Source organism: Fructobacillus durionis (assembly GCF_900112405.1).
Lineage (GTDB): Bacteria > Bacillota > Bacilli > Lactobacillales > Lactobacillaceae > Fructobacillus > Fructobacillus durionis.
Window position 1 is genome coordinate 1 of sequence record NZ_FOLI01000006.1, and the last position, 98,540, is coordinate 98,540.

The 98,540-nt window shown below is 45.4% G+C and carries 88 protein-coding genes, 1 tRNA gene, 1 riboswitch and 1 other annotated feature; of the genes, 63 read left to right on the plus strand and 26 right to left on the minus strand.

Going from position 1 to position 98,540, the window contains the following annotated elements:
• Positions 1-114: 114 nt before the first annotated feature.
• Positions 115-1,326 carry a DUF2075 domain-containing protein gene (locus tag BMZ93_RS05165; RefSeq protein ID WP_091502867.1) on the plus strand — a complete coding sequence of 404 codons (1,212 nt, stop codon included), beginning with the start codon at positions 115-117 and terminating at the stop codon, positions 1,324-1,326.
• Positions 1,327-1,357: 31 nt separating this feature from the next.
• On the opposite strand, the gene BMZ93_RS05170 is transcribed toward BMZ93_RS05165, so the two are convergent.
• Positions 1,358-2,137, minus strand: a complete 780-nt coding sequence (locus BMZ93_RS05170; protein WP_091502869.1) for a TIGR01457 family HAD-type hydrolase — start codon at positions 2,135-2,137, stop codon at positions 1,358-1,360.
• A gap of 133 nt (positions 2,138-2,270) precedes the next feature.
• Between BMZ93_RS05170 and BMZ93_RS05175 the strand changes: the two genes are divergently transcribed.
• The gene (locus BMZ93_RS05175) at positions 2,271-4,388 is read left to right on the plus strand and encodes an LTA synthase family protein (protein ID WP_091502871.1); all 2,118 of its coding nucleotides are present in this window, start codon (positions 2,271-2,273) and stop codon (positions 4,386-4,388) included.
• Positions 4,389-4,434: 46 nt separating this feature from the next.
• On the plus strand, positions 4,435-5,343 hold the full coding sequence (locus BMZ93_RS05180) for an RluA family pseudouridine synthase (protein ID WP_091502873.1): 909 nt from the start codon (positions 4,435-4,437) through the stop codon (positions 5,341-5,343).
• 46 nt (positions 5,344-5,389) lie between these two features.
• On the opposite strand, the gene BMZ93_RS05185 is transcribed toward BMZ93_RS05180, so the two are convergent.
• The 3 genes from BMZ93_RS05185 to BMZ93_RS05195 all read right to left on the minus strand — a co-directional run bounded on the left by BMZ93_RS05185 (position 5,390) and on the right by BMZ93_RS05195 (position 10,418).
• On the minus strand, positions 5,390-7,135 hold the full coding sequence (locus BMZ93_RS05185; RefSeq protein WP_091502875.1) for a mucin-binding protein: 1,746 nt from the start codon (positions 7,133-7,135) through the stop codon (positions 5,390-5,392).
• A 428-nt stretch (positions 7,136-7,563) separates the two neighbouring features.
• The gene (locus tag BMZ93_RS05190) at positions 7,564-8,280 is read right to left on the minus strand and encodes an MIP/aquaporin family protein (RefSeq protein WP_091502877.1); all 717 of its coding nucleotides are present in this window, start codon (positions 8,278-8,280) and stop codon (positions 7,564-7,566) included.
• A 98-nt stretch (positions 8,281-8,378) separates the two neighbouring features.
• Entirely contained in the window at positions 8,379-10,418 is a 2,040-nt protein-coding gene (locus tag BMZ93_RS05195; RefSeq protein ID WP_382419609.1) for a copper-translocating P-type ATPase, read from the minus strand.
• A gap of 543 nt (positions 10,419-10,961) precedes the next feature.
• Between BMZ93_RS05195 and BMZ93_RS05200 the strand changes: the two genes are divergently transcribed.
• The 11 genes from BMZ93_RS05200 (at position 10,962) to BMZ93_RS05250 (ending at position 24,024) form a co-directional block, all read left to right on the plus strand.
• Positions 10,962-12,263 carry a chloride channel protein gene (locus BMZ93_RS05200; protein WP_091502881.1) on the plus strand — a complete coding sequence of 434 codons (1,302 nt, stop codon included), beginning with the start codon at positions 10,962-10,964 and terminating at the stop codon, positions 12,261-12,263.
• Positions 12,264-12,361: 98 nt separating this feature from the next.
• Positions 12,362-14,023 (plus strand): formate--tetrahydrofolate ligase, encoded by a 1,662-nt coding sequence (locus BMZ93_RS05205; RefSeq protein ID WP_091502884.1) that lies wholly within the window; start codon positions 12,362-12,364, stop codon positions 14,021-14,023.
• A 391-nt stretch (positions 14,024-14,414) separates the two neighbouring features.
• A complete protein-coding gene (locus BMZ93_RS05210) occupies positions 14,415-15,506 on the plus strand; it encodes a PTS sugar transporter subunit IIC (RefSeq protein ID WP_091503028.1) in 1,092 nt (363 codons plus the stop codon).
• An 88-nt stretch (positions 15,507-15,594) separates the two neighbouring features.
• Positions 15,595-15,823, plus strand: a binding site (T-box leader).
• 62 nt (positions 15,824-15,885) lie between these two features.
• Positions 15,886-17,346, plus strand: coding sequence for an ABC transporter substrate-binding protein/permease (locus BMZ93_RS05215; RefSeq protein WP_091502886.1), 1,461 nt, complete (start codon positions 15,886-15,888; stop codon positions 17,344-17,346).
• Positions 17,339-18,082, plus strand: a complete 744-nt coding sequence (locus tag BMZ93_RS05220; protein WP_091502888.1) for an amino acid ABC transporter ATP-binding protein — start codon at positions 17,339-17,341, stop codon at positions 18,080-18,082. Before BMZ93_RS05215 ends, BMZ93_RS05220 begins: the two co-directional genes overlap by 8 nt.
• A 19-nt stretch (positions 18,083-18,101) precedes the next feature.
• Positions 18,102-19,301, plus strand: a complete 1,200-nt coding sequence (locus BMZ93_RS05225; RefSeq protein WP_091502890.1) for an argininosuccinate synthase — start codon at positions 18,102-18,104, stop codon at positions 19,299-19,301.
• A gap of 23 nt (positions 19,302-19,324) precedes the next feature.
• On the plus strand, positions 19,325-20,707 hold the full coding sequence (gene argH / locus BMZ93_RS05230; RefSeq protein ID WP_091502892.1) for an argininosuccinate lyase: 1,383 nt from the start codon (positions 19,325-19,327) through the stop codon (positions 20,705-20,707).
• Positions 20,708-20,826: 119 nt separating this feature from the next.
• Positions 20,827-21,327 (plus strand): TetR/AcrR family transcriptional regulator, encoded by a 501-nt coding sequence (locus BMZ93_RS05235; RefSeq protein WP_091502894.1) that lies wholly within the window; start codon positions 20,827-20,829, stop codon positions 21,325-21,327.
• Positions 21,328-21,332: 5 nt separating this feature from the next.
• Positions 21,333-22,397: an FtsX-like permease family protein gene (locus tag BMZ93_RS05240; RefSeq protein WP_091502896.1), complete on the plus strand. Its 1,065-nt coding sequence runs from the start codon at positions 21,333-21,335 to the stop codon at positions 22,395-22,397.
• A gap of 1 nt (position 22,398) precedes the next feature.
• A complete protein-coding gene (locus BMZ93_RS05245) occupies positions 22,399-23,082 on the plus strand; it encodes an ABC transporter ATP-binding protein (protein ID WP_091502898.1) in 684 nt (227 codons plus the stop codon).
• A gap of 177 nt (positions 23,083-23,259) precedes the next feature.
• Positions 23,260-24,024 (plus strand): CPBP family intramembrane glutamic endopeptidase, encoded by a 765-nt coding sequence (locus BMZ93_RS05250; protein WP_091502900.1) that lies wholly within the window; start codon positions 23,260-23,262, stop codon positions 24,022-24,024.
• Between the two features lie 62 nt (positions 24,025-24,086).
• Here BMZ93_RS05250 and BMZ93_RS05255 read toward each other — a convergent pair whose 3' ends face one another.
• Positions 24,087-24,977, minus strand: coding sequence for a metal ABC transporter solute-binding protein, Zn/Mn family (locus BMZ93_RS05255; RefSeq protein ID WP_091502902.1), 891 nt, complete (start codon positions 24,975-24,977; stop codon positions 24,087-24,089).
• 84 nt (positions 24,978-25,061) lie between these two features.
• Positions 25,062-25,715: a LysR family transcriptional regulator gene (locus tag BMZ93_RS05260; protein WP_091502904.1), complete on the minus strand. Its 654-nt coding sequence runs from the start codon at positions 25,713-25,715 to the stop codon at positions 25,062-25,064.
• A gap of 205 nt (positions 25,716-25,920) precedes the next feature.
• Here BMZ93_RS05260 and BMZ93_RS05265 point away from each other — a divergent pair, with 205 nt between their 5' ends.
• The gene (locus BMZ93_RS05265; RefSeq protein WP_091502906.1) at positions 25,921-27,585 is read left to right on the plus strand and encodes a malolactic enzyme; all 1,665 of its coding nucleotides are present in this window, start codon (positions 25,921-25,923) and stop codon (positions 27,583-27,585) included.
• Between the two features lie 104 nt (positions 27,586-27,689).
• Here BMZ93_RS05265 and BMZ93_RS05270 read toward each other — a convergent pair whose 3' ends face one another.
• On the minus strand, positions 27,690-28,286 hold the full coding sequence (locus tag BMZ93_RS05270; protein ID WP_091502908.1) for a hypothetical protein: 597 nt from the start codon (positions 28,284-28,286) through the stop codon (positions 27,690-27,692).
• Between the two features lie 135 nt (positions 28,287-28,421).
• Positions 28,422-29,783, minus strand: a complete 1,362-nt coding sequence (locus tag BMZ93_RS05275; protein ID WP_091502910.1) for a threonine/serine exporter family protein — start codon at positions 29,781-29,783, stop codon at positions 28,422-28,424.
• A 311-nt stretch (positions 29,784-30,094) separates the two neighbouring features.
• On the opposite strand from BMZ93_RS05275, the gene BMZ93_RS05280 reads away from it, so the two are divergent.
• A complete protein-coding gene (locus BMZ93_RS05280) occupies positions 30,095-31,684 on the plus strand; it encodes a BspA family leucine-rich repeat surface protein (protein WP_091502912.1) in 1,590 nt (529 codons plus the stop codon).
• 88 nt (positions 31,685-31,772) lie between these two features.
• Here the strand turns inward: BMZ93_RS05280 and BMZ93_RS05285 are convergent, their stop codons facing one another.
• Positions 31,773-32,375 carry an ECF transporter S component gene (locus BMZ93_RS05285; protein ID WP_091502914.1) on the minus strand — a complete coding sequence of 201 codons (603 nt, stop codon included), beginning with the start codon at positions 32,373-32,375 and terminating at the stop codon, positions 31,773-31,775.
• Between the two features lie 98 nt (positions 32,376-32,473).
• Between BMZ93_RS05285 and BMZ93_RS05290 the strand changes: the two genes are divergently transcribed.
• The gene (locus BMZ93_RS05290) at positions 32,474-33,082 is read left to right on the plus strand and encodes a TetR/AcrR family transcriptional regulator (RefSeq protein WP_091502916.1); all 609 of its coding nucleotides are present in this window, start codon (positions 32,474-32,476) and stop codon (positions 33,080-33,082) included.
• A gap of 59 nt (positions 33,083-33,141) precedes the next feature.
• Here the strand turns inward: BMZ93_RS05290 and BMZ93_RS05295 are convergent, their stop codons facing one another.
• Positions 33,142-33,639, minus strand: a complete 498-nt coding sequence (locus tag BMZ93_RS05295) for a folate family ECF transporter S component (RefSeq protein ID WP_091502918.1) — start codon at positions 33,637-33,639, stop codon at positions 33,142-33,144.
• A gap of 241 nt (positions 33,640-33,880) precedes the next feature.
• Entirely contained in the window at positions 33,881-34,558 is a 678-nt protein-coding gene (gene rpiA, locus BMZ93_RS05300; protein ID WP_091502920.1) for a ribose-5-phosphate isomerase RpiA, read from the minus strand.
• A 153-nt stretch (positions 34,559-34,711) separates the two neighbouring features.
• On the opposite strand from rpiA, the gene rbsK reads away from it, so the two are divergent.
• The 6 genes from rbsK to BMZ93_RS05330 all read left to right on the plus strand — a co-directional run bounded on the left by rbsK (position 34,712) and on the right by BMZ93_RS05330 (position 42,515).
• Positions 34,712-35,647, plus strand: a complete 936-nt coding sequence (rbsK, locus tag BMZ93_RS05305; RefSeq protein ID WP_091503029.1) for a ribokinase — start codon at positions 34,712-34,714, stop codon at positions 35,645-35,647.
• 139 nt (positions 35,648-35,786) lie between these two features.
• Positions 35,787-36,410, plus strand: coding sequence for a signal peptidase I (gene lepB / locus BMZ93_RS05310; protein ID WP_091502922.1), 624 nt, complete (start codon positions 35,787-35,789; stop codon positions 36,408-36,410).
• 224 nt (positions 36,411-36,634) lie between these two features.
• Positions 36,635-37,228, plus strand: coding sequence for a WxL domain-containing protein (locus tag BMZ93_RS05315; RefSeq protein ID WP_091502924.1), 594 nt, complete (start codon positions 36,635-36,637; stop codon positions 37,226-37,228).
• A gap of 94 nt (positions 37,229-37,322) precedes the next feature.
• Positions 37,323-38,447, plus strand: a complete 1,125-nt coding sequence (locus BMZ93_RS05320; RefSeq protein ID WP_091502926.1) for a WxL protein host-binding domain-containing protein — start codon at positions 37,323-37,325, stop codon at positions 38,445-38,447.
• A 38-nt stretch (positions 38,448-38,485) separates the two neighbouring features.
• Positions 38,486-40,300, plus strand: coding sequence for a pectate lyase-like adhesive domain-containing protein (locus BMZ93_RS05325; RefSeq protein WP_091502928.1), 1,815 nt, complete (start codon positions 38,486-38,488; stop codon positions 40,298-40,300).
• Between the two features lie 289 nt (positions 40,301-40,589).
• On the plus strand, positions 40,590-42,515 hold the full coding sequence (locus tag BMZ93_RS05330; RefSeq protein WP_091502930.1) for a hypothetical protein: 1,926 nt from the start codon (positions 40,590-40,592) through the stop codon (positions 42,513-42,515).
• A gap of 97 nt (positions 42,516-42,612) precedes the next feature.
• On the opposite strand, the gene BMZ93_RS05335 is transcribed toward BMZ93_RS05330, so the two are convergent.
• On the minus strand, positions 42,613-43,104 hold the full coding sequence (locus BMZ93_RS05335) for a hypothetical protein (protein ID WP_143404278.1): 492 nt from the start codon (positions 43,102-43,104) through the stop codon (positions 42,613-42,615).
• Positions 43,105-43,340: 236 nt separating this feature from the next.
• On the opposite strand from BMZ93_RS05335, the gene BMZ93_RS05340 reads away from it, so the two are divergent.
• Positions 43,341-43,775 carry a DUF1440 domain-containing protein gene (locus BMZ93_RS05340; RefSeq protein ID WP_091502934.1) on the plus strand — a complete coding sequence of 145 codons (435 nt, stop codon included), beginning with the start codon at positions 43,341-43,343 and terminating at the stop codon, positions 43,773-43,775.
• Between the two features lie 201 nt (positions 43,776-43,976).
• Positions 43,977-44,297, plus strand: coding sequence for a helix-turn-helix domain-containing protein (locus BMZ93_RS05345; RefSeq protein ID WP_091502936.1), 321 nt, complete (start codon positions 43,977-43,979; stop codon positions 44,295-44,297).
• A gap of 59 nt (positions 44,298-44,356) precedes the next feature.
• On the opposite strand, the gene BMZ93_RS05350 is transcribed toward BMZ93_RS05345, so the two are convergent.
• Complete coding sequence (locus tag BMZ93_RS05350; RefSeq protein WP_091502938.1) at positions 44,357-46,327, minus strand: ABC transporter ATP-binding protein/permease; 1,971 nt, start codon at positions 46,325-46,327, stop codon at positions 44,357-44,359.
• 105 nt (positions 46,328-46,432) lie between these two features.
• Here BMZ93_RS05350 and BMZ93_RS05355 point away from each other — a divergent pair, with 105 nt between their 5' ends.
• The 4 genes from BMZ93_RS05355 (at position 46,433) to BMZ93_RS05370 (ending at position 49,034) form a co-directional block, all read left to right on the plus strand.
• Entirely contained in the window at positions 46,433-47,023 is a 591-nt protein-coding gene (locus BMZ93_RS05355) for a TetR/AcrR family transcriptional regulator (protein WP_091502941.1), read from the plus strand.
• Positions 47,024-47,139: 116 nt separating this feature from the next.
• Positions 47,140-47,826 carry an HD domain-containing protein gene (locus BMZ93_RS05360; protein WP_091502943.1) on the plus strand — a complete coding sequence of 229 codons (687 nt, stop codon included), beginning with the start codon at positions 47,140-47,142 and terminating at the stop codon, positions 47,824-47,826.
• A complete protein-coding gene (locus tag BMZ93_RS05365) occupies positions 47,826-48,344 on the plus strand; it encodes a GNAT family N-acetyltransferase (RefSeq protein WP_091502945.1) in 519 nt (172 codons plus the stop codon). The genes BMZ93_RS05360 and BMZ93_RS05365 overlap by 1 nt, the downstream gene beginning before the upstream one ends.
• A 114-nt stretch (positions 48,345-48,458) precedes the next feature.
• The gene (locus tag BMZ93_RS05370; protein WP_091502947.1) at positions 48,459-49,034 is read left to right on the plus strand and encodes a cadmium resistance transporter; all 576 of its coding nucleotides are present in this window, start codon (positions 48,459-48,461) and stop codon (positions 49,032-49,034) included.
• 63 nt (positions 49,035-49,097) lie between these two features.
• On the opposite strand, the gene zwf is transcribed toward BMZ93_RS05370, so the two are convergent.
• Positions 49,098-50,564 (minus strand): glucose-6-phosphate dehydrogenase, encoded by a 1,467-nt coding sequence (zwf, locus tag BMZ93_RS05375; protein WP_091502949.1) that lies wholly within the window; start codon positions 50,562-50,564, stop codon positions 49,098-49,100.
• Positions 50,565-50,796: 232 nt separating this feature from the next.
• Here zwf and BMZ93_RS05380 point away from each other — a divergent pair, with 232 nt between their 5' ends.
• The 8 genes from BMZ93_RS05380 (at position 50,797) to dnaB (ending at position 59,007) form a co-directional block, all read left to right on the plus strand.
• Entirely contained in the window at positions 50,797-52,041 is a 1,245-nt protein-coding gene (locus tag BMZ93_RS05380) for an MFS transporter (protein ID WP_091502951.1), read from the plus strand.
• 73 nt (positions 52,042-52,114) lie between these two features.
• Entirely contained in the window at positions 52,115-53,488 is a 1,374-nt protein-coding gene (locus BMZ93_RS05385; RefSeq protein WP_091502953.1) for a Na+/H+ antiporter NhaC family protein, read from the plus strand.
• A gap of 197 nt (positions 53,489-53,685) precedes the next feature.
• Entirely contained in the window at positions 53,686-53,985 is a 300-nt protein-coding gene (gene rpsF, locus BMZ93_RS05390) for a 30S ribosomal protein S6 (RefSeq protein ID WP_091502955.1), read from the plus strand.
• Between the two features lie 30 nt (positions 53,986-54,015).
• A complete protein-coding gene (gene ssb, locus BMZ93_RS05395; protein WP_091502957.1) occupies positions 54,016-54,552 on the plus strand; it encodes a single-stranded DNA-binding protein in 537 nt (178 codons plus the stop codon).
• Positions 54,553-54,579: 27 nt separating this feature from the next.
• On the plus strand, positions 54,580-54,843 hold the full coding sequence (rpsR, locus tag BMZ93_RS05400) for a 30S ribosomal protein S18 (RefSeq protein WP_091502959.1): 264 nt from the start codon (positions 54,580-54,582) through the stop codon (positions 54,841-54,843).
• Positions 54,844-54,986: 143 nt separating this feature from the next.
• Entirely contained in the window at positions 54,987-57,011 is a 2,025-nt protein-coding gene (locus tag BMZ93_RS05405) for a DHH family phosphoesterase (protein WP_091502961.1), read from the plus strand.
• A 50-nt stretch (positions 57,012-57,061) separates the two neighbouring features.
• Positions 57,062-57,514 carry a 50S ribosomal protein L9 gene (rplI, locus tag BMZ93_RS05410; protein WP_091502963.1) on the plus strand — a complete coding sequence of 151 codons (453 nt, stop codon included), beginning with the start codon at positions 57,062-57,064 and terminating at the stop codon, positions 57,512-57,514.
• Between the two features lie 2 nt (positions 57,515-57,516).
• Positions 57,517-59,007, plus strand: a complete 1,491-nt coding sequence (dnaB, locus tag BMZ93_RS05415) for a replicative DNA helicase (RefSeq protein WP_091502965.1) — start codon at positions 57,517-57,519, stop codon at positions 59,005-59,007.
• A gap of 46 nt (positions 59,008-59,053) precedes the next feature.
• Here dnaB and BMZ93_RS05420 read toward each other — a convergent pair whose 3' ends face one another.
• Positions 59,054-59,554: an aminoacyl-tRNA deacylase gene (locus BMZ93_RS05420; protein WP_091502967.1), complete on the minus strand. Its 501-nt coding sequence runs from the start codon at positions 59,552-59,554 to the stop codon at positions 59,054-59,056.
• 84 nt (positions 59,555-59,638) lie between these two features.
• On the opposite strand from BMZ93_RS05420, the gene BMZ93_RS05425 reads away from it, so the two are divergent.
• The 8 genes from BMZ93_RS05425 (at position 59,639) to BMZ93_RS05460 (ending at position 69,888) form a co-directional block, all read left to right on the plus strand.
• On the plus strand, positions 59,639-60,367 hold the full coding sequence (locus BMZ93_RS05425; protein ID WP_091502969.1) for a GntR family transcriptional regulator: 729 nt from the start codon (positions 59,639-59,641) through the stop codon (positions 60,365-60,367).
• A gap of 224 nt (positions 60,368-60,591) precedes the next feature.
• The gene (locus tag BMZ93_RS05430; protein WP_091502971.1) at positions 60,592-63,045 is read left to right on the plus strand and encodes a phosphoketolase family protein; all 2,454 of its coding nucleotides are present in this window, start codon (positions 60,592-60,594) and stop codon (positions 63,043-63,045) included.
• 145 nt (positions 63,046-63,190) lie between these two features.
• Positions 63,191-64,012, plus strand: a complete 822-nt coding sequence (locus BMZ93_RS05435; RefSeq protein WP_091502973.1) for a Cof-type HAD-IIB family hydrolase — start codon at positions 63,191-63,193, stop codon at positions 64,010-64,012.
• A 116-nt stretch (positions 64,013-64,128) separates the two neighbouring features.
• On the plus strand, positions 64,129-65,109 hold the full coding sequence (locus tag BMZ93_RS05440) for a ribose-phosphate diphosphokinase (RefSeq protein ID WP_091502975.1): 981 nt from the start codon (positions 64,129-64,131) through the stop codon (positions 65,107-65,109).
• A gap of 193 nt (positions 65,110-65,302) precedes the next feature.
• Positions 65,303-66,013 (plus strand): response regulator YycF, encoded by a 711-nt coding sequence (gene yycF / locus BMZ93_RS05445; RefSeq protein WP_091502977.1) that lies wholly within the window; start codon positions 65,303-65,305, stop codon positions 66,011-66,013.
• A gap of 39 nt (positions 66,014-66,052) precedes the next feature.
• Positions 66,053-67,897 (plus strand): ATP-binding protein, encoded by a 1,845-nt coding sequence (locus tag BMZ93_RS05450; protein WP_091502979.1) that lies wholly within the window; start codon positions 66,053-66,055, stop codon positions 67,895-67,897.
• A 63-nt stretch (positions 67,898-67,960) separates the two neighbouring features.
• On the plus strand, positions 67,961-69,097 hold the full coding sequence (locus BMZ93_RS05455; RefSeq protein WP_091502981.1) for a S1C family serine protease: 1,137 nt from the start codon (positions 67,961-67,963) through the stop codon (positions 69,095-69,097).
• Positions 69,098-69,246: 149 nt separating this feature from the next.
• Positions 69,247-69,888 (plus strand): deoxynucleoside kinase, encoded by a 642-nt coding sequence (locus BMZ93_RS05460; protein ID WP_091502983.1) that lies wholly within the window; start codon positions 69,247-69,249, stop codon positions 69,886-69,888.
• A 56-nt stretch (positions 69,889-69,944) separates the two neighbouring features.
• On the opposite strand, the gene BMZ93_RS05465 is transcribed toward BMZ93_RS05460, so the two are convergent.
• The gene (locus BMZ93_RS05465; protein WP_091502985.1) at positions 69,945-70,901 is read right to left on the minus strand and encodes a nucleoside hydrolase; all 957 of its coding nucleotides are present in this window, start codon (positions 70,899-70,901) and stop codon (positions 69,945-69,947) included.
• A 104-nt stretch (positions 70,902-71,005) separates the two neighbouring features.
• Between BMZ93_RS05465 and BMZ93_RS05470 the strand changes: the two genes are divergently transcribed.
• Both BMZ93_RS05470 and BMZ93_RS05475 read left to right on the plus strand, forming a co-directional pair.
• On the plus strand, positions 71,006-72,001 hold the full coding sequence (locus BMZ93_RS05470) for an NAD(P)/FAD-dependent oxidoreductase (RefSeq protein ID WP_091502987.1): 996 nt from the start codon (positions 71,006-71,008) through the stop codon (positions 71,999-72,001).
• Positions 72,002-72,227: 226 nt separating this feature from the next.
• Positions 72,228-73,682, plus strand: a complete 1,455-nt coding sequence (locus BMZ93_RS05475; protein WP_159427792.1) for a C40 family peptidase — start codon at positions 72,228-72,230, stop codon at positions 73,680-73,682.
• 100 nt (positions 73,683-73,782) lie between these two features.
• On the opposite strand, the gene BMZ93_RS05480 is transcribed toward BMZ93_RS05475, so the two are convergent.
• Positions 73,783-73,855, minus strand: a tRNA-Lys gene (locus BMZ93_RS05480).
• 83 nt (positions 73,856-73,938) lie between these two features.
• On the minus strand, positions 73,939-74,274 hold the full coding sequence (locus BMZ93_RS05485; protein ID WP_091502991.1) for a VOC family protein: 336 nt from the start codon (positions 74,272-74,274) through the stop codon (positions 73,939-73,941).
• Positions 74,275-74,369: 95 nt separating this feature from the next.
• On the opposite strand from BMZ93_RS05485, the gene abc-f reads away from it, so the two are divergent.
• From abc-f to BMZ93_RS05535, 10 genes are all read left to right on the plus strand, one after another.
• Complete coding sequence (gene abc-f, locus BMZ93_RS05490; protein WP_091502993.1) at positions 74,370-75,929, plus strand: ribosomal protection-like ABC-F family protein; 1,560 nt, start codon at positions 74,370-74,372, stop codon at positions 75,927-75,929.
• A gap of 292 nt (positions 75,930-76,221) precedes the next feature.
• A complete protein-coding gene (locus tag BMZ93_RS05500; protein ID WP_091502998.1) occupies positions 76,222-77,862 on the plus strand; it encodes a peptide ABC transporter substrate-binding protein in 1,641 nt (546 codons plus the stop codon).
• Positions 77,863-77,930: 68 nt separating this feature from the next.
• Complete coding sequence (locus BMZ93_RS05505) at positions 77,931-78,848, plus strand: ABC transporter permease (RefSeq protein WP_091503000.1); 918 nt, start codon at positions 77,931-77,933, stop codon at positions 78,846-78,848.
• Between the two features lie 10 nt (positions 78,849-78,858).
• The gene (locus tag BMZ93_RS05510) at positions 78,859-79,881 is read left to right on the plus strand and encodes an ABC transporter permease (protein WP_091503002.1); all 1,023 of its coding nucleotides are present in this window, start codon (positions 78,859-78,861) and stop codon (positions 79,879-79,881) included.
• A gap of 9 nt (positions 79,882-79,890) precedes the next feature.
• Complete coding sequence (locus BMZ93_RS05515) at positions 79,891-80,940, plus strand: ABC transporter ATP-binding protein (RefSeq protein WP_091503005.1); 1,050 nt, start codon at positions 79,891-79,893, stop codon at positions 80,938-80,940.
• 3 nt (positions 80,941-80,943) lie between these two features.
• A complete protein-coding gene (locus BMZ93_RS05520; RefSeq protein WP_091503007.1) occupies positions 80,944-81,879 on the plus strand; it encodes an ABC transporter ATP-binding protein in 936 nt (311 codons plus the stop codon).
• Between the two features lie 104 nt (positions 81,880-81,983).
• Positions 81,984-83,495 (plus strand): peptide chain release factor 3, encoded by a 1,512-nt coding sequence (locus BMZ93_RS05525; protein ID WP_091503010.1) that lies wholly within the window; start codon positions 81,984-81,986, stop codon positions 83,493-83,495.
• 61 nt (positions 83,496-83,556) lie between these two features.
• Positions 83,557-84,012, plus strand: coding sequence for an ASCH domain-containing protein (locus tag BMZ93_RS05530; RefSeq protein WP_091503012.1), 456 nt, complete (start codon positions 83,557-83,559; stop codon positions 84,010-84,012).
• A gap of 78 nt (positions 84,013-84,090) precedes the next feature.
• Positions 84,091-84,249, plus strand: a complete 159-nt coding sequence (locus BMZ93_RS06595) for a hypothetical protein (protein ID WP_159427793.1) — start codon at positions 84,091-84,093, stop codon at positions 84,247-84,249.
• Between the two features lie 145 nt (positions 84,250-84,394).
• Positions 84,395-84,490, plus strand: a riboswitch (THF riboswitch).
• 34 nt (positions 84,491-84,524) lie between these two features.
• A complete protein-coding gene (locus BMZ93_RS05535; protein WP_091503013.1) occupies positions 84,525-85,103 on the plus strand; it encodes a folate family ECF transporter S component in 579 nt (192 codons plus the stop codon).
• Positions 85,104-85,151: 48 nt separating this feature from the next.
• Here the strand turns inward: BMZ93_RS05535 and BMZ93_RS05540 are convergent, their stop codons facing one another.
• From BMZ93_RS05540 to BMZ93_RS05550, 3 genes are read right to left on the minus strand one after another with little or no spacing between them, the layout of a single operon-like run.
• Entirely contained in the window at positions 85,152-85,856 is a 705-nt protein-coding gene (locus tag BMZ93_RS05540) for a DUF6198 family protein (protein ID WP_091503014.1), read from the minus strand.
• Positions 85,857-85,906: 50 nt separating this feature from the next.
• Positions 85,907-87,364, minus strand: coding sequence for a 23S rRNA (uracil(1939)-C(5))-methyltransferase RlmD (gene rlmD, locus BMZ93_RS05545; protein WP_091503015.1), 1,458 nt, complete (start codon positions 87,362-87,364; stop codon positions 85,907-85,909).
• Between the two features lie 8 nt (positions 87,365-87,372).
• The gene (locus BMZ93_RS05550) at positions 87,373-88,551 is read right to left on the minus strand and encodes a DUF998 domain-containing protein (protein ID WP_091503016.1); all 1,179 of its coding nucleotides are present in this window, start codon (positions 88,549-88,551) and stop codon (positions 87,373-87,375) included.
• Positions 88,552-88,757: 206 nt separating this feature from the next.
• Between BMZ93_RS05550 and BMZ93_RS05555 the strand changes: the two genes are divergently transcribed.
• The gene (locus BMZ93_RS05555) at positions 88,758-89,000 is read left to right on the plus strand and encodes a transcriptional regulator (RefSeq protein WP_091503017.1); all 243 of its coding nucleotides are present in this window, start codon (positions 88,758-88,760) and stop codon (positions 88,998-89,000) included.
• A gap of 70 nt (positions 89,001-89,070) precedes the next feature.
• Positions 89,071-91,191 carry an AAA family ATPase gene (locus BMZ93_RS05560; RefSeq protein ID WP_091503018.1) on the plus strand — a complete coding sequence of 707 codons (2,121 nt, stop codon included), beginning with the start codon at positions 89,071-89,073 and terminating at the stop codon, positions 91,189-91,191.
• Positions 91,192-91,277: 86 nt separating this feature from the next.
• Here BMZ93_RS05560 and BMZ93_RS05565 read toward each other — a convergent pair whose 3' ends face one another.
• The 5 genes from BMZ93_RS05565 to BMZ93_RS05585 all read right to left on the minus strand — a co-directional run bounded on the left by BMZ93_RS05565 (position 91,278) and on the right by BMZ93_RS05585 (position 93,059).
• The gene (locus tag BMZ93_RS05565) at positions 91,278-91,577 is read right to left on the minus strand and encodes a hypothetical protein (protein ID WP_091503019.1); all 300 of its coding nucleotides are present in this window, start codon (positions 91,575-91,577) and stop codon (positions 91,278-91,280) included.
• Positions 91,578-91,589: 12 nt separating this feature from the next.
• Positions 91,590-92,063, minus strand: a complete 474-nt coding sequence (locus BMZ93_RS05570) for a hypothetical protein (RefSeq protein ID WP_091503020.1) — start codon at positions 92,061-92,063, stop codon at positions 91,590-91,592.
• On the minus strand, positions 92,050-92,346 hold the full coding sequence (locus BMZ93_RS05575; RefSeq protein WP_091503021.1) for a hypothetical protein: 297 nt from the start codon (positions 92,344-92,346) through the stop codon (positions 92,050-92,052). The genes BMZ93_RS05570 and BMZ93_RS05575 overlap by 14 nt, the downstream gene beginning before the upstream one ends.
• A 185-nt stretch (positions 92,347-92,531) precedes the next feature.
• The gene (locus BMZ93_RS05580; RefSeq protein WP_091503022.1) at positions 92,532-92,735 is read right to left on the minus strand and encodes a hypothetical protein; all 204 of its coding nucleotides are present in this window, start codon (positions 92,733-92,735) and stop codon (positions 92,532-92,534) included.
• Positions 92,736-92,747: 12 nt separating this feature from the next.
• Complete coding sequence (locus tag BMZ93_RS05585) at positions 92,748-93,059, minus strand: GNAT family N-acetyltransferase (protein WP_091503023.1); 312 nt, start codon at positions 93,057-93,059, stop codon at positions 92,748-92,750.
• Positions 93,060-93,146: 87 nt separating this feature from the next.
• Between BMZ93_RS05585 and BMZ93_RS05590 the strand changes: the two genes are divergently transcribed.
• The 4 genes from BMZ93_RS05590 to cysS all read left to right on the plus strand — a co-directional run bounded on the left by BMZ93_RS05590 (position 93,147) and on the right by cysS (position 98,078).
• Positions 93,147-93,620, plus strand: coding sequence for a dCTP deaminase/dUTPase family protein (locus tag BMZ93_RS05590; RefSeq protein WP_091503024.1), 474 nt, complete (start codon positions 93,147-93,149; stop codon positions 93,618-93,620).
• Positions 93,621-93,623: 3 nt separating this feature from the next.
• Positions 93,624-94,991, plus strand: coding sequence for a DNA repair protein RadA (gene radA, locus BMZ93_RS05595; protein WP_091503025.1), 1,368 nt, complete (start codon positions 93,624-93,626; stop codon positions 94,989-94,991).
• 102 nt (positions 94,992-95,093) lie between these two features.
• A complete protein-coding gene (gene gltX, locus BMZ93_RS05600; RefSeq protein ID WP_091503026.1) occupies positions 95,094-96,590 on the plus strand; it encodes a glutamate--tRNA ligase in 1,497 nt (498 codons plus the stop codon).
• An 81-nt stretch (positions 96,591-96,671) separates the two neighbouring features.
• The gene (gene cysS, locus BMZ93_RS05605) at positions 96,672-98,078 is read left to right on the plus strand and encodes a cysteine--tRNA ligase (protein ID WP_091503027.1); all 1,407 of its coding nucleotides are present in this window, start codon (positions 96,672-96,674) and stop codon (positions 98,076-98,078) included.
• Positions 98,079-98,540 lie beyond the last annotated feature (462 nt).

Sequence of the window (98,540 nt, forward strand, 5' to 3'; positions counted from 1 at the left end):
AGAGCGCTGTGTTGATAACGCAGAGGTCCCTGGTTCGAATCCAGGATGGCCCATCATCAGTCGACTTCGGTCGGCTTTTTTTGTGCTTTCTTTTAACCGTTGTATACTAATGGTATGAGTAAAGAATACGATAAAAACTTAGAAGCTTTTGACCGCTCAGATCTTTCTTCTGAACAGGAAGAAGTCATTCATAACTTAAAGGAATATATCACTTCTTCCTTAAAAAGTAATCAGCACCATGTTGCCATTATCGAGGGGGCTGCCGGAACTGGAAAGTCTGTTATCCTAACAAAACTTTTCAAAGAGGTTCGGGATGGGAAGCTTGACCCAAAGAGCCCTTACTATAGATTAAAAACCGCTTTTACGGTCAACCATCCTGAGTTACTGAAGGTTTACCAGGACATGGGGGCTAAATACTCTAATATTTACAAAAAGGATTACCAGCGTCCGACCTCAATCATTAACTCCCTTGATAAAAAGAAGGAAGAGTTAGATGTCCTATTCGTTGATGAAGGGCATTTGTTGCTGACAAAGCCAGAGCCATACATTAAGTTTAAGCAGAACAACCAGTTAACCGAATTGATTCGCCTGGCCAAAGTCGTTGTTGTCGTCTTTGACTTTGCCCAGGTCATTCAGAGTAAGATGTTCTGGAATCAGAAGTTATTGGACGAAGTTGTGAAGGATGTTCCACATAAAACATTCCACTTGGACTTCCAATATCGAATGAAAGCCTCTCCGCAGGTTAAGGCTTGGATTGATGACTTCGCTAAGGGAATTCTTCGTCCTTTACCTCCGAAGTCTGAGCGTAATGGTTATGACCTTGAGATTTTCCATCGTGCGGCAGACCTTTTTGCAAAGTTGAAGCAGGTTGATAAAAAGATGGGTATGGCCCGTGTTGTATCGACAACAGGCTTCCACCACGATGAAGATGGGAAGCACCACGTGGTCATGGATGACTTTGACCAGCCATGGGATGAGTATGACCCACAGGAACTAGTTTGGGCGAAACGTCCGGAGTCGATTAACGAAGTTGGTTCAATCTACACGGTCCAGGGATTTGACCTGAACTTGGTTGGCTTACTGCTAAGTCCGGCCTTCGAATACGATGCCGAACATGACCGCATCTGGGTTAACCCCGATAAAGTCATTCACCGTGAAATCTATAAGAAGTCCCCTCATTTGACCGACCCTAAGGCTATTGCAAAGGCTAAGCAGGATTTCATGTTGAACGCGCTAAACATTTTGGCAAAGCGTGGTCACTATGGTCTCTACATTGCGGCAGCTGACCCTGCCCTGAATAAACGCCTACTTGAGTTAGCAAAATAAAAAAGAACTGGCTAAGCCAGTTCTTTTTTATTTATTTCACTTCCCATTGATCAAAGTTATCAATTTCGTGGGTTGGTTGAACATCCTTTTCTGCAACTTGCTTCTTAGTTGAAACACCCGTATAAACGAGAAGGGTCGATAGTCCGTTTTGAATACCAGCTAGGATGTCAGTCTGGTAGTTATCACCGACCATAATTGGCTTCTCTGGGTTATCTAGGCGCTTTAAGGCGCCCTGCATAATTGGTGCTTCAGGCTTAGCGATAATTGTTGGTTGGACTCCGGAGGCCGTCTGAAGGGCAGCGACAAGTGAACCTGCTCCTGGCAACATGCCTTTTTCAGAAGGGAGGTTCGTGTCGGCATTAGTTGCGATGAACTTGGCCCCCTTCTGAATGGCAAAAGTCGCAGTCATCAACTTTTGATAGTTGAACTCTCGATCGAGTCCCATGACCACGTAGTCGGCATGAGCATCATCAACGAGTTTAAATTCAGGACGGTTAAAAGCTTCCTTCAATCCTGCCTCACCAATCAGGTAGATGGTTTTGACACCCTTTACAGCGTCGTCATTGGCTACGTAGTCTGCCGTTGCCATCGCGGAAGTATAAACTTGTTCAGGAGTCGTTTCAATGTTGTGTAGCTTTGTTAAATCATCGGCAAAGGCCGCGGCTGTCTTAGTCGAGTTGTTGGTGACAAAGAGGTAGGGGACCTTTGCATCCTTCAGTCGATCAATAAACCGTTTTGCCTCAGGAATGGGATTTTTACCGTGGTAAATGGTGCCATCTAAGTCAATTAAATATGCATCGTACTGTGCCATAAAGTGCTCCTTGTCAATTAAGTGGGATATAGTGACCATTGTCCGCTACTTTTCTTAATCTTTCAAGTTTTTGATTATTTACAAAATCTTTTTCAATGAAAAACGGTACCTGAACGAGTATAATATAGCTATTATGGAATGGTTTAAAAAGCGACTAAAGAACATTAAAAATGGGCTAATCTGGGCCAAAAAGAAGAGTCAAACACGCTTTGGCTTTTATGGCTGGATGGTCTTTTTGGTTTGGGCTAAAACACTGTATGCCTACGGATCAGACTTTCACTGGATGCACGCGTCCACGCCATTCCAATTCTTTTTACTAATTGTGAACCCACTTGGCTTCACCATGTTGGTGATGGCCATTCCGCTCTTCTTTAAGAATAAGCCTCTGTTCTACGGAGCCATGTTAACCTTGAACGGTTTGTTGACGACCTTCTTGTACTTAAACGTCGTTTACTTCCGTGAATTTACCGACTTCATGTCCGTGAATACCATCCTTACCTATTCCTCTGTTAACCAGGGAAGTAAGGCAGCTGGCGCCGTTTCCTTTGATTATGGGGACATTCTTTTCTGGCTTGATATCGTCGTTTTGCTATACTTACTCTTCCGCAAGAAGATTGGTCAAAAGAGTCAAGTGGTCCGCAAAAGTCGAGCCGCTTTGCTGATGATGTTTGGTTTCTTTATCATCATGGTGAATTTGGTCTTGGCCGATATTGATCGACCACAGCTGCTGACCCGTCAATTTGACCGTGAGTATTTGGTCAAGTATTTGGGTATTGGCCCTTTCATGGGATTGGATGCCTATAACACCTTTAACACTTCCCAAGTTCGTAAGGCTGCTAAGCCATCCGAATTGAAGACGGTTCAAGACTACGTGAATAAGCACTACGCTGGAATGAACAGTACTTATGCTGGTCAGGCGAAGGGGAAGAACGTTATTGTGATTCATCTAGAGTCCTTCCAGCAGTTCTCAATTGACCGCAAGGTAAACGGACAGGAAGTCACACCGTTTTTGAATTCCTTGTATCACAGTGCTGATTCCCTTTCATTTGATAACTTCTTCCACGAAGTTGGTCAGGGAAAGACATCGGATGCCGAAAACATGTTGGAAACCTCAACGTTCGGTCTGCCACAGGGTTCCCTCTTTGCTAAGCTAGGAAACGACCAGACTTTCCAAGCCATGCCAGCTATTTTGAACCAGCGGGCCGGCTATTCGTCAGCTGTCTTCCACGGTAACAACGGTTCTTTCTGGAACCGTAGCAATGTTTACAAGAACATGGGCTACCAAAATTGGATTTCAGGTGACTACTTCAATACTGCCGGTAAGCGCTCAACGGCCTGGGGACTGAAGGATAAGTTGCTCTTTAAGGATTCCATTCCCTATCTTGAACAATTGCAGCAGCCTTTCTACGTGAAGTACTTAACGGTAACAAACCATACGCCATTCGAACTGGATAAGGCCGATCAAGACCCTAACTTCCAGACGAGTAATTCTGGTTCTAAGTACATTGATAACTACTTTGTTACTAACCACTACTTGGACCAGTCTATCCAAGAATTCTTTAACTACCTGAAGAAGTCCGGCCTTTATAACAACACAATGGTTGTCATGTATGGGGACCACTATGGTATTAACAATACCGAGGATAAAGAGCTCGCACCACTGCTTGGCAAGGACCCAAGCCAGTGGACGGATTTGGATACTGAAAACTTGCAACGTACGCCATTAATCATTCACATGCCAGGTTTGAAAGAAGGTGGTATTCGTCACACCTACGGTGGTGAAATTGACGTAGCCCCTACGATTGAACACTTGCTTGGTATTTCGACGAAGGACTACATCCAGCTGGGCCAGGACCTGTTGTCAACGAAACGTTCACAATTGGTTGTGATGCGAAATAAGGACTGGATTACACCAGATTACGCATCAATCTCTGGTACAATTTGGGATTGCCATACGAATACGGTTGTAGAAAATCCGACGACCGAACAAAAGAAACTCTTTGCGAAGTTACAGTCGGAAGCAAACGAAAAACTATCTGTTTCGGATTCATTGAATCAGAAGAACTTACTACGTTTCTACCATCCAAAAGACTTTAAGAGTGTGAATGCGGCTGACTATAACTATTCCAAGTCCAAGACTTTGTCACGGTTGAAGAAGGCTTCACAACAGTCGAACTCAACTTCACTAATTTCAAAGAACGGTGGCAACAGTACTACTTCGCTCTACCAGACGAATGCTGCTGAAGAATAAAGGGTATTAAAAAAGGCAGGAGAAATCCTGTCTTTTCTGTTAATCGATGAATCAAATTTATAAGAAGACAATTAAAATTAGTGAAAAAGAAGCGGGTCGAACTGTTAAGGACTTCCTTACAAGGTGTTTGTTACCAAAGCATTTGCGTGGACAGCTGCGACAGGAACGTGGGATTCGGGTCAACAATCAACTGGTTTCGACGGCCTACCAATTAGTTGCGGGGGATTTGTTGGAATTGACGCTGACGATTGATGATTGCGACCTTCAGGGACCCTATCCTGCTAATGACGATTGTCTGCCAGACATACTCTTCGAAAACGAGGATATGTTGGTTGTCAATAAGACGGCTGGGATGAAGATGCACCCCCATTCGCCAACGGAGACCGATACAATCCTGAACTACGTGCAGGCTTACCTGGATAAGAATGAAAGCCAGTCGTTGGGGCAACCAGCCAGGGCCTATATGACCCACCGACTCGATCGGGCAACTTCTGGTTTAGTAATTATTGGAAAAAATCCATTGGCCGTTCCCATTTTAAACCGGAAGATTAAGGATAAGATGGTTAAAAAGGTTTATTTGGCTCGAGTCGAAGGGGATTTTGTAAAACAATTTGGTCAATTTAATCAACCAATCGGCCGTTCCAAGGAAGATGAGCGTAAAAGAGCTGTCCGTTCCCTTGATGATGGTGGTCAAAATGCTCTGACAGGCTACCAGGTCCTCTCTAAGGACTGTAAAAGTCATACCAGTCTAGTTCGATTAGAATTAGAAACAGGCCGTATGCACCAGTTAAGGGTGCACCTGGCGGCGAATGGTCATCCCATTGTTGGTGATGATTTGTATGGCGGGCGTCCTGCGAACCGACTTTACCTAAATTCGAGCGAACTACGTTTTTACCTACCCTGGACGGGGGAAGAAAAAAGGTTGCTGATTGAAAATCCGTTTAATGATAAATAAAAAACCTAACAGCGAAATGCTATTAGGCTTTTTTATTAAATGAATCTTAGTGGCGCTTCTTCGTTAGGAAGAAGACCAGTGAAGACGTTGCAATGGCTACGGCTGATAGACCAAGTACGTTCTTTTTAACGAATTGCTTTGCCGTTTCAGGGAGGGCTTCCTGGACTGCCATAGCCAGTGCAGGAGCAGTTGTACTCTTAGCTGTTGTCTCTTCCTTAGCGGGTGTTGCAGGTGTTGTTGATGAAGGAGATGCAGGTGTAGCAGGAGCTACGGGAGTCTTAGGACTTGGCGTAACAGGCTGATCTGGAGTAGGCGTAGGAGTTGGTTCCTTTTCATCAAAAACAACATCGATTGTTTCGTCTTGAGGGGTCCCGTCTGCATTCAACTTAGGCTTGGCAGCATCAATTCCCGTAACGGACTTACCGTCAACCGTTGGGTTGTTGTATTGGTCGAAACTTTGTGGAATGGTCACGCCGGCGAATTCGCTGTTAGCAGCATCATCGGCTACCCAATCCGTATAAATCACATCGCCAGTCACCAAATCGGTTGTTGCGGTGCGGTGGTAGTGAACTTCCTCTTCGATTGGCTGCTTACCCGGAATGAGGTTACCGTTCTTGTCCTTAAAGTTAATGGTACGCTTGGCGGACTTATGTTCAGTTGTTGATTCCTTCTTGTTTGAGTAGAGGACGTCAATAACGAAGTTTTGGTCAGAGGGGTCATCCGTTAGAACGGGTGTTGCACCATCAATTGTTTGAATTTCCTTGTTGTTGACTTGAGGCTTTTCGTACTTGCTGTCGAGTTCTTGTGGAACATCAATGGTTGGAAGCACGCTATCGGCTACCCAATCTGACTTGCTTACTTCCATTGTTGATAGATTTTGTGAAATCGTTCGGTGGTAAGTAATGGTGTCAGTAATTGGCTCGTGACCAGGAATCAACTTTCCAGATGCATCGCGGTAGTTCACCGTACGACGAACTGTTTTTGTTTCTTCAGACGTTAAATCGGTTGGGATATTATCGACTGAGAATGGGGCCTTGGTGTAGAAAGTCCAAGTGGTATCAGTTCCGTTGTCATCTTTTCCGGCCGTATATTTTGACGCCAGTTGATCTTTCGGAATGGTCAAGATGTTGGTGTCGGGATTGAAGCCGGGTTGTGTATGTTCTTTATACACCTTTAAGAAGGTGTCTGAGAGGACTTTAGAAAGGTCAATTGTCTGAGTTCCGTCTGAGTGGATGGTTGTTAGGCCTTCAAAATCAATGTTGACGTTTCCCGTGTGCTCATCCCGCTGATCACAGCCAGTAAATTTTGTCATACCGGCGCTAATCCAGACAATTTCGTTATGGTTTGAGTGGTAAGCCGTAACCAGGTTGGGACAGTTTCGCAGATCAATCATCTTGAGGTTTGGATTGTCACTATACTCAACCCTTGTCACGGAGGACATACCGTTAAGATCTAGTGTGCTTAGGCCAGAATTAGATACACTAACTCTTTGTACACTAGTTAGTTTTTTAATTCCTTCGGCGTTGTTAACTCCGTTAAGACTAATGTAAGTGATATTTTGAATTTCATCAGGGCTGAGGTAACCATCACCGTTTCGATCCCAGCCTCTTAGAGTTTCTTGAAACTTAGGATCTGGGAAAGTTGTGCTAATTTTAATACTCCCCGCTGGTTCTGCCGTTTGGCTAGCAGTGACAGGCTGGTTTTGGTTTGTAATAGTTGTAACTGTTCCTGCACTAATTGCGCCTAAGACAATAAGTGATGACAATAGTAGTTTTTTTGAAGCTGATTTCATTTTTTTCTCCGTAATGTTATGTAACAATTAAAAATACTAACATATTAAAAATAATAAGTACAATTTTTAATATCTTTAAAACATAGATACAATTTAAAAAACACTGTCGTTATTTTTACATATTTAAATTAAATTACGCTTTTTGCTGCTTGGTTATATCTTATTTTCAAAAGAAGCACCTTTATTTAACTTTGTTTATGACAGGTATGTGCTAGAAAAAAGTTTTAAATAATTCCAAATTAATTTTTTTAAAATAGAAAAAGTCTCCGTTTTTTACACTAAGACGCATAAATGGACTACGAAATTTAAATATGTTAAATGGGTATTTTTTATTTTTGAATTACGGCTAATAAAATCAATAAAATGAAAAAAGAGACATAAAAAAAGCAGCCCTTTCGGACTGCTTTTCTATTTATTTATTTTGAAAATTAGGCAGCTGCTTCGTCTGCGGCGAAGTACTTTACTGCGAATCCAGCTAGTACGGCAGCAACGATTTCAATCAAGAGGAAGAACCAAAGGTGAGCAGATGATCCTAAGCCAGTCATGATTGCTGGTGCAAAGGCACGGGCAGGGTTCATCAAACCACCAGTCAATGGGTAAGCCACAAATGATGTCAAAGTCATTGTCAAACCAGAGATAGCAGGTGCTTGTTTAGGCATCTTCTTGAATGCCAAAACCGTTACGAAGACCAAAAGGAAAGTGAAGACGGCTTCAATTGTCAATGAAACTGGCAATGAGGCAACAGATGCTGCAGGTTCCAAAGTCTCGTAAATCTTCGTTGCAGAAACCGTTGAAGAAGTTGATGTTGAAGATGAAGCCATTTGAGTGTTGATTACAGGAATCAAAGTTGAAACGGCGAGGAAGAGACCGCAGATGGCACCGATAACTTGTGACAAGAGGTAGCCACCGAAAGTCTTCCATGAAATCTGCTTGTTCAAAGCAGCAGCCAATGAAACGGCTGGGTTGAAATGTCCACCATTTGAAAATGGTCCAAAGACAAACATCAACATGGCGATGGCCAATCCAAGGACTGCCATGACATCAAACAATTGACCGATTGAGAAAGTAGAAACGTAAATCAAGGCAACCGTTGCAAAGATTACCAAGAAAGCCGTTCCCAAAAATTCTGAGAGGTACTTACGCATAATAAAAAAGCTCCTTTATTCATTCTGTACAATTGTCTATTGTACCCTTCTTAGAATAAAGGAACTTTAAATTTCTGTTTTTTAAGATAAATTTTACTTTATTTGTGCAGTAACATGGCGTTTCCAGCCACAATCAAAGTCGAAAGCGACATGACAATGGCACCAATCATTGGATTTAGCACAATGCCAGCGAAGGCGAAGACACCCGCAGCGGTTGGGATGGCCAAAATGTTATAGCCAGCTCCCCACCAAAGGTTTTCAACTTCCTTGCGGTTGGCATGGTGGGCTAAGTGGATGAGATCGATAATCTTTGGCAGTGAGGCCGAAATTAAGACGGCGTCAGCCGAGGCTTGAGCAACGTCCGTTCCAGCTCCAATAGCAACGGAAAGGTCGGCCTGTGCTAGAGCAGGGGCGTCGTTAATTCCGTCACCAATCATCATGACTTTACCCTGTTGTTGATACTCTTTTACCAAATTAATCTTATCCTCAGGGGATACCTGGGCACGCAGCTCTTGGATGCCAAGTTCGCTGGCAACATGCTTAGCGCTCTCCTGTCCATCTCCGGTAACCATGACCGGTGTGATACCCATTTGCTTGAGAGCGTTGACGAAATCCTTAGCGGATGGCTTGAGCGAGTCACCCAGTGAAATATCGGCCAAAACCTGACGGTCTTTCACTAGGTATGAAACGGATCCATCGGATTCCATCTTGTTAAAGTCGATGCCCTGCTCGCTTAGGTAACGGGAGTTAACCAAAGCGTAGTTGCTACCATCGATTTCACCCTTGATTCCAGCACCCTTAATGGTCTGGACGTTTTGGGCTTGCTTAGCAGTAATGTGATCATCCTGAGCCTTTTGGACGATAGCCCGGGCTAATGGGTGGGAGGACTGGCTTTCCAAAGCGGCCATGATGGCGAGAGCATCTGACTGTTCAACACCTTTTGTTTCTATTTTTTGGACTTGGAAGTGACCGTTTGTTAACGTTCCGGTCTTATCCATGAGGGCGTAGTCGAGGTGCTTGGCCTGGAGAATGGCGCCGTGTTTCTTGATTAGAATACCTTCCTTAGCAGCAATGGCCTTTGTCCGTTGGATAACCAAAGGGATGGCGAGACCAAGGGCGTGGGGGCAGGCGATAATTAAGGTTGTCACCGCGGTGTTGAAGGCTTCGGCTGGACCTGAAATGCTGGTCCAAATAACCAAGGCGAGTAGTGCGGAAACTAATCCAATCCAAAAGAGCCAGCCGGCAACTTTGTTTGCTAGTGATTCAGCTTTTGATGAAGAAGTTTCTGTTTGGTTTAGTGTTTCTTTGAGGTGACCGAGGAAGGAATCATTGCCGACGGCTTCAACTCGAACAAGCAGCGTGCCGTCATCGTTAATGGTACCGCCGATGACTTTGGCGTTCTTTTCCTTCTTAACGGGCTTGGATTCACCGGTCATTAGCGATTCATCGACCTGTGAAGTTCCTTCTAGGACGATTCCGTCAGCGGGGAAGGACTCCCCGGCTTGCACTTGAACTTCCATGCCGACCTTTAGGGAAGAGGCGGGCATGTCCATAAAGAAATCGCCATGCTTAACATGCGCAGTGGTTGGCGTTAGTTTTTCAAGCTCGGAGGTGGCGTTTCCGGCCTTCATGGTTGCTTCCATTTCAATCACGTGGCCCAGCAGCATGATGACAACTAGGCTAGCGAACTCGAAGAAGTAATCCATGGCCATTCGATTGAAGAAAGTTTCTTGAATAAAGGCGTAGATGGAAACCCAAAAGGTTACCACTAATCCCATGGAAATCAAAGACATCATAGCCGGCTTTTTGTTTTTAATCTCGGATTTAGCACCCTCAAAGAAAGGCTTTGTGCCGACAACGTACATGACGGAAGCAACAATAACCGTTACCCATTTAGAACCTGGAAAAGTCAGGGTGAATGGTAGGTCAACGCCCATGAAGGGAGCGGTGAAGATGATAGGAACCAAGAGAACCAGTGAAATCCAGAAGCGGGTCTTCATGTCATCGTGTCCCATATCCATACCAGGCATGTTCGACATGTGCTGACCGTGTTGCATATGGCCCATATTCTTCATATCGTGTCCTTGGTGCATATCTGCCATGTTCTTCATGTCATGTCCATGATGCATTGAATCCATATTAGAAGCTTTTGAATCATGCTTCATACCATGCTGCATGTCCATGTGCTCTTCGCGTTTTTGACCATGGTCTGAGTGTTCATGGTGATTCATGTTCGAATGGTCCATTTGCATTCCGCCCATCTGTTTGGACTGTTGATGCATCTTTGTACCTTGTGCGTGTTGGTTGTCATGATTGGACCCTTGCTGGTTCATTGAATGCTGGTCCATGTTAGACATGGACTGCTGATTCTTATCTTCTGCCATGGGAGCCTCCCTTTAAAACATATTATCTCTACTGGTCTAGTTTAAATCAACTGATTAATCCCTGCAAGGATTTTACTTATTATACCCACTTTCATAAATATAATTTGCAATTTTATACAGGTTAAAGTCGAATTGGCGGACGTTGAATACTCTTTTTTATAAAAATAGTTAAATATTGGTCTAGTTATATTTTATCTAGAATTCTTGCTTTTTAAAGCAGCTTTTTGTACATTAAATAGCGAATGAATACGCTTAAAAAGCGTTTTTCTACTATATGAAAGAAATCAGGTCATCATCATGGACGAGTCCAAAAACCAAGTGGCAGAACCAGTCGTAGACTGGCGCCATGTCTTTTCACTTCTCTTTACTAGTCTCTTCTTGGCGGTATTGATTGGAATTTCAGCCATGTTACTATCCTACTTCTTGGATATTGTGGCTGATGTCTTTATGCATTTTCACGAGTCTTACCACACGGCTTCGCCCAAAGATGTACCAGCCTTCCGTCGTTTACTTTCGGTAACGGTTGGTGGCATCATCGCGGGGGTCACCTGGTACCTGATTCGCCGGCGGGATCCTAAGGTTGTTGGGATTAAGGGCGCTTTGGAAGGCAAGAAAATGCCTTTCTGGAAGACGGTTATCAACGTTTTGACACAAATCTTTTACGTTGGAACAGGTGGTTCGGTTGGTCGTGAATTGGCCCCACGTCAGTTGGGAGTCATGCTTTCTCAGCAGGTACAAGACTTTGGGCAGAAAAAAGGCTTCTTGAAGTTGACGGAAGAAGACCGTCAGCTGCTCTTAGCTGCAGCCGCCGGGGCCGGTTTTGCGGGTGTCTATATCGCGCCGATTACGGGGATGCTTTTCTCAGTCGAGCTACTATTAAAGAAGAATTCGATTAAGAACATTGCGATTTCATTGTTAATGTCGACGATTGCCTGCTTGATTGGATCGATTGCTAAAGGATTCACGCCATACTACTGGGTGGCTGCCGCGGACTTCTCACATTGGATGCTGATAGCAGCCCTAGTCATTGGTCCTTTGGCTGGAATCTTTGGTGCTTGGGCAAAACAGGGCTTTGCTTGGGCGCAAAAGCAGCAGGCCACTGGCAAGACGGTCTTGTTGACGATGCCCTTAGTGGGCTTGTTAACCGGTTTGATCGCCTGGATTATGCCGGAAGTGATGGGGAACGGTCGTGCCGTTGCCCAATTGGCCTTCCATCAGACCAACGAGCACCTTTTGTTCTTCTTCATAGTCCTTGGCCTTGTTAAGTTTGCTATGACCTTCTTGACTTTGTACGGTGGTGGGACCGGTGGAACATTGACACCATCGATTGCTCTGGGATCCGTTCTGGGCTTGGTAGTCTCCGCCATTTTCGCCGGTGTTTTACCAGGTATCGAACCCTGGCACTTTGCTTTGATTGGAGCCGTTGCCCTTTTGGCTGCTTCACAGCAGGCGCCATTGATGGCCATGTTCATGGTCTTTGAAATTGCCCACCTACATTCTTCAGCATTGATTATCTTTGCAGTCGCGGTCGCACTGTCTTCTGCCACAGCGAAGTTCTATCTACAAGTGCAAGAACGCCGGGCAGCACAAAAAGCTTAATAAAATAAAAAAATGATCGGCCTGGGCCGGTCATTTTTTTTGATGGAAAAACTTAGAATTCGGGTATACTTATTAATAAGAAAAAGGGAGGTCCGCCCATGAAGACAGATATTGAGATTGCACAAGAAGCAACGGTTTTGCCCATTAGCGAAATTGCTGAAAAAGCTGGTTTGAAGCCAAATGAAATCGAACCCTACGGATACGATAAGGCGAAGATTAACTTGGATTCTTCTATTAAACGTGACAAAGAAGGAAAGTTAATCCTTGTAACTTCCATCAACCCCACCCCAGCGGGTGAGGGAAAGTCCACGGTGACCGTTGGCCTATCTGACGCTCTACAAGCTTCCGGTCGCAAGACGATGATTGCTTTACGTGAACCATCCTTGGGACCAGTTATGGGACTCAAAGGGGGCGCCACTGGTGGTGGCTACTCCCAAGTCGTCCCAATGGCGGATATCAACCTGCACTTTACGGGGGACTTCCACGCTTTAACGGCGGCTCACAATATGTTGTCCGCTGCTTTGGATAACAGCATCTACCAGGGCAACCTATTGCACATTGATCAACGCCGTGTGATATGGAAGCGTGTCTTGGATATTAACGACCGTGCCCTCCGCCACACAACCATTGGTTTGGGTGGACCAACCTCTGGTGTGCCTCGTGAAGACGGCTTTGACATTACCGTTGCCTCTGAAATGATGGCGATTTTGACCTTGTCCAACGACCTCATGGACTTGAAGTCTCGTATTGAAAAGATTGTGGTCGCTTATGACTTTGATAAGGAACCCGTGACGGCCAAGGACTTAGGTGTTGCTGGTGCTTTGACTGTTCTATTGAAGGACGCTATTAAGCCCAACCTGGTTCAGACCTTGGCCCACACGCCAGCCATCATTCACGGTGGACCTTTCGCAAACATTGCCCAGGGAACTAATTCGATTCAGGCAACAAAGGCGGCCTTGAAGTTAGCGGACTACGCCGTCACGGAAGCCGGATTCGGTGCCGATCTGGGTGGTGAGAAGTTCATGGACATCAAGGTTCCAAAGCTTGGTAAGGAACCTGATGTTGTCGTGGTTGTTGCCACGGTCCGCGCTTTGAAGCACCACGGGGGCCAATCCCTAGCCGATCTGAATGAAGAAAACCTGGACGCTTTGCGCGCCGGTGTTGTGAACTTACAGCAAAACATCAAGGCCATGAAGCGCTATGGTGTGCCCGTTGTTGTGGCGGTGAACCAGTTTACGGCCGATACAGAGGCGGAAATGGCCCTTGTTCGCGAAGCAGCCGAAGAAGTTGGGGCAACAGCCGTAACGGCCGATGTCTGGGCCAAGGGTGGTGCAGGCGCTACGGAACTGGCTGAGTTAGTTGCCAAAAAGGCCGAAGAAGAGCACGATTTCCAACCATTGTACGATTTGAACGACTCTGCGATCGAGAAGATGAACAAGATTGTTCAACATATCTACGGTGGTGCCGGGGTTGAGCTGTCAGATAAGGCAGAAAAGCAGCTGAAGACTTTTGCAGCCCATGGCTGGGATAAGTTACCAATTGTTATGGCGAAAACCCAGTACTCATTGTCAGATGATGCCAAGAAGCTTGGGGCGCCCAAGGACTTCACGGTTCATGTCCGTGAACTCGTGCCAAAGTTGGGTGCGGGCTTCCTAGTGGCGTTGACTGGAAATGTCTTAACCATGCCTGGATTGCCAAAACATCCAGCTGCAATGGATATTGATATCGATGAAAAAGGGCATATTACCGGGCTTTTCTAAGGCTGGTTAAAAGAAAATGAACTTTTTTTAATATTTTACTTGCATAAGTTTTGTCTCATGTTATAATAAATTTATCATAAAACATCAAGAAAGGAAGATGGCATCATGTTTAACTCTCAATCAAAGAACACTTCATCATTTAAGTCATCTGAATTTGCCTTGTTGTTGAGCTTGCTATGTTAAACCTAGTAAGTTGATTTTTGTATGTCAGTTACTAGGAAAAGATACCTAGTAACTGCTCGCCAAATTATGGTCCCGGTAGTTACCAACTACCGGGACTTTTTTGTTTGAAAGGAAAAGAATTATGGATATGTCAGGAAACAAAGCAGGAATGCCTGCTACTGGAAAGAAAGAAGAAAGCATTAAGGACTTTGAACAGGCTGAACAAGCCATGACAAAGCAGGACGAAAGTAAGTCAACGACAAAGGAATACGTTTATAACGTGTCCGCCGCCGTTTCGAACGCCATCCTGGTTACGCTGGGAATGGGACTGCTGCTCCAAACGATTGCTGGATTTATTCACTGGGGACCAATGGTCCAAATGGGTGCGGTGACAAAGGTCATCCTACCAGCTGCCTTCGGTGCAGCGATTGCTTCACAAATGAAGACGAATACGATGGTTATGTTCTCAGCCATGGCTGCCTCAACGGTTGGTGCTAACGCCGTCTTCTTCACAACGACACCAATGGTATTAAAGACGATGACTGGTTTCTCATCAGCACAAGTTGCTGGCTCAGCCATCATGACCACTGGGCAACCAATTTCAGCCGTATTAGCTGGACTGGTAGCCGTTCTTTTCGGAAAGTGGCTTTCTGGTAAGACACCACTGGACATGATTATTGTCCCTGCTGCAACGACAATTGTCGGAACGGTTGTAGGGTACTACCTTGCCATCGTAACCACACCATTCCTTGTATGGGTAGGACATGGTATTGCTTCAATGGTTTCTGTTAACCCAATCTTTGGAACTGCTATCGTTGCCATGGCCTTTGGTGCAATGACAATGACGCCTGCTTCTGCTGCTGCGCTTTCTGTTGCGATCGGTGCCACTGGTGTTACTTCTGCTGAAGCTGCTGGTGCCATCCTTGTTGGAACAACTGCTGTATTCGTTTCATACCCTGCTATGTCATGGCATGAAAACAAGATTGGTGCAACGATTGCCCAAGGTATCGTGACACCAAAGATCCAATTCCCTAACGTTATCAAGAACCCAATGATCTTAATCCCACCAATGATTGGTGCTGCCATTGCTGCCCCAATTGCAACGATTGTTTTCCACGTGACGGTACCATTTACGATGGCTGGAATCGGATTTAACTCATTCATCGTGCCACTTGCCCTCTTTGGTAAGAGCATGGGAATGTTTGCCGCCTACATGGGAATTGCTGTTGCTATCCCTGTTGTTGTCTCATTCTTCACTTACTGGGCAATGCGTAAGATGAACTGGATCAAGGCCAACCAAACACACCTTGATATGATCTAATCTGAGAGAAATAAAATAAATATTAAAAAAAACTCAGAAAAGTCTTGCATTATGAAAATTCCCTGTTATAGTTAAAGACAAGTTAATAACAAAAACAAATGTTTAGGAAGTAGTAATCTTACATCTTGTAGTTCAGTGAAGTGTTGGTTGGTGTGAAACACGTACAAGGTAAGATGAACGTCGCCTAAGAGTGCATGCGATGCAAACCATGCTGGGTGCTCCCATTATAGAGCTGACGATTAGTAGTTTTGATCGAATAATGAGAGGTGCTCTTTTTGGGCACAATCAAGGTGGTACCGCGTGCAAACGTCCTTTAGTCAAGATGACTAAAGGACGTTTTTTTTGTTATTTACGTCCAATACACAAGAGGAGAAGGAAGATGAAGAAGACGAAGATAGGAAGTTTGCTAGCAACGCTGCTAGTATTCTTCATGATGGCATGGGGAGGCCATGCAACAGCATCTGCAGATGATAATTCATTGCAGAAGATTAAGGATGCCGGCGTATTGAAGGTGGCAACATCACCTGATTATCCACCATTTGAATTCCGGGCAACCATTGATGGTCAGTCCGAAGACGTGGGGATGGACATCGAAGTTGCTAAGCAAATCGCCAAGGACTTGGGCGTTAAGTTAAAGATTATGAACATGGACTTCGGTTCAACCTTGGTTGCCGTTCAGACTGGTAAAGTCGACATGGCCATTACTGGTGTGAATCCAACGGAAGAACGTCGGAAGTCAGTGGACTTCTCAAATATCTACTATAACGGTGGACAGTCATTCTTGATTCAAAAGAAGGACGCTAAGAAGTATAAGAATGCCAAGGACTTGCACGGAGCTAAGATTGGAACACAAACTGGTTCATTGCAACAGACTTTGTCAAAGAAGTACTTTAAGGACAGTACCCTTTCAAGCATGGAAAAAACACCAAACCTGGTCTTCGCTTTGAAGTCAGGTAAGTTGGATGCCGTTGGGGTTGAAAAGCCAGTTGCTGCAGCCTACGTTGAAAACAACAAGGACTTGGTTGCCATCGATGCCGGCTACAAGTTGGATAAAAATGAAACTGGTGCAGCCGTTGCCTTTGCAAAGGGTTCTGATTCATTGGCCGCAGCAGTTAACAAGAGTATTGATAAGATCACAAAGAACGACTGGACTTCTGATTACTTGAAGAAGTCAGCGAAGTACATGAAGGACAACACGAAGGATACTTCCATGACACGTTACTGGAAGTACTTCTACAACGGTTTCTTGAACACAACTTTGATTGCTGTTATTGCTGTTATCTTCGGAATTATTCTTGGAATTCTCCTTGTTTTGATGAAGTTGTCAGCTTGGAAATTGCTTTCATGGCCTGCTACCGCCTACATTGAAATTGTCCGTGGCACACCAATGATGGTTCAAGTCTTGTTGATCTACTTCGGTGTTGGAACGATTGTTAACTTGCCAGCCTTGCTATCAGGTATTATCGCTGTTGCTTTGAACTCAGCCGCTTACGTGGCCGAAATCATCCGTGGTGGTATCAATAGTTTGGATGACGGACAGAAGGAAGCTGCCCAAAGCTTGGGACTTTCAAAGGTCGACACCATGCGCTTTGTTATCTTGCCACAGGCCTTCAAGAACATCTGGCCATCACTTGGTAACGAATTTATCTCCGTTGTGAAGGAAAGTTCCATTGTTTCCATCATCGGTGTGACGGATTTGATTTACGAATTGAACGTTGTCCGGGCGGATACTTACCGTGCCGTTGCCCCAATCGTTGTTGTGATGGTGATTTACTTCATCATGACCTTCACGTTGACTCGGGCTTTGAACTACTTCGAAAGGAAGATGAACCATGACTAAAACAGCCATTGAATTGAAGAATGTAACTAAAAAGTTTAAAGACCACGAAGTGCTGAAGGGAATTAACGGTGTTGTTGAAGAAGGACAAGTGCTTTCAATCATCGGGCCTTCTGGTTCTGGAAAGTCAACTTTGCTTCGTGCCATGAATCAACTTTCTGGACCAACATCTGGTGAAGTTATCTTTGAAGGACAGGACCTAACAAAGGCTTCAAAGTCAGACATGGCCCACCTTGGCGAAAAGATTGGCATGGTTTTCCAAAGCTTTAACCTCTTCCCAAACCACACGGTTTTGGAAAACGTAACGCTTGGTCCACGCCGTGTTAAGAAGCTTTCAACAGAACAGGCTAACCAAGAAGCCATGGAATACCTGAAGCAGGTGGGGATGGCCGACAAGGCCAATGCCTATCCAAACTCATTGTCAGGTGGACAAAAGCAGCGTGTGGCGATTGCCCGTGCGCTAGCTATGAAGCCAAAGGTTCTCTTCTTTGATGAACCAACTTCGGCTTTGGATCCCGAGAACGTCGGCGAAGTGTTAAAAGTCATTCAGAAGCTAGCTGACGAACAGCTGACGATGGTCATTGTGACCCACGAAATGAACTTTGCCAAGAAGGTTTCAGACAAGATTTGGTTCATGGCCGATGGCCAAATTGTTGAAGAAAACGACCCAGAGTCGCTCTTTAACGCACCAAAGGAAGAAAAAACCAAGCACTTTATTGAACAAGTTTTGATGGACTAAGATTAAGAGGAGAGTAAACATGAACAAGATTGTATTAGCATATTCCGGTGGATTAGATACTTCCGTTGCCATTCCATGGTTGAAGGACAAGGGTTACGACGTTGTCGCAGCCGTCTTGGATGTTGGACAAGCTGGTAAGAACTTATCAGAAATTCAACAAAAGGCTTTGAATGTCGGTGCCGTTGAATCATACGTTGTCGATGGTAAGGACGAGTTCGCCAAGGACTTCGTTGGCCCAGTTATCCAAGCAAACGCCCTCTACGAAGGTAAGTACCCATTGGTATCAGCCCTCTCACGTCCTTTGATTATCAAAAAGTTAGTGGAAATCGCTCATGAAACCGGCGCTAAGGCAATCGCTCACGGTTCAACCGGTAAGGGAAACGACCAAGTTCGTTTTGAAACGGCCATCCACGCCTTGGACCCATCTTTGGCCATCGAAGCGCCCATCCGTGACTTCCACTGGTCACGTGAAGAAGAAATCGACTATGCCAAGGACCACAACGTACCTGTTCCAATTGGTAAGAAGTCACCATACTCAATCGATGACAACCTCTGGGGCCGTGCTAACGAAGCCGGTATCTTGGAAAACCCTTGGAACGAAGCGCCAGAAGACGCCTTTGCGTTGACAGCGGCTGTTGAAGAAACGCCAGATGAAGCTGACGTTTTGGAATTGACTTTTAAAAAGGGCTTACCTGTTGCCATCAATGGCCAGGAAAAGTCTTTGGTTACCATCATTGAAGAATTGAACGTCTTGGCCGGCAAGCACGGCATCGGACGTATCGACAAGATTGAAAACCGTTTGGTTGGAATCAAGTCCCGTGAAATCTACGAAGCCCCAGCGGCGGCAGTTATCATGACCGCCCACAAGGACTTGGAAGACTTGACACTCGAACGTGACTTGGCCCACTTCAAGCCAGTTATCGAGGCAAAAATCACGGAATTGTACTACAACGGTTTGTACTTCTCACCACTCTTTGATGCAAGCATGGCCTTTATTGAAAAGAGCCAGGAAGTTGTCAACGGCGTGGTCAAGATGAAGCTCTTCAAGGGTCAGGCCACAGCCATCGCCCGTCAATCAGAGAGCAACTCACTTTACGACGAAAACTTAGCAACTTACACGGATGCCGACTCATTCGATCAAGTGTCAGCGGCCGGCTTTATCAAGCTCTGGTCACTACCAACAACGGTCTTTGAGCAGGTGAACCACATTCACGATTAAAGATAGGAAACGAGGACAGCAGAATGGCAGATAAACTATGGGGTGGCCGCTTTCACGGTCAAGCAGCAGATTGGGTTGATGACTTTGGTGCATCCATTCACTTCGATTACCAACTCGCAAAAGAAGATATAGAAGGTTCCATCGCTCACGCTACCATGCTGGCCAAGCAGGGGATTATCGGAGAGGATGAAGCGGCCACAATCATTGCTGGCCTAAAGGAAATCGAGGCCGAGTTCGAAGCGGGTCAGATTCACTTCTCTGTTAAAAACGAAGACATCCACTTGAACATCGAGTCCATTCTGACCGAAAAAGTCGGACCAGTTGCCGGCAAGCTCCACACCGCTCGTTCACGTAACGATCAGGTAGCCACGGACTTCCACCTCTGGTTGAAGCACCGCCTGCCTGCTGTTAAGGCGGCCATCACGGACTTGCAACAGGAGCTTGTAACACTGGCAGAAAAGAACGTTGATACCTTGATGCCCGGATATACCCACTTGCAACACGCCCAGCCAATCTCCTACGGGCACTACCTCTTGGCCTACTATGAGATGTTGCAACGTGACTTCGAGCGTTTCGAGTTCAACGAGAAGCACACGGATATTTTGCCTCTGGGTGCAGCTGCTTTGGCCGGCACGACTTTCCCGATCGACCGTGAATTTGTCGCTGACAAGCTTGGCTTCGACCAGGTTTACCACAACAGTTTGGACGCCGTTTCTGATCGTGACTTCGCCCTTGAATTCCTGTCCAACTCCGCCATTTTGATGGCCCATCTTTCCCGGATGGCCGAGGAAATGATTCTCTGGACCTCCTTCGAGTTCAACTACTTGGAGTTGTCCGACAGTTTCTCAACCGGATCATCCATCATGCCACAGAAGAAGAACGCGGACTTCGCCGAACTTAGCCGTGGTAAGACCGGTTCCGTTTATGGTCATTTGATGCGTTTGTTGACAGTAATGAAGGGCTTGCCACTGGCCTATAACAAGGATATGCAGGAAGATAAGGCCGGCGTCTTTGAGACTTTTGATACGATTAGTGCTGTTTTGAAAGTCTTCACTGGTATGCTGTCAACGATGACGGTTAAGAAGGATAAGATGCGCGCTTCCTTGAAGGGCGACTACTCCAACGCCACTGAATTGGCCGATTACTTGGCCAAGAAGGGCTTGCCATTCCGTCAGGCCCACGCGGTGGTGGGGATGCTTGTCTACCAAGGCATTGAAGAAGGCACTGCACTAGAGGATATGCCATTATCCGAATTGCAGAAGGCTTCAGACCTCATCGAAGAAGACGTCTACCAAGTACTGGACCCAGTCACAGCCGTTAACACACGTACCTCCCTCGGTGGAACGGCCATGGAAAACGTACAAAAAGAAGTCGAAAGTGCTAAGAAAGTCTTGGCCGCCCGCTAAGATAAAGAACAGAAGTAGGGAATTGGTTCCCTGCTTTTTCTTTTTGGTAAAAGTTGACACCGTGTCAATTCGATGTATACTAGTCAACGAAATGACAGTCTGTCAAAAGGAGAAAAAAGATGGCAAAAGCAATGTTTGACCACCTCAAAGCAGAAAAAAAGGAACAAATCATCCAGGCTTTGTTTACTGTTTTTTCAGAAAAAGATCTCTTAACCGTCTCGGTCAAAGACATTGTTGAAGAGGCTAAGATTCCACGTGGTTCCTTCTACACTTACTTTGACGACTTGCAGGATGCCTATGCCCATGTGCTAAAAATCGTCTTAACTCGTGTTCACAAACAAACGAACGTCGGCAATCCCTACGAGGCTGCGCGGGACTTTATCGAGAATATTAACCAAAATCCGGATAAGGACTTCATCTGTCACTACTATGTGATCAACGAGGCGATTCTGGAAGCACATCAAGGCTACAAAGAGAAGGTCACGACTCAAGAAGAGCTGCCAAAGTGGTTGGGCTCGTTAGCCATCCACCATTTGTTACGACAATTCTTCTTAAATCCTGGGGATAAAGAGGCGATTCTTGCCCAGTTGTCCGCAGTCGAAGACTGGCAGAAGGGATAAAACGAATGTACTTAGCATTACATGAAATGAAAAAGGAAAAGTTACGCTATGGCCTCGTCATCGGCGTGATTTTACTAGTTGCCTACCTGATTTTCATTCTGTCGGCACTGGCCCAGGGATTAGCGAGTCAAAACACCGACGCCGTCAACGCCTGGTCAAGCCGCTCCGTTATCTTGAATAAGGATGCAAATGGTAACCTGGCTCAATCCTTGCTGACAAAGGAGCAGTTGGCAGATGTGAACGGTGGTTCTCTGAAGTATAATCAGGACTTAGTCGGCCTGGCCCAGGGGATTTTGAAAGATGGCAACGCCCGTCAGTCGGCAACTTTCGTTGGTTTACAAGAGCAAGCCAAGCTCAAAAAGAAGGTGACTTTATCATCCGGTCGCTGGAACGATAAGGCTGGTGAAGTGGTGCTGTCCGACCAGTTAAAGAAGCAGGGCTTCCACCTCAATCAGCAGGTGAAGATGGGACTGTCTGACAAGAAATTAACGGTGGTCGGTTTTGCCAAGAAATCGGTCTACAATATGGCCCCCGTTGTCTACGGTTCCCTGGATGACTGGTCCGACATCAAGGGTGTTACTGCTGGTTTTGTTGGCTCTGGCATTGTGAGCGAATCCAAGCAAAGTGCGTCTGGCTCAAACCTACAGGTTTTGACCAAGCAGGAACTTTTCAATAAGATGCCCGGCTACTCAGCTCAGAACCAGACCTTCCTCTTTATGATTGCCTTTTTGATCATTATTTCGGTCGTCATCGTGGCCATCTTCCTGTACATCTTGACGATGCAAAAGCTAGAAAACTTGGCAGTCCTCCGGGCCCAGGGTATTCCAACTTCCTACTTGATTTGGAATACTCTTGGTCAAACCCTGCTCATCATGATAATCGCCGTGGCCCTTGCCGTTGGCCTGGCCGCTGCAACAGCACTTGTGATTCCGAGTGCCGTTCCAATGAGCTTTGACGCGGGACTCATCACGACCACTGCCGTTCTCTTGGTTCTGACCGGTATTATCGGTGCCGTTATTCCAATGCGTATTATTGCAAAAATCGACCCTGTTTCGGTTATTGGAGGTTAGCATGCAGAAACTTGAATTAAAGGCTGTTAGTAAAGTCTTTGGAGCCGGAACGAACCGTGTTCAGGCTCTCAACGATGTGAACTTCGAGGCGAAGGCCGGGGAGCTAACCTTGATTCTGGGCCCTTCCGGTTCAGGAAAGTCAACGCTTTTGACCATTCTTGGTGGCTTACAGCAACCGAGCGAGGGCCAGGTTATCATTAATGGCCAACGTTTCGATAACCAGCATGGCAAGGCCGCTGATGCCTTCCGCTTGAATCACATCGGCTTTGTCCTCCAGTCATACAGCTTAGTGCCATACCTGATGGTCGAAGAGCAGTTCCGCCTGGTCGATAAAGTCAAAAAGACGGGAAACTTGCCAGCCCAGCGCTTTCAAGAGGATATCGACCGCCTGGGCATTGGTAACTTAATGAAGAAGTATCCTGGCGAATTATCGGGTGGGCAAAGTCAGCGAGTGGCCATCGCTCGTGCCCTTTACGCCAACCCAGACTTTGTTTTGGCCGATGAACCAACTGCTGCCCTCGATTCAAAGCGTGTCCAGGAGGTTGGCCAGCTCTTTAAAGATATTGCCGAAAAGGAGAATAAGGCCGTTGTGGTTGTGACCCACGACCTTCGTCTCCGTGAAAAGGCTGACCGCATATATCAGTTAGTGGACGGCAAGATTTCCCTTGAAAAAGGGACCGATTAAAGGCTATGAATCTTCTTGCTTTGCGTTAAGAATGAACAGAATAATGCTTTATTTTGAACTGGTCTAATTTGGCTAGTTCTTTTTTGTTAGGACTTAAGCGAAGTTCCCTCCAAGTGTGGTATACTTCAAAATGAATTTGAAATTAAACAAAAAATTTAAAATAAAAGGGAAGATAAGATGCAGCAGCAAACAAATTTTAAGAAATTGGTCATCCTGACCATTTCCTTCTTGGCCTTGGACCTGTTCGTCCAACACATACTTGTCTTTCAGGCCGTGAACTGGGCCTATTACCAGTTCCACCTGGAACAGTTCACCGCCCAGTTTATCTCGAAGATGACGGAGCTACTGGTGGTGCTGGGTATCAACGCCTTTGTCACGAAACAAAGAATCTTCATCAAGCCAGCCTTTTCATGGTGGGAAGCGGCCTACTGGATCTTTGTCGTGGCCGTGGCTATCCCATTCCTATCGGCTCATAACCTTTGGGAGTCACTTGGAACTGGCTTGATGGGTGGTTTCCCAGAAGAATTCTTCGCCCGTGGTGTTCTGATGGGAATGTTCCTCACTTACCTCTTGCGTGATGGTTATACACGTCAGAAGCTCGTGAAGGGGATTTTATACTCCGATTTAGTCTTTGCACTCATGCACTTTACGAATTTGACGCACATGCCACTGGCCTATGTAATTGTTCAGTCTGCCCTGGCTTTTGTTGGTGGATTAGCCTTTTCAGCCTTGTACGCACAGACTGGATCGATTTGGGCGGCAGTGGCGGCCCACTTCCTGGATGACTTCATCCTGACCACAACGGGAACCGAGGGGATGCTTCAAGGCTACGCCCATTCAGCCTTCTCTTGCTTCAAGATTGTTCTAGTGATTGTCACTTTCTTCTATTGGAAAAAGCATGAACCTCGTTTGTCACGCCGACTACGCGGTCAAGATAATTAAAAGATGAAAACGAAAAACCGGCTCGCCTTTCTGCGAACCGGTTTTTCTGTGTCCCCGTGTACTTAGGAGACAATCTTTTCAATTTGCTTTAGTTCGGACAACTTCCAGTCAACGTAGGAGGTGTTGTCTGGTGATGTTTCCGTGACTTTGACGATTGGAATGTTCTGTTCCTTGGCCAGCTTGACCATCTTATCAACGTCGCCACCCGTTGTCTGCGTGTTTTGGACCACGAAGTCGACCTGGTGGTTCTTCAAGGCCTCGCGAACTTCCTTGGTTGCAGCAGCGGAAGGGTCCGTATCTTCAGCGATGGCTTCTGCGAAGTCATCACCAACGATGGTTGCACCCAAGTTATTTAACATGTATTCGTAAATGGATTCCGTCTCAAAGACTTTCTTACCAGCCATCTTGGCCTTCAACTCGTTCACCTTATCGGTTACTGGTTGCAACTTTTCCTTATAAGCAGCCGCGTTCTTTTGGTAGTAGTCCTTGTTGCCTGGATCCTTCTTGGATAGTTCGTCCGCCAACTTCTGAGCGACCGTAATCATGTTGTTTGGGTCGTTCCAAAGGTGGGGGTTGGCCTTGCTATCCTTGTTGAGCATGTCGGAGGCGAGTAGCAACTTGGTTGTCTTGGACGACTTCGTCAGCTTGTTCAACCAGGCGTCGTAACCAAGACCGTTACCGAGGGCGATGTCAGCCTTCGAGACTTTCTTTGCGACATCGTTGGTTGGCTCGTAGTCCTCGGGTGAAACGGACTGCTTGGTGATGATGGCTGAGACATGGGCCTTATTACCCGCAACCGTCTCGGCTACTTCAGCGTAGACGTTTGTTGAAGCAACAATGTTGAGCTTCCCGTCGCTACTACTCTTTTCAGAGGACTTGGGCCAGAGCACGATGGCCAGGACAATGACGAGTAAGACCGTCATGGCCCCAACTAAAATACCAGTTTTTTTCATGATTTTGTTCCTTTCGCAGAAAGTGTTTCTAAACAACGTTCTAAGCATATCGGAGGGCAAATCTTATAGTCAAACAGCTGGTACTTACTCACTTTTGCTTATAAGGGCAAAGTCTTTGGCCTGCGCCGAGGCGATGGCCCCCTGTAACTCTTCTAGAATCAGCGCTAAGTCACTGTTTTCTAGGCTGTCCTTTTGGTAGACAAAGGAGAGCTGAAAGTCCGGCAAGGGCTTGCCTGCTGAGAGGTGCAAGGGGGGATGGGGGATGTCGATGATGGTTAACTTTTCTTCTATTGGAAGAGAACCGGTAATTAAGAGGGCGTCGAACTGACCCTTTTGTAATTGCTCGAGGGCGGTCTCGGCGTTGACCGTTTCCTTACGGAGGTGGGTAAAGAAGTGATCGGACAGGTGTTCTTCAATGGATGGGAAGTAGGCGAAGTCAACGATTTCGGACAGGCCGAGAACTAGCTTTTGCTCCGCTTCCTTTTGAATCTCATCTTCTGCTTGTTGGTATTGCGCAACAATTTTCTTGGCGTGTTTAAGCAGAATTTGACCCGGGTGGGTTAAGGCGAGTTTCTGATGGCCAGGATCACGCCAAATTAATTCAGTATTGAGTTCTTTTTCTAGTCGTTGCATGGCCAATGAAATGGTTGGCTGCGAAACTTGGAACTTTTTGGAGACTTGTGAAAAGGAACCAAGTTCGGCAAGTGAAAGATAGTATTCTAAATCTTGAATTCTCATTTGGGATTCCCTCTCAAATTATAAAAAAGTTAAAATTATAAAAAAACTTCTTCTGTTTAAAGTATTTAAAGTATATCAAAAATATTGTGAAATAAAGCGACATTATCGAAATATTGTCCGCGAAAAAAGGCCGTTTTGGTTTGACGGAGTGCGATTTTGCTTGTAAACTAGTGGCCAGAACTTAGGTATGGAAGCGCATCACAAGATGCAACCTAAAGTGGATAGAAAAAGGAGTTCATCTCATATGACAACACCAATCGAGATCTTGAACAACCCCTTCTTGAACAAGGGGACAGGTTTCACAATGGAAGAACGTAAGGAACTCGGCGTAGCCGGTCTCTTGCCTCCACGTGTGCAAACTTTGGAAGAACAAGAAGCAGCAACATACGCACAATACCAGTCAAAGCCATCTGACTTAGAAAAGCGTTTGTTCTTGATGGAAATCTTCAACACAAACCACACATTGTTCTACTACATGTTCTCACAACACGTGGTTGAATTCATGCCAATCGTTTACGATCCAGTTATCGCTGACACGATCGAAAACTACTCAGATTTGTTTGTTGACCCACAAAACGCTGTTTACTTGTCAATCGACAACCCAGAAGGCATGGAAGAAGCCTTGAAGAACGCCGCAAACGGACGTGACATCAAGTTGATTGTTGTTACTGATGCTGAAGGTATCTTGGGTATTGGTGACTGGGGTGTTAACGGTGTTGATATCGCCGTTGGTAAGTTGATGGTTTATACTGCAGCCGCAGGTGTTAACCCAGCCGACGTTTTGCCTGTTGTCTTGGACAACGGAACAAACAACAAGGAATTGTTGGAAAACCCTAACTACTTGGGTAACCGTCACGAACGTGTTCGTGGTGAAAAGTACGACAAGTTTGTTGATGACTTCGTACAAGCTGCTGAAAAGACTTTCCCTAACCTTTACTTGCACTGGGAAGACTTTGCCCGTCAAAACGGTGCTAAGATCTTGAACAAGTACAAGAACGACATCACAACATTCAACGATGACATCCAAGGAACTGGAATCATCACGTTGGCCGCTGCATTGGGTGCCATGAACATCACTGGTGAAAAGTTGTCAGACCAGACATACTTGTCATTCGGTGCTGGTTCAGCCGGATGTGGAATCGCCGCACGTATCTTCGACGAAATGTTGCAAGAAGGTTTGTCAGAAGACGAAGCTAAGTCACACATCTACTTGTTTGACAAGCAAGGTGTCCTCTTTGACGACATGGACGACTTGACTCCAGAACAAAAGCCATTTGCTCGCAAGCGTTCAGAATTCGAAAACGCCGACCAATTGACTGATTTGTTGACTGCAGTTCAAACTATCAAGCCATCAATCATGGTTGGTACTTCAACTGTTCCTGGTGCCTTCACTAAGGAAATCGTTCAAGAAATGGCTTCTCACGTAGAACGCCCAATCATCTTCCCATTGTCTAACCCAACTAAGTTGGTTGAAGCAACGGCTAAGGATTTGCTTGAATGGACTGATGGTAAGGCATTGGTTGCCAACGGTATCCCTGTTGACCCAATCGAATACAAGGGTGTAACTTACAACATCGGACAAGCTAACAACGCTTTGGTTTACCCAGGTCTTGGACTTGGAACTATCGCTTCAACTGCTACAGTATTGAACGATGAAATGATCTCAGCCGCTGCTCACTCATTGGGTGGTTTGGTTGATGCATCACAACCAGGTGCCGCTGTTTTGCCTCCTGTTTCACAATTGACAAAGTTCTCTGAAGACGTTGCCATCGCGGTTGCTCAATCAGCCGTTGACCAAGGCATCACTAAGGAAAAGATTTCTGACGTTAAGGAAGCGATCGAAGCCTTGAAGTGGGAACCAAAGTACTAAGAGTAACTCTTAAACTTTAAAGAAAAGAATCGCCGTTTGGCGGTTCTTTTTTTGTACATAAAAAGCCAGAAGAAGTCCCTCCTGGCTTTCTTGTATTGATATGGTTAATTATTTTGGTGGGCAATGGCATCTAAGTTGTCCTTACCGATGTAGTCGTTGTAGTCCTGACCGTTATAGATAAAGCTGAGATCCTTATCCGTTGGCTGGGTCGTGTAAATGGCGAATGAGCCCATTCGCTGGTAGGAAGCGACAACCGGAATCTTCTTGCCATCAACGGTTAGGCTGCTGTGCCAGTAGGCTATACCGTCCGTAAACATTTTGTTTGGCTTAATCGTTCCTTCGGTCATTGGAATGTTGGCTTCTTCATGACCACAATACGCGCGGAACTGTTCGACTTTACTAGTTGTATACTGGGAAAGGTCAATCGGAATTTTTTTATTTTGCGTATCCGAGAGACGCTGGAAGCCGTAATCGCTGCCCAGGTTACTTGATGAAGACGTGCTATTTTCTGACGACTGGCTAGCTGAAGAACTCGATTTATCAGATGTTTTCTTACCTGATATTTTTTCTACGGTCACAGAACTCTTTTCTGATTTATCACTTTGGTTAGGTTGACTGAAGTAGACAAAGGCGGTTGCTCCAGCCACCAAAAGGATGACAATCAGACCGATTGGGAAGCGGTATTTCTTAATAAAATGCATTGGGATTCTTCTCTCTATGATGTGCTCTCTAAACATCAATCATTCTATCATCTATTCTGTTTTATTGTTAAAAAACCTCAAATAAAAAACGTCCCTGGAGAACCATCTTCAAGGACGCTTTTTTAGTTAAATATTTTAGTCGACTTTACGCCAGTCCTTATCAAAGAGGAAGCGGGCGACGTATAGTCCAAATGGTAGAAAGACCATAATCAGTGCGGCACGGACCAGCCAAGTGGCACCGGTACCAATGTTGTTTAGACCCAGGTTATAAACTCCGCGGTAGATGTAGAGACCAGGCACCATGATTACGATGGCGGGAACGGTCAGTGAAATACGGGGAAAGTCCGTCCGGTGATTAATGAGGGATGCGGCAACACCGGCAATTAGAGCACCGATGAAGGCTGCTGCTGCGGGTGGTAACTGTGAGAGATCCACCAGTTCCAGACGGGTTGTGTTGGCCACAGCTCCAATCAAACCGGCAGTGATGGCCATCTTTGGTTTGGAGTTAAACATCATCGAGAAGCCGAAGACCCCAGCAAAGGAGGCCATTAGGCGGCAGGCGATGAGTGGGTAGAGCGACAGCCCCTGGGGCAGGAAGTTTTGGGGATGCAGTTGGAAGAGCAAGGCCAGTAGCCAACCAATCAAGGTAGCCGAGAAAATAATCATCAAGGCAAAGGCCAGACGTTCTAATCCCGAGCGCATGTCGTTCTTCGACAAATCCAAGATTGATGTGATGAAGGGGAAACCTGGAATGACAAAGAGCATGGAACCGATGTAACCGGCTTCGTGCGCGGATGAAAGATGAACGAAGAGTCCTAGGATAAAGAGGGTTGCAACATAGGTTAAACAGGCTGCTGCAACGCCGAGGCAGGTAGTGGCCACCGCGTTCCAGTGGCGACCACCGAGCTTTTTACGGGTGAAGTTCCCGGCAAAGGCGCCTGTAAAGCAACCGAACATTTCAACTGGTCCCCCGCCAAGCAAAAAGATAAAGCCTGCGCAGGCGATGGCAGCGGCTAGACCAGCCATGAAGGCTGAGTAGTTACCAGGCTGCTTTTGAATTTTGCTGAGCGCTTTGTGTGCCACTTGTGGTTGCTGATCCGCATACTCGGTTGCAAAGTTCGCCACGAAGTTTTCGATGAGTGTCATCTTGTGGGTGTTCACACCGGTTGCGGCTAATGACAGTGATTCGGTATAGGACTCCGAACCATCAAAGCAGGAGAAGGTGATAGCGGTAAAGCCGATGTCGGCTGATAGAGTCAGTTGCAAGGCCCGGGCGACCGTGTTCATTGCCGAACGGACACGCCAGGCTCCCGTACCACAGGAGAGTAAGAGAATGCCGACGCGGCCGACAATCGAGGCGCGAACGGGTAAGGAGGCCTGACGGGCGGGGACTTTTTCCTCACCGATTAACTTCTCCCAACGCACAGCCATGTGCTGGCGTAGGTGCTCGGGATGGACAGTGTCGTTTAGGGCGGATTGAGTTGTTGACGAGGTCATGGTTCAAGCTCCATTAAAGAAAGATTCTAGATTAGCTAGATATAGCTTTATGATAGGCTTTTGCCCTTTATTTTTCAAGACGAGAGTAAAAAGAAATTTCCTATTAAAAATGGACAAAAAGTTTTCGATATCCCCTATACAATTCCACATATTGGTGGTAAAACAGATAAGTAATATTACAAATGTAAAAGTATCGTCACATTGTGTAACAATTCACTCAATGGATAACTCAGAATTTAACCTGAGAAGACATTCATCACTCATCAAACATTTCGGAGGGGCTTATCTCAAACGAACTTAAGCAAGGAACCATGAAGTATAACGTGTATGACAATCATCAATTAACAGTGCTGCCTCGAACGAAGAAAAGTTGGTTAATTCTACCAGTCGTTTCGCTCGTCTTGTTGGGCGGTCTCGGGACGGCTGCATCGCAGAACCATTCGACAGCCTTTGCCGCAGACACGACTAGCCAAGCAGCTGTAGTAAGTCCTAGCACCGGTAATTTAGGAAGCGCCTCCTACAGTTGGGATGACACGAGTAAGACGCTAACGATTAATGCGGGTGGCACTATGAGCAAGGTCGAAGACCTCAGCTTTGCCCAGGATATTCAAACGATTCGCTTTACCGGTGCGGTGAAAGCACCGGAGAACTCGGATCACTTACTGGCTGAATTGCACCAGTTGACTAGCATTGATGGTTTATCCTACTTGGATACGTCCGACGTAACGTCAATGTACTACATGTTCCGTGGGGATGCTCAGTTGACTGCTTTGGATGTCAGTCACTTTGATACCTCGAAGGTCACCGATATGTCGGCCATGTTCTCCGGCTTATCTGCCTTACAGAGTCTGGATGTTAGCAACTTTAACACCAGCCAGGTGACGAACATGCGCTACCTCTTCTCCAACGATTCTGCTTTGCATTCATTGGATTTGAGCCACTTTAACACGGCAAACGTAACGTCGATGTACGCTATGTTCTCCATGGCTTCTGGTTTGCATTACTTGGACATTTCGAGTTTTGATACCAGTAAAGTCCTGAAGGACAGCATGGATTACATGTTTAATGGCATTGGGGATGGTAGCCAGCTCTTCATTAACATGCCAAACGCCCACTTCTCCTGGTGGTCACTGTTAGGCGACACCTGGAAGGGTGACCGGTACGACCACCTCTATACGCCAATCGATAATCCAACCGACCGGAATGAAACTGGTGATGATTTGAGTAGTAAGGACTTCCGTACCTTGTACGACACGGGTTCCCACCCTGGTGGTTGGTACGTCTGGGGTCGTCATTTGACGAAAACGGAGACCAAAGTCGTGAAGCGAACGATTAATTACCAGGACCAATCCGGTAAGACCATCGCTTCAGCCACGGTCCAGGAGTTGACCTACCAACGTACCATTACCAAGGACTTGCTAAAGGATACGAGTAAGACGAGCGCTTGGACAGTAAAGACTGGTCAGGCGAGTCAATTTGCTGAAGTAGTCCTGCCAGAAACCATTGATACCAAGTACATTAATCCGAAGGTGGACGGCCAAGCAGTTACCAAGATTGCCAGTGAGACGCCTAACCTAACGGAGGCGGATACGGAAGATGAACTGGATAAGACAGTCAACGTCAATTATTCAGTTAACCCAGCGGCACCAGCATCAAACAATAACCGTCACCACCGGAATGGCTTGAACTTGCCATCGACCGGTGGGGAGGATGACAACGACCAGGATGATCAAGACGATAACGGTCAATCATCCCAGTCAACACAGAACAGTCGCCGCAAGCACCGGGCCCAGTTGCCAAGTACGGGAAAGCAGATTGAGCAGAAGTTCGGTGTCTTCCTACCACTTACGCTCGGCCTTTCTGCAACACTGACCTACTTCTTTACAAAGGGTCGTAAGTAAAAACATTAACTACTGACGATTAATAACTTAATGAAAAAGTCCCGCCATTTGCTTAACAAATGGCGGGACTTTTTATGACTACAACAGATTAGTTAAATTTTGGTAGGCGCTTTAACAAGATGGGGCCAATGGCTGCGACTAGAACACCGTTAATGATGACTTCAAAGATGAAGTTGAAGGCCAAGACGGAGATCAACCAGAAGAATAGGTTCTCCTTGGGAATGCCGTAGGCATGGGTAGGCATGACCGTTAAGGACAACCAGGTCATCAAGATCACCATGGACGTATTGATGAAGGCCGCGAGACTTCCCATTGAGAAAAGGAACCAGACGGGTTTGTCTTGATCAACAAAGCAACGTTTGGCAATGTAACCAATCAAGAAGCCGACAAGCAAGCGGGGGATAAAGGCCACCAGTGGGTTCGAAAATAGCAGCGCACCAAAGGTGCCTGGATGGAGCATGGCTTTTATCCAGGAATAACCGGCCCAGAAAAAGGCAACGATGAAGCCGGGCTTTGCCCCGAGACTAATACCGGCCAAGGCAGCGGTGGCTGGTAGAATAACCGCCGAAGCACCGATGACAACGGCCCCCAATGGAATGTAGCCTAGGAAGGGTACAACGGATTGTAAGATGATAATAGCGACAAACATGGTGGTTGCCACAAAGAGTTGGTTTGTTTGCTTTGATTTCATGTGATTCTCCTATTCAAAAAAATGACGCCTTTGTCATTTCAATAAAATTGATTATACTATAAATTGACGAGGATGTCATTTTATATTTGAGGTTATTCATGACTACAGCAGAACTAAGTAAAACAAGACAGGCAAAAAAGGAAGCCATTCTGAAGACGGCCACGCAGGTTTTTTCAGAAGAGGGCTTCTTAAACGTCAACATGCAGCGAATCATTAATGCATGTGGCATTAGTCGTGGCGGAATCTATTTATACTTTCAATCGGTCGACGAACTCTTTATCGAGGTAATTCGTAGTCGTTCCGTTCGTCAGTTTGACCTCATCCGCCAGGAGCTAAAGGACAAACCAGACTTTGATAAAGTCCTGACAGACTACCTGACCGATCACAAAAAACGCTTACTTGGTTTGTCACAGGGTAAGCCTTCCTTGCTACGGGCAATGTACGAGTATTCGTTCACCCATAATACGGAGGCTGATCGCCGTCTAAAACAGAAACAAGTGAACGCCACGCGAGCAACTGTGCAGTCTCTTCTAAACCTAGGGGCTGAGCAGGGAAAGCTCGCTAGTGACCAAGTGCGCCTGCTGGCCGAGGAACTGATGCTCTTGATTGAAGGGATGAACGTCCTCGCCTTGACCGGTGAGCTGCAGGAAATTCAGATTGACCGGCAGTTCCAGCAGTTTGAACGACAGTTTGATTTAATTAATTAATAGAAAAAGGTGATGAAACATTGTTTCGTCACCTTTTTTCTATGAATATACTTCATCGTTTAGTTCATTTTTCTTTTCATCTGCTGAATGGCGGAGTTCTTTAGTAGGGGGATGCTGATGGCGATTTGGATAACAAGGGTGATAGCCGTTCGAATCGCACGGCTCACAAGTAAGCCTTTCAGCGGTACGTGGTAGGAGAAGGAGATAATGGCAGTGTTGATGAAGAAGGAAATGCCGACGACCACCACGAAGTTAACAAGGATAATCCGGGTGATTGTTGGTTTCTTCAAAAAGCCGTAAGAAAATCCAGCTAGTGCTGCCGAGAACAGGAAAAAGGGGGAGAAAGTACCGGTTGAAAAAATAGTGAACACGATAATATTGGCTAGAATGCACATGAGCATGTTGGCAATACTACCGTAGAAGTAGCCCGCAATAACGAGTGGAATAAAGGCCAAACTGATTTTGGCAAAGTCGGGCCCAATCGCAATTCGACTGAGCAAGATGTGAATGGCTAGCAATACGGCTAGCCCAGCAATTTTTTTACTTTCTTTGATCATAAATAACCTCTCTTTTTAAAAAATGACACTAGTGTCATTACGATAAAGAGAATTATACTATAAAATGACGAATGTGTCATTTATTATTTGGAGTAATTTATGAATAAGCGGTAGTGAAGTGAACCGAGACAGACAAAAGTGGCGGCTATCTAAAGGTATGAAACGGTTTACTTTAGATAGTTAATCAACAGAAAAAAGGCAACGAAACCATGTTTCGTCACCTTTTTGATTGCATCATGAATTATAAATCTTTGCGGTAGATACTTTCACCAGTGTTTCCGTCCAAAAGAACATCACAGACATCAATGAAGAGCCCGTGTTCGACAACGCCCGTAAGGGACTTCAGTTCGTCCGCCAACTTTGGCAAATCATCCACACGTGAAATATCGATATCGATGATGTAGTTACCAGAGTCGGTCGTCAGGTAGTTGCCGTCTTCTTGCTGACGGTAAACGGGCTTCAAGTCCCGCTGTTTCAAGTAGTTGTAAACGTGGTGGACACCGAACTTCACAACTTCAACCGGCAGCTTGAAGGAACCGAGGCGGGGATGCTTCTTGGAAGAGTCGACCACCCAGATGTTCTTCTGTGAGTTAACGGCCACAATCTTTTCGAAGAGAAGGGCGGCACCGCCACCCTTAATCCCGTTCAGGTAAGGGTCCACTTCGTCGGCACCGTCAACGGTAACATCGATGCGATCAACGGCGTCGATGTCGACAACTTTAAGACCGAAGCCAAGGGCTAACTGCTGTGTTTGACCGGAAGTGGCGACACAGGTGATGTCCATGGACTCTTCATGGGCCTTTTTAGCTAGCAAGTCGATAAAGATGGAAGCGGTTGAGCCAGAACCGAGGCCAACGATGGCTTGGTTAGGAATCAACTCAACGGCCATTTGAGCAGCTTTTACTTTATGGTCATTCACGGTAAATCCTCCATTAAAACGACGTAATCTATTCTCTATTATAGCAGACAAGGGCCTTTTGGCCGGGATGACTTTCCTATTTTTACTGCTAAAGTCGGGCATTTTTAGTAAAATAAGGAGTGAATAAATTTTGTCAGACAGAAAAGGATGACCATGAAAAAGCAAGTAACCGTAGTTGGCTCAACTAATTTGGACCGCGTAACCCGAGTGCCCCGTTTGGCGGCTTCTGGTGAGACACTATCAATTGCTCAGCACCAGGAAGAAGTGATGGGCGGGAAGGGCTTGAACCAGGCCGTGGCTATCGCCCGTTCCGGTGCTTTGTCGAACTTCATTACCAAAGTCGGTGCCGAATTCAACCTTGCCGAGCAAGTCGGCGAGGATAACTTGAACTTGGACTATGTCATGCAGTCTGAGAAGTTCCAGACTGGCCAGGCCTACATCACGGTTTCCAAGGCGACCGGCGATAACATCATCTATGTCTACGAAGGCGCCAACGGTGACTTGTCAGCCAAGGATATCTGGGACCAACGGGAGTCGCTGAAGGATTCCGACTTCTGCTTGACGCAGTTGGAGATTCCTTTGGAAACGGCCCAGGCAGCTTTTAAAGAAGCTAAGGACATGGATGTCACGACAGTTTTGAATCCAGCACCGGTGCCTGACCAGGAAGACCTGCCAAAGTCATTGCTGTCTTTGACGGATATGATTATTCCAAACGAACACGAGGCTGCTTTGATTTCGAACATTCCAGTAACGGACCGCGAATCATTGATTGCCAATGCCAATTTCTTCTTTGACATGGGATTGGAACACGTGTTGATCACCCTGGGTGACAAAGGTGCTTTTTACAAGGCAAAGTCTGGTAAGGAAGTGATGGTACCAGCCATCAAGACAACCGCCATTGATACAACCGCTGCCGGTGACACCTTCATCGGTGCCTTGCTATCACGCTTGTCACCTTCCTTTGATAACATTGAAGGGGCGATTCGCTATGCCGTAGCGGCTTCTTCCATCACGGTTGCTTCTGCTGGCGCCCTGCCATCGATTCCCTATGAAGAAGCGGTGTTGTCTGAATTACCAAAGATTAACTAAGCCCTCTGTTGAGACCTTTTGATAAAGACAGTCATTCGACCTATTTATATAGAAGAAAAGATAAAAAACTTACTCTGACTCACTGGACAAACTTGCCAGCCCGTAGGGAAACGAGTAAGCTTAATTCGAGGATATTACTATGAAGAAATTACTATCATTTATTTGGAATTGGATTGTGCCAATTGCCTTAGGTGTTGTGGCCTACTTGGCCATCACGACTTTCTGGGTCAACATCGTCACGATTAACGGTGACTCAATGGATCCTAACTTGTTGGACCAGCAAAAGGTCTTTGTCCAAAAGACGGAGAACTTGAAACGTGGGGATGTTGTTGTCTTTGACGCCCGCAAGGAAGACCCACGAATTCAAAGTGGAAACAAGGACTACGTTAAGCGTGTCATCGCCGTGGCCGGTGATACCGTTTCCTACAAGGACGGTACTTTGTACGTAAACAACAAGAAGGTGAACCAGTCCTTTATCTCTTCGGATGAACAAACAACAGGAACTGCTTCTTCCTTCGGTTCGTCCTGGGATCTGAAGTCCTTGTCGTCAACGGGACTTTGGAAGCAGAATGACCGAAACTCAACGGTCGTTCCGAAGGACTCCTACTTCGTGCTAGGTGACCACCGTTCCGTTTCAAACGATTCCCGTTACTTCGGCTTCGTTTCAAAGAAGCACGTCATCGGTAAAGTCCACGTTCCGTTCTGGTATTCAACGACAGTAAAGAACAATATTGCAAAAGAAGAGCAGCATTTCTTCGCATAATGATATTTTTTAAGACAAAATAGACACAAAAGCAATAATTCTGAAAAGAATTATTGTTTTTTTTATATTTATTTAAACCGTATTTTTCGTTGATACAGAGCCTTTTTGGGCATAAAAAGGACATTTTTAACCAAAATATCTTATTTGTAATAATTGACATATTGTTACAGGGAGACTACAATTATAAATGAAGTTACGGAAAGTGAAATTGAAGGTGAATATATATGATGAATTTTAAAAAGATTAACCTATTTGTTGCAACTCTTGCAATGGCAGGTGCAATGGCTCCTGTAGTCGCAGCTCATGCTGATAACACAACTGACCCAACAAAGGCTCAGGGAACGACACGTATTGAATTCCAGAAGGCTAGCGGTTCACAAGGTTTGACTTTGGACAAGGCGCCATCTTTCGAATTTAATAACCACGACATCACTGCAAACATGTCTATGGATTATGATGCTAACCAATCAACTCCAATTCAGGTTACTGATTTGACTGGAAGCAGCGATGGTTACCACGTTACTCCTCAAGCTAACAACTTGACATTGGATGGTAACACTTCAGTTGTTCTCCCTGTATCTCAATTGTCAATGACGGTTGCTGACGGTGCCAAGAACACTTCTGGTGGATATGTTCACGGAACTACTGGAACTCAGATCTTCGGAGCTGCAGCTACTGTAGCTACTGGTGATGCTAATACCAACGGTACTAACGCATCTGGTAACACGAACTCTCACATCAAGTTAAGTGGTAACCAAGTCAAGGCTGGTACTTACAACGGTACGATTGACTATACTGTCGCTACAGGCCTCAACTAATTAAGAACGGTAAGTAATGGGACGGGCAGAAATTTTCTGCCCGTTTTTCTTTCTAAAGTAGTACAGTGGTACGTAAGAAAGGAATATAAGTCACATGAAAAAATTTACAGTTCTTTTAGCGATGTTTGCTAGTTTACTGCTCTTTGGCAGTCATGTTGCATCTGCTAATGATACAGATTCAAAGTTTAATGTTTCTGTCGTTAAAAGCGATAAAATGCGAGGCGATACTTCTCGTGCTTGGTTTGATTTGAAGATGAATCCAAGTGAAAAGACAACGTTACACTTGGAGCTAACAAACCGTGGTGATAAGGCTGCAACCTTTATCATTGCTGCCACTCAAGCCGAAACGCAAACGAATATGGCAATGGTAGCTGATCGGTCGATCAGCGATGTGCAAAGCTCTGTTATTCCATCTTTGCAGCTTGGAAGTAATATCTTAACGGTACCCGAGACCAAGGTTACTCTTGCAGCGGGTGATACGCGTGAGATTACTGCTCAGGTTAACATGCCATCATCAAAGATTAACGGTTCTTGGCTGGGTGGTATCCACATCCAAAAGCAGGTGGATAGCAGTGACCGCGTTAAGAATGGTTATACTAACCGTTTTAACTATCTATGTTATGTTCAACTATCAAATACTGATACAGTTACGAAGGCAGACCTTTCATTAAAGAAAGTTTCTTATGAAAAGAAAGCTTCAGCTGGTCAAGTTGATATTAAGTTACAAAACGATAAGGCTGGTTATGTAGCCGATGCGAACTCTGAAGTTAAGATTCGTCAAAAGGGTCAATCGGAGAACGTTACTGACTACAAGCAAACAAACCAATCCATTGCGAATGGTTCTGTCTTTACTTATCAAGTACCAACTGATGCCTTAAAGGCTGGTAAGACATACGTTGCTGATATTACAATTCATGACAATAAGAACAACTTAACTTGGCACTGGAGCCAAGAGTTTAAGGTGTCAATGTTCTTACCTGTATCAGGATGGTTTGGTGACAAGCTTGGTAAGAACTATGCATGGTTATGGTGGTTATTAGCACTTCTTGCTTTGCTCATCTTCTTGATTATCTTCTTCCTTTTGCGCCGTCGTCGCATGGTTGATATTATCGAGATTGTTGCAGGTAAGGAAGTTCAACGCCGAGTAGCATACAAGGAGTACAAGAAGATGCTCAAAGACGGCATGTTTGTAACTTTGGCTAAAAAGGTAAAGAAGTAAAAATTGCTCATAACGAATGAATAAAAGGAGGGCGTACGATGAAAAAGCTATTATTTGTATTGGCTACTTTGTGCGCTCTTTTTGCGTTCAAAGGATTGAGTGCGTCGGCTGACACGGATACTTTTGATGTTTCCTCTTGGAAGGAAATGTATGCAGATTACAAGAGCTCAAAGGCAGATACTGTTGTCTTAAATGTTACTAATGATATAGGCCCATCTGGTTCGACTAGTGGAGCCGAAGTTAAGAGCGGAAAGAGCGTTATCATTAAGGGAAACGGTAATACACTGTATTTTGGGGATCCTAATTACCCTACTACGGAACTTTCAGAGAATATTCCTGCCAGAACGCATGGCTTCTATTCAAGTAGTTCAAGGATTGGTAATGACACGGTCTTGCGGTTAGAAAATACAACATGGGTTAACAGTATTTCCAATGGTATTTTTGAATTATCAACCGGCGCAGCTGCTACTATGCAGTTCAATGATGTCACTGAGTATAATGGATCTACTTGGACGGCAGCAACGCCGATTATGAATCACTCGGGAAAAATCGAGTTTTCTGGTAAAAATACTTTTAATATTACAGGAAGTGCGCAGGATTTTGGTTCTGGTAAGCAGAATGCTAGTTCGTTAGGTAGTTCCATTCGGACTACCTGGTCTGACCAGGCGAATTGGATTCAGGGTGGAAGAGATGTCACGGTTGTTGATGGTTCAACTACTCTCAATATGAATGGAAGTTCTTCAAATCCTTTCTATCACGATGTACTTTATTCCTCAGTGGATGTTTCGTTAAAAGTTGCTGATAATGCCAAAATGTATTGGAACATTGATAATGCAAGATTCCTAGAAAAAAGTGCAGTGAACTCACGTACTTGGATGATTGGATCCGGTGCAACATTTTTGATAAACGGTACCCAAAATACCACTAGCACTCAGTGGTTTGATTTTAATAAATCACTTTTTTCATCAGAAAATAAAACCCCTCTTGCTATTGGCGTTGCTGATGGTGGAACGTTTGATGCAACTACGGGGGGGCCTCTTAATGGACCAACTAAAAGCAGTACTCGGGCTGGTATTATAGTTGGTAAGAAGGGAACATTTTCAGTAAGCAATCTTTCAACCGATAGTGGTGTTGCGATTTCAGGGAGCTTTTCTCAAAATATTAGACTTTCTGATGCTTCTCATTTTCTAGTGCGTTCAGCAGATGCAGAACTATTCGATTCAGATAGTCAGATAGTTTTACCTGATAGTGGATTAGCTGGAAAGTTTTCTTCAACCTTTGATGCTTCATCTAATGTTCGAACAGAACCGGCAAACCACGGCTCAATAAGTACCGCTCTGAATGATTTTTCGCAATTAAGTCCCGGATATAATTCATGGACGAGAGGCCTTTTGACCGGAGTCCCAGAATATTTTGAGCTGTACGAAGCGCCCACGGTTCTAAAATTCACTGGAAATCTAGACCGATTGTATAAGTTGACGTCATCTGATTTACCAAAAAATGCCAACGAAACGACAGGTTTGATTTCTGGACAAGCGAATATGGGATTTAATATTAATTCTAATAATCCTAACCCCGCTGTGCATGTTATGCTGTCAATGTCAAAAAACAATCAGAATAATATTGTTTCTTACTTTTGGCAGAAAAAGGATGGTTCTGTTACTCCTGTAACAGGAGTAGATCAGACTATCTGGACATCGGACGGTCAATCGACAACTTCGGATGATTCTGGTAACAATTATAATGTTGATTATCAGCCTAATGAAGGTTTGTTAATGAAGACAACGAATGCCTTAAAGGCTGGTAATTATGAAGGTGCAACCTTTGATTATACGATGGTTACTGGTCCATAGACTTTTATAAAATATAAGAAGAACGTTTCGCAGATTATATTCTGTGAAACGTTCTTTTTGGTCCAATATATTACAAATAATCAGGATAAGAAGGGTTCTAATTTACCCCGAATGAGAGTTATAATGGCATTAGGGAGTTCTTGCATTGATTATCTTCTCCGGCTTATGCCATGAAATATAGTAGAAATGCATAAGACTGTAGTTGATAAAACGGTTGAACACCGTTTGCAATACAAGGAATACAAAAACTGTTAAAGCAGAATTTTTGTAATCTAAGAAGGCAAAATAAATGTTCGTAATTAATAAAGAATTAAAAGAGAGTATCATAAAAAGACTATTACTTGTAGGGGCCGTTTTATGTGCTCTTTTTATGTTAAAAGGTATCAATGCATCTGCGTATACAACACGAACTGATACAGACGGTAGTGTTACAGGTATCGTTAATCAGACATATTACGATGTTTCTTCTTGGTCGGATATGTATTCAGCATATAGAAGGTCTAATCAAAGTACCGTATTTTTGAATGTTGTTAATGACTTTTCCCCATATGGTTCTACCTCAAATGGGGCTCAGGTACAAGATGGTAAAAACTTAACTATTCTTGGGAATAATAAAACGCTTTACTTCGGGTATCCCAATAGTCCAACACACCTTGATTATAACGCTCCTATATTTATGACAAAGGGGTTTTACTCAAATTATAATTCTAGTTTATTTAGCGCTAACGCAACGCTGAGGTTAGAGAATGCTACCTGGGTAAACAGTACAAGTTTTGGAATATTTGAAATTTCAAATAATGCAAGTTCGACCACTCAGTATCACAATGTAACTGAATATAACGGGTCAAGTAATGATGCTGCAACACCAATTATTAATCGAAATGGTAGAGTCGAATTCTCTGGTAATAATGTATTTAATGTAACAGGTAGTGCACAGAATTTCGGTCCTGGAAAACAAAATCCTAATTCTTTAGGATCGCCAATTACCCCTTCTGGAGGGCTATTCCAAACGGGTCAAGCGAACTGGATACAAGGGGCTAACAATGTTAGTATTTTAGATGGTTCAACGACCTTGAATATGAATGGGACCCAATCAGATCCGTTTTATCATCAACAGAGTGATGGTTATAATGCTTCGTTGAACATTGCTGATAATGCTAAAATGTATTGGAATATTGATAATGCCAATGCGGTTGCTGATGGTGCAATTAGTTCACGTACTTGGACACTTGGTAATGGTTCTGAATTTGATATAAACGGGACTTCTAATACTGCTCAGTCACAGTGGTTTTCCGGTAACGAGAAACCATTAAATATTAATACTGGTAATAAGTCTGTTTTTTCTGCTGTAACAGCTGGTTCGCTTAATCCACCTGATCCAGGTTATGATAGTAGCTCTGGTATTAGTGTTGGTAGCGGTGCAACATTCTTGCTAAGCAAAGTAGCCCAAGATTCAAGTAACTATGCTATCTCAGGAACCTTGGCTAATGGAATTAGTCTTTCTGATTCTTCACATTTGTTGGTACGTTCCATGTCGGGTTTGCTGTTTCAAAACCCATGGACAATTAGCATGCCAAGTAGTGGGTTAGGTGGAAAGTTCTCTAAAAATTATGACGGTTCAAGTGCAAAGACGGAGGGCTCTAACACTGGTTCAATGACTGTTAATGATACGAGCCAGGGTGATTCATTTGATTTGAGTGGACTGAATCCCGGCTATTCTACTGATGCTGCAAACATACTTAATTCAAATCCGGATTACTTTGAATTGTGGGATGCACCCACCGTTCTATCGTTTAAGGGATTACAATTAAATCGAACCTATTCATTGACATCATCTGAATTACCTCATGCGTCCAATGCAAAGACAGATTTGATTTCAGGAGATGATGGGATGGGATTCCAGATCGATTCAAATAATCCTAATCCGGCCGTTCATGTTATGCTGCAGATGACCGGTAATAATCAAAAAAATATTATTTCGTACTTCTGGAAGGATACCTCAGGAAGTGTTGGAGACGAACTGACTGAAGGAAATTCACAACAAATTTGGTCATCGAAGGGGAAGACCACAAAGTCAACCGATGCAGGTAATAGTTATATCTGTAATTACGATAAAGATCATGGATTGATGATTAAGACCACCAATGCTTTAAAGGCAGGTAATTATGTTGGTGCTACCTTTGACTACACCATGATTAGCGGTCCTGGTGACTAACTGAATAAAATAAAAGAGAATGTTGCGCAGGTTAATTCCTGCTGAACATTCTCTTTTTCATTGCAACAAAAAAGAAGCACTTAGTGCTTCCTTACTTTTACTGCTTCTTTTTACGGGACCACCAGTGCTTCTTTTGGTCTTCTTGCATTTCGATTCGTTGGACACGGGATGTGACCTTGTCGAGTTGGGAAAGGGTAGCCAATTGAAGGTGCTGTTGTTGGTCGACCGTTGTTTGGGTCTTTTCAAGGTTGCTTTCAGCCTTTGAAAGGGTCGCCTTGAGCGTATCGATGTGCTCTTGGCGGTCTTCGAGTTGCTGATCCTTGTAGCCGAGCTGTGATTCCAGCATTTGGAGCTTCATCTTCAATACTTCGACTTCTGCTTCAGTTTCGGCGTTGAGGGAACCGAGGTAGGCATCCTTAGATGGCTTGAGGGCTGCTAGGTCCTCTTCGGTATAAGTGCCATTTAAATCGATGCCGCGCAACTTGGCACGGTGGAAGAGGGTCTCCCGTTCGATGCCTAAGTAGAGCAGTAGTTCGGCGGTTGAACCGAATGTGTAGTAATCAATCATATTTTCGCGTTTGACTTTCAAAAGAAAAACCTCCATTTGAATGCAGCGACTCTTCGTCAGTCTGCGATGAAACATTGTGTAGATATCGGAATAGAATACTGGATAAATAACCTTTCAATGTTCTATTATACCAAAAAGTCAATAATACTGGGCTTCATGCTTGATTCTTTAGACTTTAGCAAGAAAATACTGGTCTGCCTTTTATTTAGAATGATTGTAGTGTTATCATAAAAGAAGCGAATTAAAGGAGACCAGATATGTTTGCAACAATTCTATTAAATGCCCTTTGGGTTGGACTGCTCGGGGGAATCTTAGCCTCACTTGTCCGGATTGGCTGGCAGCAGGTCTTCAAGAGTGAACAAACAACTAAGGTGGAGGCACTGTCCCTGGGCGGTGGCATCTTTGTCGACTTTGGCAAGGGGATTGAAATCCTGATCTCCATTTTCTTGAGTATTTTCTTTGTGGTTTGGGCCAACTATGACTCTTCCATTACGCAGGGTTCTGGAACTCTTTGGGGCTTGCTCGTTTGGGCCGTGGTTGAACAGGGCGTGAAGGGTTTGCTTCGTCAGCGGCCATTCTTCTGGCACCTACCATGGCAGAGTACCATTGTTGAAATCATTGGCTACTTATTCTGGGGCTGGGCCATTTACCTTGTGGCAATTGGATTCCCAATTTCTGGTGTTTACTTCTAAAATGAATAAGGACCGGCAGTGCTGCCGGTCTTTTTTTATACTCTATTTGACCTTCTGTATAACTATTATGAACCTTAGGAATAATGGGCCATTATCGGTTGTTTTGTACTTCTAAAGGGGACTATGACTGGTTATAATATGGACAAGACAGTAGGAGAAAGGAAATCAAAGCAAGCAACCATTTAGAAGGAGGAGAGAAAAATGGTTCTTGCACATCCCACAGCAATTGAGCATTTCGACCACAAGTGGATGGAAACAGCACTGCGCCAGCAAGTTCAAGAAGAACTGGCTAACCGGCTGAAGAAGTCCCGATTGATGCACGGCTACTCGCAGGCGCAAGTTGCGGCTAGCCTTCACTTGTCCCAATCAGCCATTTCGAAGTATGAGTCGGGTCAGGTACTGCCAGACCTTCTGGTAATCCTGACCTTCTGCCATCTTTATGGGAATGATTTGGCAGCATTCTTCGATTGTCCCTTCTTCCGAGACTACTTGGAAGGATTGCCACCGGCTGATGTCGGATAAAAGAAAAGTCGTACGCGAAATAATTCGCGTACGACTTTTTAATTATATTGATTGACCACTTAATCAGCTGACAAAGCATCAATTGGGTTGAGCTTTGCGGCGCGACGTGCGGGAAGTAGGGCGGCGAGCAAAGAGATTAAGAGGGCAAGAATGAAGGCAGTGATCACGTTGCCAACAGAAATTTGCACGAAGGCGTAATCGGCGATGTTCTTCAAACCAGCGTTAATTGCTGCCTCGGCGAGGTAGGCAATACCTGTTGCAACAGTGGCAGAAAGGATACCAGTGATAAGTGATTCTGAAACGAAGAGCCACTTAACGTCACGCTTTGATTCACCCAAGGCACGGAGAATACCGATTTCCTTGGTACGAGCAGCAACTGACATGAACATCGTCACGATGATCATCAAAGCTGAAACAACCAGTGAGATACCGGCGATGGTAGCAAGAATCGTTGTGACCAAGTTGACGTAAGTCTGGATGGTGTTGATGGTGCTTTGAATTGTTGATGTCTTGTAAAGACGAGTCTGACCGTCCTTGATCTTATCAATGGACTTGGCAGTGCTTTCAACGTTGTCCAAGTCGTCAACCTTCACAGAGATACCGCTAGGGTCAGTGCTTACACCAGCCGCTTGCATGGCCTTTTGTAGCGTCGTTGTATTAACGGCGTTTACTTGATAGCCCTTGCTGTCGGTGTGACCAATACCTGAAACAGTGGCCGTGAAGGTAACCGTTACCGGTTGCTTCTGGCTGTTTTGGGTATCGTAGCTAACCGTCACTTGCTTACCAATGAGATCCTTGTAGTTGTTCTTGTTGAACTTTTCAGCAACAGCTGATTGGTCCAAAAGGATTTCGCCTTCCTTGGTAGGGGCGTGACCAGCCTTAACTGAATCGTTTGAGTAAGCGGAAGTCCAGTTCATCATGGAGCGCATCTTAACGTTTTGGTTGTTGTATGAAACGTTGACGTTGCTTGCGCTGAGCGAAGGGTCTACCTTTGAGACGTGCTTTTGTTTCTTAATTTGCTCAAGCTGTGCACTCGTAAAGGCGGGTGTTTCCGTATCGGACATCATGGATGACATGGAATCATCGTCATCGTCTTCTTTGACGTAGCGGCTAACCGACATAACTTGTGGGTTGGCAACCTTAGTGATTTGGCTAGACATGTAGCCAGACACACCGTTTCCAAGGCCAGAGAAGAGGATGACGGCAAATAGCCCAATTGAAGTTCCTAGAATAATCAAGGAGTTGTGGCCCAGGTTGTACTTGAAGTGCTTAGCAGCATTCTTCAATGAAGCCATGCGAGGCAATGGACGTGACTGAATCATTTCCTTATCAGTCTGCTTGAAGGCAGGCTTGATACGTTCGTCTGATTCAATTTGACCATCGGCTAAGCGAACGATTCGTGTTCCAGCATCGGCAACAGCCTGTGAGTGGGTAACGGTAATAACAAGACGACCTTCAGCGGCAATCTCGTTCAACAGTTCCAAAACTTCCTTGGTGTTTTCAGAGTCCAAGGCTCCAGTAGGCTCATCAGCGATGATGACCTTAGGGTCAGAAGCGAGGGCACGGGCAATGGCCACACGCTGTTTCTGCCCACCTGAAAGCTGATTTGGGTACTTCTTCATCTGACCGTCAAGGCCGACCTTAGTCAGGAGTTCCTTGGCGCGGTTTTCTCGTTCCTTCTTTGACAAGGTAGTCATGTCTAAGGAAACAAGCACGTTGTCCATTACGGAAAGGTGGGAGATGAGGTTGTAAGACTGGTAAATGTAGCCAATGGTTTCACGGCGGTACTTATCAAGGGCCTTTTCCTTTTTGTGGTCAAGCTTTTGCCCGTTCACTAGAACCTGCCCGTCAAAGTTGCGGTCCAACCCACCAATGATGTTCATCAGCGTGGACTTACCACCACCGGATTCTCCTAGGATGGAAACAAAGTCCCCAAGGTCAAAGTTGAGGTCGATGCCTTTTAAAACAGGGAACTCTTGTGATCCCAAGAAGTAGGACTTATGAATGTCCTTTAATTCTAAAAATGACATGGTGCTTCCTTTCATTAACTTAAATATTCGTTGTGTATATTTAACCTTTTAATTCATGAAAAGTCAAGTTATAATGATTTTATTAAACTCGCTGGGGTGCTTTGTATGAAAAGGGAAGAATTAAAGGAACAGAATCGCCGCCGTATTTTACAGGCGGCGACGGAGCTGATGATTCAACAAGGAATTGCTCATACAAGCATCAAGGAGGTTTCGGAGAAGTCCGGTATCTCCTTTGTGACCATGTACAAGTATTTCGATAGTAAGGAAGCCTTGGCCGAAGAGGTGGTCTATGACTTTCAAAAGAAGCACTTGGATCAGCTCTTAGAGGATGTGACTGATAAGGACCTTTCTTTTAAAGAGATGATTCGGGTTTTTGAGAAGAACCAACAGGAGTTGGAAGAATTGCTTGGCCCTGAAGGCTTTGAAGAGTTCCGGGTGTTTGGCCAGAAGTCAGAACGGATTGCTGCCTACTTTAAAGAAATGCAAAAGCAGTTAGTGACCATGCTTATCATGGCCGGCCGCGTTTCGGGTGTGATTCATACTAAGGCTAGTAACGATTCAATCTTAATGTTTGTCTCCTGGCTGATGGAGTACATTGAAAACCGTCACGAAGAATTAACAGAAGATCAGATGGCTGATATTGAAAGCCTCTTTATGTACGGCTTAGTGGGTAAAGGCGAACATAAAAACATTTAAAGAAAAAAGGTTTGTTTTTTATTCAAATATTTTAAAAATAAACACTTGAACCATGGCGTTTTTTACACTAAAATGAGAAAAACGATTTGCGCTTTGATTGAAGGGGAGAGGTTTACATGATTGATTTGGATGCAATTCACGACTTTGCTTTGGCGACTCTGGGGGATGATACCTCGGGCCATGATTTTTACCATGCACAGCGTGTAGCCGACTGGGCAGTGAAGTTCTTTGTTGAAGACCACGGTCAAGTGACGGCTGAGCAGGAAGCCATTATGCGTGCCGGTGGTTTGCTGCATGATACGATTGATGATAAAGTCGTGGACGATGTTCCGGGTCAAGTTAAAAAGGTGGAAAAGTTGTTGGAAGAAAGCGGCTTTTCCCCTGAAGAACGGGCCGATGTGATGGATACCATCCAACACATGTCCTATTCAGCTAACCTCGTGCACCACTACGAGCTGTCTGAATTGGGTCAGTATGTTCAGGATGCTGATCGAATTGAAACACTTGGGGCAATCGCTATTGCCCGCACCTTTGCATACGGTGGGGCCAAAGGGCATGTCTTGGCAGACCCAAAGGTACTGCCTGTGACGGATATCAAGGATAAGGCGGCCTACCGTCAAAACGATAATCCTTCCGTAAACCATTTTTACGAGAAAATTTTTAAGCTCCCAGCCCAGTTGAATACCCCGGCAGCACGGGTAGAGGGTGAAAAGCGCAAGGAGTACATGAAGGACTTCTTGCGAACTTTGAATGAAGAGACGGGTCTCTTAGAAGACCCTGCATTCTCACTAGATAATGTTTAATGATTGATAAGACGATTCGTGAAGCAACAGTCGAAGATATTCCCGCTTTAGCTCAATTGGGTGAGGCGACTTTTGTGGAGACCTTTGGTCAGGAAAGTCCGGCAGAAGACGTCGCTAATTACTTAGCAGAAGCTTTTTCTTTGGAAAAAGTGACGGCAGAGATGGCGGAACCGGGCGCCACGTTCTACCTTTCCTTTGTGGGGGATGAACTGGCTGGCTATCTGAAGTTGAATACCGATGACAGTCAAACCGAACCGGAAGGGCCGGATTCATTAGAGGTGCAGCGAATCTACTTTTTGAAGAAGTTCCAGGGCCTTGGCCTCGGGACGGACTTCTTCCGCTTGGTTGATGAAAAAACGAAGGAAGCCGGTAAGAAACGGATTTGGTTGGGTGTCTGGGAGCATAACCAGAAAGCCCTACACTTTTATGAAAAGAAGGGTTTCAAACCCTTTAGCGAGCACGTCTTTGTGGTTGGCAGTGACCGTCAGCGCGACATTATGATGGAAAAGAAAGTTTAAGCAGTCGTTTGACTGCTTTTTTTATTGTCTGGTTGACTTTGTTTCTATATATGATAATCTATTCATGTATTAAATATGATTTATTATTCATGTTATGTGATTGAGAGGATACATATGAATGTTTTAGTTTTAGCGCTGACCTTTTTAGCGATCAACCTCGATTTCTTTATTATGATGCTCTTTTTATTGAAGAAGTATTCTTTTCGGGCGGTGCTCTTTGGTTTTATGGCGGCAACGATGTTGCTGATGGTGCTCTGCTTTATCGCAGGTCAGTTACTGGAAAACTTCCTGCCAGAATGGTTACTGGGTGTATTAGGTATTATCCCAATCTATGTGGGTCTGAAAGGCGAAGATGAAGAAGAGGGCGATGTGCAGGCCAAGTCGCCCTTCTGGATTGTCTTTGGAACCTACCTATCAGTTTGTACCGGCTGTAACCTATCAATTTTCCTACCGGTTTTATTGGGAAAAAGTTGGACGACTTTTGCAGTCAGCTTAGTCGTTATTGCGATTCTGACGCTCCTTGTTGTCTCCCTAATTAACTGGGTTGATCAAAAGAAGTTGGTAACCGAAGTTATCGACCGCTTTGGTGAACAGCTGATGCGTATCTGCTATATCCTAATTGGTCTTTATGTCTTCTATGACTCAGGGCTCATTGCGCATCTTTACGAACTGATTGTTGGTCACCTTTAAAAGGGCATAATAAAAAAGCAGTAATCCGATTGATTTCGGACTACTGCTTTTTTGATTGAATGATTATTCTTCGCCGTCGAATACCCAGGCGTCGCCGTTCTTAGCGAGAAGCTCGTCGGCTTCCTTAGGACCCATGGTATCTGATTCGTAGGTGAAGAGTGGTGCCTTATCAGCTGCATAAACATCTGAAAGGGCATCCGTAAACTTCCAGGCAGTTGCCACACCGTGCCAGTCGGCAAAGTTTGAACCGTTACCGTCCATGGCATCGTGCAACATCCGTTCGTAAGGAGCTGGCGTTTCAGCCTTTTCCTTATCGGTAGGTGCCCAACCAAGGTTGATAACTTGTGTTGAGAAGTTATCTGAAACCTTCTTTGAGTTCAATGACATTGTAATCTTTTCGTCAGGGGAAACGACGATTGTCAAAACTGTTTCTTGTGGTTCTTGCTGACCACCGAACTTGAAGGCACCGGCCTTGAAGACAACGTCAATACGAGTAGTCTTCTTGCTCATGCGCTTTCCTGAACGGATGTAGAAAGGAACGCCTTCCCAACGTGGTGTGTTGAAGTGCAACTCACCAGCGATGTAAGTGTTTGTCTTTGAATCCTTAGGAACATCAGGTTCTTCAGTGTAGGCAACGTGGTCAGTGTTTGTCTTGCTTGCGCCATATTGGGCACGAACGAAGTAGCGGTTTACTTCTTCTTCGTTATAAATCTGCAAGGCTGAGAAAGCCGCGTTCTTAGCGTTACGGATTTCAGAAGCTGAGAAGTCCTTTGGTTCTTCCATGGCCAACCAACCGATGATTTGCATCGTGTGGTTTTGGATCATGTCCAAAAGGGCACCGGCCGTGTCGTAGTAACCGGCACGTTCTTCAACACCAAGTGTTTCGGCCAAGGTAACTTGCACGTTCTTGATGTAGTCCTTGTTCCAGGCCGTGTTCAACATTGGGTTTCCGAAACGGAGAGGGGCAATGTTCATGACCATTTCCTTACCAAGGAAGTGATCAATACGGTAAACTTGATCATCGTTGAAGGCAGCCGTCAATTCGTTTTGCAACTGTTCGGCTGTCTTATATGAAGTTCCGAATGGCTTCTCAATCATGATACGGTTGTAACCAGTATCTGCCAAAAGTCCTTCGGACTTCAAGAACTGAGCAATTGTTCCGAAGAAACGTGGGGCAACAGCAAGGTAGAAGATGCGGTTTCCGGCAACGCCGAACTTGTCAGATGCCTTTTCGATTTCTTCCTTTAAGCCAACGTAGCCAGCAGCGTCTGTTACATCAGAAGCGATGTATGAGAAGTGTTCCAAGAAGGCTTCCACTTGCTTCTTGTCCTGACCTTCTGAAATCGATGTGCGAACCATGTCTTGGTATTCAGCATCTGTCAAATCTTGACGAGCCGTTCCAACAATGGCGAAGTTCTTAGCCAAAAACCCCTTCTTGTACAAGTTAAATACAGATGGGTAAAGCAGGCGCTTGGCAAGGTCACCAGTAGCACCGAAGAACGTAACTAAGGTTTTTAATTCATCAACCATTAAGATTCCCCTTTATCTCTTTTTTCTCTATCTTCTACATTATAAACGATACGAACTGAAAAATCAGTGGATAATACCGAAAAAAGATAAAAAATGAAAACGGTTACTTTGTTGATAGATAAGCATTGTCGAAAAATTCTTCATTCTTTTTTAGCTGTCCCTGGTAGAATGGACAGTAGATGATTTTTCGAGTGAAGTCTTTCTAAAAAAGGCTATGCTATACTAAATAAAAATGCTGAAGGGGGCGTCAAAGGTGGATAATCAGGTTAAAAAATTAAATGAAAAATGGTTGTTGCTAGCCAATTTAGCTGCCAACACTGGTCATGCCATGATTTGGCCGGTGACGACCCTTCACATGACGCTTTCTCTTGGACAAACATTAACCACTTCTGGGATTGTCCTTCTGGTAGCGGCTCTAATGAACATGTTGGGTTCCTTTATTGCCGGACAGCTCTTTGACCGTTGGAAGCCTTATCCAGCCCTGTTGATTGCGACAGCAATTGCCTTTTTGTCAGTTGGAACCCTGTTCTTCTTCAATGGCTGGCCTGTCTTTGCACTGCTGATTTGGCTGACATCCATTGGCCTGGGTTCTGTGACGACTTTGCTAAATGCATACGCGACAACGGTGACTGGTAAAAACACCCGTGTCATCTTCAACAACATGTACATTGTTTTGAATGTTGGTGTGGTTTTGGGAACCTTGGTAGTTGGCTACCTCTTCGACTATGGTTTCTCATGGTTGATGCTGATTGCGGCAACGCTTTATTTGACCCTAGGGGTTGTTGTTGCCATCTTCTTCAACGTTGATACAGATCCTGTTAGCGACGAAGTGCCCTTGGAAGAGGACGAGAACAAGACGGTTTTGGCAGACGATGTTGCTGTTGAACCTGCGGCGGCTGTTCAGGGAGAACGTCCAAAGCTGAAAATCACGCCCTTACTAATCTGGATTGCTGGTTTTCTTCTATTAATGTACCTTTCCTACATGCTTTGGGAAACGGTCATGGCAACCTATATGCACCGGATTGGTATCTCAACGGCCCACTATGCTAACCTTTGGGTCTTAAACGGGATTACCATTATCGTCTTCCAGAAGATGATTTCGAACTGGGCGAACAAGCGTAACTATGCGATTTCAGTGATCGCAGGTGGTTTGATTTTTGCCTCGTCTTTCTTGCTCATGCTATTTGTCAGCGAGTTCTGGCAAATCGTCCTAGTCTTTGAACTTTTGACTGTTGGTGAAATGTTAGCCTCTCCTCAGGTTCCAGCCTGGGTAGCGCAGGTGACGCCAAAGGAAGTGTCAGGCCAGGCACAGGGCTTTGTTGGAATGATGATTTCCATGGGACGAATGCTCGGACCGGTTTACGGTGGTATTATGCTGGATCATGGCTGGTTCGCCGGACTCTTCCTCTCCGTTTTCGTGGGGATGGTCTTGGTCATTATCGGGCTTTTCTCAATCGCAAGGAAGCAGAAGGCGTAAGCCAACGATTAGGTTTGAACTGCTGTCACTACGCGAGTAATATTACAGTGGCAGATAATTATTGGATAAAAACATGACAAAAACATTGAATCGTACATTTTCGACCATCCTACTCTTAGGGGTCGTTTTCATTTTGGCTGGTGGCATTATCGGCCTTGGGCTGGCGCCCATTGCGCCACTGTTGGTGGCCATTGCCTGGGTAATCTTACTCGTCGGGATGGCTGGTGTGACTTTTAAAGACTCACAGGCGGCCTTGATAAAGGGGATTGAAGCGGGGATTGCACCGCTCTTTCTCTTCCTATTAATTGGCGCTATGATTGCCCTTTGGATTGGTACGGGTGTCATCCCAACCATGATTTGGTCGGGCTTTAAGTTGATTAACCCCCAGTGGTTTTTACCAACGGCCTTGTTGACATCGGCCTTGGTTGGAACGATGATTGGTTCCGCTTTTACCACCATGTCAACGGTTGGCGTCGCATTAATGGGGATCGGTACGACCCTCGGTTTCAACCCCGCTTTGGTGGCTGGAATTATTATTTCCGGTGCGATTTTTGGCGATAAGACTTCACCTTTGTCTGACTCAACGAACTTGGCTGCAGCCGTCGCTGAAGTGGACCTCTTCGCCCACTTGAAGAACTTGATGTGGACGACCATTCCAGCACTATTAACCACCTTGGTTCTGGCCTTTGCCTTCGGATTTACGGGTAGTCACACTGGTGATTTATCTGCCAAGACTGCTGTTATCACGAATTTGATTACGCCAACATGGTGGGCGCTTGTGCCAATTGCTTTGATTTTCATTACGGCAATTAAAAAAGTCCCAGCAATTCCATCACTTTTGATTAACATCGTCGTTTGTTCTGCTTACTACTTGCTTTCAGGGCACTCTTTGACGGCCTGGTCAGACTTAGTGGTGAACGGGTTCCGTTCTGCTTCACACAATGCGACCTTAGCCGCCCTGTTGAACCGTGGGGGAATGGTTGCCATGATGGACACCATCATGCTGATTATGTTGGCCCTTGGCTTAGGTGGCTTGCTATCCAACCTGGGCATTCTACGTGCCGTGATGAATCCCCTGGTTGCAAAGTTGAAGTCCCAACGTTCACTGGTTTTCTCGACTTTGCTAACGGGAATTGCCACGAACTTCTTGGTCGGGGAACAGTATCTTTCAACGATGTTGCCAGGACAGCTCTTTAAGGAAGACTACAAGCGCTTTGGACTGTCACCTTTGGCTTTGTCACGTGCCATGGAGGACTCCGGAGCCATTGCCAACTACTTGGTTCCTTGGGGTGTGGCCGGCGCCTTTGCCAGTCAAACCTTGCACGTTTCCGTGCTGGCCTTTGTTCCTTACACTTTCTTAGCCTTGCTTTCGCCTGTCTTTTCACTGCTATCCGCATTGACGGGAATTGGATTGCGCCAAGCTTCAGAAGATGTAGAAGAAAAATAAATATTTTTTTTGTAAAAGTCGGTGAGTTTCGCCGACTTTTTACGTATCAAGTTGTGCAGGGGAAAGAAGTAAACGGTGGATATCGGAAACCCTTGCTAAATCGTTTCAAATTTAGTATATTTAATAGATGTGAGTGCATACATGCACGCACTCCTTGCAACCAGCCGGTTGCCAGAGACCAAAAGGAGGAAAAATCGATGACTACAGCATACGAATTAACATACATTATTCGCCCTGATATGGAAGCTGATGCCAAGAAGGCTCTTGTAGAGCGCTTTGATGGTATCTTGACTGACAACGGTGCGAACGTTACTAAGTCAGCTGACTGGGCCGCTAACCGTCGTTTCGCTTACGAAATCGCTGGTTACCGCGAAGGTACTTACCACGTTATCGAATTCACTGCTTCATCAAACGAAGCAGCTAACGAATTCGATCGTTTGGCTAAGATCTCAGCAGACATCTTGCGTACTATGATCGTTAAAGTAGACGAAAAGTAAAACGAAATTCCACCGGGAGGGACCTAAAATATGATCAATCGAGTTGTTTTAATTGGACGGTTAACCCGTGACGTGGAATTGCGCTATACCCAGTCTGGGGTGGCGGTTGGTTCTTTCACGCTTGCCGTGAACCGGAACTTTACCAACGCCAATGGCGACCGCGAAGCTGACTTCATCAACGCCGTTATCTGGCGGAAGGCAGCTGAAAACTTTGCAAACTTCACTGGTAAGGGTGCATTGGTGGCCGTCGAAGGTCGTTTGCAAACTCGTAACTACGAAAACAACGCCGGCCAGCGTGTTTACGTGACTGAAGTATCAGTTGACAACTTCTCATTGTTGGAGTCAAAGGCTGATTCAGAACGTCGCCGTGCAGAAAATGGTTCATCTGACCAAGGTCAGAACGGTGGATTTGGTGGTAACAACAGCTTTGGTAGCAACGCTGCTTCTGCTGACCCATTTGCAAGCAACAGTCAAAATAATAATCAAGCTGGCAGCCAAAATGCTAACCCATTTGCAGCCAACTCTAATTCGGAAATCGACATCTCAGATGACGATTTGCCATTCTAAAAATTCTTTTAGGAAAGGAGCTTTCTCATGTCAGAACAAAACGCACGTCCACAACGTCGTCGCCCACAAGGTGGACCACGTCGTCGCCGTAAGGTAGACTTCATTGCAGCCAACCATATCGAATATGTTGACTACAAGAACACTGAATTGTTGGAACGTTTCATCTCAGAACGCGGTAAGATCTTGCCACGTCGTGTGACTGGAACTTCAGCAAAGAACCAACGTAAGGTTACAGCCGCTATCAAGCGCGCTCGTATCATGGCGTTGTTGCCATTCGTCACTGAAGACTAATGGTTATCAAAAGCAAGACTTCGGTCTTGCTTTTTTTGTGCCTAAAAATGCCTTTTGGCAGTCGAATTGAAAAAGAGCTAAATATTAAGAATTCACTAAATATGGTAAAATAGACCTAAGCATAAAGGACTGTTGAGGGAAAAATGAAAACCTTTTTAAACATTGGGGCACTTGCCCGCTATCAACAAAATAAGACTTTTGTCATGTCGGTCGGAATGGCCGCCTTAATTACCATTCTATCGATGGTTCTAGCGATTTTAGTGAACTGGATTTTTGCACTTGTTTGGCTATTAATCTTGGTCGTGATGGCTGGGGTTTTAGTACGTCAGTTAATTTTAGCTAGTCAGGATTCCGAGTCCTACATGGAGGAGTTAACCCACCGTGTCAAAGTCGGGCAGCAGGAAGCGGTCTTGGAGATGCCAATTGGCGTTATTCTGCTTGATGAGGAACGTGTTGTTTGGGTAAACCCATATTTGCAGGAACTACTTGGTAATCAAGACCTGATTGGTTCTGTTATCGATGACTCCGAACCTGATATTGCGATGGCAATGAAGGAAGACGGTCATACCAGCATTCAATGGCTTGATCGTTCCTTTGAATTGATTTATCAAAAGAGTGTCGGTGCTCTATATCTCCTAGATATTACCGATAACGTTGCTTTGGAACAGAATTTGGCTGACCACCGTCTTGTGACGGGAATTATTTCGGTCGATAACTACGAAGAAGTAACGGAAGGGATGCCAGATTCTGAAACGTCTAAGTTGCGTACAGAAGTTACTGGACAGTTAACGGACTGGGCGAAGAAGTACGAGCTCTATGTTCGCCGTTTGAGCCCAGTGTCATACTTGTTAATGGGTTATCAACAGGACTTGCAAAAGGCCGAAGACGATAAGTTCACGGTTGTGAAGTCCATTCGTGAAGCCACTGCTCAGCAGAACTCACCTTTGACACTTTCAATGGGAATTGCCTATGGTGAAAAGGAGATTAACTCCCTCGTTCAACTGGCACAAACCAACTTGGACCTTGCCCTTGGACGTGGAGGTGATCAGGTTGTTGTGAAGGCAGAAGATGCGCCTGCCCGTTTCTATGGTGGGACGACGAACCCAATGGAGAAGCGGACTCGTGTTCGTGCCCGTGTGATTTCACAAACGATTGCGGAATTGATGGACCAGGCCGACCAGATTTTTGTGGTGGGTCACAAAAATCCGGATATGGATGCGGTTGGTTCTGCTATGGGACTTTGGCGCTTTAGTCAAACCCGTGATAAGAAGGCCTTTGTTGTCATTGACGAAGAACATATTTTCTCCGATATTCAGTCACTGCTTCGAGCTGTTCGTAACACGGACCCTGAAGACCCAACACCAGGTGTGAACTTAGGCGCTTCAATCATTTCTGAAAAGGATGCATTGAATCGTGCAACTGATCAATCCTTGTTGATTTTAGTTGACCACGCTAAAGAAGTGCTGACGGGTGCGCCAGAATTACTTCATAAGCTGTCCAACCGTTTGGTTGTTGTTGATCATCATCGAATGGGTGAAGATGCCTTGGCTGACAAGCCTTTGTTGGCCTACATTGAACCATATGCTTCATCAACTTCTGAATTGGTTACTGAATTATTGCAGTATCAAAACCAAAAGGGTGCCCCAATTACTCGTATCGAAGCCACAGCCATGCTTGGTGGTATTCAAGTGGATACGAAGAACTTTGTTCTTCGTACCGGATCACGTACCTTTGATGCCGCTTCTTACTTGCGTGCAAACGGTGCGGATAACGAGTTGATTCAATCCTTCTTGAAGGAAAAGTTTGGCGATTTCAAGGCGCGTTCCCAGTTGATTGCTCAGGCCGAAGTACAGGATGGTGCAGCCATTTCTGTTGGGGATAACGATACTGTTTACGGCGGAGTTATCACGGCCCAAGCCGCTGATGAACTATTACAAATCGAAGGTGTTAAAGCTTCCTTTGTTTTGACTAAGCGTCAGGATGGTAAGGTCGGTATTTCGGCCCGCTCCAACGGCGACTTTAACGTTCAAACGGTGATGGAAGACCTTGGTGGTGGTGGTCACTTGTCTAACGCGGCAACGCAGATGGCAGATACGACAACCAATGAAGCTTATGAGAAATTAGTCCAGGCAATTCACGGCCAAGAGGCTGAAGAAAAGTCAATTTAAGTTATAATAGAGAAAAGCAAACGGGACCTCGTCCCCAAAAGGAGGCAGAAATGAAAGTTGTATTTTTGGAAGATGTAAAAGGTCGCGGTAAGAAGGGCGAAGTCAAGGAAGTTCCTGATGGCTATGCAAACAACTTCTTAATCAAGAACAAGAAGGCTGAAGCAGCAACTGGTAAGAATCTGGGTGCTGTGAAGGGCCGTCAAAAGGCTGAAGAAAAGCAAGCTGCCGCCGAATTAGCTGCTGCGAAGGAATTGAAGGCCAAGTTGGAAGACGAAAAGACAGTGGTCACAATCCCTGGTAAGGCTGGAACTGACGGTCGTCTCTTTGGTGCTGTTTCATCAAAGCAAATCGTTGCGGCTTTGGAAAAGCAATACCAAGTGAAGTTGGACAAGCGCAAGCTTTTGTTGGAACAACCAATCCACTCAATGGGCTTTGCGACTGTTCCTGTTAAGCTCCACAAGCAAGTTCAAGCTGACCTCCGCGTACACGTACAAGAGGGGTAATGATGGCCGACGTTTCATTAATGGCCAATGAATACCGGCAGGCGCCCCAAGACATCGAAGCTGAAAAAGCCGTCTTTGGGGCGATTTTCTTTGATGTGAAATCAGACACTGCCATGGTAACGGCCCAAGCGATTTTGGAGCCGAAAGATTTTTATCGAACGGCTCACCAAGAAATATTTAAAGCCATGCAGTCTTTGGTTGATGATGATCGACCAATCGACGTGTTGACTTTGCAAGACAAGTTAAATGCTAACCAGCAGTTGGAAAACGTTGGTGGGATTGCCTATTTGGCTGAACTGGCTGAATCAACGGCCTCTGCTGCCAACTTGAAGCACTACGCTAACATTGTCCACGAAAAGGCGGTTCTCCGTCGTTTGATTGAAACACTCACGAAGAACATGTCCTTAGCCTACGATGGGGGAACGGATTCAACGAAGTTACTTGAAGAAGTTTCCCACGAGGTGGACCAACTGGCACAGGACCGTGGCAACGATGAACTTCGTCGTATTCAAGATGTCATCGTCGAATTCCAGGAAAACCTGGATGCGGCTGTGGATAACGACTCCGATATTGTCGGTTTAGCCACAGGTTACCCTGAGTTAGACAAGTTGACCCACGGTTTCCGTGAAGATCAGATGATTGTCATTGGTGCCCGTCCCGCCGTTGGTAAGACGGCCTTTGTTCTGAACATTGCTAAGAACGTGGCGAAGACGGAAGCAGTTCCTGTTGTCATCTTTTCTTTGGAAATGGGTGCCGTTGATTTGGTTACTCGTTTGGTGGCTTCGGAAGGTTCAATTGACTCTAACCACATTACGACTGGTCAGATGGAAAAGGACGATTGGGCTTCCTTGACGATGGCCATTCAATCGCTATCGAACATGAAGATTTACATGGACGATACACCTGGAATTCGAATGACACAGATTGCCTCCAAGCTTCGTCAGTTGGAAAAGGACCTCTTGGCTAATATGTCAGAAGACGAGCGTGATGAGAACCCTCATCCACTGGGGATGGTCATGATTGATTACCTTGGTTTGATTGAATCATCCAATACCGAAAGTCGTCAGCAGGCGGTTTCTGAAATTTCGCGTTCAATTAAGAAGTTGTCCAAGGAATTACGGACTCCGATTATCGCCTTGGCCCAACTTTCCCGTGGCGTCGAACAGCGTACGGATAAGCGGCCAGTTCTTTCTGATTTGCGTGAATCAGGATCAATCGAACAGGATGCCGACATCGTTGCCTTTCTTTACCGTGATGATTACTATCGTGATGAAGGGGATGAAGACGGTGCTGGCGCTCCTGAAGAAGAGCAGGATTCGGTTCCAATCGAAGTTATCTTGGAAAAGAACCGTGCCGGAGCGCGTGGTACAGCTACGTTGATGTTTAACAAGCCAACCTTTAAGTTTGCTGATCGAGCACCGGAGTACCGTGCTGGCGGACCTGAAAACGGACCAATCCCACCCGCACCTGCCAATATGAATAATTCATGGTAAAGAAAAAGTCCTTTGAACGTAAGTTCAAAGGACTTTTTTGTATCATTTATGATTCCGTTAGATCTTCAAAAGATGCCTTTAGCATTTCTGAAAGTTCGCGGGGGTTTAGCTTATCGGAGCGGCCAAGTTCACCCGCAGAGACAAGAATGAAATCAGCGTCCTTGGCGTGTTGATCAATGTAGATTGGGAAGTGCTTGTTCTGCCAGATGCCGACGGGGTTGTTCGCACCGTGAACGTAACCAGTGGTCTTTTCCAGTTCCTTGACGGGGAGCATATGGGCTTTCTTGTTACCAGAAACAGCCGCGAACTTCTTCATGTCTAGGCGCTCGGTCAAGGGAACAACCGCAACAATGGGCCCCGTTTTATCACCTTTAGCGGCCAGGGTTTTGTAGATGTCGGATTCTTGAATGCCCAGTGCTGAAAACTTCTCGGCCTTTTCCTCAGGGGTCAAGTCGAGTGCGTTCAGGTGAAGCGGTTCGAATGCCACCTTGTGTTTTTCGAGAACCAGTTCAGGAAGTGTTTTTTTGTCTTTTTTCTTTTTTGCCATAGTTTTATTTTAGCATAGGGGTCAAGTGGGTGTGGCCGACCAACTAGAAAAGTGGTCCGGCCCAATTTATGATAAAATACCTGTATGACAGAAGCTAAATACGTAACGGTGCAAGCCGATATTAAATCAAAAATCTACCAGGGTGGGTACCCAGAGCTGAAGCTGCCGGACGAACGTTCGATGGCTGAGAGCTATGGGGTTTCCCGCTCTTCCATCAAGCGTGCTTTGAACGTGCTTGTTCAACAGGGGATTATTTTCAAGAAGCGCGGTTCTGGGACTTTTGTGAACCCACTTTATTTGAAGAATCAGGCAATCTTTCAGCACGAAGGATCGAACTTGGGCGTGTCGGACTCCTTTCGAATTAACGGACAGGCACCGGCAATCGAGTTACTCGACTTTCGCGTGATTCAAGCGACTCCAGAACAACAGTCGGCCCTTTTTTTGAACGATGGTGACTTTGTCTATGAAATCAAGCGTCTGCGTAAGCTAAACGGCGTGCCATTCATGATTGAGTACGGTTACGTCCCAATTGCCCTTTTGCCTGGGTTGAAGAAGGGGGATGTCACCCAGTCAATCTATGGTTACGTGGAAAAGGAAAAGCATAAAAAAGTCACGCGGTCTTTCATGACGATCATGGCCGCCCCTTCCAATGAGGAGGAACAGACTTTGCTGAAGTTAAAGCCAACGGAACCGGTCGGCATTATGGAAGGAATTTTCTTTATGGACGACGGTACGCCGCTCGAATATTCCAACATGCGTCTGCATTATGAATACCTCCGCTATAACGCCTTTGTGTCGTTGGGCTCGGAGTAAAAGAAAAGAACAGCGATTTTCTTCTTAGTATAAAAATTGCTGTTCTTTTTATAATTGGAACGTACCAATTATAAAAACAGGTGCAACCAAAATTAAGAAAGTTTTCGTTGAAAGCGCTTTTATCTTGAAACCCATTTAATGTGCAGATATAATAATACTTGTAAATATTTAACCGAAGGATTGCATAAGCAGCCTTCGTGGAAAGAAAAAGGAGTACTATTTACATGGTTGATTACAACTCAAAAGAGTACTTGGAACTCGTTGACAAGTGGTGGCGTGCTACCAATTATTTGTCAGCTGGGATGATTTTTTTGAAGTCAAACCCATTGTTCTCAGTAACTAAGACGCCAATTCAAGCTGAAGACGTGAAGGTTAAGCCTATCGGGCACTGGGGAACTATCTCTGGTCAAACTTTCTTGTACGCTCACGCAAACCGTCTGATCAACAAGTATAACTTGAACATGTTCTACATCGGTGGACCAGGACACGGTGGCCAGGTAATGGTTACTAACGCCTACCTTGATGGTGAATATACTGAAGATTACCCAGAAGTTACACAAGACTTGAAGGGTATGTCAACGTTGTTCAAGCGCTTCTCATTCCCAGGTGGAATTGGTTCTCACATGACGGCCCAAACACCAGGTTCTTTGCATGAAGGTGGAGAATTGGGATACTCATTGTCTCACGCCTTCGGTGCTGTTTTGGATAACCCAGACCAAATTGCTTTCGCAGTTGTTGGTGATGGTGAAGCCGAAACTGGCCCATCTATGACATCATGGCACTCAATCAAGTTCTTGAACGCTAAGAACGACGGTGCTGTTTTGCCAATCTTGGATTTGAACGGATTTAAGATTTCTAACCCAACTATCTTCTCACGTATGTCAGATGAAGAAATCACAAACTTCTTCAAGGGTCTTGGATACTCAGCTCGTTTCATCGAAAACGATGACATCCATGACTACATGACTTACCACGAAAAGGCAGCGTCAATCTTTGACCAAGCCATCGAAGATATCCAAGCTATCCAAAAGGATGCTCGTGAAAACGGTAAGTACGAAGACGGAACTATCCCTGCATGGCCTGTAATTATTGCTCGCCTTCCTAAGGGATGGGGTGGTCCACGTAAGGACCAAAAGGGAATGCCAATCGAAGATTCATTCCGTGCCCACCAAGTTCCATTGCCTCTTGGTCAAAACAACCTTGAGACTTTGCCACAATTCGAAGAATGGATGAACTCATACAAGCCTGAAGAATTGTTCAACGCTGATGGTTCATTGAAGGATGAATTGAAGGCTATCGCTCCTAAGGGCGACAAGCGTATGTCAGCTAACCCAATCACTAACGGTGGACGTAAGCGCGGTGAAGATCTTAAGGATCTTGACTTGCCAGACTGGCACGCATACACAAACGACATTACTGCCGACAACCGTGGTACTTTGTTGCCAGACGGAAACCACAACATGGACATGTTCACTTTGTCAACTTACCTTGAAAAGGTAATGCAAATGAACCCTAAGTCATTCCGTTTCTTCGGACCTGACGAAACGATGTCAAACCGTTTGTGGTCACTCTTCGACACGACTAACCGTCAGTGGATGGAAGAAGTGAAGGAACCAAACGACCAATTCGAAGCCCCAGAAGGCCGTATCTTGGATGCTCAATTGTCAGAACACCAAGCTGAAGGTTGGTTGGAAGGTTACACATTGACTGGTCGTGTTGGAATCTTCGCATCATACGAATCATTCCTCCGCGTTGTCGACTCAATGATCACACAACACTTCAAGTGGTTGCGTCACGCTTCAGAACAAGCATGGCGTAATGACTACCCATCATTGAACTTGATTTCAACTTCAACTGCTTTCCAGCAGGACCACAACGGTTACACTCACCAGGATCCTGGTATGTTGACTCACTTGGCCGAAAAGAAGTCAAACTTCATCCGCCAGTACTTGCCAGCTGATGGTAACGCTACTTTGGCTGTGATGGACCGTGCGTTCTCAGAACATTCAAAGGTTAACCACATGGTTATCTCAAAGCAACCACGTCAGCAATGGTTCTCAGCTGCTGAAGCTGAAGTTCTTGCTAACGAAGGTTTGGCTGTTATCGATTGGGCTTCTACTGCACCTTCTGCTAAGGTTGACATTACCTTCGCATCTGCAGGTACTGAACCTACTATCGAAACATTGGCTGCCCTTTGGTTGGTTAACCAAGAATTCCCTGACGTAAAGTTCCGTTACGTTAACGTTGTTGAATTGCTTCGTTTGCAAAAGAAGTCAGAATCAGCCGGTAACGACGAACGTGAATTGTCAGCTGACGAATTCAACAAGTTCTTCCAAGCTGATACACCTGTTATCTTCGGATTCCACGGTTACGAAAACTTGGTTGAATCATTCTTCTTCGAGCGTAAGTTCCGTGGCGACGTATACGTACACGGTTACCGTGAAGATGGTGACATCACTACTACTTACGACATGCGTGTATACTCACACCTTGACCGCTTCCACCAAGCTAAGGAAGCCGTTGAAGTCCTTTCAGGACGTGGCGTAATCGACCAAGCTGCTGCTGATACATTCATCTCAAAGATGGATGACATCTTGGCAAAGCACATGAAGGTTACTCGTGAAGAAGGTCGAGACATCGAAGAATTCACGAAGTGGCAATGGTCAGCTTTGAAGTAAGCTAATCACATTTCATAAAAAGAGAGCGAAGCATTTGCTTCGTTCTTTTTTTGTACATATTTTAAAGAATGAGACAGTGTTTTTTCTCCTCGGAAAAGGGGTGAAATCTGCTATAATAGGCCCTATTAAAGAAAAGGATTCCGCCATGCAAAACATTAAATTAATCTCGATTGATATCGATGGCACACTCTTAAACGATAGTCGTGAAATCACACCAGCTGTTAAGGCAGCGGTGACAGAAGCAAGCGAAAAGGGCATTTATGTCGTGATTACGACCGGCCGTCCAGCAACTGGTGTTAAACAAGTCCTTTCGGACCTAGGTTTGGTTTCAGACCATCAATACGTGATTACCCATAACGGTGGAATGGCACAAACTACTAATCATTCAAAGAAGGTTTACCACGAGTCTTTGCCTTGGGATTTGTTTGAAGAGGCGGAGAAGTTTGCGCAAGCGCAAGGGGCTTACTTACAGATTGAATCAGATGAATATGCCTATACTTTAGACCGTGAACAAAATGTTTTTGTCGCACAGGAAAACTACGTTGTTCAACTTCCGCTGAAGGTAGTCGATTCTCTTGCGGACATGAAGAAGGTACCCTTTGTTAAGGCCATGTTAATTGGTGACAAGGACTTCATGGATCAGGTGCAGGCCCGTGTTCCAAAGGACCTTGATGAAGCCGCAAACGTTGTTCGGTCAACCCCTAATAACTTGGAATTTATGAATAAGGATGCTTCTAAGGGTGCCGCTATGTTAGCCCTGGCTGAACAACTAGGAATTCAGCCCGAAGAGACGATGGCCATCGGAGACCAAGAGAACGATGTCACGATGATTCGCCAGGCTGGTATTGGTGTCGCCATGGGAAATGCTGTTCCAATGATTAAGGAAGCGGCCGATGTTGAAACGACTGATAATAACCATGATGGCGTCGCAAATGCAATTTTAAAATATGCGCTTCGTCAATCGTAATTAATTAAAAAGATTAAAGGGAACGAAGATAAAATCGTTCCCTTTTTTTATCCAGTTTTAATGGATTTATTGGTATAATAAAAGGGAAATATCGCAAATGATGCCTGGAGTAATCTATGTCACAGTCTAATATTAAGCTCTTTTCACTTTCATCAAACCATCCGCTAGCTGAAAAAATTGCAGCGGAAGTTGGTGTGCCACTTTCTGATATCTCAGTAAAGCGTTTTGCCGATGGTGAAGTGCAGATTAACATTGAAGAATCTGTTCGTGGTGCGAACGTTTTCGTTATCCAATCAACTTCACAGCCGGTTAACGATAACTTGATGGAATTGCTCATTATGATTGATGCGTTGAAGCGCGCCTCAGCAGAGCAAATTAACGTTGTTTTGCCATACTATGGTTACGCTCGTCAGGACCGTAAGGCCCGTTCACGCGAACCAATCACGGCTAAGCTTGTTGCCAACATGATTGAACGTGCTGGAGCAACTCGTGTGATGGCGTTGGATTTGCACGCTGCCCAAATTCAAGGATTCTTCGATTTGCCAATGGACCACTTGCAAGGTGCCCCATTGCTTGCCGATTACTTGATTGAAACGGGAATTGCCGATAAGGAAAACGCCGTTGTTGTTTCACCTGATCACGGTGGTATGACTCGTGCCCGTAACTTGAACAACATGTTGGGCTTGGATGCACCGGTTGCCGTAATCGACAAGCGTCGTCCAAAGCCAAACGTTGCCGAAGTTGGTTCCATCGTTGGTGATGTTGCCGGTAAGACTGCTATCATGATTGATGACATGATTGATACGGCCGGTACGATCACTCAAGGTGCCCAACTCGTCATGGAACACGGTGCCAAGGAAGTATATGTTGTTGCTTCACACGCCGTCTTCTCAGGTCCGGCCTTGGAACGTTTGCAAAATTCAGTCTTCACAAAAGTTATTGTGACGGATTCAATCAATCTCCCAGATTCAAAGAAGTTTGATAAGTTGGAAATTGTTTCAGTTGGTGAGTTGATTGGTGAAGCTATTCGCCGTGTATCAATGAATGAAGCCATTTCACCATTGTTTAAGCACCGTTTCCGTCGTCGTAACCAGTAATTCGGTTTCCGAAAACAGAATAGGTCTTAAATGACTTTTCAATAAATAGATAGCGTATTCGAACACTAGTTAAGACCTTTAAAAATGTCAAACTAGTGTTTTTTATGTCTAGAATTTATCAATATGCTCAATAAACGACATAAATATGTTATCATGAGAGCAATATAACAACTTTTTAAATGGAGAAGGGTCTATGTACAAAATCTTAGTCGTCGATGACGAAAAACCAATTTCAGATATCATTAAGTTAAACTTGGTCAAAGAAGGCTATGAAGTTGTGACAGCAAGTGACGGGCAAGAAGCCCTTGACTTGTATCATACAGAAAACCCTGATTTGGTTTTGTTGGATCAAATGCTTCCCGAAATCGAAGGAATTGAAGTACTCCGCCAAATCCGTGCTAAGGATAAGACACCGGTTATCATGGTCACTGCCAAGGACTCTGAAATCGATAAGGTTATTGGGCTTGAAATGGGTGCCGATGACTACATCACCAAACCATTCTCAAACCGAGAATTGGTTGCGCGTGTGAAAGCGAACTTGCGTAATCGCCATACACCAGGCCAAACAAATGACTCAACGATTAACCAGGATGATATCCAATTGGGAAACTTGGTTATTCATACAAAGACCTACATGGTGACGAAGGATGGTGTGGATGTTGAATTGACGCACCGTGAGTTCGAATTGTTGGCCTACATGGCACAACACATTGGCCAAGTGATGAACCGTGAAAACCTGCTTCGTCAAGTTTGGGGTTACGATTACTTTGGCGATGTCCGCGCTGTCGATGTAACGGTTCGCCGTTTGCGTGAAAAGATTGAAGATGTGCCATCTCATCCGGTTTGGTTGGGAACACGTCGTGGTGTTGGATACTTCCTGTCATCAGGTAAGCAAGGACAATAAATACAATTGAGGAGGGCAAGGCCTAGCCAGTTTGCGAATATGAAATTTTTTGCCAAGTCATTACAATCGATTCGCTTTAGACTGTCACTAGTCTTTGTCCTTTTTTTTGTGATTCTATTTGAGTCTGTTGGGGTTTTCTTTGTCCAGCAAATTGAATCCAATGATTTAATCTCGTCCCGTGACCGTCTGACCATGCCGTCCTACATGCAAAATGAGGTGGTTGCCGGTTTAACTTCGCCTTCTGAAAAGTGGGCACAGAGTGAGTTAGATTCTGCGGTTACGACTTTTGACGATAAGATGGTTGATAACGTTGTCGTCTACAACAAGGATGGGCAAGTTGTTACCGACCAAAATAGTTTGGTTAACGGTGATAAGAAAACAAAGCGCTTAGACACCAATACGAAGTTGGCACTGAGCGAAAGCCCTGCCTACCGTAAGGCGCGTACGAACGATGGACCTAAGGGACAAGAAGTGATTGTCACGACTCCCTTAAAGAAGGACGGTCAAGTGATTGGGGCGGTGGTTACTTATGGTAACCTCCGTGAAGTCTATGCAAATGCCCGCCGCGTGATGTGGCTCTTCGTGATTTCAGGAGCGATGACGGTACTGGCAGCGGTTTACCTAGCCTTTATCCTTTCTCGAACGGTAACGAAGCCAATTGAGCAGATATCAAAGCAGACGGCCCGTATCACTGCTGGTGATTATGCCATGGTGAATAAGATTGCCGGTTCTAGTGAGATTGCTTCCTTGGCTCGATCGGTCAATGTCATGTCACAGAAGATTGCCTCTTCGACCGAGATGATTTCAAACGAGAAGAACCGACTCTACTCCGTTCTGCACCACATGACCGATGGGGTGCTGCTAACGGATGCCCGTGGACGCTTAACAATTATTAACCAGGCGGCATCGAACTACCTTAAGGTGAACGAATACGATGCCTTGGGACAGCCTGTCTTTGATATTTTGGACATGCCAGAATATCAGAATATTCGTGATTTAATTAAGACGAAAAAACCATTTACCATGGACTTGGGCGACCGGGTCATTGAAGTGCGTATCTCGATGATTAAGGATCCTTCAGGGATGATTAACGCCTTAATCTTGATTCTGCACGATGTTACCATCCAAATTAAGACGGAAGATGAACGAAAGGCCTTCGTTTCAAACGTTTCTCACGAACTTCGAACACCATTAACAACGGTTACTTCATACATTGAAGCCTTGATTGATGGCGCAAAGGATAACCCTGAAACGTTGGACCACTTCCTCTCTGTTATCCAAAAGGAAACAGACCGTATGTCCCGAATGGTTGCCGATTTGCTAGAACTTTCTAGAATTGACCAGGGCACGATGACGGTTAAGACGGAATTGGTTAATTTAAACGCCTTGCTGAACTTTGTGATTAACCGTTTCGATATGATTATCAAGACGAATAATACAAATAAGACTAGCCGACCATTAAACATCGTTCGTCATATTCCGACGGAAGAGTTTTGGGTTGATGTTGACCACGATAAAATTATTCAGGTTTTGGATAATTTGCTGAATAACGCCATTAAGTATTCACCAGATGGTGGAACAATTACCGTCCGTCTTGAAAAAGTCGGCGAGCGTGTTCAAGTCGCCATCTCCGACCAAGGTTTGGGAATCCCTAAGAAGGATCAGCAGCAGGTCTTTAACCGTTTCTTCCGTGTTGATAAATCCCGTTCACGCGCAATGGGTGGAACTGGACTTGGATTGGCAATTTCCAAGGAGGTAATTGAGACATTTGGTGGTAAAATTTGGGTAGAATCAAGAGAGGGAATCGGCTCAACCTTTAAGCTAGAATTAGCCTATGTTGATGACGATTTGCTATCTTCTGAAAAGCAGTGGGATGATGATTAAGTTCACACTTAATCTATAATTAATCGGCACTGGATAAACTAGAATCAGCAAAATTTGGAGTAGATTATGGAAAGTAAGCTCACAAAGTTAATATTGGCTGGTGCTTTTGCCGGCCTTATTGGCGGTTCTGCCGTTTTAGCCGGTCAAGAGATTTATCAAAATTACCAAGTAACCCATTCGAAGGTGTTAACGGAAGCTAATACTACGAAGAACATGGATTCTTCGGATAATGCTTCAACGGCTTATACCAAAGTCGCTAACGCCGTTGTTTCAGTGGTGAACTTTAAGCAGTCTGGCTCTTCTTATACAGAGTCTTCTGAAGGGTCCGGGGTCGTCTACAAGAAGACTGATGGTTCAGCCTTTATTGTCACGAACAATCACGTGATTGATGGAGCTGCCAAAATTCAGATTATCACCAACAACAGTAAGACTATTGTGGCCGACCTAGTTGGAAAGGACTCCCTAACTGATTTGGCTGTGTTGAAGGTTGCTGATTCAGATGATTTGTCCGCGGCTTCCTTCGGCGATTCGGAAAAGATTTCCGTTGGTCAAAAGGTTTTGGCCATCGGATCGCCACTTGGTTCAGAATATGCTTCTTCCGTAACGGAAGGAATTATTTCGGCCAAGAAGCGTTTGGTGAACACCGATGATTCTTCAAGTACGAACTACGGTGGTTCAACCGTTATTCAAACGGATGCGGCCATTAACCCTGGTAACTCTGGTGGACCATTGATTAACTTAGCCGGACAAATCATCGGAATTAATTCCATGAAGTTGTCATCTTCATCGTCAGGGACTGCTGTTGAGGGAATTGGTTTTGCCATTCCTTCTGATCAGGTGGTTAACATCGTTAACAAGCTGGTTAAGTACGGTAAGGTTACTCGACCAGCAATTGGTATCTCGATGATCAACCTTTCTCAGGTGCCAGCAGACGAACAGAAGTCCAAGCTGAAGTTGCCAAACGACATCTCGGGTGGTGTTGTGGTATACAAGGTAAACGACAGTTCACCTGCTTCAAAGGCCGGTTTGAAGAAGTATGACTTGATAACGGCCATTGATGGTAAGTCTGTTTCAACACAGGCTGACTTACGTGAACAACTTTATAAGCATAAGGTTGGCGATAAGATTAAGTTGACCTACTACCGTGGTACAGCCAAGAAGACTGTAACGGTGAAGTTAAACCAGACTTTGAAATCGTAAAGTAACGGTAACAATTCCTTTAAATAGCTCAGGCAGAACGCCTGAGCTATTTTTATTTTCTGTTGTTAGGACATTTATAAAAGTCAAGACTACTGGTGTTTGAATAACTTTGCTATACTAAAAAAAGCGAATGTTTAGGAGAACAAATCATGATTGTATTGGCTGGAACAATTGGGGCGGGGAAGACCTCTCTAACCGAAATTTTATCTGAACACTTAGGGGCGAAAGCTTACTATGAAAGTGTTGATAACAATCCAATTTTGCCACTGTTTTACAAGGACCCTAAAAAGTACGCCTTCTTGCTTCAGGTTTACTTCCTAAACACACGGTTAGACCAAATCATGGAAGCACAGAAGGAAAAGAACAGTATTATCGACCGTTCAATCTTTGAAGATTCCCTTCTCTTCCAGTTAAATGCTGATTTGGGTCGAGCTACTCAAACAGAAGTGGACATCTATAAGGACCTATTGAACAACGTTCTTGAAGAAGTCGATGAAGAACACCAATTGAAGACACCGGACCTTTTGATTCATGTTCGTGTTTCTTTGGATACGATGCTAGCACGCATCGCTAAGCGCGGTCGCCCTTACGAACAGGTTGACCAAGATCCAAGCCTTTACCAATACTATAAGGACTTGAACCACCGCTACGAAGAATGGTTTGAAAACTACGACCGTTCACCAAAGTTGTTAATCAATGGGGATGAATTGAATTTTGTCGAAGACCCCGAAGCCAAGAAGACGGTTTTGAAGATGATTGATAATAAGTTGGCTGAAGTACAGGCAAAGTAAAAAAGACTCACCAATGGGTGAGCCTTTTTTTATTATCTTTTTGAATGGTTTTTTAATTACTTCAAGACCTTCAACATCATGTTTTGGAAGTCGGAAACAAAACGGTCCTGGTCAACTAAGACGGCTGCCTTGGAAGTCGTTGGATCAAGCAATTTCTTGGCATCACCAATGGTACGTCCGTAGTCGCCGGTGAAGCGGTCGGTTGTGACCTTCATGTTCAAGTCGAGGGTTTCAATGTAGTCCGGTTGCACGGCGACTGCCACAGCCAAAGGATCGTGCAAAGCGGCACCGCGTTCATCGATTTTAAGGGTCTTGTAGGCATCAATGTAAAAGTCCATGATGTCAGCGTAAAGCTTTCCCTTTTCGGTACCAGTGGCACGCCATGCGGCCGTTTCCTTTTTTGTAAGTAAGGTACGTAGGGTAACGTCCAATCCAACCATGGTCAAGTTCTTCTGTTCTTGGAAGACCTGGTTAGCCGCCTCAGGGTCCTGACTGATGTTTGCTTCAGTTAATGAAGTTACGTTACCAGGAACGGTTAAGGCACCACCCATGAGCGTTGTTTGACCGATAAGTTGTGCGATACTTGGGTCCTTTTGAAGGGCCAATGCCATGTTGGTCAAAGGACCAGTTGGCAAGTAAATGAGATCATCCTTGTACTGGTGAGCGGCTTCAATCAAGAAGTCGATACCAGACTGTTCTGAAACGGAACGGCTAGACCGAGGAACGTCAACGTCACCGACTCCGTTATCCCCGTGAATCAATTTAGAAACGGGCATCACTGAGAAGTCGTCAGTCGTGATGGAATGACTGGCTCCGTAAAAGACAGGAACATCAGAAGCGCCTAAGAGGTCTAAGAGGTTCAGTGAGTTTTGGGCCGTCACTGAAGTTAAGTTGTTTCCATAGGAAGCAATAATTCCGATTAGGTCAATGTCTTCATGGCCAATCGCGTAGGCGAGTGCCAAAGCATCATCGATACCGGTGTCCAGGTCTAAAATCATTTTGTATTGTGGCATTGAAAGTCTCCTTTGTTTCGGTACAATAAGTATAGCAAAAATTATTCAAGAAAAGGGCGAAAAAACCCGGGATATTACGAAATATCCGAATAAAAGGTATAAAAATGTCTGAAATGTACGATATTATTGTTGTCGGTGCTGGCCCGGTTGGACTTTTTGCCGGCTATTACGCTTCGCTGCGTGATGCAAAGGTGCTGTTGCTTGAAGCGCAGGATACGGTGGGCGGTCAAGTCACCACTCTTTATCCAGATAAGAAGATTTGGGATGTCGCTGGTTTAGCTGGTGAAACCGGCCGTCACTTGATTGAAGGCCTCCTGAAGCAGACGAAGCGTTTCGATTTACCTATCCGTACCGGCTGGCGTCTGACAAACTTAGTGAAGGACGGTCAGTCTTTTGAATTGGAGATTAACCAGGGGGAGGAAAAACTGCAGGCTAAGTCTGTGATTCTTGCAACTGGAAAGGGCGCCTTTGAACCCCGTCGTCTACAAGTTGAAAACGAAGCAGAGCTTTTGTCTGAGGGCTTGAGCTATTCAGCACCTGATTTAGCTAGTTTTGCAGGGCAGCGGGTGGCTGTTTTAGGCGGAGGTGACTCTGCGGTGGACCTGGCAGCTGGGTTAGCTGACATTGCGAAGAGTACCCATTTGATTCACCGCCGGGATAGTTTCCGTGCTTTGGAACAATCGGTTAAGGCCCTAGATGACTCTGCCGTTATTAAAAAGACACCCTTCAAGGTTGATGCCGTGAAGAAGAGTGGGGATGAACTGCTGCTCACATTGGCGAACCCTAAAGACGATGGCCAGCAAGAAGAGTTAGCGGTTGACCGATTGATTGTTCAATATGGCTTTAAGACCGCCGGTCAGGCCGAACGTGATTGGGCAATTGATTTGGACTGGAACCGTGCCGGATTGCTTGTAGATGATTTGGTTAAGACAAAGCAGGAAGGCCTCTTTGCGGTTGGTGATTTGACGACCTACGAAGATCACATTGATTTGATCGCAACGGGATTTGGCCAGGCACCAGCTGCTGTTAACGCGGCTATTGCGTACTATGCACCGGAGCAGGCGGGACCAGGTCATTCGTCATCTTTGGATATTAAATAATTCGAAAAGAAGTAGCCGGATGGCTGCTTCTTTTTTTCGGGCTATGTCTAAAGTTGTTGGAAAGGTGGCTTTATATGGTATGTTTTCAATAACTAACCTTACTAAGCAATTTCAATTTTATAAAGTTCGTTAAGCAAAGTTTAAGCCTTGCGTGGATGGGCCGCCATGAAGTATGATTCTGCTACTCTATAGTAGAGAAGCGCTAAATGAAATGGAGGTTCATACTATGGAGAATCAAACAATGAAGCAACTCAGCAAGCGCTTAATGGTGACTGCCGGAGCAAGTACTCTGGCGGCAACCGGTGCCGTGCTGGGTGCAACAGTGGTTGGAAATGCTCAAACTGCGTCAGCTAATGATGTAACTGAGCCAACCAGCCAAACGGATGCGCAAAACCAATGGAAGGCCAATTCGGTCGACCATGTCAAGCAGGCTGTTAAGAAGCAATCGGCTAAGGACTTGAAGGATTATCAAGTCCAATGGGGTGACACATTGTCAGCCATTGCCGAAGCTTTCGGAACGACTGCTGATGCTGCCGGACAGCAACTTGGCCTGTCAGACCACGGCCTTTTGGTTGCTGGTCAAACAATGGGTAAGCAAGAAGAAATCATTCAAGGCTTGAAGACTGCTGGCTACTTGGCTGATGGTCAACAAACACAGCAGGCTGACCTTGGTAAGGGTGATCAAAACTTGATCATGGTTCAACAGGGAACACCAACCTTGGATACGAACAACGGTCAGCAGACTACTGAGAATACGACGGTTAACAACCAAACAAACTCACAGTCTGGTTCTCAAGCGGCTTATGAACAAGCATCGCAAGCTGCTGCAGAGAGTCAAGCAATTTCTCAGTCAAACTCAATGGCAGCCGCAACTGCAGCGACTAACCAATACTCTCAATCTGCTGCAAGCCAAGCAAACAATGACGCTTCGCAAGCTAGTTTAACGGCAGATTCAGAGAGCCAGGTAACGCCAGCTGCTTCAGACGCAACATCCACTTCAGATGATGCTGCAGCAACGACTCCTGCTTCGGATTCTTCCGCATCAAACAGTGATTCAGATAACACTGACGATTCGAATGATGATCAACCATCAGCACGTATGGCAGATGATGACTCATCTGATAATAACCAGGGTTCTGTTACACCAACGGCCTACACACCAGCTACTAACAGCGATGGTGGCAGCCAGGTAACACCTGCCTCAACACCGGCTGCTACTAACCGTGTGAACACGGAAGCTTTGATTAATTGGTTCTACAACCATATGGGTAAGTTGACCTATGACATGGGCGGTTCACGTAACGGTTCTGATGGAACGGCCGACTGTTCTGGTTCAATGACCGAAGCTTTGTACGAAGCTGGGGCCTCTAAGCCAGCCTATCTATACAGCACGGAAAACTTGCACTCCTACTTGACTCAAAATGGTTATCACTTGGTAGCTGTTGACCAGCCATGGGATGCACAGCGTGGTGACGTGGTTATTTGGGGACAAAAGGGTGCGTCATTAGGTTCAGCAGGTCACGCACAAGTGATGGTTGACCAAAACAATGCCATCTCTGTTAACTATGCTCATGGTGAGCAACAGGGCGCTGCCGTTTCGGTTTGGAACTACGCCAACGCTTATGCCTACAACCAAGAAGCAAACGGTGGTCACTTGACCTACTATGTTTACCGTCAGTAATTGACTAAAAAAGTCGAAGCGAAAGCTTCGGCTTTTTTGTTGTCGATTTAAGAGTGCAAAAAAAGACCAACACCGAAGTGTTGGTCTTTTTATTAGTTGATGGTCAGTCAGGGGCTCGAACCCTGGACCCACGGATTAAGAGTCCGTTGCTCTACCAACTGAGCTAACTAACCAGTTTCAAACAACAGATATTAGTATAGCATGGCAGATAGGGGCTGACAAGACTTTTTCGATAAAAAAGTCGGTTTTTTAGAAATTATTTGTTGCGGTTGCCTTCGATGGTGACTTCGTTACCTTCCGAGTCGCGTACAGTCAGGGCTACCTTGTCGCCAAAGCGTTCTTCACGCTTAATAATGGGCACGAAGTTATTCTTGAGATGCTGTTCTAATTCTGCTTCGTGGTCACGTACTAAGAGTTCAAAGTCCTTTTCGGGTGTGCCTTCCACGAATGATAACTCTTCGTGGTCAACTGCGAGACGGCGTTCGCTTTGTGCACCAACTTGGGGAAGGTCGAAAACATCGCGCCAGAAACGGTAGGCACGGTTGGTGTCCTGGGCGGGGATGGTTTTTATATTTAGTTTTCGTGCTTTCATTTGAAAGTCTCCTTCGCTTTATCTTCTTAAATAGTATAGGCCAAGCGCCAAGGCTTTGCTATGGAAAAGCTTGAAAATCTGCTATAATTAGGCTTATGGCATTATTAGAAGTAAGTGGGCTATCAATGGCCTACGCAGAAAAAACATTATACGAAGACGCTGATCTGGAACTCCAGGCAGGGGAACACATGGGAATTGTCGGTCAAAACGGGGCCGGTAAGTCTACTTTAATCCGGATTTTAACCGGACAGGTGTTGCCACTGGAAGGAAAAATTGAGTGGGCCAAGAACTTAAAAATTGGCTACTTGGACCAGTATGCGGAGATACCAGCGGGGATGGCCCTGGTGGACTTTTTGCATACGGCCTATCAAGACCTCTATGATAAGCAGGACCGGGCGACGGCCATGTACGAAAAGTACGCGGCAACCGCTGATGATAAACTGCTTGAAAAGGCTGGACGTCTCCAAGAAGAACTCGATGCAGCCGGATTCTATGACGTGGATACCGAGATTGAACGTGTTATCTCTGGTTTGGGTCTGGAAGCAATTGGTCGCGACCGTGAATTGGAACACATGTCCGGTGGACAGCGTGCCAAGGTCATTTTGGCTAAGCTGCTTTTGGAAAACGATGACGTCATTATCCTTGATGAGCCCACCAACTACTTGGATGTGGCTCACATTGAATGGTTGGAAGGCTTCTTGCAGAGCTACGAAGGCGCTGCCATGATTATCTCCCACGACTTTGATTTCTTGGATAAAGTCACGAACGCCATCGCCGACGTTTCCTTCGGTAAGATTACCAAGTACCGTGGTTCATTCCAGAAGGCCATGCGCCAGAAGGAAGAACGTGCGGACCAGCAAATTCGCGAATACGAAAAGCAGCAGGAAGAAATTGCCAAGGCCGAAAAGTTCATCGCAAAGAACAAGGCCCGCGCCTCAACTTCCAAGCAGGCCCGTTCCCGTGAAAAGATGTTGGCCCGTATGGACAAGGTGGAGCCTCCTCAGGAAAATCTGAAGGCGAAGTTCAACTTCCCATACTTGAACTCACAGTCAGCAGCACCTTTGACGGTGACCAAGCTTTCTGTTGGTTACGACAAGCCAATCTTGGAACCCGTGACTTTTTCAATGCGTACGGAAGAAAAGGTCGTCTTTGCTGGATTTAACGGGGCTGGTAAGTCAACCTTGATCAAGTCTATTTTGGGCGATATTCCAAAGCTTGGTGGAACAGTGGAATTCTCACCTTCTGCCGTGGTCAACTACTTTGATCAGGACTTGGACTGGGATAATGACCAGCAGACGCCTTTACAGGCCATGCAGGACCTCTTTCCTACAACAATGCCAAAGGAACTACGCCAACGTCTTGCAGCCGCTGGAATTAACGCTGAGAACGCATCAAAGCCTCTCTTCCAACTTTCTGGAGGGGAACAGACCAAGGTTAAGTTGGCCATCATGGAAATGAAGCCATCGAACTTCTTGATTCTTGATGAGCCCACTAACCACTTGGACGAAGAAACAAAGAATGCCTTATACAAGGCCATTAAGGCTTTCCCAGGAAACGCCATCATCGTTTCCCACGAAGTATCATTTACTAAGGACTTAGCGGACAAAACATTGAACGTTGCCGCTCTTTCTTATAAAGAAAACCCAGATGCATAAAAAAGCACCCGCTTAGCGGGTGTTTTTTTTGTTACAAAGGTATTTCAAAGTTTTAAAAAAGTATACATATTCTAATAATTGTGTCATTAAAAATGAACTGTAATAAAATTTTAATAATTATTTTCATTTGGTATAGGCCAGTCAAAACCCTTGGTAGTAAAGGGGCGAAAGACTTTTATGTCAGGTTTTCTACCGTATTTATGAATTTTTTATTAGAAAATGAATTGAAAATCAAAAAACAGTCTGATACGATTAATTCAACATTAAAAAAGACCTACGGGAGGTTGGAAAGATGAAAAAATGGCAGAAGTGGACAGCGGCGGTAGTCGTTGTCGCTGCTGTGGCGGGTGGAACCAAAGCAGCCGGTCTCTGGGGTGGAAATCCCAGTACTGATAAGAACACGTTGAACTATGCATTACCAATGGATGTTCAAACGTTGGATGTTTCAAAGGCAACGGATCAGTACTCAAACATTGTGTTGGGTAACACTGAATCAAACTTGTTGCGTATGGACTCAAAGGGTGAAGCAGCACCTGACTTGGCAAAGTCATATAAGGTTTCTGATGATGGAAAGACTTATACAGTTGAATTGCGTTCAGGCTTGAAGTGGTCTGACGGTTCAAAGTTGACAGCTCAGGATGTTGTTTACTCATGGCAGCGAATCGTTGATCCAAAGACTGGTTCACAGTACGCTTCATTGGCATCTGGTGTGGCAAACGCCGATGACATCATGGCCGGTAAGAAGGCAGTTTCAGAATTGGGCGTTTCTGCTTCTGGTAACACTATTACTTTCCAACTTGACCACGCAATGCCACAATTCAAGTACTTACTTGCCTTTGCAAACTTTGCACCACAGAAGAAAAGCTTTGTTGATAAGCAAGGTGACAAGTACGGAACAACTGCCGCAAAGCAAATTTACTCAGGTGCTTACAAGTTTGAAGACTGGAACGGTACAAACGGTAAGTTCAAGATGGTTAAGAACGATAACTACTGGGATGCTAAGAACGTCAAGACAAAGACGATTAACTGGCAAGTGGTTAAGAACCCTGATACAGCTTTGAAGCTCTACAAGCAAGGCAAGATTGACCGCGTTTCAATCTCAAACACGCCTGAAATGTACTCAGCTAACAAGAACAAGAAGGACGTTAAGTCAGCAGCGGTTGCCGCTTCTACTTACCTTGAATATAACCAATCAACGAACGCCTTCTTGAAGAACGAAAAGATTCGTCAAGCATTGAACTTGGCAACGAACCGTTCAGAATTAGCCTCACAAGCAACGGGTGGTACTCGTGATGCTGCTCAATCACTTGTTTCAAAGGGATTGACTAAGACAACTTCTGGTACTGACTTGTCAACTTATGTAAAGCCTGGTTATACTTATGATAAGAAGAAGGCTCAGGAACTCTTCAAGCAAGGACTTGCTGAAGTGAACCAAGGTAAGATGAAGATCAACCTTGAAACTGATGCTGATTCTCCTATCTCAAAGAACACGGTTGATTACATCAAGCAAGCTTGGGAATCAACATTCGGTTCAGATATCGAAGTAACTGAAAAGATTGTGCCATTCAAGCAACGTTTGAAGGATGCACAAGCTGGTGACTTCGACGTTATCATGACAAACTGGAGCGGTGACTATGCCGACGGTTCAACATTCTACGACTTGTTCGCTTCAAAGGATGCTGGTTATAACGACGGTAAGTTTACGAACCAAACATACTTCGATGCAATCAAGAAGGCTGATACAACGGATGCAAACGATGCTGCAACCCGCGAACAAGACTTCAAGACTGCTGAAAAGGCATTGATGGATGATGCAAACATCAACCCACTTTACTCATGGAAGTCCAGCTCATTGGTACGTTCAAACGTGAAGGGTGTTGTTGAAAACCCAGTTGGTTTGACACTTGACCTTACTTACGCACACCGCAAGTAAAATAAGTTTTATGAGAGTCGGCGAGAGCCGACTTTCGTACATATTGATGAAACTAAAGGAGAGACCTTATGGCCCGCTATATTCTAAAACGTGCGTTAATCTTGATCATCACGATGTGGATCGTTGTTACCGCTACCTTCTTCCTGATGCAGATTCTACCGGGGACGCCATATAACAACCCTAAGTTGACGCAATCAGCGATTGAACAGCTGAATGCGACCTACGGGTTAGATAAGCCAGTCATGGTGCAGTATTGGGATTACTTGGTAAACCTCTTGCACGGTGACATGGGAACCTCCTTCCAGTACCAGAACCAATCTGTTTCAACCTTGATTGGTCAACGCTTGCCAATCTCAGCTCAGTTGGGATTCCAGGCCTTGGTTGTTGGTGTTTTGCTAGGACTCTGGTTCGGTGCCGTGTCAGCCCGTCATCAAAACAAGAAGTTGGACGGTTTCCTGGGTATTATTTCAACCCTTGGAATTTCAACACCTTCCTTCATTTTGGCCATTGTCTTGCTCTTCATCTTTGGTTACCAGCTCGACTGGTTGCCAATCTCCGGTTGGGGCGATTCATTCTCACAAACCATTTTGCCAACACTGGCTTTGGCCGTGACGCCAATGGCAATTACAACGCGTTTTGTCCGTTCTGAAATGATTGAAGTTTTGCACTCTGACTACATCCAGTTGGCCCGCGCGAAGGGAATTGGGGAAGACCAAGTGATTCAGAAGCACGCCTACCGAAACTCAATGATTCCAATCCTGACTTTGATTGGGCCATTGACGGCGGGATTGTTGACCGGTTCAACTTTGGTTGAAAATATCTTTTCAATTCCTGGAATTGGACAGCAATTTGTTAGTTCAATTCCAACCAAGGACTATCCAGTTATCATGGGAACGACGATTGTTTACGCTTTGATGCTGATGGTTATGATTTTGATTACCGATATCTTAACGGCTATCGTTGATCCACGAGTTCGTTTGCAGTAGGAGGATAGTCATGGAAGCTAGTCAAGACTTCGAATTGGTCGGCATTGAAAACGTTGCCGCCACTGAAAAGATTAATAAACCAACGCTGACTTTTTGGCAGTCCGTTTGGCACCGATTGAAGAAGAACAAGTTAGCCGTTATTTCAATGTACTTCTTGATTGCCATTAGTGCCTTTGCCCTTGTTTCAACAGCCGTTGTTTCACAAAATTCAGCTAACCAATTTAATACAAACGCCGGTAGTAAGTACAAGAACTTACCACCAAAGTCCGGTCTTCCGATTCCATTCTGGGATGGAACTGGTACAGTTCTAGGTTCAACGGATAAAGTTGATGTCTACGAAAAGAATGATGTCGACCAAAAGTTCATCCTTGGAACGGATAACCTTGGCCGTTCACTCGGAAAGCGTGTCACCGTTGGTCTTCGTATTTCATTGTTCGTTGCCCTTGCTGCAACGGCCATTGACCTGCTCTTCGGAGTTTCCTATGGTTTGGTTTCCGGTTGGTTCGGAGGCTGGGTCGATACAGTGATGCAGCGATTCATTGAAATTATCTCAGCTATCCCAACGCTGGTTGTTGTTACTTTGTTAGCCATGCTCTTTGGATCAGGAATTGGTTCAATCATTTTGGCCATCGCCTTGACCAACTGGGTTGGAATGGCCCGTCAGGTTCGAAACCAGACTTTGACCCTCAAGGAACGTGACTTTGTTTTGGCAGCAAAGACTCTTGGTGAATCTGGTCCTAAGATTGCCTATAAGCACTTGGTACCAAACATGGCTGGAACGATTATCGTTCAGGTTATGATGACGATTCCATCAGCCATCATGTTTGAAGCCGTGTTGTCAGCCATTAACTTGGGTGTTAAGGCACCAACTGCCTCACTTGGAACATTGATTTCCGATGCTCAGCAAATGTTGCAGTACTACCCATATCAAATTTTGATTCCATCAGCGGTTTTGGTTCTTGTATCATTGGCCTTCATCCTCTTAGGGGATGGCTTGCGCGATGCCTTCGATCCAAAGATGTTAGACGAATAGGAGTGTTTTATGCAAACGCCAATTCTTGAAGTTAAAAACTTAGAGGTTTCCTTTGCAACCTATGCAGGAACCATTCAAGCCATTCGTGGTGTCGACTTTCAACTTTTTGAAGGTGAAACACTAGCCATCGTTGGAGAATCTGGATCCGGAAAATCAGTTACCACAAAGACTTTATTGGGACTGAATGCAGCGAATGCAACGGTTAAAGAAGGCAGCCAGATTCTTCTTGGAGACACGAACTTAGCCGACTATACCGAGAAGGATTGGGATCAAATCCGTGGTAAGAAGATTGCCATGGTTTTCCAAGACCCAATGACTTCTTTGGACCCAACAATGACAATTGGTAAGCAAATTGCCGAGCCAATGGAAAAGCACTTGGGAAAGAAGGCCAAGGAAGCGCGTGAAGCGGCCTTAGCCTTGATGAAGGACGTTGGAATTCCTGATGCAGAAGAGCACATTGATGATTACCCTCACCAATGGTCAGGTGGTATGCGTCAGCGTGCCGTTATTGCCATTGCTTTGGCAGCTGAACCTGACATCTTGATTGCTGATGAACCAACGACTGCCTTGGATGTTACCATCCAAGCACAGATTTTGAACATCTTGAAGGCTCAGCAAAAAAAGCGCAAGATGGCTGTTATCTTTATCACCCACGACCTTGGCGTTGTGGCTGACGTGGCTGACCGTGTTGCTGTTATGTACGCTGGTAAGATTGTTGAAAAGGGAACGGTTAACGAAATTTTCTACAATCCAAAGCACCCATATACTTGGGGATTGTTGTCATCAATGCCAACAACTTCAACGGCTTTGGGTTCATTGCATGCTATTCCTGGAACGCCTCCAGACTTGCTTTACCCACCAAAGGGTGATGCCTTTGCCAACCGTAATGCCTACGCATTGAAGATTGACCACGAAAAGCAACCACCATTCTTCCAGGTTTCACCAACTCACGAAGCCGCCACTTGGTTGCTTGATAAGCGTGCGCCAAAGGTTGTGCCACCAGAAGAAATTCAAAAGCGCCAAGCCTACTGGCAAGAACACTTTGTAAAGGAAGGTTAAACGATGCAAAATCCAGAAGCAAAAAAATTAGTTTCGATTAAGAATCTGACTTTAACCTTTAATGCTGGTAAGAAGAACGAAAAGACGGCTTTGGAAGACGTTTCCTTCGATATTTACGAAGGGGAAACTTTTGGACTCGTTGGGGAATCTGGTTCAGGAAAGACGACCCTGGGTCGTACGGTTTTGAAATTGTATGATCCAGCCAGTGGTTCGATTGAATTTGACGGCCACGACATCAACAAGATGAAGAAGAAGGAGTTGGCAGACTTCCGCTCAAAGGCTCAGATGATTTTCCAGGATCCTCAGGCTTCATTGAACGGTCGTTTGACAGTTTCAAACATCTTGGGTGAAGGGCTGGATGAAGCTGGCTTCACCAAGAACAAGGAAGAACGTCGTAAGAAGATTTTGGAATTGCTCCACATGGTTGGATTGAACGAAGACCATGCTTCACGTTATCCTCACGAATTTTCTGGTGGACAGAAGCAACGTATTGGAATTGCCCGTGCCTTGGCCGTACAGCCAAAGTTTGTGATTGCCGATGAGCCAATCTCTGCCTTGGATGTTTCGGTTCAAGCCCAGGTCGTGAACTTGCTGGCTAAGTTGCAGAAGGAACAAGGCTTGACTTATCTCTTCATCGCCCACGATTTGGCGATGGTGAAGTACTTGTCTGACCGTATCGGTGTTTTGCACTGGGGAAAGTTGGTTGAGTTGGGAACGGCTGACCAGGTTTACAACCACCCATTGCACCCATACACGAAGTCATTGCTTTCAGCAGTTCCAGTGCCAGATCCCGTTAAGGAAAAGGCCCACCACGTGAAGAGCTACGACCCATCCTTTGAAAAGGACGGTCAGGAGCGTCACATGGTTGAGATGGAAACAGGACACTTTGTCTTGGCAACTGATGAAGAAGCTGCGAAGTACAAAGCTGACCAAAAGTGATATATTGCGATACGAGAAGGTATTTAAATATTGACTTATAAAAGCAGTTAGTGCAGACATTACGTCTAGCCCTAACTGCTTTTTTCGGGTAAAATAAAGACATTATGACAGACTTTAAAGAAGCGTTAAAAACACGGCGTACATTCGCCATTATTTCTCACCCCGATGCGGGTAAAACAACACTGACTGAACAGTTGCTTTTGCACGGTGGTGTTATTCGTGAAGCCGGAACTGTTAAGGGCCGTGGTGCTAAGAAGATGGCCTCATCCGATTGGATGGCCATCGAGCAGCAGCGTGGAATCTCCGTTACTTCATCTGTTTTGCAGTTTGACTACGACGGTAAGCGGATTAACATCTTGGATACCCCTGGGCACGAAGATTTCTCTGAAGATACTTACCGTACCTTGATGGCCGTTGATTCGGTTGTCATGGTTGTCGATGCCGCGAAGGGTATCGAGCCTCAGACGAAGAAGCTCTTTGAAATCGTTTCTAAGCGTGGTATTCCTGTCTTCACCTTCTTCAACAAGATTGACCGTGATGCTCGCGCACCATTGGATCTTGTGGATGAGTTGGAAACGACTCTTGGTATCAAGGCCTTCCCAATGAACTGGCCAATTGGATCCGGTCAGATTTTGCAGGGTATCTACGACCTTCGTCAAAAGGAAATGATTCCTTTCAAGAATGCTTCGGACCATCCTGAAGTGCTGGAAGAAGGAATGGATGAAGTGGAGTTGTTGGAAGATGCTGGGAACGACTTTGACACCGATGCTGTTGCGCACGGTAAGTTGACACCCGTCTTCTTCGGTTCCGCCTTGGCTAACTTCGGTGTGACGGAATTCTTGGAGCAATACTTGCAGTATGCGCCAGAACCAGCCGCCATTGAAACGGTTGACGACCGCTTGGTTGAACCAGATGATAACCAGTTTACTGGTTTCGTCTTCAAGATTCAGGCCAACATGGACCCTCGTCACCGTGACCGAATTGCCTTTGTACGTATCGTCTCCGGTGAGTTTACTAAGGGAATGGACGTGACTTTGTCGCGTACGGGTAAGAAGCTTCGCTTGGCTAATGTGACCCAGTTTATGGCCGAGGAACGTGAGAACGTTCAAACGGCCGTTCCTGGTGATATTATCGGTGTTTACGACACAGGTAACTTCCAGATTGGGGACACGATTTACTCTGGTAAGAAGCAAGTGACTTTCCCAGACCTCCCAACCTTTACGCCAGAATACTTTAACAAAGTCATTGCCAAGGATGTTATGAAGCAGAAGTCCTACCACAAGGGAATCACCCAGTTGGTACAAGAAGGAACGATTCAGCTTTATAAGTCCTGGAACTCCAATGAATATATCTTGGGGGCTGTTGGACAATTGCAGTTTGAAGTCTTCAAGTTCCGAATGGAAAACGAGTATAACGTGGCCATCCAATTTGAGCCAATCGGTTCAAAGGTGGCTCGTTGGGTGAACCCGGACCAAGTGGATGAAAAGATGGCTTCATCACGTAACCTTTTGGTTCGTGATCGCTATGACCGTCCAGTCTTCTTGTTTGAAAACCAATTTGCGATGAACTGGTTCAAGGACAAGTATCCAAACGTTGATTTGGAAGCAAAAATGTAAATTGAAATTTAAAAGCAGTCTATCTTTTTGATGGCTGCTTTTTTGATAGAAAGGAATCGCTATGAAGGCAGAAGAGCTATTTGAGAAGGCTAAGGAAGCGGGGGCTGTTCCGCAAACGGCTAAGATGCAATCGGCATTTCAGTTTGGCGTTGATGCGGATGGATTAGCAGCCTTGGTGCTGGATGGTACAAAGACGGCAACGGCTTCCGCCTATGAACTCTATGAAGAAGAGGAACCACTGCCCAAAGAGGGCGCCTATGATGTTGTGCTGGACGGTCAGGATGAAGCGGTTTGCGTGATTCAAAATGATTCGGTCAAACTGGAAGAATACTTGGCAGTGAGTGAGCAACACGCCCGTGCAGAGGGCGAAGGGGACCGGAGCCTAAGCTATTGGCGTTCGGTGCATGAACCTTTCTTTGAGGAAGAGTATAAAGCGATGGACAAGACCTTTGATAAGGAAAAGGCACAGATTGTTTTGGAGTCCTTTCACGTTGTTTATCGACCTGAACGAAAATGACTTTGCAACGTCAGTGCGTCACCTTCCAAAAATCGTGCTACACTCGAGGTGTAGATAGAACGAAAGGAAGCATAAAACATGTTAAGTCGTTTAGTCACAGGAACCAAGTCAGAAGAAAGCTTTACGGACCAATTGAACGCGGTCTTGAAGGATTTGCAGAATGATGGCAATGAAATCATTGATGTAAAATTCTCAGAATCACTGGAGCACGTTTCAGCATTGATTCTATATAAGTAATAAAGAAATGTATTGAAAAAGGAAGACCGATTGGTCTTCCTTTTTATTTCTGCTTTTTCATCGATATCAGAACTTTTACTAAGAATAAACAAACAAACCTGCTATAATTGGAAGCGGCGTTCTGCTAGCGGACGCCGCTAAAATTTATGGGGTAGAAACCCGTGCGTTAAGTGCGCTGGAAACGGAATGTGGGCCAGCGACGAAACAGTTAATGTGCGGTGCGGGTTTCGCATTCACCAACACAGGTGGACACTCCTTTGAGGAGGTTCAATCATATGAACAATTCACGCACTCGTTTTTTGAAGTGGGGCTTGCCCCGCTTGTCGGTCCAGCAGCTGGTCTTACTGGCTGCTTTGATTGCCCTTTCCTTTATCTTGGGGCGGGTCTCGATTACAACGCAGATTCTTCGAATCTCATTTGTTTTCCTGGCCTCATCCTTGATGGGGAAGTGGTTTGGGCCAATCTGGACTATGCTTGCCATGGTTCTAACGGACTTCGTAAAAGTCACCTTCATTTCAGGGGGGACTTGGTCACCAATCATGGCGATTGGGGTGGCGCTGGCTGGTTTGATTTACGGTGGGTTCTTCTACCGTGAGAAAAAGGACCAGAAGCTCTCCTGGTGGACGATTGCCGTCGCAGTACTTTGCATCACGGTTTTTGTTAACCTGATGACGAATACACTGGCCATTATGTTCCTGTATTCACACCACCATTCATGGTCGGTCTTTACCGGAATGTTGGCACCACGACTTTTGAAGTCAGTGATTTTTTATCCAATTCAGTTAGTACTAACTTATTGGATGTTGAATAACCGAGTTGTCTTGGATTTGTCAAAGCGCTTATTTAATAAATAGTCATTAATAAAAGCACCTCTTCTTTCGAAGGGGTGCTTTTTAGTGAGTTTAACTTTGCTGTGGGATATCTTTGTGAGACTGCTCCATGTTTCCGTGGACCAGCGCTGGAAAGACGTGGCGGTCTGACCAGGCAATAATAGAGCCCTGACAGATAAAGGCGAAGGCTGTTCCAATGTTTAGGGCCACCACTGTTCCAGAGAGTAACCAACAGATTAGTGAGATGAAGATGGCCACGATGAAGTTGGACATCTGGGCCTTTGGTGCGGATCCCTTGAAATAAGAGAAGCGCAGGATGTTGGTCAAATCATCGATTGGGTGAAGGATGACGTTGACACGTTGGTAGATGGAAATTCCAACCCCAACTGTCGCCAATCCAGCGATGTCGATGATAATCTTTTCATAGATTGGGAGCTGGTTGAGGTGGAGAACGGCCAACCAGCCGTTGAAGATACCCACCATCAGCGAGAAGAGAACACCGAAGAGGATGTTTCCAAAGAAACGCTTCCAGTTCAGCTTACCCGAGAAGAAGATGTTGGCCGTGGCAACTAAAACTGTGGTCAGGCCTAAGAAGAGGGCAATGGGAAAGCCGGTCAATTTTGACAGGTTAGCCGCACCGGCTGTCCAAGGGGCTGACCCTAAGTTTGTTGAAACAGAAAGGGCATTGCCGAGGGCATCGAGTGTTAGCGAAAAAATAAAGTAAAAGAAAAATTGGCGGAAGGAAAGCTCAAAGTACTGTCCGTCGCGATAGTGCATAATTATTCTCCTGTTCAATTATCCGGCTTTGTTTAAACGAACACCGGTGATTATTTCAAAACTAATTTAACGACCCCTTCCCAACGTGGGGTTTGAGGGAACATGTCGATTGGTTGGATATAGTCAACCTTGTATGCTGAATCAAGGTCTGCCAGGTCCCGGGCAAGGGTCGAAGGGTTACATGAGATGTAAACAAACTTACTTGGGCGGGCCTTGAGGATGGCTTTCTTTAAGTCATCCTCCAAACCAGGACGGGGTGGGTCAACAACTAAGGCTGTTGGCTTAAAGCCGTCCTTGGCCCACTTCTTAAAGACGCGGTCGGCAGATCCGACTTCGTAGTGGGCGTTTTCGATGCCGTTTTCCTCGGCGTTCAGGCGGGCGTCTTCAACGGCTTCGGGAATGATTTCCATTCCGCGCACTTCGGCGACTTTGTAAGCCATTGAAAGTCCCAGGGTACCAACCCCGGCGTAGGCATCGATCAACTTATCGGTTGGTTGTAAGTCCATGGCCGCCAAGGCAATCTCGTAGGTCTTTTCCATTTGCTCGTAGTTCAACTGCAAGAAGGCACGTGGGGAAAAGTTGAAAGTCAGGCCTAAGATATCCTCTTGCAGGTAGTCAGCCCCCCAGAGCTTCCAAGTTTCTTCACCCCAAATCAAAGAGCTTGAGTCATCGTGTAGGTTCTGGAAGAGGCCGATTACCTCTGGTAATTCCTTTTGAATATCTTGAACGATGAGTTCTTCATCTGGCAAACGGTCTTCAGTTGTGACGATGGTTGCCTGTGCCAAACCTTCTTGGTTAGTACGAACAATCAAAGTCTTGACGAGTCCCTTCTTGGACTTCTCGTTGTAGAAGGATAGGGAGTGCTTGTCCAAAATCTGACCCAGCTTACGAATGATGTGCAGGGTCCGTGGATCCTGTGTGGCCATTTCTGGGAGGTCGACTAAGTCGTGGGTACCACGCTTGTAGAGACCGATGGTCAACTGGCCCTTTAACTTACGGATGGGCAGGGAAGCTTTATTACGGTAGTGAGCGGGCACTTCCATGCCGAGGGTGTCTAACACCTTGATGTTTTCGTAACCTTTTGGCTGGAACTTCTCCAAGGCCTGACCAATCAAGTCTTTCTTAAAGGCCAGCTGTGCAGGATAGGCCAAGTGAGCCAATTCGAATCCACCCACGAGGTCGGCGGCTGGATCGTCAGGTGTGACACGGTCTGGGGATGGTTCGCGAACGGTAACAGTCTTGGCCTCCAGGAACTTGTCAGTCACCTTCGTGACTTTGGCAGTGACCACTTCGCCAGGCAAGGCACCGGGGATGAAGGTAATCTTGCGCTTGAAGTAACCGATTCCTTCACCATTGATGCCAAGGCGCTTGATGGTTAGTGGGAACTTCTGGCCGACTTTGACATTCACGTCTTGTTGATTGGAACGTTGGGGCCGCTTTTGGTAGCGGTTATTGCCACCCTGGTGGGGGCGCTTTTTTGATTTAAAGTTCTTTTGATAATCTGACATAGTCTCTCCTAGTCGAGTGCCTTGAGCTTAAAGGAGTAAGTGTTTTCCTTTAGTTCGTATAGTTCGTGAATGTTTTGCATGAGCAGTAGCAACCAGGAAATTCCCATTGTTAAGACAAAAATCTCAAAGGCTGTTAGTGAGAAGTAGCGGATGCCATAGAAAAGGAAGCAGGAAATCATGATACCAAGCGCTGTTGAGAGTGAGAAAATCAAGAATTCCTTGGAGGCCTTGGGCAGGAGCAAACGGATGCTGATCATTGGCAGTCCCGTCCCCAAAATTAAGAGGTTGGCTGCCGTATCATGAGCAACGTGCAGGAAACCTGGGTTGTTTGGTAGGGCACCAATGGAAAAAAGGCAAATGGCATCAAAGGTTAGAAAGATTCGTAGGGTAATCAGGCGCCAGTTTCGGGGTAGGCGTTTTTGGATGGGGACAAAGAGGTAATCAATTAAAGTTCCCCAGAGAATGCCTGACACCATCAAGGTTGCGTTAAAGGTCCATGAAAAGTCGGCCTTCGATGTTCCTAAAAAGGAGAAGTTATGCTGCCACCAAAGGAGGCGGGAGTTTGTCACCATGGCAATCAGAACACCGCCGACAATGGTGATAATAAGAAGAAACATCATAAAGGTGGTTGAAATTAGGGTGGCTGAATAAATCATCACGTAGTTGACGACTGAAATAAAGGTGAAGAAAATGAGGGTCGCGGTCAGTGAGTCAAAGGAGGCTGCTTGAAAGAGGTAGCCGATTGCCCAGAAGATGGCCACCATGGTGAGGGCCTGAATCAAGGCAAAGGAAATAAAAAGCGTTGGCGCCAATCGAATGGCTGTTCTTTTCTGAAGAGGGTCCGCAATTTTCTTTAATCGTTGAATGCGTGTATAGATGAAAGCGGCCATTCCAGTTAGCTCCCCAAGGAAGATCACCCATGTGGCGATGGAATCGGCGCCGGTTAGTGCGATTAAATGTTCATTTTGCCAAATATTATAGAAAGCAAAGGCCACAGTGGCTAAGATGGAAGGAATGAGAAAGCGGCGGATTGATAGCTGCTGGTTCTGGTTTTCCTGGAGTTTCTTGCTTGGGAGAACTTTAAAGGATTGGTTGCTGACTTGAATGTCAATTTGGTCGCCGTCTTCTAACTGCAAGTCCTGTACGACTTGGTCGGGAAGCTCGATTTCGAAATGTTTCTTACCCACTGTGTTATACCTCTTGAATAGGACAAATAAAGAAAAGCCAGTTAGCAGAGCGCTTTCTGGCAGTGATTATCTATAGTTTAATGGAAATGTAAAAAAATAGATATAGCACACTTGTGTTATACCACATATGTGTTATACTAATTGTTGAGGAGGTCATATGGATGGTTCAGAAAATATGACAGCAAATCAAGAAATGGAGGCTGCATATGGTTCAGTTTAATATCAAGCGTTATTTAGAAGATCGCTCGTTAACGATTTATCGAGTATCGAAAAATTCCGGCTATGGATATACAACAATTCACCGTTCCTTCAATAAGGCACAGTCAAAGGCGACGTCAATGAACGTCCGTGACTTAGATGCTTTAGCCAAGGCTCAGCACTTAGCCATGTGGCAAGTGCTACGTGAGCTAGAAGATAACTACCGTGAAAAGACAGAAGATCCGGAATGACCGACTCCGTGCATGAGACTTTAGTAACTGCACAGAAAAAATTTGATTATAAATAAGGAAGGTAATGATTATGGCATACCAAAATGATCCTTTTAACTCAGATATGAATGATATCTTTAACAACATGATGGGTGGCCTCGGCGGCATGAACTCAGAAAACCGTCGTTACCTCATCAACGGTCGTGAAGTAACTCCTGAAGAATTTGCACAATACAAGCAAACAGGTAAGTTGCCTAACATGGACCAAGCACAAACGGCTGGTAACGGTCGTGCAAGTCAACAAGCCGGTAAAGTAAAAGAAGACGGCATGTTGGCAAAGTTAGGACGTAACTTGACACAGGAAGCCAAGGATGGCTTGTTGGATCCAGTTATTGGACGTAACAAAGAGATTCAAGAAACGGCCGAGATTTTGTCACGCCGTACAAAGAACAACCCTGTTTTGGTTGGGGATGCCGGTGTTGGTAAGACGGCGGTTATCGAAGGATTGGCACAAGCCATTGTCGCTGGTGACGTTCCTGCTGCTATCCAAGACAAGCAAATTTACTCAATTGACATTTCTCAGTTGGAAGCTGGTACGCAGTACCGTGGCGCTTTCGAAGAGAACGTTCAAAAGTTGGTCGATGAAGTGAAGAAGGCCGGAAACGTTGTCCTCTTCTTCGATGAAATCCACCAAATCTTGGGTGCCGGTTCAACCGGTGGCGAAGACGGTGGTAAGGGATTGGCTGATATCTTGAAGCCAGCCTTGTCACGTGGTGAGTTGTCATTGATTGGTGCAACCACGCAAGACGAATACCGTAACACGATTTTGAAGAACGCTGCCTTGGCACGTCGTTTCAACGAAGTAAAGGTCAACGCCCCTTCAGCTGAAGATACTTTCAAGATTTTGAAGGGTATCGCACCTTTGTACGAGAAGCACCACAACGTCAGCTTGCCTGATGACGTTTTGAAGGCAGCCGTGGATTACTCAGTTCAGTACATTCCACAGCGCTCATTGCCTGATAAGGCCATCGACTTGATTGATATGACGGCTGCTCACTTGTCTGCTAAGAACCCAGCTACCGATAAGGTATCTTTGGAGAAGCGCTTAGAGGCTTTGCAGGCTGAACAAGACCGCGTCGTAGCCGAAGAAGATTACGAAAAGGCCTTGTCAATCAAGAAGCAAATTAAGGACATCAAGCACGAATTGAAGGAAGCCAAGGAAGCCAAGAAGGTAACCGCAACTGCCAACGATGTTGCGAAGTCTGTTGAACGTTTGACTGGTATCCCTGTTTCACAGATGGGTGCCTCAGACATCGAGCACTTGAAGCAAATCGACAAGCGCTTGGCTGGTAAAGTCATTGGCCAAGACGAAGCCGTTAACATGGTCGCTCGTGCCATCCGTCGTAACCGTGCCGGATTCGACGAAGGAAACCGTCCAATCGGATCGTTCCTCTTTGTCGGACCTACTGGTGTTGGTAAGACGGAGTTGGCAAAGCAGTTGGCTAAGGACCTCTTCGGTACGAAGGAATCCATTATCCGTTTGGATATGTCAGAATACTCTGACCAAACAGCTGTTTCAAAGTTGATTGGTGCCACTGCCGGTTATGTCGGATATGACGATAACTCACACACCTTGACTGAAAAAGTTCGTCGTAACCCTTACTCAATCGTTCTCTTGGATGAAATTGAGAAGGCTAACCCTCAAGTCTTGACTTTGCTCTTGCAGGTCTTGGATGATGGTCGCTTGACGGACGGTCAAGGAAACGTGGTCAACTTCAAGAACACGGTTGTCATTGCAACTTCTAACGCCGGATTCGGTAACAAGGAAGTTGAAAAGGGCGATTTGATGGAGCGTTTGTCACACTTCTTCCGTCCTGAATTCTTGAACCGTTTCAACGGTGTCGTAGAATTCTCAGCATTGACGAAGCACGATTTGAAGCAAATCGTTAACTTGATGTTGGATGATGTGAACAAGACTTTGGCCAAGAAGCACTTGTCATTGACTATCTCTGACGCAGTCAAGGAACACTTGATTGAAGATGGATACGATGAAGCCCTTGGTGCTCGTCCATTGCGCCGTGTTATCGAACAGCAAATCCGTGACCAAGTCACCGACTTCTACTTGGATAACCCAGATAAGACCGAATTGTCAGCCGACATGGTTGATGGCAAGGTTGTTATCTCAGCTATCGAAGAAAAGAAGGCTAAGTAATTTAAAGCAATTGACATTCTACTCTAAAAAACACGCTCCCGAGAAATCGGGGGCGTGTTTTTGTGTTGTCTAAGAGAGGCAGGAAATTAAATCATGTAGTCGTACAGTTCTTGGGTGAGACGCTCTGATGAAGTCACGAAGTGGATGCGCTCTGCGATGCCGTCGTAGCCGACCGTATTAATGAGTTCTTCTGAAAAACCATCCCAAAAGGAAATACCAATAATTACGATAGAATCTGGAAATTGAATGGTGATTGGAGCGGTACTGTTTAGCATTTCTTGAGTAATCAAGGGTTCTACTTGTTTTTTGAAAGTCTCTTTTCCTTCGGTTACCCCAGCCAACCCATAGGTGTTGGGACCGAAAGATAGGTTGATTGTTTTTGTCATTTTTTATACCTCTTATTTTGTCTTGAAGTACTTATCGATGTGGTCGTCGGGCAGTTCGTAGAGAAAGGCTTTGTAGATGGTGTTGAGAGATTGGTTAATGCTCATCATATCCGCTAATTTATTTGTTTTGTTTAGTGGGTTTTTGACGTTCTGAATACTAATACAAAGTTCTTCATCAATCCTTCGAATTGCCTGGTTTACAGTCTGATAAATAGTGGCGTGTGCGTATTTAAAGTAACCAAGATCTTTTCTAAAGGTCTTGAGGTGTGTTGAAAAATCAACGATTGACTCTTCTGATTGATTCGACTTGATAAATTCAGCGAAAAGGTTTGGCAGATATACCAGTAGATGTGGAAGATATAACTTTTTCGACATTTCGAGTTCACGAGTCGATTTCAGCCGTCGTTCATAGAGTAAGAATGTGATAAAAGAAGTTAAGCAGGTGATAATGGATGTTGAAAAAATCAGAATTTCAAATAAGGTCATTGTATAACTCCTTTGTTAGTTTTTTGGATGAAGTCACGAAGTGTACGCGTTCGGTTATACCGTCGTATCCAATTTTATTAACCATGGGTTGAGCAAACCCATCCCAGAAGGAAATACTTATTAGGGTAATCTGATCTGGAAAACAAATGGTTATTTCGTTTTGCCACTCTTCATCAGTTAATACGTTGGCAACTTGCTCTTGATAGACCTGTTTTCCAAAATGGTCACCGGCAAGCGCCCATTTTTCTTTAGAACCAAAGTCCAAGTTAATCGTTGTGTTCATTTTCTAACCTCCATTTCTTCTTTCGGTTATTTTCTGCTCACAGTATAACCGTTTTTTTGGGAGGAATTTATGACAAAATGTGATGAGATAAATGCGGGTGTGATGCGTATAATTAGCTGGCAGTGGGTATTTTTAACAAAATAAAAAGGTCCCGCTGGTCGTTTAACCAGCAGGACCTTTTCAATCTACTTCTTTCGATTCATCCGGGTCACAATCACCGTAATGGTCGTCGATACCAGGAAGTAAACGAGTAAGAATGTTAAGAGGTTGACCCACATTGGCTTAGCCAGTGCTGGGATGAGAATCTGTAGGATTTCGGCAATCGTGATGGCCAGAAAGGCAGTCAGAAAGTAGCGCCAAAAGTTATTGAAGGTTTTCTTTTGCTTCATGTATTTTTTCCTTTAGTTAATGGGACAGGAATCGGCGTTTTGTCCGGGCTCGAGAGCGACATCTTCGTAGTCTTCCTTGAAACGCTTGAAGAGGGCGGCGGCATAGCGGCAGTCCGGTTGGACTTTCTTGCCTTCGGAACGGGCCAGTTCACAGACGGCATCGACTAGTTGGCGGGCGATGTTTTGGCCACGTAGCTTAGGGTCGACATAGGTGTGGTTGAGAACCAGGACTTTACCATGGCCAGCTTTGAGATAGGAAACCTCGCCGAGTCGTTCACCCTCTTCTTCGTAGTAGAACCAACCGGGCTTTTGAATGATTGCCATGCTTTCCTCCTTTTTGAAATATCTTTGATGACGTATAATGGTAGACATAATATAAGTAAATTTTAGCAGAAATAAAGGGGACGCGAAATGTCAGTACGCGGATTTGAAATTGTCAGTAAATATGAAGGGGAAGGATTGAACCTTCCTAAGCGTTCCACGATGCAGGCTGCCGGCTATGACTTTGAAGCGGCCGTGGATATGGTGATCCCAGCCAAGGGCTTGCAGGAATCAGCTAAGCCAGTTTTGGTGCCAACGGGTATCAAGGCCTACATGCAAGAGGGGGAATACTTGCAGTTGGTTTCCCGTTCATCTGGGCCAATCAAGAAGAAGTTGATCATGCCAAACGGCGTGGGTGTCGTTGATGGTGACTACTACAACAACGAGAAGAACGAAGGCGAAATCTTCCTCCAATTCTTGAACTTTGGGGATGAAGACGTGGCCATCAAGAAGGGTGAGCGAATTGGTCAGGGAATCTTCCTACCATTTTTGCTTGCTGACCAGGATGCAGACGATATCAAAGTCGTGCGTGCCGGTGGATTTGGTTCAACGGGGGAGGCCTAATTAGTGGCCAAGACAAAAACACAATTTATTTGTTCCAACTGTGATTTCATCTCCGCCCGTTACTTGGGTCGCTGCCCAAACTGTGGTGAGTGGGGAACCTTTGTTGAAGAAAAGATTCAACCGGAAACACAGTCCCGTAAGTCCCGTGTTGGGCTAGACGGGAAGGCTGCCAAGGTTCAAAAGATTAACCAGGTTTCTTTGGAAGAGACGCCTAAGGTGGCGACCGACCTGAAAGAGTTGAACCGCGTTCTCGGTGGCGGTGTTGTCGCTGGGACTTTGGTCTTAATCGGTGGTGACCCTGGAATTGGTAAGTCGACTTTGCTCCTTCAGGTTTCTGGCCAGTTGGCCAACCACGGCAAAGTCCTCTATGTGACTGGTGAAGAGTCGGCTACCCAAGTGAAAATGCGAGCTGACCGGCTGCAGGTTGGCGGGGATGACTTTTACCTCTACCCGGAAACGGATATGGAAGCCATTAAGAAGCAGGTGGAGGAGTTGAAGCCTGATTTCATGGTGATTGATTCCGTTCAGACGATGCAGGAACCGGATTTGACCTCGCCAATTGGGTCGGTGGCTCAGATTCGGGAGGTCACGGCTGATTTGTTGCAGATTGCCAAGACCAATAACATCTCCATCTTTATTGTTGGTCACGTGACCAAGGGTGGCGCCATTGCTGGTCCTAAGATTTTGGAGCACATGGTGGATACGGTGCTCTACTTTGAAGGGGACCGCCACTATAAGTATCGGATCCTACGGGCGGTGAAGAACCGTTTCGGTGCAACCAATGAACTGGGTATCTTTGAAATGCGCGACCGCGGTTTGGCTGAAGTGGCTAATCCATCCGAGATTTTTTTGGAGGAGCGCCTAGCCGGGGCGACCGGTTCGGCCATTGTGGCAACCCTTGAAGGCGAACGACCAATCTTAGTCGAATTACAGGCCTTGGTGACACCATCGGTCTTTGGAAATGCTCAGCGAACAGCGACTGGATTGGACCGCAACCGCGTGTCCTTAATCATGGCGGTCTTAGAAAAGCGGGCCAACTTGCTTTTGCAAAACCAGGATGCCTACTTGAAGGCAGCCGGTGGCGTGAAGCTGGATGAGCCAGCCATTGATTTGGCCATTGCCGTTGCCATTGCCTCTTCCTACCAGGATAAGGAATCGCCGGCATCAGACGTCTTCATTGGCGAATTGGGCTTGACCGGTGAAATCCGTTCCGTTTCTGACCTTGAGGGTCGGTTGAAGGAAGCCCGAAAGCTTGGCTTTGCCAGAGCCATCGTGCCTAAGAATAACTTAGGGGGGATGGATGTGCCAGATGGCATCAAAGTCATCGGGGTTTCTACTATTAAAGAGGCCTTGAAGCTTGCCTTAGACTAGATTTTCTCAGAAAATCCCCGCAAGCACTGAAATGACTAGGAACTTTGTTGTATACTAATTAAGAGAAATTTTCAGCTAAGCTGACTTAGGAGTAAAGAATTCATGACAGACGACTTTCGTGTCCGCTATGCCCCATCACCAACGGGCTACTTGCATATTGGAAACGCCCGTACGGCGCTGTTTAACTGGCTTTTTGCCCGTCATTACAACGGGACTTTTGTAATCCGTATCGAAGATACTGATGCGGCCCGTAACATTGCTGACGGGGAAAAGTCTCAGCTCGATAACTTGAAGTGGTTGGGCTTGGACTGGGACGAATCACCAGAAAACCCTGGTGAATACGGTCCTTACCGTCAATCAGAACGTAACGAACAAGGAATTTACCAACCATACATCGACGATTTGTTGAAGCGCGGTTTGGCTTACAAGTCCTACAAGACTTCTGAACAATTGAAGTCTGAACGTGAAGCGCAACAAGCTGCTAAGCAAGCGCCTCACTATGTCTACGAATACGAAGGCATGTCACAGGAAGAACGTGAAGCGGAATACGCAAAGTACGAAGCACAGGGTTTGAAGCCAGTTGTTCGTATCCGCGTGCCTGAAGACAAGATGTACGAATGGGATGATATCGTTAAGGGTCACATCTCAATTGGTGGAAAAGAAGTCGGTGGTGACTGGGTCATCCAGAAGGCCGATGGTATGCCAACGTACAACTTTGCCGTTGTTGTCGATGACCACTTGATGAAGATTTCCCACGTTTTGCGTGGTGACGATCACGTGTCAAACACACCAAAGCAAATGATGGTTTACGATGCCTTTGGATGGGATATTCCAAAGTTCGGCCACATGGCTTTGATCATCAACGCCGCAACTGGAAAGAAGTTGTCAAAGCGTGATAACGATGTCTTGCAGTTCGTGGAACAGTACCGCGAATTGGGATACCAGCCAGAAGCCTTGGATAACTTCATCGGTTTGCTTGGTTGGTCACCTAAGGGTGAAGACGAAATCTTCTCATTGGAAGAATTCAAGAACATGTTTGACGAAACTCGTTTGTCAAAGGCCAACGCCAAGTTCGACCAAAAGAAGTTGGAATGGATTAACAACCAGTGGATTCGTCGCGACAAGGATAAGATTATGCCACAACTCATCGAAGAGTTGGTTAAGGCAGGCTTTATCACCGAAGACGAAGCCAAGGCTAAGCATGACTGGCTTGTGCAAGCCATCGACGTTGCCGGTGTGGATGGTATTTCATACACCCGTCAAATCGTTGATTTGATGCGCGAACCATTCTTCCAATTGGGCGACATTACAGACGAAATGAAGGAATACCTCACGTCTGAAAACGGCCGCAAGGTCTTTGCTGCCTGGGAAGAAGCTTACAAAGCTTTGCCTGAAGATGCCGACGCGGATACTTACATGAAGACAATCCGTGCCATCCAAAACAACTTGGAAATCAAGGGACGCGAACTTTGGAACCCAATCCGAATCGCAACCACTCACCAAATCCAAGGACCAAACTTGCCTGAATTACTTGTTCTCTTGGACAAGAAGCAAGTTTTGAAGACAATGGACGATGTGAAAGCAAAGTACCTTGCCTAATGAAGAATTGAAAGAGCAGGAGCCGAAAGGTTCCTGCTTTTTTTGTTATAATAAGAAAAAAGTTTAAAAAGGACAGTTGACATGCAAACGGTTTATAACACGTATAGCCTCGAAAAAGAAAGTTTCACCCCCATCGAAAAGGGCAAGGTTCGCATGTACCTTTGTGGTCCAACTGTCTATAACTACATTCATATTGGAAACGCCCGCTCAACGGTTGCTTTTGATACCATCCGTAAGTACTTGGAATGGCGCGGCTACGAAGTGAACTTCGTGTCGAACTTTACCGATTTGGGCGATAAAGTCATTGCCCAGGGCGAAAAGGAAGGGTTGACTGAAGAAGAGGTGGCGGACAAGTACGCCGACGCCTTTTTGGAAGACGCGGCAGCCTTGAACGTTGAGCCCGCCAGTTCCCGTCCCCGTGCCACCCAGTTTATGGAAGAAATGGTCGCCTTTGTCGAGAAGTTGATGGCGGAGGGGATGGCCTACGAAGTAAACGGAAACGTCTACTTCCGGACGAACCAGTTTAAGGACTACGCCGTTTTGTCCCACCAAAACATGGATGAGCTGAAGAAGAACGCAGCGGGCCGTTTGGATGGGGATGACCAGGATGAAAAGGAAAACAACACGGACTTCGCCCTTTGGAAGAAGGAAGTGCGTCCTGACGTGACCGCTTGGCCTTCCCCATGGGGACCGGGACGTCCGGGCTGGCACTTGGAGTGTTCCGTGATGAACGACGTTTTGCTAGGTGAGACCATTGACATTCATGCCGGTGGAATCGACTTGGCCTTCCCACACCACACAAACGAGTTGGCACAATCTGAGTCTTACCATGGTAAGACCTTCGTGAACTACTGGTTGCACAACGGCTTTGTGAACGTTAACGATGAGAAGATGTCTAAGTCCTTGGGTAACTTCATTACCATTCATGATTTGTTGGAAGATGATAGCATTGAACCACAGGGTTTGCGTTACTTCTTAGTTAAGACCCACTACCGCCGTCCGGTCGCATACTCTCGTGATCGTTTGGACCAGGCCCAGCAGGAATTAGATAAGATTTACCGCACGATGCGGGCCTTGGCCAAGAAGGCGGGCGCTGCAGGTGAGGTGGATGCTGCCGTTGCAGCGCAGCTACACTTGTTGGAGGAACGTTTCATCGGAGCGATGGACGATGACTTTGGTGTGGAGAACGCACTGACTGTGGTGTTCGAAGGCTTGACTTTGGCCAACCGCTCTTTGGAAGAGGGGCAGTCGGAGGCGACGGTGCAGTTGATTGAACAAAAGTTAGCAGAATGGCTGCATATCTTTGGTGTGGATAACTTTGAGGAAAGTCGTGAGTTACCAACGGAAGCGAAGGCTCTATTGGAAGAAAGAGCTCAAGCACGTAAGAATAAGGATTTCGCGAAGTCCGATGAACTGAGAGACCAGCTAAAAGAACTGGGAATCTTGGTGAAAGATGGACGAGATGGTCAATCTGTGGAATTCATCTAGAAATAACGAACAATATATATAACAAAACCTCTCAAAAGGAATAGAAAACGAATGTTTTCTATTCCCTTTGTTTATTTAAAAGCAAAACACATTTTTTAATATTTTTCGTGAAAAAGCATTGACCGAAAGGTGCAATGCCGGTATACTAATTATTGTTCCTTGCGAGGGACAAGCGGTTATCAAGTTTTGCTTGATAATCACCAGCAAAACTCATCAAAATAGTTGTTGCACAAGTTGCTAACATCTGTTACAATAAATGAGTTGCCCAATCGGGTTAGCACATTGAAAACTGAACAAAACTTTGAACAAACAAATCTGTAACGAGATTTAGCTTTGACAGCTAAATCTAACAAATTTGCGAAGTCAATTCGTAACAAACAATAAACGGATAGGCGTTATCGGATAGATAACAAATAGTCAGTTTAATCGAAGAGCAATCTTCAAACTTTAACATGAGAGTTT

Excerpts from the sequence above, each read along its gene's own strand:
- BMZ93_RS05165 (WP_091502867.1), top strand. The coding sequence starts at position 115 with ATGAGTAAAGAATACGATAAAAACTTAGAAGCTTTTGACCGCTCAGAT.
- BMZ93_RS05510 (WP_091503002.1), top strand. The coding sequence starts at position 78,859 with ATGGAAGCTAGTCAAGACTTCGAATTGGTCGGCATTGAAAACGTTGCC.
- BMZ93_RS05245 (WP_091502898.1), top strand. The coding sequence starts at position 22,399 with ATGCAGAAACTTGAATTAAAGGCTGTTAGTAAAGTCTTTGGAGCCGGA.
- BMZ93_RS05385 (WP_091502953.1), top strand. The coding sequence starts at position 52,115 with ATGACAAAAACATTGAATCGTACATTTTCGACCATCCTACTCTTAGGG.
- BMZ93_RS05365 (WP_091502945.1), top strand. The coding sequence starts at position 47,826 with ATGATTGATAAGACGATTCGTGAAGCAACAGTCGAAGATATTCCCGCT.
- BMZ93_RS05195 (WP_382419609.1), bottom strand. The coding sequence starts at position 10,418 with ATGGATTCAATGCATCATGGACATGACATGAAGAACATGGCAGATATG.
- BMZ93_RS05530 (WP_091503012.1), top strand. The coding sequence starts at position 83,557 with ATGAAGGCAGAAGAGCTATTTGAGAAGGCTAAGGAAGCGGGGGCTGTT.
- yycF (WP_091502977.1), top strand. The coding sequence starts at position 65,303 with ATGTACAAAATCTTAGTCGTCGATGACGAAAAACCAATTTCAGATATC.
- BMZ93_RS05585 (WP_091503023.1), bottom strand. The coding sequence starts at position 93,059 with ATGGCAATCATTCAAAAGCCCGGTTGGTTCTACTACGAAGAAGAGGGT.
- argH (WP_091502892.1), top strand. The coding sequence starts at position 19,325 with ATGGCAGATAAACTATGGGGTGGCCGCTTTCACGGTCAAGCAGCAGAT.
- BMZ93_RS05350 (WP_091502938.1), bottom strand. The coding sequence starts at position 46,327 with ATGTCATTTTTAGAATTAAAGGACATTCATAAGTCCTACTTCTTGGGA.
- BMZ93_RS05505 (WP_091503000.1), top strand. The coding sequence starts at position 77,931 with ATGGCCCGCTATATTCTAAAACGTGCGTTAATCTTGATCATCACGATG.
- BMZ93_RS05260 (WP_091502904.1), bottom strand. The coding sequence starts at position 25,715 with ATGAGAATTCAAGATTTAGAATACTATCTTTCACTTGCCGAACTTGGT.
- lepB (WP_091502922.1), top strand. The coding sequence starts at position 35,787 with ATGAAGAAATTACTATCATTTATTTGGAATTGGATTGTGCCAATTGCC.
- BMZ93_RS05465 (WP_091502985.1), bottom strand. The coding sequence starts at position 70,901 with ATGCCACAATACAAAATGATTTTAGACCTGGACACCGGTATCGATGAT.
- BMZ93_RS05525 (WP_091503010.1), top strand. The coding sequence starts at position 81,984 with ATGACAGACTTTAAAGAAGCGTTAAAAACACGGCGTACATTCGCCATT.
- BMZ93_RS05285 (WP_091502914.1), bottom strand. The coding sequence starts at position 32,375 with ATGAAATCAAAGCAAACAAACCAACTCTTTGTGGCAACCACCATGTTT.
- rlmD (WP_091503015.1), bottom strand. The coding sequence starts at position 87,364 with ATGTCAGATTATCAAAAGAACTTTAAATCAAAAAAGCGCCCCCACCAG.
- BMZ93_RS05425 (WP_091502969.1), top strand. The coding sequence starts at position 59,639 with ATGACAGAAGCTAAATACGTAACGGTGCAAGCCGATATTAAATCAAAA.
- BMZ93_RS05325 (WP_091502928.1), top strand. The coding sequence starts at position 38,486 with ATGAAAAAGCTATTATTTGTATTGGCTACTTTGTGCGCTCTTTTTGCG.
- BMZ93_RS05575 (WP_091503021.1), bottom strand. The coding sequence starts at position 92,346 with ATGAACACAACGATTAACTTGGACTTTGGTTCTAAAGAAAAATGGGCG.
- BMZ93_RS05180 (WP_091502873.1), top strand. The coding sequence starts at position 4,435 with ATGAATCAAATTTATAAGAAGACAATTAAAATTAGTGAAAAAGAAGCG.
- BMZ93_RS05485 (WP_091502991.1), bottom strand. The coding sequence starts at position 74,274 with ATGAAAGCACGAAAACTAAATATAAAAACCATCCCCGCCCAGGACACC.
- BMZ93_RS05200 (WP_091502881.1), top strand. The coding sequence starts at position 10,962 with ATGGACGAGTCCAAAAACCAAGTGGCAGAACCAGTCGTAGACTGGCGC.
- BMZ93_RS05420 (WP_091502967.1), bottom strand. The coding sequence starts at position 59,554 with ATGGCAAAAAAGAAAAAAGACAAAAAAACACTTCCTGAACTGGTTCTC.
- BMZ93_RS05500 (WP_091502998.1), top strand. The coding sequence starts at position 76,222 with ATGAAAAAATGGCAGAAGTGGACAGCGGCGGTAGTCGTTGTCGCTGCT.
- BMZ93_RS05225 (WP_091502890.1), top strand. The coding sequence starts at position 18,102 with ATGAACAAGATTGTATTAGCATATTCCGGTGGATTAGATACTTCCGTT.
- BMZ93_RS05560 (WP_091503018.1), top strand. The coding sequence starts at position 89,071 with ATGGCATACCAAAATGATCCTTTTAACTCAGATATGAATGATATCTTT.
- BMZ93_RS05275 (WP_091502910.1), bottom strand. The coding sequence starts at position 29,783 with ATGACCTCGTCAACAACTCAATCCGCCCTAAACGACACTGTCCATCCC.
- BMZ93_RS05440 (WP_091502975.1), top strand. The coding sequence starts at position 64,129 with ATGTCACAGTCTAATATTAAGCTCTTTTCACTTTCATCAAACCATCCG.
- gltX (WP_091503026.1), top strand. The coding sequence starts at position 95,094 with ATGACAGACGACTTTCGTGTCCGCTATGCCCCATCACCAACGGGCTAC.
- BMZ93_RS05580 (WP_091503022.1), bottom strand. The coding sequence starts at position 92,735 with ATGAAGCAAAAGAAAACCTTCAATAACTTTTGGCGCTACTTTCTGACT.
- dnaB (WP_091502965.1), top strand. The coding sequence starts at position 57,517 with ATGGCCGACGTTTCATTAATGGCCAATGAATACCGGCAGGCGCCCCAA.
- BMZ93_RS05190 (WP_091502877.1), bottom strand. The coding sequence starts at position 8,280 with ATGCGTAAGTACCTCTCAGAATTTTTGGGAACGGCTTTCTTGGTAATC.
- rpsF (WP_091502955.1), top strand. The coding sequence starts at position 53,686 with ATGACTACAGCATACGAATTAACATACATTATTCGCCCTGATATGGAA.
- BMZ93_RS05515 (WP_091503005.1), top strand. The coding sequence starts at position 79,891 with ATGCAAACGCCAATTCTTGAAGTTAAAAACTTAGAGGTTTCCTTTGCA.
- BMZ93_RS05555 (WP_091503017.1), top strand. The coding sequence starts at position 88,758 with ATGGTTCAGTTTAATATCAAGCGTTATTTAGAAGATCGCTCGTTAACG.
- cysS (WP_091503027.1), top strand. The coding sequence starts at position 96,672 with ATGCAAACGGTTTATAACACGTATAGCCTCGAAAAAGAAAGTTTCACC.
- BMZ93_RS05570 (WP_091503020.1), bottom strand. The coding sequence starts at position 92,063 with ATGACCTTATTTGAAATTCTGATTTTTTCAACATCCATTATCACCTGC.
- BMZ93_RS05450 (WP_091502979.1), top strand. The coding sequence starts at position 66,053 with ATGAAATTTTTTGCCAAGTCATTACAATCGATTCGCTTTAGACTGTCA.
- BMZ93_RS05320 (WP_091502926.1), top strand. The coding sequence starts at position 37,323 with ATGAAAAAATTTACAGTTCTTTTAGCGATGTTTGCTAGTTTACTGCTC.
- BMZ93_RS05270 (WP_091502908.1), bottom strand. The coding sequence starts at position 28,286 with ATGCATTTTATTAAGAAATACCGCTTCCCAATCGGTCTGATTGTCATC.
- BMZ93_RS05380 (WP_091502951.1), top strand. The coding sequence starts at position 50,797 with ATGCTGAAGGGGGCGTCAAAGGTGGATAATCAGGTTAAAAAATTAAAT.
- BMZ93_RS05435 (WP_091502973.1), top strand. The coding sequence starts at position 63,191 with ATGCAAAACATTAAATTAATCTCGATTGATATCGATGGCACACTCTTA.
- BMZ93_RS05405 (WP_091502961.1), top strand. The coding sequence starts at position 54,987 with ATGAAAACCTTTTTAAACATTGGGGCACTTGCCCGCTATCAACAAAAT.
- BMZ93_RS05315 (WP_091502924.1), top strand. The coding sequence starts at position 36,635 with ATGATGAATTTTAAAAAGATTAACCTATTTGTTGCAACTCTTGCAATG.
- BMZ93_RS05360 (WP_091502943.1), top strand. The coding sequence starts at position 47,140 with ATGATTGATTTGGATGCAATTCACGACTTTGCTTTGGCGACTCTGGGG.
- BMZ93_RS05340 (WP_091502934.1), top strand. The coding sequence starts at position 43,341 with ATGTTTGCAACAATTCTATTAAATGCCCTTTGGGTTGGACTGCTCGGG.
- BMZ93_RS05565 (WP_091503019.1), bottom strand. The coding sequence starts at position 91,577 with ATGACAAAAACAATCAACCTATCTTTCGGTCCCAACACCTATGGGTTG.
- BMZ93_RS05240 (WP_091502896.1), top strand. The coding sequence starts at position 21,333 with ATGTACTTAGCATTACATGAAATGAAAAAGGAAAAGTTACGCTATGGC.
- BMZ93_RS05355 (WP_091502941.1), top strand. The coding sequence starts at position 46,433 with ATGAAAAGGGAAGAATTAAAGGAACAGAATCGCCGCCGTATTTTACAG.
- zwf (WP_091502949.1), bottom strand. The coding sequence starts at position 50,564 with ATGGTTGATGAATTAAAAACCTTAGTTACGTTCTTCGGTGCTACTGGT.
- BMZ93_RS05250 (WP_091502900.1), top strand. The coding sequence starts at position 23,260 with ATGCAGCAGCAAACAAATTTTAAGAAATTGGTCATCCTGACCATTTCC.
- BMZ93_RS05185 (WP_091502875.1), bottom strand. The coding sequence starts at position 7,135 with ATGAAATCAGCTTCAAAAAAACTACTATTGTCATCACTTATTGTCTTA.
- BMZ93_RS05475 (WP_159427792.1), top strand. The coding sequence starts at position 72,228 with ATGGAGAATCAAACAATGAAGCAACTCAGCAAGCGCTTAATGGTGACT.
- ssb (WP_091502957.1), top strand. The coding sequence starts at position 54,016 with ATGATCAATCGAGTTGTTTTAATTGGACGGTTAACCCGTGACGTGGAA.
- BMZ93_RS05205 (WP_091502884.1), top strand. The coding sequence starts at position 12,362 with ATGAAGACAGATATTGAGATTGCACAAGAAGCAACGGTTTTGCCCATT.
- BMZ93_RS05330 (WP_091502930.1), top strand. The coding sequence starts at position 40,590 with ATGTTCGTAATTAATAAAGAATTAAAAGAGAGTATCATAAAAAGACTA.
- BMZ93_RS06595 (WP_159427793.1), top strand. The coding sequence starts at position 84,091 with ATGTTAAGTCGTTTAGTCACAGGAACCAAGTCAGAAGAAAGCTTTACG.
- BMZ93_RS05170 (WP_091502869.1), bottom strand. The coding sequence starts at position 2,137 with ATGGCACAGTACGATGCATATTTAATTGACTTAGATGGCACCATTTAC.
- BMZ93_RS05255 (WP_091502902.1), bottom strand. The coding sequence starts at position 24,977 with ATGAAAAAAACTGGTATTTTAGTTGGGGCCATGACGGTCTTACTCGTC.
- rplI (WP_091502963.1), top strand. The coding sequence starts at position 57,062 with ATGAAAGTTGTATTTTTGGAAGATGTAAAAGGTCGCGGTAAGAAGGGC.
- BMZ93_RS05280 (WP_091502912.1), top strand. The coding sequence starts at position 30,095 with ATGAAGTATAACGTGTATGACAATCATCAATTAACAGTGCTGCCTCGA.
- BMZ93_RS05520 (WP_091503007.1), top strand. The coding sequence starts at position 80,944 with ATGCAAAATCCAGAAGCAAAAAAATTAGTTTCGATTAAGAATCTGACT.
- BMZ93_RS05235 (WP_091502894.1), top strand. The coding sequence starts at position 20,827 with ATGGCAAAAGCAATGTTTGACCACCTCAAAGCAGAAAAAAAGGAACAA.
- BMZ93_RS05590 (WP_091503024.1), top strand. The coding sequence starts at position 93,147 with ATGTCAGTACGCGGATTTGAAATTGTCAGTAAATATGAAGGGGAAGGA.
- BMZ93_RS05460 (WP_091502983.1), top strand. The coding sequence starts at position 69,247 with ATGATTGTATTGGCTGGAACAATTGGGGCGGGGAAGACCTCTCTAACC.
- BMZ93_RS05215 (WP_091502886.1), top strand. The coding sequence starts at position 15,886 with ATGAAGAAGACGAAGATAGGAAGTTTGCTAGCAACGCTGCTAGTATTC.
- BMZ93_RS05220 (WP_091502888.1), top strand. The coding sequence starts at position 17,339 with ATGACTAAAACAGCCATTGAATTGAAGAATGTAACTAAAAAGTTTAAA.
- BMZ93_RS05345 (WP_091502936.1), top strand. The coding sequence starts at position 43,977 with ATGGTTCTTGCACATCCCACAGCAATTGAGCATTTCGACCACAAGTGG.
- rpsR (WP_091502959.1), top strand. The coding sequence starts at position 54,580 with ATGTCAGAACAAAACGCACGTCCACAACGTCGTCGCCCACAAGGTGGA.
- BMZ93_RS05470 (WP_091502987.1), top strand. The coding sequence starts at position 71,006 with ATGTCTGAAATGTACGATATTATTGTTGTCGGTGCTGGCCCGGTTGGA.
- BMZ93_RS05175 (WP_091502871.1), top strand. The coding sequence starts at position 2,271 with ATGGAATGGTTTAAAAAGCGACTAAAGAACATTAAAAATGGGCTAATC.
- rbsK (WP_091503029.1), top strand. The coding sequence starts at position 34,712 with ATGAAAAAGCAAGTAACCGTAGTTGGCTCAACTAATTTGGACCGCGTA.
- BMZ93_RS05370 (WP_091502947.1), top strand. The coding sequence starts at position 48,459 with ATGAATGTTTTAGTTTTAGCGCTGACCTTTTTAGCGATCAACCTCGAT.
- BMZ93_RS05290 (WP_091502916.1), top strand. The coding sequence starts at position 32,474 with ATGACTACAGCAGAACTAAGTAAAACAAGACAGGCAAAAAAGGAAGCC.
- BMZ93_RS05540 (WP_091503014.1), bottom strand. The coding sequence starts at position 85,856 with ATGCACTATCGCGACGGACAGTACTTTGAGCTTTCCTTCCGCCAATTT.
- BMZ93_RS05535 (WP_091503013.1), top strand. The coding sequence starts at position 84,525 with ATGAACAATTCACGCACTCGTTTTTTGAAGTGGGGCTTGCCCCGCTTG.
- BMZ93_RS05210 (WP_091503028.1), top strand. The coding sequence starts at position 14,415 with ATGACAAAGCAGGACGAAAGTAAGTCAACGACAAAGGAATACGTTTAT.
- abc-f (WP_091502993.1), top strand. The coding sequence starts at position 74,370 with ATGGCATTATTAGAAGTAAGTGGGCTATCAATGGCCTACGCAGAAAAA.
- BMZ93_RS05430 (WP_091502971.1), top strand. The coding sequence starts at position 60,592 with ATGGTTGATTACAACTCAAAAGAGTACTTGGAACTCGTTGACAAGTGG.
- BMZ93_RS05265 (WP_091502906.1), top strand. The coding sequence starts at position 25,921 with ATGCAACCTAAAGTGGATAGAAAAAGGAGTTCATCTCATATGACAACA.
- BMZ93_RS05295 (WP_091502918.1), bottom strand. The coding sequence starts at position 33,639 with ATGATCAAAGAAAGTAAAAAAATTGCTGGGCTAGCCGTATTGCTAGCC.